Source organism: Bradyrhizobium sp. Ec3.3, from assembly GCF_000472925.1.
Taxonomy (GTDB): domain Bacteria; phylum Pseudomonadota; class Alphaproteobacteria; order Rhizobiales; family Xanthobacteraceae; genus Bradyrhizobium.
The window spans coordinates 55,847-159,659 of record NZ_AXAS01000021.1; the positions used below are offsets into that span (position 1 = coordinate 55,847).

Below are 103,813 nucleotides of genomic sequence, written 5' to 3' on the forward strand. Positions count from 1 at the left end.
AAGCAGACCGGCATCGGCTTTGCCCTGTCGACGCCGATCCTCTACTACAATGCCGATCTGGTGAAGGCAGCCGGCGGCGATCCCGACAAGCTGCCGACGAGCTGGGACGAGGTCATCAAGCTCGCCGCGGCGATGCATGACCCCGCCAAGAATATCACGGGCATCTTCTACGACTGGACGATTACCGGCAATTGGGGCTGGCAGGCGCTGGTGCGGTCGCATGGCGGCGCCTTCCTTGACGACAGCGAGGCCAAGGTGCGCTTCACCGAGGCTGCGGGGCGCGAAGGCGTCCGCGTGCTGCGCAGCCTGGTCGACGTCGGCAAGATGCCCGACATCAAGCCCGAGGTCATGTTTCAGGATATGTTCGCCGGCCGCATGGGCATCTCCATGCAATCGACGGCGCAACTCGGGCGCTACAATCGCGAGATTGGCGGGCGCTTTCGCCTGGCCTGCGGCCGTTATCCCCTATCTGCTCCGAATGCCCGGCTGCCGGCCGGTGGTAACGTCGCAATGATGTTCACCAAGGATTCCGCCAAGCAGAAGGCGGCATGGGAATTCATCAAGTTTGCGACCGGCCCGGTCGGCGCGACCATGATGGTGAACGCGACCGGTTACATGCCGGCGACCTCGATTCCTGCACAGCGGGAGGATCTGCTCGCGAAATTCTACCGCGACAATCCGAACCACATGATCTCGATCCGCCAGCAGGACGCGATCACCGGATGGTATGCGTTCCCGGGCCAGAACGCGCTGAGGATCACCGATACGATCAATGATCATCTGCAGACCGTCGTGGCGAAGAGAGGCGACGCTGACCCAACGCTCGACGAGATGGGAAAAGCTGTACAGGCCTTGCTGCCTCGGAAGCAGGGCTGACGGTCGCCAGCGAGAATTTGATCATGACCCGCACACGCCTTGCGATCGTTTCCGATATTCACCACGGCCGAGACGCTCTCACCAAGAAGGGCTCGGCCGCGCTCCCGTTGCTCGAGCGCTTCATCAGCGATGTCGACAAGGGTGATTTCACCGCCGTGATCGACCTTGGCGATCGCATTTCCGATGAAAGTTCAGCACGCGACCGCGAGCTTCAGGCCGATGTAGCCCGGTTGTTCGGGGCTGTGCGCATCCCGCGTCACCACGTCAGCGGCAATCACGATCACGCGATGCTCAGTGCGGCTGAGAACGAGGCGATCCTGGGAGCCTCGACGTCATCTCGCTCTGCGCTTGTCGGCGACGTGCGGATCGTCTTCTGGCAGCCCGATGTGAGCCTGACGCTTGAACGCGGCTTTCATCTTGCTGCAGGCGATCTGCGCGAGCTTTCGGATCTTCTCGAAGCCGACGACCGGCCGACATTGCTCGTGAGCCACGTGCCGCTCTCCGGGCATGCCCAGATCGGCAACTACTATTTTGAAAACAATCCGGGGCATTCCACCTACGCCGAGATCGCTGACATCCGGCGGGTCATTGCCGCTGCTCCGTGCCCGATCGTCGCGCTCGCAGGTCATGTCCACTGGAATACGGTGAGCACCGTGGACGGCACGCCGCACATCACGCTGCAATCGTTGACCGAGAGCTTTACGACCGCGGGCGAGCCGGCCGGGACGACCGCCGTCCTGGAGATCGAGGGCGACGTTCTAACGTGGAGCGTGGGTGGTCGCGATCCCTTCGCGGTGACGCTGCCGTGGCGCCATGCCAAATCGAAATGGACGGCGCCGCTTCCCGATTTTGCAACGATAGTGGATCAAGTCCGTCGATAACCTCGTTGACACAAACGCCGGTGGAACCGTTTTATTCCGATCAGCGAACACGCGCGTCGTCACTTCACATTTGCTCGCTGCGCCATTGATCCCGCTTGACAGTTCTATGTCGCGGGAGGAGCATGCCGTTGGTCGCCCAGCGCGACACGCAAAGTCCATGTCATGAGCAAGGGGAGGTCTATGACACCACCTCCGCAGATCCAGCCGCGTTAAGTGCGATGGAGCTCGTTCGGACTATCGCATAGCGGTAACATCCGCGAACGGCACGCCGGGTCAAGGTGAAGTGGGCCGCATCAGTGAGGCATGGCCCCTTACCGGCCCGGCGCTGTAATTTTGAGCATTCCGGTTTCTGTCGGCGACGATGGCGCAGCCATTGCCCGGCGAAGCGTTAGATGTTCTCCTGCGTTCTGGGCAAATCACCAAGTCATCGATCGTAGTCCGGCTCTCCGTCGCGGAGCCTGGGCACGATTGTGTGGTGAGCGCTCGACATTGCCTCGAAGACGGCGGCCCGGTCGCATACGCGTTGACGTTGTGTGTCATGCGTCGCAGCAAATGCCAAGAGAAAGTCGCCGCAACGGCAAACTTCCGACACAGCACCGGGGCGAATAGCGGTGATCCGACATGAACGTACACAAGGCGGTGCCGGTTCTGACACCGCCTTAGCCATTTCTGGGAACTCATCGTGTCGCAACGGCTGTCTTCGGCGCTTCTCGCTGCCTGCGTCTTCCTCGCGATCTCAACTCTTTCCGGTGCTCGCGCCGAACCGGCGCCGCCGCCTGCGACCGGCAATGCTGCAACGCTCTCCCCGGAGCAGGCCCGGCGCGCACTGGACACGCTGCAGGACGATCAGAAACGTGCCCGGATGATCGATACGCTGCGCGCAATCGCCAGTGTGTCGGATCAGCCGCAGGGTGCAACACCCGCGCCCGAGCAGAAGTCGCCCGCTTCGCTGTCAGCCGACGGGCTCGGCGCACAGCTTCTGCTGACGGTCTCGGAGGAGATCGGCGAGATCTCGCGTCAGGTCGCCGACATGGCGCGGACACTCACGCATTTTCCGGCGTTCTACTACTGGATCGTGCGGACGGCGAATGACCCTGCCGCCTACAATCTGCTGATCGAGATCGCGTGGAAGCTGGCGCTGGTGTTCGGCTGCGCCTTCTGCGCCGAGTGGCTGATTTTCCGCCTGATCAGGCGTCCGGTCGCATTCCTGGAGGCGCGCGTGCCGCAGGCTCCGCACGTGCCCACGCAGGCGCTCCCCATCATCGAGCCGCCGTTGTCCGTGGCTGCCGAGCCTGAGCTGCATCGCCGCCGCGCCAGTCTGGCCCGCGCCTGGCAACTCCTGCTCCGTCTGCCTTTCGTGCTCGGCCGCCTCGTGATCGAATTGCTCCCGGTGTTCGTCTTTGTCGGCATTGCCACGACGTTGCTGGGAACCGAGATCGGCGAGCCGGCAACCGTCCGCCTCGTCATCCTCGCCGTCGTCAATGCCTATGCGTTCTCGCGAGGACTGATCTGTCTGGTCCGGGCACTGGCGGGGCCCTTCGGCCTCTTTCCGGTTCGCGCCGAGACCGCCGCCTATATCGAGATCTGGGCGCGGCGCATCGTCGGCGTCGGTGTTTCCGGCATCGCCTTTGCCAATGTGGCGCTGCTGCTCGGCCTGCATCGGGCCGGCTATGCCGCCTTGCTGCGCATGGTCATGCTGATCATGCATCTCTTCATCGTGGTCATCATCCTGCAATGCCGCCGCCAGGTCGCCGAGGCCATTCGCGCGCCGGCCGGCCGGCAGGGCCTTGCGGCAAGGGTGCGTAATCGCGTTGCCAGCATCTGGCACTATCCTGCGATTGCACTCGATCTGGCGCTGTGGGCGGTCTGGGCGCTCAACATCCAAAACGGCTATTCGCTGCTGCTCCAGTATTTCGTCGGCACCATCGCGGTTGCGCTGATCACGCGCGTCGCCATCATGGTGACGCTGAGCCTGATCGACCGCGGCTTCCGCATCAATCCGGAGATCCTCCAGCGCTTTCCCGGCCTCGAGATCCGCGCCAACCGCTATCTGCCTCTGCTGCGCAAGATCGTCTCGGGTATCATCGCCTTTATCGGCTTTGTGGCCGTGCTGGAGGTCTGGGGCGTTGATGCCATCGTCTGGTTCTATGGTGGCCAGATCGGCAGCAGGCTCGTGTCCGCCGTCGCGACCATCGGCATTGCCGCCGCAATCGCGGCTGCGATATGGGAGGCCAGCAATGCGCTGATGGATCGACAGATCAATGCCCTGTCGCGCGAGGGCCACTACGCCCGCGCGGCGCGTCTGCGCACGTTTCAACCGATGCTGCGGACGGTGTTGCTCTGCCTGATTGCGACCGTCGTCGGTCTCACCGCGCTGAGCGAGATCGGCGTCAATGTCGCGCCGCTTCTGGCGGGGGCCGGCATCGTCGGTATCGCAATCGGCTTCGGCTCGCAAAAGCTGGTGCAGGATCTCATCACCGGCCTGTTTCTCCTCCTCGAGAATACGGTGCAGGTCGGCGACACCGTCAGCGTATCCGGGCTGACGGGGGTGGTCGAAAATGTCTCGATCCGCACCATTCGCCTCCGCGCCGGCGACGGCTCGGTGCACATCGTGCCGTTCAGCGCGGTGACCACCATTACCAATTCAAGCCGTGGCGCGGGCAATGCATCGGTCAGTGTCAATGTCGCCTACAAGGCGGATACCGATCGCGCCGGGCAAATCCTCAAGGACATCGTCGATGAAATGCGTCGGGAGCCGGAATTCCGCGCCGCGATCCGCGGCGATCTGGAGCTCTGGGGCATCGACAAGGTGGACGGCTCCATGGTGTCGATCGTCGGCCAGATCCGTTGCACCGACAGCGGCCGCTGGCCGGTTCAACGCGAGTTCAACCGCCGCATGAAGCTGCGCTTCCAGGAAAACGGAATCGAGATTGCTTCCTCCGCGCAGACCATTCTGATGCAGATCGCCGCGCCGGCCGACGCGGCCTCGAACCTGACCTTGCGGCGGGCGACCGGCTGATCTTCTTCCTTGCCTCCTGAACGGCGACGTCGTTCACTTCTCGCCACAAACAAGCCCGCCGGTCAACTGCGGGCGCAAGCGGGAGGCTGGGAAATGATGGGTGGATTGTCGGCCCGATTGCGCGGCTTTGTCACTGTGATTTGCGCACTGATCGGACTCGTTGCGTTCGCCGCACCGGGGACGAGCCAGTCATTCCCGTCGCGGCCGATCACGCTGGTGGTGCCGTTTGCGGCGGGCGGACCGACCGACACGCTGGCGCGGATTCTTGCCGAGCGGATGGCGGCCGATCTTCGCGCAACGATCGTGGTGGAGAATGTGGTCGGCGCGTCCGGCAGCATCGCAGGCGCGCGCGTCGCGCGGGCAACCCCCGACGGTACCACGATCACCATCGGTCATTGGGGCACGCACGTGCTGAACGGCGCGATCTACAAGCTCAGTTACGACGTGCTTGCCGATTTCGAACCGATCGCGCTGGTTGCCAGCGGGCCTCAGCTCATCGTCGGCAGGAAGACCCTGGAGGCCGGTAATCTCAAGGAGCTGATCGCCTGGCTGAAGGACAATCCGAACAAGGCGTCAGCCGGGACGGCCGGCGCTGGCTCCGGCGCGCACGTCGCCGGCGTGTTCTTCAAGACGAGGACCGGTACGGAATTCCAGTTCGTGCCCTATCGGGGCGCGGGTCCGGCCATGATCGACCTCGTAGCCGGGCAAATCGACCTGATGTTCGATCAGGCGTCGAATTCGTTGCCGCAGATCAAGAACGGAACGATCAAGGCGTTTGCAGTGACCTCGCCGACGCGACTTGCCGCCGCGCCTGATATTCCGACGGTCGACGAAGCGGGCCTCCCTGGCCTCTACATTTCCTACTGGCACGGGATTATGGGCGCCGAAGAACACGCCCAGGGACGTCCTCGAGCGGCTCAACGCGGCAATCGTGGCCGCGCTCGCCGATCCAAAGGTCCGTCAGCGCTTTGCGGAGCTCGGTCAGGAAATCCCGCCACGCGAGCAGCAGGCTCCGGCCGCACTCGCAGCGTTCCAGAGCGCCGAGATCGACAAGTGGTGGCGTATCGTGAAGATCGCCGACATAAAGGCGGAATAGGGCGCGGCATTAACTTTTTGGCTGGCCTGATGCAGCCTGCGTCATTCTTCATCACACGTGCATCGCTGCGGTGCGAGATCACAATCGGGTCTTGACCTGCAATGTCCTTGATCTCAATCAAGGGGTGGCGGACAATGTTTGTTCTGACAAAAGAAACTCTCGGGGGAATTCGTGAATAGACCTGACCGGGTCACCGCCCACTCAACGCCTTCCAGTTCGACGCCTTCCAGCTCGACGCGTGGCATGACGCTGCTCCGCGATCCCTTGCTCAACAAGGGCACCGCTTTCACCGAACAGGAACGTGCCGCACTCGGCCTGCGTGGCCTTTTGCCGCCTTGCGTGCTGACGATGCAGGACCAGGCGGAGCGCGTGCTGATCAACTTGCGCAATCTGCCGAGTGACCTTGAGAAGTATGTTGCGTTGAACGCGTTGCATGATCGCAACGAGGCGCTGTTCTTTCGCGTCGTCTGCGACAATATCGACGAGATCCAGCCGCTGATCTACACGCCGACGGTCGGGCTCGCCTGCCAGAAATACGGCCTGATCTTCCAGCGTCCGCGCGGCATGTTCATCTCTTCGCGCGATCGCGGCCAGATCGCCGAGATTTTGAAGAACTGGCCTTATCCCGCCAAGTTGATCGTGGTGACCGATGGCGAACGGATTCTCGGCCTCGGCGATCTCGGTGCCAACGGCATGGGCATCCCGGTCGGCAAGCTCTCGCTCTATTCGGCCTGTGCCGGCGTGCATCCGGAGCAGTGCCTGCCGATCGTGCTCGACGTCGGCACCAACAATGAGGAGCTGCTGCGCGATCCCTATTATCTCGGTTTGCGCGAACGGCGCCTGACGGGCGAAGCCTATGACAGTTTCGTCGACGAGTTCATGCAGGCTGCGCGCAAGACGTTTCCGGGCGTGCTGATCCAGTTCGAGGATTTTGCCAACCACGCCGCGTTCAAGCTGTTGCACAAATACCGGGATGAGGCCTGCGTCTTCAACGACGACATCCAGGGCACGGCGGCGGTGGCGCTTGCCGGCCTGTTCTCGGCGCTGCGCGTCGGCGGCGGCAAGCTCAGGGACCAGCGCATCCTGTTCCTCGGCGCGGGCGAGGCCGCGACCGGCATCGCCGATCTCGTGGTCTCGGCGATGATGGCGGAGGGCGCCTCCGAAGCCGAAGCGCTGATGCGCAACTGGCTGGTGGATTCCCGCGGCCTTGTCGTCAAGGGGCGGGCCGGCCTGTCCGGTCACAAGCTGCGCTACGCCCACGACCATGGGCAGATCGCCGACTTCCTCGCCGCGATCGAAACGCTGAAGCCGACCGCGATCATCGGCGTCGCGGCGGTCGGGGGCGCGTTCACGCCGGACGTGCTCAAGGCGATCGCGAAGCTCAACGCGCATCCGATCGTGTTCGCGCTCTCCAATCCCACCTCGAAGGCGGAGTGCTCGGCCGAGGACGCCTATCGCTACACCGAGGGCCGCGCGCTGTTCGCCTGCGGCAGTCCCTATGACCCGGTGACGCTCAACGGCAGAACGTTCGTCCCGCGCCAGGGCAACAACTCCTACATCTTCCCGGGCGTCGGCCTCGGCGTGATCGCCAGCCGGTCGCGCCTCGTGACCGACGAGATGTTCATGGCCGCCGCGCATTCGCTCGCTGATTGCGTCGGCAAGGACGATCTCGATCAGGGCAGCCTCTACCCGGCGCTGCCACGCATCCGCGAGGTCTCCGCCAAGATCGCCGCGGCGGTTGCGCAGGTCGCCTATCAACGCGGCCTTGCGGACGGGCCCGCGCCCAATGACGTGATGGGCCTCGTCCGGTCGCAGATGTACGAGCCGCATTACTGACGGCTTCGCCCGCCCGCGCGGGCGGATCGGTCAGCACCCCGGCACTATCTGAGGTGGAAACGCCGTTGCGCGGCGCGGCCGTATATGCGACGATCCGTAGCGTTACAAGAAACTTCCAGCCGCAAGGTCAGATACCATGGACGATCGTTTGCCCGAACTGGGCGACCTCGAGCGCGAGGTCATGCAATTGGTTTGGGCTCATGGGCCGGTGACGGCCGAGGTCGTGCGTGAACGGTTGCCGCGCCGTCTCAAGGAGTCGACCGTCCGCACTGTCCTGCGCCGGCTGGAAGAAAAGGGCTACGCGCGGCACACTGTGGACGGACGCACCTATGTCTACCAGGCGGTCGAGCCCCGCGCACGCGTCGCCGCCAAGGCGGTCCAGCGCATCGTCGACTGGTTCTGCAACGGTTCGATCGAGGAGGTGCTGGTCGGCATGGTCGATAATGCGATGCTCGATCAGCAGCAGTTGCGCACGCTGGCTGACCAGGTGGCCAAAGCGAAAAAGGTGAGGGGAGTGAAGAAAGAATGATCGCAACTCTGGCAGAGGCGGCGCTGCGCTCCTTTGTACTGGGAGGCGTCGTCTGGTTTGGTCTTTATCTCTTTCGCGTGCGCAATCCGCACGTGCGCATGACTGCGTGGGTCGTCGTGCTGCTTGCCTCGCTCGCGATGCCGTTCGTGATGCATTGGCCGACGCTCACCATCACGCGCCTGCCGTTGCCGGTGGCAGCGCCGGACGATGTCTGGCCGGCTGAGGTACTGATCGGGGAGTCCTTGTCGCCCGTGCTGCCCGCCGACCACGGCGCAGCCCTGGCTTCGCCAGTGAAAATCCCCGCGCCGATCAACTGGTGGGGCATCGCCACGATCGTCTATGCCGGCATCGCTGGCGTCCTGCTGCTGCGGCTCCTCGTCGGCCTCTGGCTGACCTTTCGTCTGGCGCGGGCTGCGAAGCCGATGGGCGGCCCCCGGGTTGTCAATGCCGAGGTGCGCGTCAGCCGCGACGTCGGCGGTCCCGTCACTTTCGGATCGATCATTCTCGTGCCGCCGCAGTTTCTTGAATGGGATGCGCAAAAGCGGCTCGCCGTGCTCGCCCATGAGGGCGCGCATGTCGCCAATCGCGACTTCTACGTCCTGCTGCTCGCCTCACTTAACCGCGCCGTGTTCTGGTTCAGCCCATTCTCGTGGTGGCAGCTCGCGCATCTGGCGGAGCTTGCCGAGATCATCAGCGACGTTCAGGCGATCGAGGCGATCGACGACAGGCTGTCCTACGCGGAGATCCTGCTCGACGTCGCAACTTCCGTGAAGCCGCGTCCGATGGAGCTGGCGATGGCCCGGGCATCGACGGTGCGCGCCCGCGTCGAGCGCATCATTGCAGCGGCGGCGATGCCCGCTGCGGTCGGCTGGCGCAAGCGCGTCTGGATCGCGGCCATGATCGTGCCGGCCGTGATCGTCTCGACCGGCATGATCGCCTATCGCACGCCGGAGGCGAGCCCGGCCGTGGAGGAGGCCGGCGAGACGGGCAGCGGGCAGCACTATCGCGCGTTCGTCAATTTCTACGCGCTTGGCCCGACGTCGGTGTTAGCCATCTTCCGCGACGGCGATGAATTGTTCGGGCAGTGGGCCGGGCAGCGCAAGCTGCGACTGACGGTGCAGGATGGCATGGCGTCCTATGTCGCCTCGTTCGGCAACATCGCGTTTCCGGTCGATGCGGAGCGCCGGTCCTCGGAGCTGATGATGCGGGTGAACGGTCGCGACGTCCGAGCCACCCGCCTCGCCGAGATGCCGGCTCCGGCCGTCGATCCTGCCTCGCTCGACCAGTATGTCGGCTGGTACAAGGTCGCCTTCAACCGCGTGCTGACCGTCAAGCGCGATGGCAATCGGCTGCTGGCGCACGAAACCGGCCGGCCCGCCTTTGCCCTGATGGCCGAAGGCGCCGACGCGTTCTCGATCAGGGGCGACGATCTCGTGGTCTTCCTGCGCGACGATCAGGCCCAGGTGGCGCGGGTCCTCCTGCACAGCGCGGCGTCGGGCCCGCGCCTGGCGGGACGCATCGATGCGGCCGTCGCAGGCAGCATCGAGGCCGACTTCCTGCGGCGGATCGCGGAAGTTCCGGAGCGGTTCAGGGACCAGGTCCCGGCGCCGGGCAGCAAGGAGATGATCCTCCGCGGCATCGAAGATTTGCGTCGCGGTACGCCCAACTACGACGCCATGAGCGCGCCGCTGGCCGCCAAGATCCATCGGCAGGCCGGTGAATTACACGCGACGTTCCTGGCGCTGGGCGCGGTGGAATCGATCTTCTTCCGCGGCGTCGGCCCCGGCGGATACGACATCTATGGCGCGAAGTTCGAGAACGGCACGGCTGAGTTTCGCCTGCTGATCGACCCGGACGGCAAGACTGGCGACGTGACCTTCCGTCCCGACGGCAACGACGAACTCGGCGGCATCGTCGCCTGTTCGGAACAAGCCGCCGTTCGCGGCCAGGCCAGCAGCTCGCCGATCAGGATCATGTTCTACAACGACACCGGCGACGACATTCAGGTCTTCAACCTGGATACGGACGGCAATCGGCGAATGCAGACAACCATCGGCAGCAGCATGACGTCGTCCTTCCTCACCACAGTCAAAAGTCCCTGGGTGATTGCCGACCGGTCGGGACAATGTCGCGAGGTCCTGCTGCCGGGACGGCAGACGCGCTTCTACAACGTCGACGCGCCGCATCCCGGTGCGCGGCTGGGGCGCGCGACCCGGCGGAGCATGCCGATCGCCAACGGCGAGGAGATGCTGCGGCAGTACATCGAGGGAGTCGGCAAGGGCCGTCCGGACTATGACCACATGACCACGGAGGTTGCCGAGCTGACGCGTCAGCAGCTTCCGTTCGACCAGGCGATCCTGACGCGGCTCGGTGCGCTGCGCGCGATGTCGTTCCGCGGCGTCACCGCGCTCGACAGCGACATCTACATCGCCCAGTTCGCCAACGGCTCGGCGGAATGGCGGATCGGGGTCAAGAACGGCACCATCACGAAAATCGCGCTGGGGCCAAATTTCTAGGAACGCACGCAAGCGAGCTGCGCGGCTGCAAAAGGCGCAACGAGAACATCAAATGAGACGGCGCCAATTTGTTTCACTTCTCGGTGGAGCTGCGCTGGTGCCGATCACCACGTTGCCGGTGTATCCGGACCCGCCCGACGACTCCGGTATTCCGGCCGCGCGAGACGACGGCTGGCCCGTCGCGGCCGTCAATGAGGACAAGCTTGTCGACAGCGCTGCACTGCGCAGGATGGCCGATCGCCTCGCGGCCCCCGGCACGGCCAATGTGCACGGCATTCTGGTCGCACGCAGTGGCCGGCTGGTGTTCGAGCGGTACTTCAAGGGCACCGACGAAATCAACAACCGCCAGGTGGAAAACGTCACCTTCGATGCCGATACACTGCACAACGTGAAATCGGTTTCAAAGAGTGTCGCGTCACTCGCCGTCGGGATCGCAATCGATCGCGGGATCATCGGCGGCGTCAATGAACCCATCTTCAGTTTCTTTCCCGAGTTGGCCGATTTGCGTTCCCCCGAGAAGGAAGGCATCCGGCTGTCGCACCTGCTCACCATGTCTTTGGGTCTGAAGTGGGTGGAAGCGATTCCGAGCAACGAGGACGACAACGACGAGGTGCGCATGCATACGGCGCCAGATCCTTGTCGCTACGTCCTCAGTCTTCCGGTGACGGCTCTGCCAGGACGGGAATTCTTCTACAACACCGGCGCGCTTACGCTCCTGTCGGCCATCATGCGCAAGTCCACTGGACGCCCCCTCGACGAGTTTGCGCGTGAGGCTTTGTTCGAGCCGATGGGCATCACCCGCCTCGCGTGGGCCCGGGTCAAGGGGGATAGCGATGCCGGAGGGGGATTGCGCTTGCGGCCACGCGATATGGCAAAAATCGGCCAGCTCGTCCTCGCGGGCGGCCGGTGGAACGGTCGCCAGATAGTGTCGAAGGCATGGATCGACGCCTCGATGACACCGCAGCTGAAAGCCACGGGCCCCTTTTTCTACGGCTATCTCTGGTGGCTGGGTCGCACCCAGATCAATGGGCGCGAGGTCCACTGGGTTGGTGCGCTCGGTCGAGGCGGGCAGTCGATCCGCATCGTCCCGGAGCTCGATCTCGTCGTCGTGGTGACCGCGGGTTACTACCAGGACTACAGCCCGCAAGCGTTTCAATTGCAGTACGGCGTTTTCAGGGATGTCTTGCGGGCGATTTCGCCTACGGGCTGAACGCCTTGATTTGCGGCACGAGGCTGATGAGCACCCGTCGCGGACCGCTCAATCGGAGCTTGCAGCCGACAAGCGCAAGTGCTACGATTTGTAGCATTACAACGTGTCATGGTCGACCGAACCGGCTTGGTGCGATGGTTCGGTTGGCTGACATATCGGGCACCCGCCATGAGCAATTCTACAAAGGCTGAAGCCGTGCTGGCGCTCCATCGCTTCGGCATGGGGCCGCGACCGGGGTCGATTGCCGCGATCGAGGCCGACCCGCGCGCAGCGCTGATCGCCGAGCTCGACCGGCCCCTGCGACTGGCAGACGCAGCGAGCCTTCCCTCCAGCGCCAAGGCCTACCGCACGGTAGCGGACGCCAATGCCAAGCGTGCGGCGCGAGCCAAGCAGGAAGCCAAGAAGCAGCAGATGGCCGCGGCTCCCGTCATGGCCGATGGCCAGGACGCAAGCCAAGGAAACAACCAGACGCGAAAGCCAGGACAGACTCAAGGGCAGGGTCAGGGCGCGGAAACCGCCGAGATGGCGGCCAAGAAGGCCGCCGACGCCGTTCCCGATCCGGGGCGGCCGATCTATCTCGAGGAGGCGAAGGTGCGCACGGAGGCGGCGCTGGCTGCGGAGATCGGCTTTGCCGAGCGGCTGGTGTGGTTCTGGTCGAACCACTTCTGCATCTCCGCAAACAAGATCCAGAGCATGTCGGGTGCCTATGAGCGCGAGGCCATTCGTCCGCACGTGCTCGGCCGTTTCAACGATCTGTTGCAGGCGGCCGAAAGCCACCCCGCGATGCTGTTCTATCTCGACAATCTCGGCTCGATGGGCGCGAACTCGATCGCTGGCATCAACCGCAGCCGCGGCCTGAACGAGAATTTTGCGCGCGAGATCATGGAGCTGCACACGCTCGGTGTGCGCAGCGGCTATACGCAGGATGATGTCATCAGCTTCGCCAACGTGCTGACGGGCTGGACCCTGATTCCGCCCGGCAACGATCCCGAGCGAGGCGGTGAATTCAGCTTCAACCCGCGGCTCCACGAGCCCGGCGGGCAGACCGTGCTCGGCAAGCTCTACGACCAGGAGGGAGTGGAGCAGGGGCGCGCCGTGCTGCGCGACCTCGCGGCTCATCCCGCGACCGCGACACATGTCGCGACCAAGCTCGCGCGCCACTTCATTGCGGAGACGCCGCCGCCGTCACTGGTCGAGCAAATGGCGAAGACGTTTCGTGAGACCGACGGCGACCTCAAGGAGGTTGCGAAAACGATGGTGTCCGCGCCCGAGGCGTGGAGCGAGCCGCCGTCCAAGCTCAAGCGTCCCGGCGAATGGGTCGTCGGCATGGTGCGCGCGACTGGCATCACGCAGGCCGATCCGACGCGCTTCACGGGAGGGCAAGAGCTGCTCGGCGAGGCGCTGTGGCGGCCGCCGGCGCCGAAGGGCTATCCCGATGACGAAGCGAGCTGGATCGACGGCGTGGGCCGGCGGCTCGACATTGCCAACAATTTCGCCGAGCGCGTCGCGGGCCAGGCCGATCCGCAGGACATCATCGAGACCGTTTTCGCATCAACGGTCTCGCCAGAGGTGAAACAGGCGGTCAATCGCGCCGAGAGCCGGCAGCAGGCGCTCGCGCTCCTGTTCATGTCGGCGGACTTCCAGAGGAGGTGAGCATGAGCTTCGCCAACCACCTGCCGACACGGCGTGAGCTGCTGATCGGCTCGGGCGCGCTGTTTGCGTGGAGCCAGATGCCGAAGCTCGCTCGCGCAGAAGGGCGCGATCCGCGGCTGCTCGTCATCATCCTGAGGGGCGCCCTTGACGGTCTCGGCGCGGTCGCGCCCGTGGGCGATCCCGACTGGATCTCCTTGCGTGGCGAGCGCGCACTGGTGCTGGACGGCAAGACGCCGGCGCTGCCGCTCGATTCCTTCTTCGCGCTCAATCCGGCGATGCCCAATCTGCATCGGCTGTACAAGAGCCAGCAGGCGCTGATCGTGCACGCCACGGCGACGCCCTATCGCGAGCGCTCGCATTTCGACGGCCAGGACGTGCTCGAGAGCGGGATTGCAAAGCCCGGCGCGATCGGCTCCGGCTGGCTCAACCGGTCGCTGGCCGCGCTGGAATCGGGCGGTCGCGTCGATCCACGCGGCAGCCGTGCGCTCGGCGTCGGTGCGGTGACGCCGCTGGTGGTGCGCGGCTCGGCACCCGTGATGTCATGGGTGCCGCAAAAGCTTCTGTCGGCGAGCGAGGACACGCAGAACCGCCTGCTCGATCTCTATCAGCACACCGATCCGAAGCTCGCCGCCGTGCTCCAGGCGCGCATGAAGCTTGCCTCGCTCGGAGGCCCTGCGGGCATGGGCGATCCGATGTCGGAGGATCCTACGCTGATGCCGCCGGGCATTGCGCGCGTGCGCGCCTACTTCGCCGAGGCCGCCGGTACCGCCGCGCGCTATCTTGCCAGGCCGGACGGCCCGCGCGTTGGCGCCATGGGCTTCGTCGGTTGGGATACGCACATCGCCGAAGGCGCGGCTTCGGGGCAGCTGTTCAACCTGCTTGGCGCGCTCGACGGTGCGCTCGCCTCGATCGAGACCAACATGGGCGAGGCCTGGCACGACACCGTCGTTGCCGTCGTCACCGAGTTCGGTCGCACCGCGCGGATCAACGGCACGGAGGGAACGGACCATGGCACCGGCACGGTCGCATTCCTCACCGGCGGTGCATTGAAGGGCGGCCGCGTGATCGCGGACTGGCCGGGATTGAAGCCGGCACAGCTGTTCGAGGATCGCGACCTGAAGCCGACGACGGATCTGCGCGCCGTGCTGAAGGGGCTGCTGCGCGATCATCTGCGTGTCGAGGACACCGTGCTTGCCAGCACCGTGTTCCCCGACAGCGCCGATGTCGCGCCGATGAGTGGACTTGTCGGTAGCGGATGAAGCGAGACGCGCGAGATGCGCGGAATCACGATTGGGATCGTCATGTGCTTTCTGACCCAACGGGAGATCGAGTTTCGACCGGCCTGCAACGGCGATGGCGGAAGCTTTATTGGCGTGAGCTCGCGCGGCTTCTCACGGAGAGCGCGGCGCGCGAGGCGCACGCCGTTTTGTGGCGAGAGTCCCACGGCTGACGCGCCCTGACCGGACGCGCTGTGTCTCGCTTCGAGACGCATGAGGAACTGTGGTGGAATCGCAACAGCTTGCGCGAAACCGCAGCGGCCGCAGGGCGGCTCCTTTTCCGACAAGGTTCTGCCTCCATTGAGCGCCGGACTAGGGGCAGGTCGGAGGCGCGCAATCATGTCTCGATTCGAATGTGCCGAAACGGTTGATCCGCAGACCCACGCAAGCCGCGGTTCCCTGTGCGGAGCGGTTACTCGACTTGTCCTTAGCCTGATTGCTGCCGTATCGCTCGCGGCCTGCGCGCAGTCGCCGGTCGCGCGGCAGAAAGCGGAATTCGCAACTGCAAGCCGGCAGGCCATGACCGAGCATCGTCACGAGGCCCGCAGGCTCGCGGGCGTCTACGCCCGGCCGCGCCATCATGCGCCGACCCACGCGGCTGAGAAGCCAACGGCCGCGCATGGCGTTGCGAGCTTCTACTCGGAGGACCAGGAGACCGCGAGCGGGGAAAAGTTCGACAAGCACGAACTCACCGCCGCTCATCCTACGCTGCCGTTCGGCACGCGCCTGCGCGTGACCAACGTCTCCACCGGCCGCTCGGTGACGGTCCGCGTCAACGACCGCGGACCTTATGTCCGCGGGCGCGTCGTCGACGTCTCCTATTCGGCCGCCGAGGCGCTCGGCATGGTCAACAAGGGCGTCGCCAACGTGAAGCTTGACGTCGTGCAGTAACCGCCGCGTCGCGGGAGTCCAGCTCTGCGACGTCGCATCCGCATACCGCGCTTAACCGGCTGTTAGTCTCGCTGAAGCACCATGGCGGGCACACAATCTCGACGGTTCGGGGAGGACGCGTGAACACGATCCAGCATCTTGAGGACCAGGCTGCGCGCGCCGAGCGGCTGGCGAAACGGATCACGGATACACTTACGGTCGAGAAATTGTTATCCTTCGCGGGCGACCGTCGCCGCGAGATCGAGGCGATGGCCGGCAGGCGCCGGAAGGCCTGATCATACCGAACACCGGAAGCGATCTAGCGTGCCGCAATCCGCGCGCGAAGTGCCGCGTGCAGGCCGGACGGAGTGCGGGAGCTCGCGCAGATGTGGCGCTCGACGAAATCCCGGAGATGGTCGGGCAGGTCGGTGCCGTCGATGTCGCAGCGGGATTGGATTTCAAGGGCGACGTCGGCCGAGATGTCCTTGACCCAGTGCTCAAGTGTGTTGAACGAAATGACCCGCACTGGATCTCTGAAGCAGCCGGCGATGAACTCGCCGATCGTCTGTTCGAGATCGACGCGCTCGATGCGGATTTCCCTGGCGCCACTGATCCGGTCGATCACGACGAACAGTGTTTGATCCGCGCCATAGGGCACATCGAGGGATGACAAAACGGCTTCGAGCATCGTAGGCACTCACGTTTTCGCTTCGCATACCGTCAACGGGAAAAAGCAGAAGAATGTTCCTCGCGATGTCGTTCGTCGTCGCGCGGCGTCAGAGATAGTCCCGCAGCCGAGACAGCTCCGCGATGTGCTCGGGCGAGAGAATCTCCGTCACCAGCGGCGGTTGTGGCGACGTATGGATCTGATAGAGGTGCCTGGTTGCCTGCGGCTTCTCCATGAAGGCCGTGATGCATCGGTCCAGCGTATCTTCGAGCACGAGGTAGGTCTCCCGGTCCTCGCGCCGTTGGTTTCCGAGCGAGGGCCATTTGCGCAAGCGCGCGGTTGCGCCGAAGTTCACTTGGGATTCGGAAGACATCTGCCCCTGCTACGCGCTCACGCAAAAAGAACCCCAGCACACGTGGTCGTGTGCCAGGGCCCACATCTATCGCTGCATCTCAATGCCACGCGCTCCCAACGCCGGCGGCCAAGATTCGTTCCCAGTCGGCGAAACCATTCTCGACCGCATCTGCGGGCCCCTGGGCCGGTCCCGGCCCGCAGGTCACGTCATGAGAGCCTCGATGCCGGCAGTCAGCTCGCGGCGGCCGCGATCTTGTGCGCGGGCGGCGCTTGACCGCGGCTCGCGTCATCGCCGCGCCGTGCCTCCGGCGGAAGGCCGGCGAAGCGGCGCAAGGCGTCCGCCATCTGTACCCGTCCACTGACGCCCGTGATCACAACGTCGACCATGGTGAAGGACGAATGGAAATGGCCGCGCGCCTGCAACTGCTCGACCGGAACGCCCGCGGCTGCGAGCGCGTCCGCATAGGCGACGCCTTCGTCGCGCAAAGGATCGAACTCGCAGGTCACCACGAACGCCGGCGGCAGGCCGGCGACCTTGCCGCGCAGCGGCGAGACGCGCGGATCGGTGCGCTCGGCGGGCGAGCAGTAGATGTCCCAGAACCAGTACATCAGCGAGCGCGTCAGGAAGTAGCCGACCGCATTCTCCTCGTAGGATGGACGGTCGAACGTGCAGTCGGTGACCGGGCACACCAGAAGCTGGCCCGAGATCTGCGGGCCTCCACGATCGCGCGCGAGCTGACAGGTGACCGCGGCGATATTGCCGCCGGCACTCCAGCCCGCGACCAGCATCGGCCCCGGGGTGCCGCCGAGCTCGTCCGCATGCGCCGCGACCCAGCGCGTCGCTGCATAGCCGTCCTCGGCCGCCGCCGGGAAGCGGTGCTCCGGCGCATGCCGGTAGCCGACGCTGACGAAGATCATGTCCGTGCGCCGGCACATGTCGCGGCAGAACGGATCATCGGACTGCTCGTCGCCGAGCACCCAGCCGCCACCGTGGAAATAGACCACGATCGGGTGTGGCCCCGGCGTCGCCGGCCGATAGAGGCGATAGGGCAGCGGGCCGTCAGCGCCCTCCAGTGTGCCATCGATGACCTCGGCGACCGGCCGGCCTGCGGGGCGGGCCTTGTTGAACTCGTTGACGAAGGCGCGCGCACCCAGAGCGCCCATCGATTCGATCGGCGGCAGGTTCAGCTGCGCCAGCATGCCCAGCACGATGCGCACGTCCGGCTGCAGGCGCACGACCTCGCCGTCATTGCACTGCGCGGCGACGTTGGGCCCGGTGAGCTTGAAGCCGAGCATGCCGCGGGCGACGATCTCGTTGCAGATGCTACGGTAGGGGCCGACGCCGCCGGTATAGGGCATCAGGCCCTGCACCTTGCCGGGAACGTTGGCGCCCGTGTACCAGGTGTTGGCAAGCCGATGCAGCGTCAGCATCGAGCAGTCGGCCATGTGCTGACCCCATCCGGCCTGCGCTGTCTCGGTCGCCTCGATGGTGGTGAAGCCGGCGTCGCGAAGTGCGGCCAGGCGCTCGACCACCCAGTCGACGTGCTGCTCGATCGATACCGCCATGTTCGACAGCACCGACGGGCTGCCCGGTCCCGTAATCATGAAAAAGTTGGGAAAGCCCGCGACCGTCAGGCCGAGATAGGTCTGCGGCCCGTCCGCCCAGACCTCGGACAGCGACATGCCGCCGCGGCCGGTGATCGGATGCACGGCCCGGATCGCGCCGGTCATGGCATCGAAGCCGGTCGCGAACACGATGACATCGACCTCGAAGCTGCGCTTGTCGGTGGTGATGCCGTTAGCGGTGATCGTCTTGATCGGCTCCTGCCGCAGATTCACCAGCGTCACGTTGGGCCGGTTAAAGGTCGCATAATAGTTGGTATCGAGGCAGGGCCGCTTGGCGCCGAACGGATGGTCTTGCGGCATCAGGGCCGCGGCGGTTTCGGGATCCTTCACGACGCTGCGGATCTTCTCGCGGATCAGGTCGCAGATCAGCGCGTTGCCGTCGACATCGACGGCCTGATCAGCCCAGAGCTGGGTGAGGATGTAGACGAGATCGCCCTTGCCCCACGCCTCTTCGAAGCGCGCGCGGCGCTCGGCGTCGCTGAGCTGCCAGCTCACGGAGGTCTGTTGCGGATAGGGCACGCCGGCCATCGACCAGCGCGCCTGCTCGCGATATGCGGCGCGGTCGCCTTGCAAGAGGCCGAGCCGGTCCGCCGGTGCGGGGCCGTTATGGGCGGGCAGCGCGAAATTCGGCGTGCGCTGGAACACGGTCAGCTGCGCCGCCTGTTCGGCAATCATCGGGATCGACTGGATGCCTGAAGAGCCCGTGCCGATCACGGCGACGCGCTTGCCCGCGAGATTGACACCGTCATGCGGCCAGCGCCCGGTGAAATAGACCTCGCCCTTGAAATCCTTGACGCCGTCGATCTCTGGTGGCTTTGGCGCGGAGAGACAGCCCGTCGCCATGATGTAGTGGCGGCAGGAGACGGCCGGGCCGTTGCTGGTCGTGAGCTGCCAGCGCCCGGCTGCCTCGTCCCACCGCGCTTCTGTGACCTTGGTCTTGAAGCGGATGTCGCGCCGCAGGTCGTAGCGATCGGCCACGAAGCCGAGATAGCGCAGGATTTCAGGTTGGGTTGCGTATTTTTCCGACCAGGTCCAGGCCGTCTCGAGATCCGGATCGAAAGTGTAGCTGTAGTCGATGGTCTGAATGTCGCAACGTGCGCCGGGATAGCGATTCCAGTACCAGGTGCCTCCGACATCGTCGGCTTCTTCCAGCGCGACGCTCGTCAGGCCCGCCTTGCGCAGCCGGTGCAGAAGATAGAGACCGGCAAAGCCTGCGCCGACCACGGCGACGTCCACGTGTTGGGCTTTCCCGGTGGCTTCCGAAGCACGTGCTGCAACCATTGCCTCAGCCATGCGATTATCCTCCCGAGCATTTTGCTTTGGGATAGGCTATCGCCGCGGCGGTGGTTTGTCATCAGCGCAGATTCAATCCTGGGTAGCGCGAGATGCTGCGGACTGCAGCCCGCGCAGCGTACGCCGCGCCGCAACAACCGTCGTGAGCGCTTGATTTTTCGAGGCAATCACGCTGTTGTTCCGTCGATTGCCGAGTTCCGTGACGTTGCTCTCGGAGGACAAGGCTCTCAAGGCTCTTAAGGACCAAGGCTCTCACGAAACGTCATGAAGAAGCTGAGCGAGCGAACCAAGGCGAACATGGACGTGGTGCTGGAGGAAACCTGCCGTCAACTGCCGCATGGCGGCGACCACGACAGCCGCAGGTTCATTGCCGAGCGCTTGATCAAGGCGGCAGAAGCCGGCCATTCGACGCTCGGAGAGCTCGGCATCGTCGCGCGCCGCGCGCTCGCGGAGCTGACCGGCAAGGATGGCTAAAGCGCAAGCGTGGGGTCGTCCGGATCGCGCGCCGCGAGCAACTGCCGGCTTGCCGAGCCGCATGTTACCGACGTAACTTGGCGTCGAGCTTCTCGCGCATTGAGATTTCGCCGATGCGGTCCTTGCTGGCGCTCGCTACGGCTTCGATGGTCTCTTCAGTGGTCCTGGGACAGGTCGGCTTGGCCGCGGCCCAGCAGGCCGTGCAATTTCCGTTTGCCCTGACGCATGAAGGCCAGATGCTCGGCGCTGTGGAAGGCGAGGTGGCCTCTTTCAAGGGCCTGGCCTACGCGGCCGCGCCACTCGGGCTGCTCCGATGGCGCGCGCCAGAGGCGCTTCCCGAGAGCTCGGAAATGCGGACCGCCTACGATTTCGGTCCGGCCTGCCTGCAGCCGGCGATGCCGCATGCGAGCGAGGATTGCCTGACGCTGAACGTCTTTCGGCCCTTCGGCGTCGATGGACCGCTGCCGGTGATGGTTTTCTTCCATGACGGCGGCTTCGTGACGGGCACGGCGAATGATCCCTTGCTCGATGGCGCGAAGCTTGCGCAGGCTGGCATCATCGTCGTGACGGTGAATTATCGTCTCGGCGTGTTCGGCTGGCTTGCGCATCCCTCGCTCGCCGTGAACGCGCCGGACGGCGCGAGCGCCAATTACGGCATGATGGACCAGATCGCGGCGCTGCGCTGGGTTCATGACAATGCCGCCGCGTTCGGCGGCGATCCGGGCAACGTCACCTTGTTCGGTTCGGGCTCCGGCGCGACTTCGATTGCCCTTCTGATGCTTTGCCCACAGGCACGCGAGTTGTTTCACAAGGCGATCTTGCAGTCGCTGCCCGCGCGCCAAGGCGTGCCGTCGCTGCAAGAGGCTGAGGCCATTGGGCAACGCGTGTTCTCCCTGGTCGCCCGCGACAGGAGTACGTCCGATCCACGTGCGTTGGATACGAGAATGCTGCTTGCGGCCGAAACCCTGCTGTTCGCCAAATCCGCGCGCAGCTTCGGCCCGGTGCTGGACGGACGGCTCGTGACGGAGGACATCGCGAGCGGCTTCGGTGCCGCACATGAAAGCCGCATCCCGGTGATCATCGGCTCGAACGAGGACGAGACGAGTTTTGTCGGCGAGCCCGACCTGAAGGAGGAGCTCCGCCTCGCCGGTGAATCGGCCGATCGATTGAAGGCGCTCTATCCCGGCATCTCCGGCAAGCCTGCGGAGCTTGCCGCCCGGCTCTACACGGACCGGATTTTCACCGAGCCCGCGCGATACCTCGCGCGTCTGCACGCGGCGACTGGTGCGCCGACCTACCGCTATCGATTTTCCTACATGGGCGAAGCCCAGCGTGCGAACGGCGATGGCGGTCACGGGCGGGAATTGCAATTCGTCTTCGGCGCCCAGGGCGTGCCGGGCGCGAGCCCGTTTACGCGCGCCGACCGCGAGCTTGCGGGTCAGTTGCGCAGCTACTGGACCAATTTCGCAAGGACCGGCGATCCCAACGGGCCGGGTCTGCCGCCTTGGGACGCAAGCTCGCAAGGCGAGCGCTTGCTGCTGATCTCCAATGATGGAATAGCAAGCCGCGACGATCCCCTGTCGGGGCCGCTCGATCATCTCGAACGGCGGAGCCCAAGGGGATGAGTGGCAGGCGGGGCCACGCCGTCAGACATTCGCGGCGCCTGAACCGCCTCTTCCTGAACCGACTCTTGACGGATTCTTGGAGCGTCACCACGCATAGCGCACGCTTGCCTTGCCGGCATAGCTGCGCGTGACCTTGGAGAACTCGCCTTCGAACGTGCCGGCGGCCGACCAGCCGCTCAGCCACTTCTTCTCGACCGATCCCGTGACCAGCGCGGAGTCCGCCGCCATCGCTGCGCCGTTCACGACGAAGCTGGCGCCAGGCAGCGACTGGAACGTGGCGCCGACAGTGTGGTCAGGATTGAAGTCGTGCGCCCATGCGACGCGGCCGCGGAGGGTGACGATGCCATTGGCCTGGGCGAAGGATTTGTCGGTGCGCAGGCCGATCTCGGTGCGCGTGTCGGTGACGCTCTTGGCGTTGTAGGCCAGCGCAAACAGGTTGCTACCGACAATCGCCTGCTCGGCATAGGCCGGCAGGTCGAAGGTCGTGAACTGGGCAGCGGCATAAGGTGTCCAGCCAAAGCCTTGTGTGACGAAGCGATAACCACCCTCGAGCCGGCCGGAATAAGCATTGGCATTGAACTCGGCGCGCAGGCGATCGACGCCCGCGATGGTCACCGTGCGATCGGTGATGATGTCCTGCCAGCCATAGGCGAGCGCACCGGTGACGTAGGCGGGCCCGATGATATGGCGGAAGAAGGCGCCGGCCTGGAACAAGTCGGAGCGGCCGGAGCCGCCATTGGCGACACCAAAATTGGTCCCGCCGCCGGCCAGCGCAAAGCCGGCCAGCGTATCTGCCGAGAACCAGTAATCGGCCCCGGCGGCGGTCCCAAATACGCGGCTCGTCGTGTCGTTCGAGCCGATCACCGCATTGCCATCCGTCGATTGGGATCCGCCAAAGCCCGCGGCCCACACGCTCCAGCGCTGTTCGAAGGCGCGTGGCGGCGGCGCCTTGGCGACCATCGCAAAGGCGTCGGTCCGCTTGCGCGCAGCGTAGGCGCTCGTTTGATCCTGCTCGGCCAATCCGGCCGCGCCGCCCGCCGTGCCCGGCCCGCCATTGCCCCGTGTGAAGGGATCAGTGAGCAGGCCCATGAACTGGCCCATGGCGTTGAACGTCGTCTGCTGCGCCGCCGTGCCGAGCTCGCCGGAGGCTTGGGCCAGGCCGGCCGGTGTCAGCGCGCCGTAGACCAATGGAATGCTGCCGTTGGCATTGAAGAAGTTGGTCAGTGTATTACCGACTGCCTGCTGATTGCCGTTCAGCCCACCGGGAATGGCGAAGTTCAAGGCGAGATTGAGATAGGCATTGTTGGCATCGTAGCTGAGGCTCGTGTGGAAGTTCGCCGGCAGATTGGCGTCGACCAGAGAGCCGAACGTGCCGGAGACGCCGCCCGCGGCGGTGAGGATCGTGTAGGTCTTGCTGACATAGCTGCCGCTGGCGAACAGCGCGTTGACCGTGGCGCCGCCGAGCTGCGCCGTGCCCGTGACGGTCGCATAGGACGCGGCCGCGGGATTCACCTGCACCTGATAGAGAGAGCCAGGCGACAAGGTCAAACCGGCAACCGACATGGATGTACCCGCGGTGCCATTGCCCGGCGCGAATGTGCCACCGGCATTGACCTGCATCGCTCCCACCGAGCCAGTGCCGGTCAGAGTGGTGCCGCTGTTGATCGTGGTCAGGCTGGATAATGCGATAGACCCGTCCACCCGCAACGTGCCGCCGCTTACGGTGGTCGCGCCGCTGTAGGCGTTGTTGCCGGAGAGCGTCAGCGTGCCGGTGCCGATCTTGGCCAGCCCGCCGGTCCCGAAAATGCTGCCTGAAAACGTCGTGCTGGTGCCATCATTGCCGGTCGTCAGCGTAGCCGAGCCGAGCGTCACGGAGCCCGCGCCGGCGAGCGAGCCGATGGTCTGATTGAAATTGTTGAGATCGAGCGTGGCCCCACTCGCGACGGTGTAGGCGCTGCTCGGCGAGAAGACGCCCGCGGCGCCGGCCTGCAATGTGCCGGCGTTCACCGCGGTCGGCCCCGAATAGCTCCCGGCACCGGAGAGCGTGAGCGTGCCCAGGCCGGTCTTGGTCAGCCCGCCCGGCCCGCTGATGGTGCCGGACAGCGTGGCGTTGTTGCTGGCGGTGTCAAAAGTGCCACCCTGGCTCATCAGCGTGATGGGCAGCGAACTCGCGATATTGGCGCCGGCGAACTGCATCGTCCCACCGGTGAACACCGGGCCGCTGGCGCCGCTCGCGCCCGAGGCCAGCGTGCAGGCCAGCGCCCCCGACGTGTTCGCCTTGAACGTCAACCCGGGGGCCAACAATGCGTTGCCGTTGGAGCACATGCCGAGCAAATTTGGCAAGGCTCCGGCCGGAAGTGTCCCAATGACCGCGTTGGTCGCGGTGTCGATCACGGAAACCGAATCGCTATAACGGTTAGCCACATAGGCACGGGTGCCGTCGGGACTGAGCGCGATTCCATGGGGAGAAGACCCGACGGCGATGGTGGCAGTGACCGTATTGGTCGCGGTGTCGATCACGGAAACCGAATTGCTGCCTACGTCAGTCACATAGGCACGGGTGCCGTCGGGACTGAACGCGGCATGATAGGGAGAGGACCCGACGTTGATGGTGGCGGTGACCGTATTGGTCGCAGCGTCGATCACGGAAACCGAATTGCTACCCTGGTTAGCTACATAGGCGCGGGCCCCGTCGGGACTGAACGCGACACCAAGCGGAGCAGACCCGACGTTGATGATGGCGGTGACCGTATTGGTCGCGGTGTCGATCACGGAAACCGAATTGCTGATTGTGTTCGTCACATAGGCGCGGGTCCCGTCGGGACTAAACGCGACACCAGCGGGAGCATGCCCGACGGTGATACTGGCAGTGACCGTATTGGTCGCGGTGTCGATGACGGAAACCGAATTGCCGCCTCTTTCGGTCACGTAGACGTGGGTCCCGTCGGGACTGACCGCGACACCATATGGAGGAGAAGATATGCCGCCGATGGTGGCCGCGATCGTATTGGTCGCGGTGTCCAGAACCGAAACGGTGCCGGTAGGATAATTGGTGACATAGGCAACGGATTCATCGCCTCGCACGGCTACAGCTATGGGGCTATTGCCGACGCCGATGGCGGATCCAACGGGATTGCCGGTGGATGAATCCAGTACCGAGACGGTGTTGTCGCCAGAGTTGGGCACATAAAGGAAAGGCCCGGTCTGAGCCTCCGCCGCCCCGCTCGCGATCATCGGCAGCAGGAAGGCTGAGGCCATCAGCGCACGCTTACCGCTCCCGCCACGCAATTTTTTAAGAGTGCCCCAATTACCAGAACGGATGCGGATCGGCCCGGTGCTGAAACGAGCGATGGCAGTCCTGGGCATGCGTAACCTCAAAAAAGCTGTACGCTCCGATCGGGAGACGCACATCGGATGAATGAGGTGCCGGCCAGTTCGATGTCTTGGGCCAGCGTGCCAAGCCACTGGAATAGGGCGCCATGAGAACGCGAAGGCGCGATACGGTCACGGCGCGTCGCGCGGCTGCTGTCGAACAGCGCCGTTGAGTGGATTGCGGTGACAATTGTGAGGATTTTGGCGACATCGAGCACGATCGGCGTTGCCGGCACTCGATCCCGCTGTATGACGGATCTTTTTGGTTGCCAGGGAAAATCGACGTGGATTCGGCGAATGCGCCCAACGTCTTCGTTAAGTCCTACAAGGGGGCGTCTAGCGGACGAGAGTACGAAGCGTGGCGCGAGGAGACATGCCGGCTTCTCTGCAGACTCGACATCTCGCCGAGTGAGGGTGACAGCATCGACTGCCAGCTGCGCGTCAGCCTGCTCGGAGGATTGACGTTGTCTGTTCCGAGCGGGTCGTCAGCTCATTTCGAGCGCACGCGCGAGATCCTGCGCGACGGGTACGATGATCTGGTTCTGGTTATCGCCACCGCCGGGCGAGTGCTGATCACGCAGGAGGAACGCGAAATCGAATTGTCGGAATCGCAGATGTGCCTGATGGACATGAGCTTGCTCAGCAAGATCAGCCAGAGGGACGGAGTTCAGTTCAAGACCGTCGCAATGCCACGTTCCACGCTCTTGACGGCCTATCCGAGGGCCGAGAACGGCATATCACAGGTTCTGGGAGACCGGCCCAAATTGCGGGAAACCATTTCCCGCTATCACGACCTGTCCACGAACCTTGCGCCACATCTTGACGTGGTTGGCCAGCAGCTGATGGCGCAGCACATGGTAGACCTCGTTGGGCTCCTGCTCGGCACCGAGGCCGAACGTGAGAGCGGCGGTCATGCCGCCGCGCGCTTCGATCTGATGCGCGCCGACATGCTCGCAAGTCTCGGCCGCCACGACCTGTCGCTTGGATCGATCGCCCGGAAGCACGGCCTCAGTCAGCGCCACGCGCAGCGCTTCTTCGCACAGGCTGAAACCACCTTTACGGAATTCGTGCTGGAGCATCGGCTCATGCTGGCCCGCAAGCTGTTGCTCGACCCCATCAATCGGTCGCGCAAGATCATCGACGTGGCGTATCTTTCGGGATTTGCCGATCTCTCCTACTTCAACCGGGCATTTCGGCAGCGCTTTGGCATGACGCCGACGGAGATGCGCGGCGACTGAGAACCGAGGCTCTACGCCGCGAGCTCGACGCGGGGCGCCGGCGTCAGCTTCTCTTCCTCCAGGAAGTCCATCGCGCCGTCCTTCTCGACGGCGTAGCACCGCCGGCCTTCCCTCGACATGTAGACGGCGCGGACGACCCCGCGGCGGCCCTTGTCACTGTTGACGACATCCCCCAGCGCAAACTTTGCCATCTTGCTTCCCACAAAAACCAACCGGTCGAGTGCTTCGACCGGCTGCGGATTTTGGAAGGCAAATCGTTAACGGCTTGCTAACCATGTGCGTTTCCCTATGCTCACCGCCGAAAAGCGCGTAGGGCTACGCCTCGCACTTGTTGCAACAGAGATGAGCCGACGGCGATGACGCGATTTCCGACCTTCTTCCTGTCGCATGGCGGTGGACCCTGGCCGTTCATGGACGACAGGCGGGTGCAATATGCCAAGACCGCGGAGGAGTTCAGCCGGCTACCCCAGCGGCTGTCGTCGCGACCGAAGGCGGTGCTCGTCATCACCGGTCATTGGGAAGCGGACGAGTTCACGGTCTCGACCTCGGCGCATCCGCCGATGGTCTACGACTATTACGGTTTCCCCGAGCATACCTATCACCTCAAATATCCGGCGCCGGGCGAACCGGCCCTGGCCACGCGGGTGAATGAGCTTCTGGGTCGTGCCGGCATCGATTGCCGCGAGGACGCCAACCAGGGCTTCGATCACGGCACCTTCGTGCCGCTCGGCCTGATGTATCCGAATGCCGATATGCCGATCGTGCTGTTGTCGCTGAAGTCGACTTACGATGCGGCCGAGCATATCAGGGTAGGAGAGGCGCTGACAGCGCTGCGCGATGAGGGCGTCGTGATCATCGGCAGTGGTCTCACCTATCACAACATGCGCGGCTTCGGGCGCGCGGAATCCAAGCCCGTCTCGTACGAGTTCGAGGCCTATCTGCGCGAGGCTATCGGCCAGCCGGACGCTGCGCGGCGCAATGCCATGCTGATCGACTGGCAGAACGCGCCGAGCGCGCGCCTTGCCCATCCGCGCGAGGACCATCTGCTGCCGCTCATGGTCGCAGCCGGTGCGGCTGCGAGCGACGCGGGACACCGTCTGTTCATCGACGAGGTCGCGAGCGTCGCTATGGCGTCGTACGAGTTCGGTGGGTGAATATCTGTATTCTTCCTCCTTCTCTGACCGGGCGTTGGGTGGTGGGCATGTCGCACCTCCACGAAAGCTAGCGAGCGTACAGCCCAAATTTCGGCTTTTCGGGGTAAAGCAGAAATCTGCTCGATCAGGACAATGCCCGCGATCTATCCCTTTACGGAGTTCGTCGTGGCTGGCGGCCTGATGGGCTACGCCACTGATCTGGTTGAATTGAACAAACGCATGGCGGCCGGATCTAGTCGCTGCCGCGCCATCCTACGCCGCCACCTAACGGCCGTCCCACAGGCTTGACCCTTCGACGTTAAGTCCCAGCCGCTGCAGTCTACGCGCGATGAAGGCCTGGCACGCCAGCTCGGCTTTGATCGCCGCGTGCTCGGGCAAGCGCCCGCAAGCTAATGGAAGTTGCGCGGGGCGCGATCCGGCACGAAAGTAGTACCCCAAATAACCCCTCCATTCGAGTGCATAGAGGCTGGCACTTACTCTAGAAATACTCGCGCTAACTTTAGAAATGGTCGCGGGTCTATGTCATGCCGCGCTACCGCGCCTACATTCTCGACGAACACGGCCACCTCGTTGGCGCGGTCGACCTTGAGTGCGCTGACGATGAGGAGGCAAAAGAGCGCGCCAAACGGTTGGATAGCCATCGCGTAGAGCTCTGGCGACAAGTGCCGTTGCTTGACCTGACGGTCCATTGAGCTATCGAAGGCGGGCGCGAGCACACGGCTCGCAACAGACTGAGCCAAGCTAACGCGTGTATACTGGCGGCCGTTGTTGGCACGCGATCCGCGCTCTGATAGCCGCACAAGAAACGTTGTGGGTCAGGGGCGACCCCCTACTCATCGCTCCCCTCAACCGTGAACTCGACGTTAATCCGCCGATACTTGCGCCTGAACTCGGCAAGGATCGGGCGGGCCAGCTCTAGCGCCTCCGCCAATGTCGCCGCCCTCAGACTGCCAAGTACGTCGAAATCGACATCATTGGTCTTGATTCCCTTGAACACGAACCTGATCGCGTCCGGATGATCTTTCTCATCGGGCATACTGGCTCCCTCATCAGGCGCGCGCCCCTCCTCGTGTATATCTTGCCAAGCTGACGACCGCGTAAATTGAAATGCAGCTCGCCACTGGTTGAGCGAGATGTGTGACACTTTAGACACGGCGGTTCCATTATGAAACCCATGCGCGTCGAGGGCGACCGCGCACTTGATCACGCGCGGCGGCTGCAACTTGATCGATCGCTTGCTTGGATCCTGGCGGCGGCGCGCAAGCCCCGCGTGAAGCAATTCAATCTCAGGTGAGACCGAAAAAAAGGACGCGGTGCACCGCCTGTGTCTCAATTCCCACACTACAGTTAAAAGGCGTCCGTTGGTTGCCTTTCGAACCGACGGGCCAGACCCGACCGTTCAATCCTGTACGCGTTCTATGCGAGATTCCGGGATCACTGGCGAAAATGGAACGCTCCCTGGTTACCGACATGCCGCGCGACAAATATGTCGAGCGCTGCAAGCAACGAGCCTTCGCTTATCTCGACCAAGGCGATCTCAAAAAAGCAGCCACTTTGTTTGTTGCCGATATGAACGTCCGTCCCGATTGCGAATTGCCACACCACTTGGCGATGCTCAGCCTTTCGCTCCTGATGCGTGACGATGCGCTCGGTTGGAGGGCGCTCATCGAAGGATTGAGGTGACGGACGCCTCCGTCGGTTTTGGCATCATTTGAATTCTGTTCGTTTCGCTCTTTCGCGATGCTTTCGTACCACGCCATATCGCCGGGGACCGGTTGCTGACCGAGGCGATGCCGCCGCTTGCGGTGTAAACGACCAGAAAGAGTTTCAGCACGGCTTCCTCTGGACTCCAGAACGTTGCCCCTGTCTTCGAAGGGATGGCGATCCTGAGTGGCTAACTGGAAAATCCTGCCGGAAACGCCACGTCTCGTGCAATCAATTGACCCATCAATCGGTGGGCAAAAGAAAGCGGACAAGCGTGGATAGGAAGCGCCTCCGCTTGAGTACCTCTTAATGGTGGACGCGAGATCTACCGTTTGTTCGCGACGATCGGCATCATGCAGGCACCGAACGCCGCGAGGTAAGACAATGACCACCGATCACCTCTTGCAACCGCCGCCGATCCGTCACAGCAACCGCAAACTCGGCATCATTGGAGCCGCAATTCTTATGTTCGGGTCAATTGCCGCTGCCATCGTTCTTGGGGGAGAAACGCGCATCTCCGGCGGCTTCGAACCGTTCGAGAAATCAGTGAATGAGCGCGTCTCGCAAGCCTTCGAGGACCTTGATGGCCTCGCGCCGATCTCTGAGGACCTGAAGACTGCGCTGGCGTCGCTGAGCCAGAGCGTCCAACGCGAGCAGAAGCCCCCGGTTCGGGCCGAGGGGCAGTGATCCCATCGCTCAACAACTTGCCTTGGAATGTCCGATAGCAGCAGCGCTTATCCGGCAGGGACCACAAGGAGGCAAATGCGAGAGGGTGAACTGCCCGTACTCATCCGTATTTCAGCTTCATGACAAGGATGCCGCCGGCGAGCACCATGGTGATCGCGTTGGCGGCCACCAGCGGCGCGTCGCCGGAGAGCAGGCCGTAGACTAGCCAGAGCGCAAGCCCCAGCATCATCGCGAGGAACATGCCGAGCGAGATGTCCTCGGTGGAACGGGTCTTCCAGACCTTGATGAATTGCGGGGTGTAGGCGAGGGTCGTGCAGGTTGCCGCAGCGAACCCGAGCAGCTTGACGATGAGCGGTTCCATGGTGGCCGCCCTATAGCACTGATTCGTTGATAGAAATGCGTCTGTTGACCCGTCATTACCGGCGGGCTGCTATGATCGTGCGATAGAGTGCCGCATAGTCGCCCGCCCGGTTGCGCCAGGAGACGTCGGTCGTCATGCCGCTCAATTGCAGCCTGCGCCAGGTCAAATGGTCGTGGAAGGCGAGGTTCGCCTTGCGTAGCGCGGCGGCGAGCCCCTGCGCCGTCACTGGTCCGAACTTGAATCCGGTCGCGTCGTGGCCGCTGCTATCGGCCTCGCCGATGTCCACCACCGTGTCCGCAAGCCCGCCGACGCGCGAGACGACCGGCACGGCGCCATAGCGAAGCGCACAAAGCTGGGTGAGACCGCACGGCTCGAACCGCGACGGCACGACAAGCGCGTCGGAGCCCGCCTGGATGAGGTGGGCAAGGATCTCGTCATAGCCGATCACGACGGCGATGCGGCCGGGATGAGCGCGTGCCGCGGCCTGATAGCGGTCCTGGAGGTCGGCATCGCCGCTGCCGAGCAGCGCGAGCTGCATGCCTTCGCCGAGAATCGTCGGAATTGTCTCGAGCAGGAGATCGAGGCCCTTCTGCCACGACAGCCGACTGATCACGCCGAGCAGAAGCGCATCCGTGGACGGCGCGAGATTGAACTGCCTTTGCAGCGCCGCCTTGTTGGCGGTCCGGAATTGCAGCTCCTTCGCGCCGAAGCGATAGGCGATGTGCGGGTCGGTCTCGGGATTCCACACTGCCGTGTCGATGCCGTTGAGGATTCCGCTGAGCACGCCCGAGCGCTCGCGCAAGAGGCCGCCGAGCCCCATGCCGCCCTCGTCGCCTTGGATTTCCTGCGCGTAGGTCGGCGACACCGTGGTGATGCGGTCGGCGAATTGCAGGCCGGCCTTCAGGAAGCTGATCCCGCCAAAATATTCGACGCCGTGCAGGTTGAAGGACTCCGGCGGCAAGCCGAACGAGGCAAGCATCTCGTAGGCGAACTTGCCTTGATAAGCCATGTTGTGAATGGTCATCACGGTCCCGGGACGGGGGCCGCTTGCATAGTGCAGATGGGCTGGTAGCAATCCTGCCTGCCAGTCGTGGGCATGCACGACGTCAGGCACGAACGAAGGGACGAGGCCGAGCCCGATATCGGCGGCGACGCGCGACAGCGCCGCAAAGCGCACGCCATTATCCGGCCAATCGATCCCCTCTGCGGTAACGTAGGGGTTGCCCGGCCGCTCATAGAGATGTGGTGCGTCGAGCACGAAGAGGTCGAGTTCGTCGTGCGTGCCCGCGAGCAGGCGCGCCGGCCCGCCGAAATAATCCGGCCAGCGCCGGATTTCCTCCGCCTTCGGCAGGGCCCGCATGACGGCCGGATAGCCCGGCACCAGCGTCCGCATCTCGACGTCATGGGCTTTCAATGCGGCCGGCAGCGCGCCGGCGACATCGGCAAGACCGCCGGTCTTGATGATCGGATAGATTTCCGATGCGACCGCAAGGACGCGCGTCAACGCCATGCGTTCAGCCTGTCGATCATCGGCTGCGTGATGAGCGAGATGCCCTGTTCGGTGGTGCGGAACCGTTTTGCGTCGAGCTCGGGATCCTCACCAACGACGAGCCCTTCAGGAATCTCGACGCCACGGTCGATCACGACGTTGCGCAGCTGCGCGCCGCGGCCGACACTCACGTAAGGCATGATCACGGCGTTCTCGACATTGGCATAGGAGTTGATGCGCACGCCCGTGAACAGCAGCGACCGCCGCAGCGAGGCGCCGGAGATGATGCATCCGCCTGATACGAGCGAGCTCACCGCCTGTCCGCGCCGGCTCTCCTCGTCGTGCACGAACTTGGCGGGAGGCGTGATCTCTGCATAGGACCAGATCGGCCATGAGCGGTCGAACAGGTCGAGCTCCGGCACCACGTCGGTAAGGTCGATGTTGGCGGCCCAGTAGGCGTCGACGGTGCCGACGTCGCGCCAATAGGAGCGCGTGTCGTCGCCGGACCGGACGCACGAGCTCGAGAACTGGTGCGCCACCGCGCGGCCGTTCTTGACGATGTAGGGAATGATGTCCTTGCCGAAATCGTGGCTCGAGTTCGGGTCGGCGGCGTCACGCTTCAGCTCCTCGTACAGGAACTTGGCGTCGAAGACGTAGATGCCCATGCTGGCGAGCGACATGTCGGGCTTGCCGGGCATCGGCGGCGGGTCTTTCGGCTTCTCGAGAAACGACTTGATGATGCCGTTGTCGTCGATATGCATGATGCCGAAGCCGGAAGACTCGGTGCGCGGCATTTCGAGGCATCCGACGGTGACGTCGGCGCGGCTGTCGACGTGCTGCCGCAGCATGAGCTCGTAATCCATCTTGTAGATGTGATCGCCGGCGAGCACCACGATGAAGCGGGCACCGTGCGACTCGATGATGTCGATGTTCTGGTGGACGGCATCGGCCGTCCCGACATACCACATGGTCTCCGAGACGCGCTGGCTCGCGGGCAGGATGTCAAAGCTCTCGTTGCGCTCGGGACGGAAGAAGTTCCAACCCATCTGGAGATGCCGGATCAGGCTGTGGGCCTTGTATTGGGTCGCGACCGCGATGCGGCGGATGCCGGAGTTCACCGCGTTCGACAATGCGAAGTCGATGATGCGGGATTTGCCCCCGAAATAGACCGCGGGCTTGGCGCGCCGGTCGGTCAGCTCGAGAAGACGGCTTCCTCGTCCGCCGGCGAGAACGAAGGCCAGGGCCTGGCGCGCGAGTGGCTCATTTCCAACACGATTCATTCTGTCCTCCCGAGGGCCCCGTTTTTATCGCCCCGAAACTTCCCTCGCGGGAAGCCGGTGGCGCCTGTATCGAAGCGGAATTCTAGCTGCACGGATAACAATTCGGAAAGTGGTCTGTTGGTTGCCATCGGTTGCGGCCCGCCCCGCGGCTCCGCTTTTTTCGATTGCCGAGTCTTCCCGATCGCCCCGAAAGGGTGGTAGGCTGATGGCTATTTCAGATCGCTTTCATATTTTTTGGATTTATTCGATGCCCTGCGCCAACGAAATGTTCGGCCTGCTGCGGCTGCTTTCAGTCGGGCTGGCCTACCTGACCGGCACCCCGGATCACCCCGTAGAGAAACGCGATCTCGCCGATGCCTGGCAGGTCCTCTCGCCCTGCGCCGAGACCGCCTCGTTTGACGGGGCGTGGACCCTGTCGTTGAAGGACAACGGCATCGCCGTCGCCAAGAGCAATCGCCACGCGCAGTTGCTGCAAGGCCACTGGGAGCTCGTTGACGGCGGGACGCACACCTATCGCATCGACGTGCTCGCCTTCGGCAATGATTTTGTCGTGGTCCCGACGGCGGCCGGCTGCCTGCTCGGCTCGGGTACGCTCAGAAACGTCGATCTGCGCCAGAGCTGGTTTACGCATGGCAGCCGCGAGGCAGGCGATCTCCTGGCATCGGTGACCGATCCAGGCGTGAGGACCAAGTAGACGCTTCGGTGCGGCTTGCGGGCCTTCGGCCTGCGGCATTTCAGCGCCCGCGGCGGAGCCGGTGCGATCCGTGCCGGCTTTCTGAGGTTCGAGGCGGCAGGAAGCGACGACCGGCCGGGATGCCTTGTGCGGTGCACGCAAACGGATGCTTTGATTCAGCGCAAAGATGCCAGATCATACGGCGTGCGACCCTTCTTCCAAACGAAACGTCAGACAGGGAGCAAGGCGATGAGTATCTGGAAAGCGGCAATAGCCTGTTCACTCGCCGGTGCCGTCATGGCCGGTCAGCTGCAGCAGGCCGCGGCGGCGCCAATGCCGACCAATGTGGCGACGATGAAGGCCATGGTCTCCGACGACGTCACGCAGGTGTACTGGCGCGGCGGATGGGGCTGGCGCGGCGGCGGCGGATGGGGCTGGGGCTTGGGAGCGCTTGCAGCCGGCGCCATCATCGGTGGCGCCATCGCAAGCAGCGCGCCTTACGGCTACTATGGCGATCCGTACTACGGCGGCCCCTATGGCTACGGCGGTGGCTACGCGCCAGCCTATTACGGCTACGCACCCGGCTACGCCTATTCGCCCTATTATGCCCGCCCGTATCGACCCTATTACGGCGACAGCTATGGCTATTACCGGCCATATCGCGCCTACCGCCCCTACTATGGCGGCTATTGGTAATCGCGCGAGCGTGCGTCGGCGGTTCTGACGGTCGATCCCGCCAAGGCTCGGTGCTCGCGCTGGCTCGCGCGAGCGCCGGTGACGGGCGGGCTATCCGTGGCTGGTCACGGCAGAAGCGCGATGATCGCAAAGCCGGCGTCGATGACGATGGGCTCCGACGACGAAAAATAGACGGCAGCAAGCACGCAGACGATCGCATAGACGAACACGAACCAGCCTTCGCAATCGCGGGTTGAAAAAATAGCTCTGCGGCGTGGAAGTGGCATGGTCAACTCCCTGCCAAAATTTGGGCATCGACTGCCCTGATCGAAAAAGACAGCGTGATGAAATGCTTCCTGGTGATGTCCACGACATCGCCAGTCGCGACGCTAGCGCCGAGAACCGGCTGGAGTCCTTAAGCCGTCCTTACATTTGACTGAGCTTTCTCTTAAGCTCGCAAGGCACCCGGAGGTTGCGGCCGTGCGGACAGACGAGCTTGCCTTTGGCCAGTTCCGGCTCGATCGCGCCAATGCGCTGCTGTGGCGCGGACCGGAGCGCGTCGTGCTGGCGCCGAAGCCGTTCGAGGTGCTCTGCTGCCTGATCAAGCACCCCGGCGAGCTCGTTACCAAGGAAGAGCTGCTCGACGCGGTCTGGTCGGATCTGCATGTCAGCGAGTCCAGTCTCGCGGTCGCTATCAATGTGCTGCGTGCGGCGCTCGGTGATGACAGGCAGTCGCCCAGCTATATCGAGACGGTCACGCGGCGCGGCTATCGCTTCATCGCTCCCGTCACCACCGCATTATCGCCGGTCATCGAACGGCTGGAGGAGACGTTCGAGGACGTCGTCGACCGCAGGCGGCAATGGCGTGTCGGACGCACAACGGCGCTCGAGACGCTTGACACCGCGCTGCAGAAGGCCCGCGCCGGACAGCGTCAGGTCGTCTTCATCACCGGCGAAGCCGGAATAGGCAAGACGACGCTCGTCCAGATGGCTCTCGATCGTATGACGCGTGAGGGCCTCTGCGTGCTGCATTGTGGCTGCAACGAATTGTTCGGTACCCACGAGGCCTTCCTGCCATTGATCGAAGCCCTGAACGAGCAGTGCCGCGGCGCGGGAGGCGCCGCTCTGCTCACTGCCATTCGCGAGCACGCGCCGACGTGGCTCGCCCAGATGCCAAGCTTCCTTGGGGAAGGTGATCGCGCGGCCTTCCAGCACGAGCTTTTCGGCGCGACGCGGGAACGCATGCTGCGTGAGTTCGCTGATCTCCTGGAGAGCCTCGCCTCAAAACGGCCATGGGTCATCATCCTTGAGGACCTGCACTGGAGCGACTTTGCCACCGTGGATGTTCTGTCGCGGCTGGCACGACGGGACCGCAAGGCGGCGATCCTGGTTCTCGCCACCTATCGGCCGATGGAAGTCGCGGTCGGCGGACATCCGGTCAAGGCGATCCACCAGGATCTCCATATCCACGGACATGCAACCGAGCTTGCGCTCGACCGTCTGACAGGGAGCGACGTCGAACGCTACCTTGCCCTGCGCTTCAACTCGGCCGAACTCGCCGACGAACTGGTCGAGCGAATCTTCGCGCGGACCGAAGGACAGCCCTTGTTCGTGACGTCACTCCTCGATCATCTCGTTGCCCAGGGCGTGCTCGTCGAGGATAGCGGCGGGTGGCGGCTGGAGCGCGAGGAGGTTGCCTCGCATGACAGCATGCCGCGCGATTTGCAGGGCATGATCGCGCGGCAGATCGATCACCTCACGGCCGAGGAGCGCAGCCTGCTCGAGGTGGCAAGCGCGGCGGGGGCCGAGTTCTCGGCGCTGCACATTGCCGGCGCGCTCGATCGGAACGTGCTGGACGTGGAGCAGATGTGCGAGGAGCTGGCGCGTGCCGGCCGCATCATCGTTGCAGCCGGCTCGACCGAATGGCCGAGTGGAGAGGTGTCGGGCCGCTACGCGTTCCAGCACGCGTTGTACCAGGAGATGCTGTACCAACGGCTGGCGCCGGCGCGCCGCGTGAATACTCACGTGCGGCTCGGTGTCAGTCTCGAGCGCGGTTATGGATCGCAGGCGGCGGAGGTTGCCTCAGTGCTCGCGCGTCACTTCGAGCTGGGACGCGATTTCGCAAAGGCAACGCGCTATCTCACCGTGGCGGCCGAAGGCTCGGCGCGGCGATTCAGCACGCGCGAGGCTGCAAACTACCTCACACGTGCCCTGGATCTCGTGCCGCATCTGCCGATGGACGTGCAGGTGCCGACGCGCCTGAAGCTGCTCCTGCAGCGCGCCTGGGCCTGGCGAGCCGGCGGCGACTTCCTGAACTCGCTGCAGGATCTCGGCGCGATCGTGGCCCATGCAGCGGAGAACGGCCTCGTTCGGGAGGAGGTGAACGCGCTGGTCGATCTCAGCAGGTTCTGCCTCTATATCGATCGGCGACGATGTCTGCCCCTCGCCGAGCAGGCACTGGCGAAGAGCCGGACGATCGATGACGCGGCATTCGCTGCCCTGGTCAGGGGCAACGTCGCCAATCTGAAGCTGATGCTGCGCGGCTGGAGCCGCGAGGATGCCGAGTTCTCGGCGCAGGCGTCGGCACTGATCTCGGAAGCGCAGGACCTCAGCATGCGGCTGCGGCGCTGCTCCATGGAAATGGTGCTCGAGTTCCTGAGGTCGAACTATTCGGCCTGCATTGATGCGACGAGCAGGGGTAAGCAGCTCGCCCGCATGCTCGGCGACGTCTACCTCTTCGTGCTCTACCAGTCGGTCGAAGCGTTCGCGTCCCTCTATATGGGCGAATGGGGGGCGCTGCAGCAGAGCGTTCGCTCTGCGCTCGCCATCGCGGACCGGAACGCGAATCCGCAGGCACGCGCTTTGTGCCAGCTCACGATCGGGTGGCTCCACGCCGCGGCGCAGGACCATGAGATCGCGGCGAAACACGCGGAGGAAGTCACCAACCCGATGCTCGAGGTAAACCCGTTCACCTTCTTTCTCGGCAGGAATTTGCTGGTGCGGGCCCATCTCGGGATGCGCAACTTCACTCTGGCACGCCAGCATCTCGATGCCATCGAGCGGCGGATGGAGGTGGACGGTGTGCCGATCGAATCGCTGGTCATGCCGCAGTATTTGCTGAACTGCTGCGAGTACTGGATCGGGGCCGGCGACCTCGACCGGGCAAAGGCGGCAGCCAGCCGGTTTCACGAGGTGACGAGCGCGGCGCCCGATCGGCCGTTCCTCGCGCTGTGCCAGGAGGTGATGGCGAGAATTGCGCTGCTGAGCGGCGATGCGGAGATCGCCAGGCGGCACCTGTCCGAGGCCGCCTCGACCGTTCACCATGCCGGGCTACCCTACGCGGCATGGCGGGTCTATGCCGCGCTCGCGGAGTTTTACGCCAGCCGTGGAGAGGCACGGAAGGCGGCGAACTGGAGGCGGCACTTGAACAGGGTCGTGAATTCGCTTGCGTGTTCGCTCGCGCCTGACGATCCGCTGCGCTCGCTGTCATTCTTCGACCGCAGCGAGGTCGCCGGTGCAGCGGACACTTGCGTCCGCCGGCTCGACGTCAATCGGGAAACTCGCTGATATCTTGCGGTTCTCCGGGGGACGGGATCGGTCCGTTCTGCTTGTGCCGGCGCTCGCGAGATGCGCGATAGGCATCCCTGCGCAGCCGCATGATCGAGCCGAGCGGCTGATGATCGGCCAGGCAACGCCAGGGATCGAACGACAGGACGTCGTTGGCGTAGTCGCGGCGGGTGGAGGTATTGGCGGCCTGCGAGGGAAGGGTGATCTTGCCCAGCGGCTGCGGTACCGCGACACCCTCTGGCCAGTCGATCGAGGAATCTTCGACCGGCGTGCGTTTCAGGTCGGTGCAGAGCTGGGCGCGCAGTTCATACTCCGCAAAATTCTTTTGAAAGAACTCTGTGACCGAGTCCCGCACGATTTCGTCGCCGTCATGGCTGGGCTGACCCGTGAGCTTGCGCACGGCATCCGAGATCGGCACCGCCCGGATCCTTGCGATATAGTCGCCGAAGCGGAGCGTGCCCTCGGTGTGAAAGGTTTCGCCGAGGATGTTGTTGCCGGGGTCGCCAAGCGCCTTCGCAAGCATTGGAATCGAGGCGCCGGTTGCGTTCGAAACCGTGATGGCGATGCGGGAGACGAAGCCCACGATCCTGAATCCGATGTCGGGGGTGTTCAGGTTGAGCTCGACGTTGCGCTGGGCTGCCAAATAAGCCTTGGCATCGGCCATGTAGCTCGGGTGATTGACGAGAAGGAAATCCTGGTTGGTTGAAGTGTCATCCGCCAGCGCCTTGTCGCCGGACACGCCCAAAACCTTGATTGCCATGCCGCGGGGCGCGCGAACACGATCGCTCTTGAGCCCGAAAGCGGTGGAGAGCCGGACGATGATCGGATAGCGGGCGGGCTTTGCGAACAGGCCCTGGCGCAAATGCGCCGGCAGATTGTCGTAGACGGTCAGCTCGCCGCGCAGGAAGCCGACGCCTTTGGCGTGTTGCTGGCGGATACCATGGTGAAATCGCTTGAAAGTGGCGTCGCTGGTCCGCTCGATCGAGGCGACGATGTCCCGAACGGCATCGGCCTCTTCGGGACCCGGTTGTTCGACAGAGGGATCGTAGCGCAGATATTGATCGGCTGACATGGTGCTGATCTCCAGCCCGCGGGTCGCCTGCCCTTTGCGAATGGTGGCGGCCGCTGGGCGAGTTCCATTGTAGACGCGTGCCCGTCGCGCGAGCAACCGGAACACGAATTCCGGTTGCTCTGACGCCCCCTTCCGTCGCGGCTTTCAGTCGCTTCTATTGCGCGACGCGCCGCAATGCGACGATGTTCTCCTGGCGAACTTCGCTGCGGCGCTCAGGCGTCGTGCAGACCTTGTCGCCGTAATACGCCTCGCGCCAGACATATCCCGACTGGCACGTGTCGCTGCCGGGCAGATGCCGGCTAGCGGCCCTTGCGTTCTCGCTTGCGACGACGCTTCTGGACTCCGGCGTGACGCAGACGAGGTCGCTCGGAACGGCGACCCGCCACACATAGCCGGAGGCGCATTCCATCGCCGCCATGGCCGGGCTGGCCGAGGAGACGCAGGCCGTCAGGAAGGCATAGAGGGCAGCGATCCGATAGCGACTCCGGACAGTGTTGTTGTCCGATCGCGAGGGAGAAGGTGCGCGTGCTGAAATGGTCATGATCAAATCCTCCTGAAATAAGGCGCCACGCGATCTCCCGATTGATGCGGAGGAGGCATGGACATCACCGGAGGCGATGCTACGGCGGAGGCAACAGCGGAGTCCTTAAACGCGCCTTATCTTCTTCTCATCTTTCTCTTAAGCGTGGCCGCCCTCACAGCGAGAACCAGACTATCGCCGCCATGCAGGCGAGGTGCACCAGCACGATCGCCGCGAGGTGAAGCGGTCCGGCCTTGAGGGACGGACCGCTCATCGCCGGGCTCCCTCAGTTCGATCCCGCCGCGGCCGCCGTGAAGCTGCGGTCGACGGCCTGGCTGACGTCGAGCTTCTTCGGCAGGATGCCGTAGCGGGTGGCGCGGTCGGAGGCTTCCTGCACCTCCTTCACCACGTTCTCGTCAATCACGATCGGGCTGGTGCGCTGCGCGGTGTAGGCGCTGAGCAGTACGTCCTCCGGCAGTCTGGTCAGTTCGGCAGTGCTCTTCGCATAGTCGCCGAGATGATCGAGCGACCATAGCCGCGCCTTGCTGAGGCGCTGCAAGAAATCCTGCAAAGCGGCGCGCTTGCTGGCGATGGCGCTGTCGGAGGCGACGATGAAGGTGATGGTCGGCGTCAATCCTTCGCCGTCGGCGATCACGCGCGCCTTGTCCTTCAGTGTCGCGAACGAGACATACGGCTCCCACACCGCCCAGGCATCGATCGAGCCGGCGACGAGCGCGATCTTGGCGTCGACCGGGCCGAGCGGCGCGAACGTTGCGTCGTCGAGCTTGATCTGCGCCTTCTCAAGCGTCGCATCGATCAGGAACTGGCCCCAGCCGCCGCGGGTGCCGGCGAGGCGCTTGCCTTTGAGGTCGGCGGCCGACCTGATCGGTGAATCCTGCCGCACGAGGATGGCTTGCGTCTTCGCGTCCGATTTGGTGCCGCCGATCGCCGTGATCGGCGCGCCCGCGGCATAGACCGACAAGAAAGAGAGATCGCCGGTGTAGCCGACGTCGAGCGCGCCGGCGTTGAGCGCTTCGAGAATGGGCGCCGCCGCGGGGAATTCCGACCATTCGATTTTATAGGGCAGGTCCTTGGCCAGGCCGGAGATGTCGAGCAGCGAACGGTTGCCGCCTTTCTGGTCGCCGACGCGCAGCACGATCGTGTCGGCCGCGAGCGATGCGGCAGCCGTCGATAGGGTAATGGCGGCGGCGATCAGTGATGCTGCAAGCCTGCGCGTGAGGGAGTGATCGTGGGAGTTGGAGTTGATGCTCATGTGATGCTTCTTGTTCTTTCTGGCTCACGTGGCGTGAGCGACGATGCAGTGGGGTGATCAAGTCTATGATCGGAGAGGCCGCAGTCAATGAAACGGCCAACCGAATTGCGCGCGCTTGCCAGAAGGACGTTTCATTGAACGAACGTCCGCGAGAAGGCGATGTGTGCGATGCCCGATCTGCGCGAAGATTGTGCAGGCGATGGAGTTGTCACGTGCTCCGCGAGCACGACGAGATCGTAACGAACTCGAAAAATCCTTTCGTCGTCGATGCGCGCGCTGGTGGAGAGAATGTCTGCGCTGCTCGCAACATTCGAAATTCCATTTCATTGACGATGCGGCCGACGCGCCGCATCATTTGCGCACCGCAATGAAGAGGCGAGGGATCTCGCCTCGAGAATATCCTTCTCTTAACGCAGCTCCGCACGGAACATGCGCAACGCGACGCGTTGCGTGGGCGGCGGAGCTTTGGGGCAATGAGGTGCAGATGAGCAATAACGAGGGCAAGCGCGGCAGTTCGGGTTTCGATCGGCGCCATCTGCTCCAGGCGGGCCTGGCGGCAGCGTTCGCCGCGCCGCTCGGCGCACTCGGTGCGCAGGCCTTTGCACCGCGCGCGATCGCGCCGGCGATCGATTTCTCGCAGTTTCCGCTGTGCCAGACAGCTTCTGATGCGCCCGCGCTCACGGGCGCGCCGCGCAAGCTGAAACTGTCGTGGAACGCGGGCGCCGTCTGCCTCGCGCCGGTCCCCCTGGGCATCGAGCACGGCTTCTTCCAGAAGCAGAATCTCGATGTCGAGCTCGTCAACTATTCCGGCTCGACCGATCAGCTCCTGGAGGCGATCGCGACGGGCAAGAGCGACGCGGGTCTTGGCATGGCGCTGCGTTGGTTGAAGCCGCTGGAGCAGGGTTTTGACGTCAAGATCGCGGCCGGTACCCATGGCGGCTGCATGCGCGTGCTGTCGCGCGCGGATTCCGGCGTTAACAAGCTTGCGGATCTCAAGGGCAAGATCGTCGCCGTGGGCGATCTCGGCGGCCCCGACAAGAATTTCTTCTCGATCCAGCTCGCAAAGCTCGGCATCGATCCGCTCAAGGACGTCGACTGGCGCGCTTATCCCGGCAACCTGCTGGATGTCGCGGTCCAGAAGGGTGAGGTGCAGGCTTTCCTGTCGTCCGATCCGCTCGCCTATCTCTGGCTGAAGGACAGTCAGTACAAGGAGGTTGCCTCCAATCTCGACGGTGAATATCGCGACAAGAGCTGCTGCATCCTTGGCCTGCGCGGCAGCCTGGTGCGCGACGAGCCGCAGGTCGCGCGTGCCATCACGCAGGCGCTGCTGGATGCTGCGATGTTCTCGTCGCAGAACCCGGAAAGGGCGGCAAAGTCGTTCCAGCCCTACGCGCCGAAGGCGGCGACGCTTGCCGACCTCGAAGGCATGGTGCGCTACCATACCCATCATCATCATCCGGTCGGCGAGGTGCTGAAGCGCGAGCTCAAGGCCTATGCGGACGATTTGAAGAGTGTCTCGGTGTTCAAGCCGAGCACGGATACCGCCAAATTCGCGGAGCGCATCTATGTCGACGTATTCGCTGTCTGACGGCCTGCCGTCGGCCGCGCCGCGCGAGCTTGCGCTTGCCGGCTGGCTGAAGGAGTCCGGGTCGGGTGTTGCGGCGAGCCTCGCCTGGATCGCGTTCGGCTCGTCCTGCCTGCTCTGGGACGACGTCGGCGATTGGTCGCGGACCCACTCGCTCGGGATCGCCGCCTTCATCATCGCGGCCTTCGCGCTATTCGGGACGGTCGGTGCCGATTATCTCGGTTCGGCCGGACGCGCATTGCGCAACCGCGCGCCCTGGCTGCTGGCGCTCGGCCTGATCCTGACGTTGTGGGAGGTCGCGACTGCAAAATTCGCCTGGCTGCCGCTGCCGTTTTTCCCGCCGCCGCAGGCGATCGTAGAGGTCTATACCGACGATCTGCCAAAGCTGCTCGACAGCGTCTTTGCCTCGATCCGGCTCCTGCTCGGCGGCTATCTCATTGGGGCGGCCATCGGCTTCCTCACCGGCGTTTCAATCGGCTGGTCGCGCGCGGTCGGATATTGGGTGCATCCGGTGCTGCGCTTCATTGGTCCAGTGCCCGCGACGGCCTGGTTGCCGATTGCCTTCTTCACCTTCCCGTCGAGCTGGAGCGCCTCGACCTTCCTGATTGCGCTTGCGACCGGTTTTCCCGTCACCGTGCTGACATGGTCGGGCGTCGCGAGCGTCGGCAGCGCCTATTACGACGTCGCGCGCACGTTAGGTGCAAAGCCGTCCTTCCTGGTGCTGAAGGTCGCGATCCCTGCAGCACTGCCGCACGTCTTTGTCGGCCTGTTCATGGGGCTCGGCGCGTCCTTTGCCGTACTTGTCATCGCCGAGATGATCGGCGTCAAGGCAGGGCTCGGCTGGTACCTGCAATGGGCGCAGGGCTGGGCGGCCTACGCCAACATGTATGCGGCGCTGATCGTGATGTCGCTTCTCTGCTCCAGTGCAATCACGCTGTTGTTTGCGATCCGCGATCGCCTCCTGGTCTGGCAGAAGGGGACCGTCAAATGGTAGCGACTGCCGAGGTCATCGCTTATCCCGCCGCCGGTGCCGCGCTCGACATCGAGCAGGTCAGCCACGCCTTCGACATCGAGGGCACCGAGCTTCCGGTGCTCAGCGACGTCAGCATCGCCGTCGAACCCGGTGAGTTCGTCGCGCTGCTCGGTCCGTCCGGCTGCGGCAAGTCCACGCTGCTGCGGCTGGTCGCGGGCCTGGAGAAGCCGCAAGCGGGCGCCCTGCGCGAGGACGAGAGCCGTATCACGCACCCGCATCCCTCGCGCGTGGTGGTGTTCCAGGATCCAACGCTGTTTCCCTGGCGGACGGTCTGGGACAACGTTGCGCTCGGCCTTGAGGCCCAGGGCATCCTGAAAAGCCAGCGTCCGCGCGTCGACGCCGCGCTCGATCTCGTCGGGCTGTCGGCGTTCCGCAACGCCTATCCGCACCAGCTCTCCGGCGGCATGGCGCAGCGCGTTGCGCTGGCGCGTGCGCTCGTCAACGATCCAAAAATCCTGATCCTCGACGAGCCGCTCGGCAAGCTCGATTCGCTCACGCGCATCACGATGCAAGCCGAGCTTGTCTCGCTGTGGCAACGCAAAGGCTTTACGACGCTGCTGGTGACCCACGACGCCGAGGAGGCGCTGGTGCTGGCCAATCGCGTCATCGTGTTCAGCGAGCGCCCGGCGCGCGTCAAGGCCGACATACGCGTCGACCGACCCTATCCGCGCCACCGCGGCGATCCCTATCTCGCGGATCTGCGCCGCCAAATCCTCGGCTTGTTGGGGCTCGACGCCACATGGTGACATCACAGGGCAACTCGGCGGCGAGAAGCCGCACCGCACAAAGCGAGCCGGACTACATCGAGCGTGCGCAGGGCCTCGCCGCGGTCTTCGCCGAGCGTGCCGCCGAGCACGATCGCGCGGCCAGCTTTCCCTTCGAGAACTTCAAGGAGCTGTCGGAAGCAGGCCTGTTGTCCCTGACAGTGCCCGCCGCGCTTGGTGGCGCTGGTGCGGGCGTGCGCTACGCGACGCGGATCATCGGCATCATCGCCAAGGCTGATCCGTCCACCGCGCTCGTGCTCTCGATGCACTACATCAATCATCTGGTGATGGCACGAAGCCCGACCTGGTCCGCCCGCTTGTCGCGCAAGCTTGCGCGCGAGGCGGTCGAGAGCCTGGCGCTGGTCAATGCGCTGCGTGTCGAGCCGGAACTCGGCTCGCCCGCGCGTGGTGGCCTGCCTGCAACGGTCGCGCGGCGGACTGAGACCGGCTGGCGCCTATCAGGTCACAAGATCTATTCGACCGGTGTGCCGATCCTGAAATGGTACCTGGTCTGGGCGAGGACCGACGAGGCGGAACCACGCGTTGGGCAGTTCCTGGTGCCGGCAGGCCTGCCGGGCACACGCATTGTCGAGACCTGGGATCATCATGGTCTCCGCGCGAGCGGTAGCCACGACGTCATATTCGACGACGTCGTATTCCCACTCGACTACGAGGTCGATGTCCGCAAACCAGCGGAGTGGCGCGGGCTCGATGCCACGCAGGCGACAACCCATACCGTCTTCATCGCCGCGATCTATGACGCTATCGCGCGCGCCGCGCGCGACTGGCTGATCGATTTCCTGAAGACGCGTGTGCCCTCCAGCCTCGGTGCGCCGCTTGCGACGCTTCCCCGCGCCCAGGAGGTTCTCGGCGCCATCGAGGCACGGCTTGCCGTCAATGCCCGGCTGATCGGTTCGTTCGCCGGCGACTTCGATGACGGTGTCGCGCTGTCGGCTGCCGAATCCAACGCGATCAAGCTCACCGTGACCAACAACTCGGTCGCCGTGGTCGAGGACGCGCTGTCGCTCACCGGCAATCATGGGCTTAGCCGCAGCAATCCGCTGGAGCGGCACTACCGCGACGTGCTGTGCGGTCGCGTGCACACACCGCAGGACGATTCGACGCGCATTGGCCTTGGCCGCACTGCGCTGGGACTTTGAAAATCATAGAGGAGACGATCAATGTCGATCGAGTTCATCGGCTTCATCAGCAACAACAATTCGTCCGAGACCATCGTCCGTGAGGGGCCGGTCCTGAACCCCACCCATATCGAGGCGGTCGCCAAGGCGCATGAAAACGCCGGTTTCGATCGCGCGCTGCTCGCGTTCCATTCGACGAGCCCGGACGCTCTTCAGGTAGCTCAGCACGTGCTGAATGTCACGGACCGCCTCAACGTGCTGATCGCGCAGCGTCCCGGGTTCACCGCACCGACGCTGCTGGCACGGCAGTTCGCGGCGCTCGATCAGTTCTCGCGCGGCCGCGTCGCGCTGCACGTCATCACCGGCGGCAATGCGACCGAGCTTCGGCAGGACGGCAACACGCTCGACGACAAGGACGAGCGTTACGCCCGCACGTCCGAATTCCTCGACATCGTCAGGCTGGAATGGACCAGCGACAAGCCATTCACCTACAAGGGCAAGTACTACCAGGTCGAGAACGGCTTTTCGCAGGTGAAGCCCTTCCACCCCGAGGGCATTCGCATCTATTTCGGCGGCGCATCGGATGCAGCGATCGACGTCGCCGGCAAGCACGCCGACACCTTCGCCCTCTGGGGCGAGTCCTACGCTCAGGTGCGCGACGTCACCTCGCGCGTGCATAACGCAGCGGTCAGGCAGGGGCGGTCGACGCCGCGCTTCAGCCTCTCGGTCCGGCCGATCATCGCGCCGACCGAGAAGCAGGCCTGGGAAAAGGCCGAAGCGATTTTGGCGCGCGCCGCAGCGCTTCAGGACAAGACCGGCTACCGCAAGCCGGCCGACGGCCATGCCACCGCCGGCGCGCGCCGCCTGCTCGCGCTCGCAGACCAGGGCAGCCGCATCGACAAGCGCCTGTGGACCGAGATCGCAAAGCTGACGGGCGCCAACAGCAACACGACCGCGCTGGTCGGCACGCCCGAGCAGGTCGCCGAAGCCTTCGGCGACTACTACGACCTCGGCATCTCGCACTTCCTGATCCGCGGCTTCGATCCGCTGATCGACGCCATCGAATATGGCCGCGAGCTGATCCCGCTGACGCGCGAGCTGATTGCCAAGCGCCAGGTCGCTCGCGGTGAGGCCGCCGAATGATCAGGCTGATGCTCGCCGGCGCGCTGCTGTTCGGTTCGTTTGACCTCGCAGGGGCGCAGACAACCCTGCGCGTCGGTGATCAGAAGGGCAATGCACGCGCCGTGATGGAGGCGGCCGGGCAGCTCAACGACGTACCCTACAAGATCGAGTGGAAGGAATTTCCGGCAGCCGCGCCGCTGCTCGAGGCGCTCAGCGCCGGCGCGATCGAAACCGGCCTCGTGGGCGACGCGCCCTTCACCTTCGCCGCCGCCTCCGGCGTGCCGGTGAAGGCGATCGCCGCGATCCGCCAGACCGGCGAAAGTCTCGCGATCCTCGTGCCGGAGAACTCGCCGATCAAGAGCTTTGACGATCTGCGCGGCAAGAAGATCGCAACCGGCCGCGGCTCCATCGGCCATCAGCTCATTCTGGCGGCTTTGGAGAAGAACGGCTGGAGCGCGACCGACGTGCAGATCACCTTCCTCGCGCCCTCCGACGCCAAGATCGCCTATACGCAAGGCTCGGTCGACGCGTGGTCGACCTGGGAGCCCTATATCAGCCAGGAGCAGGTGCTGTTCAAGTCGCGCCGCATCATCACCTCCGAAGGCCTGACGCCGGGTCTCAGCTTCCAGGTGGCGCGGCCCGAGGCGATCCGCGACAAGCGCGCCGAGTTGACCGATTTCGTCCGGCGCCTCACCGCCGCGCGCGTCTGGTCGATCAACAATGTGAACAGCTATGCCGAGACCTGGGGCAAGCTGATGAACATCCCGGCCGCGGTGCCGCTCAACTGGCTCTCACGCGCAAAAATGCGCATCGCGCCGATCGACGACAGCGTGATCACGGACGAGCAGGCTACGATCGATCTCTATTTCCGCTGGGGTCTCATCAAGCAGAAGCTCGACGCCGTGGACATCGTCGATCGCTCCTTCTCGGGCGGGATCGCAAAAGCGGGATTGTAGGCTGTTGCTCGTGTCCCGGACGCGGTGCAGCGCGCAGCGCTGCGCCGCAGAGCCGGGACCTACGCCGCATAGAGCGCTCTCGGCAACATGGGCCCCGGCTTAGCAGCGCACCACTGCGTGATGCGCTGCATCCGGGGCACGAGACCTCACAAATACTCAAGCATTCGTGAGATGAGAACGAGGTTTCCCTCTCGGCCGCCATTGTCGAAATATTCCTCCTGCGTTCTCCATTCCCGGTAACAGCCGCATTGCTATTTGCACCGTGCCTCTTGCCGCACGCTACCTCCCGTCAAAAATCAACCAGACGACCACATCGGGAGACCGGCCATGGGCCTGCAACAAACAAAAATCGAATCGCTTCCCTTCGTCACAGCCGAGCTCAACTATCTCGCATCCACGTCGGGCAAACCGCGCACCTACGCGTTTGATCCGCCGCCGGGCGAGCCAAAGACCACCTCATTGCCCGAGCCGCACCAGGTCCCGATGTTCGACGGGCGTCTGATCGCGGAAAACTTCTCGCTCGACCGCGAAGGCTTTGCGCTGGTGCGCCATCCGACGCGCGTGAGGGATTTTTACAACGACGAGGAGGTGAGGGCGGTCTACTACCCCGCCGTCGAAGCTTTTCTCCGCGCAACGTTGAAGGCCGAGCGCGTCGTCATCTTCGATCACACCGTGCGCAGGCGCGTCGATGGCGCGGCCGACATCCGCGGCGCAGGTCCGCGCCAGCCCGCAACGCGCGTGCATGTCGACCAGACCGTTGCCTCGGGCGCCAACCGCGTCCGCGAGCATTTGCCTGATGAGGCCGAGGAGCTTCTCAAGGGTCGTGTGCAAGTCATCAATCTCTGGCGACCGATCCGCGGTCCCTTGCGCGATTCTCCGCTCGCAATGGCCGACGGTACGACGGTTGCGCCCGGCGATCTCGTCGCCTCCGACCTGATCTATCCCAACCGCCGCGGCGAGACCTATTCGGTGAAGTACAATCCGAACCATCGCTGGTTCTATTTCCCGGAGATGACACCGGACGAAGCGCTGCTGCTGAAGTGCTATGATTCCGCAACCGACGGCCGCACCCGCTTCGGGCCGCATACCGCCTTTGTCGATCCGACCACGCCGGCCGATGCACCCCCACGCGAAAGCATCGAACTGCGGACACTGGTGTTTCACAAACCGTAACAATGTGTGATGGCAGTGCCGGGCCAGGCCCGGCACTAGCTTCAGGAACTTTGTCGACGAGCTCGCGTTGTTGGCGCCGGAGGCGGGGTCACCTTAGGTGGGGGACGCCATGCGCGCGCTCATCGCCGTGCTTTTCTTGTTTGCCTTTTTCTCGCCAGCCGACGCAGAGAGCGGACTAGCCTCATATTACGGATACGGAAAAGCCGCCAGGAGCGGCGAGATGACGTGTGCCCATCGGACGCGGCCGTTCGGCACCGTGCTCACGGTGTCCTATGGCGGGCGCTCTATCCAATGCCGCGTCAACGATCGCGGTCCGTTCATCCGTGGCCGCATCGTTGATCTATCCGTCCCTGCCGCTCGCGCGCTCGGCATGATGAGCGCGGGCGTGGTGCGGGTTTCCGTGCAATAGGCATGCGTCTGCCCGCAAGCTCGCTATAATGCCGCCCAACCAATGTCGAGGGGGGCGCAATGGCGAAGATCAGGGTGGGGCTCGTGGGGTGCGGCTTCGTTTCGGAGTTGCACATGTGTGCGTTTCGGCGCGTCTATGGCGTCGATGTCGAGGTTGCGGCGGTGGCCGCGCGCGGCGACCATGTGGTGGAGTTCGCCCGCCGCCATCAGATCGCGCGCAGCTATCGCAGCTTTTCCGACCTGATCGCCGACGCCGATATTGACGTCGTCGACATCTGCACGCCGCCCAATCTGCATGCGACGATGATCATTGCGGCCATGCAGGCGGGCAAGCACGTGATCTGCGAGAAGCCGTTCGCCGGCTATTTCGGCCGCGAGGGCGATGAGCAGCCGATCGGCAGGCACGTGCCGAAGGCGTTGATGTACGAGCGTGTGCTGGAGGAGATGGCAACTACACGCGATGCGATACAGCGGACCGGCAAGCTCTTCATGTATGCCGAGGATTGGGTCTATGCGCCGGCTGTGACCAAGACCGCCGAAATCATCAGGGCGACGAAGGACAAGATCCTGTTCATGAAAGGCGAGGAGAGCCATTCCGGCTCGCATGCCGCGCACGCCGCGCAATGGGCGATGACCGGCGGCGGCTCGCTGATCCGCATGGGCTGCCACCCGCTGTCGGCCGTGCTGTACCTGAAGCAGGTCGAGGCGAAAGCGCGTGGTGAGACGATTCGTGTCGCGAGCGTCACCTGCGATGTCGGCAACGTCACCGCCGGTCTCAAGCCGGAGGAGCGCACCTACATCAAGGCCAACCCGGTCGATGTCGAGGATTGGGGCACGCTCACCATCACCTTCTCCGACGGTACCAAGGCCACGGTGTTTTCCGGCGACATGATCATGGGCGGCGTGCGCAACCTGATCGAGACCTACACCAGCGGCGGCTCGCTGTTCGCCAACATCACGCCGAACACGCATTTGATGAGCTACCAGACCAGCGAGGAGAAGCTCGCCTCGGTCTACATCACTGAAAAGGTCGACCGCAAAACCGGCTGGCAATATGTCTGCCTCGAAGAGGAATGGACGCGCGGCTATTTGCAGGAGATCCAGGATTTCATGGAGTGCGTGGCGACCGGACGACAACCGCTCTCCGATCTCGCGCTGGCCTATGAGACGATCAAGGTGAACTACGCCGGTTACTGGGCAGCGGACGAGGGCAGGCGGGTGGTGTTATAGAGCTTTCTTCTGGGTGAAGCAGCCGCGCATGCTGCTATCCCTTCTCCCCTTGTGGGAGAAGGTGGCGCGAAGCGCCGGATGAGGGGGTCTATCCGCGAGTCCAACTGAGAGAGGTGTTCGCGGAGAGAACCCCTCACCCGTCTCGCCGCTGAAGCGGCGAGCCACCCTCTCCCGCAAGGGGAGAGGGGAAGAGTCAGCGCCAGCTTAACGTTCGTAAACGCGTCCTACGCCCCGTACGTCGATCCCTTCGGCAGCGGAAACACCGGATCCTGGGTCCGGATGTTCGTCGGCCACACCACCGAGATGTGCTCGCCGGCATTTTGCATCACGACCGGCGTCGAGCGCTCGTTCTGGCCGGAGAGCGGCGTGCCCGGCGGGAAGAACTTTACGCCGTAGCCCTGGATGGTGCCGCCCGCGGGGATGTCGACGTCGAGCGCGGCCTTGCGGATCGCATCGGGGTCGAAGCTGCCGTATTTCTCCTTCGCCACCGGCAGCACGTTGTTGAGCAGCACCCAGGTCTGGTTGAAGCCCATCGAGCAGTGCGGCGGCACGTCGGTCGCGCCGGTCTTCGCCTGGTAGCGCGAAACCATGGTCTTGATGAGATCGCCCATGCCGGGGGCGAGCTTCGACGGATCGAGCAGCTGTGCCGGCACCGGATCGATGTTGCAGAAATTGTCGATGTCGGCGCCAAACGTCGTGCGCAGCTTGTCGAGCTGGCTGTAGCCGGCGCCGGCGCCGAACAGCATCTTGAAGCGCAGCCCGCTCTCGCGCGCCTGGCGCAGAAACAGCGTGATGTCGGGGTTGTATCCGGCATGCGAGATGACGTCGGCCTTGGCGCGCTTGATCTTGGTGACGAGTACCGAGAGATCGGGCGCGGAGGCCGAATACCCCTCTTTCAGCGCCACCTGAACTCCAGCCTCCTTGGCATAGGTTTCGTCGGCGGCGGCCACGCCCACCCCATAGGGGCCGTCCTCGTGAATCAGCGCGACCTTGACGTCCTTCGGATCCATGCCGAGCTTGGCTTTCGCATGCTCGGCGAGGAAGCCCGCGAAGGCCTGGCCGTACTGGTCGGAGTGGATCTGCGCGCGGAAAACGTACTGCAGGTTCTTGTCCTTGAACACGGCGGTCGAGACCGCGGTCGTGATCCAGAGGATCTTCTTCTGTTGCTCGACCTTGGCGGAGAGCGGAACGGCGTGCGAGCTCGCATAGACGCCGTTGATGATGTCCACCTTCTCCTGGTTGATCAGCCGCTCGGCTTCGTTGATTGCGACGTCGGGCTTGCTCTGCGAGTCCGCGGCAACAGGCACGATCTTGGTCTTGCCGCCGATGCCGCCCTTCTCGTTGACGAGGTCGATCGCGATCTGTGCGCCGATCGAGGAAGCGACCGAGCCGCCCGCCGCAAACGGGCCGGTCAGATCGTAGATCACACCGATGCGCAAAGTTTCAGCTTGTGCCTGGGCGCGTGTCCAATCGAGGCTGAGTGCGGCGGCGGCAGCCGCCGAGGTCTTCAGCAGTGTCCTGCGTGAAGTCGGCATCCTATCCTCCCTTCGAACCTTCGGTTGAGACCGGCTCTATGCCTGTTTTTGCCAAGTATTTGGAGGGGATGGTGGAAAGTCAACATGCGCCGCACTAGGCAATTCGGACATGCCCGCGGCCATGATCGAGATCAAGGCGCCTGTTCGCCAGCCCGACTAACAAGACATCATGGATGTCGTCCCCTTCGTCGCTGCCGCAGCCTCGCTGCTGGCAATTCCCGGCCCGACCAATACGCTGCTAGCCACCTCCGGTGCGTCGGTCGGCTGGTCGCGCTCGCTTCATCTGTTGGCAGCCGAACTCGCGGGTTACCTGCTGGCGATCCTTATCCTGCGCGCGCTGCTGGCCCCGCTGATGATCGCGGTGCCGATGGTCGGCACCGCATTGCGCGTCGTGGTCGCGCTCTACCTTGTCCATCTTGCCGTGCTGCTGTGGCGTCACGGCGCCAGCGACTTCGGCAGCCATGCGCCGGTGACGTTTCAGCGCGTGCTGATCACGACCCTGCTCAATCCGAAGGCGATCATCTTTGCATCCGCCCTGCTGCCGTTCGAGGTCGGCGCTTGCGATCTCATGCCACGACTCGCCTTGCTCGCGGCCCAGATCGCCACGATCGGCTCGGCCTGGATTGCGCTCGGCGTCTCGCTCGGCTGCGGGTTTGACGGGATCGGGCGTCCCGCTCTCGTCTACAAGCTCAGCGCGATTGCACAGGTCATTCTCGCCGGCATGATCGGCACGCACTCCCTCGGGATCGCTTAAGGCCGTTACGCAGCCCCGCCTGACCTGATCGAGGCAGGCGGACATGGCCGATCAGCATGCCGGCGGCGCCGCGCGCATTTTCCCCTGAGTATCATTCTTTTGCTCCATCGTCGGTGCGTGCGCGCACGCGCTGTGGGAAGTCGCATTGCCTCCCGTTTTTGTGATGGATTTCTGCTGGCTTGTTCGGCGCCAGCCGAGGGCGACGATGGGCCTTCGGCTTGTGCGCATCGCGGATTGCATGCCATCCTAACGAGGCAAATTGCATGGGAAGCCCAATTCCCGGCATGGCCATCGAGCCAGTTTTAAGGGTTGGAACGCAAAACGCTCAAGGAGAAGGGACATGGAATGGACGCATCGTCTTGCAGGGCTGGCTTGCGCCGGTCTCCTGCTATCCCCGGTCAGTGCTTTGGCAGGCCCCAAGGTGGTGTCCGGTCCGGGCGCCGATCCCGGATGTTTCAAGCCTTGGTCCAGCCAGACCAAGTTCTTCCAGTGGGATAAGAAGCCGGGGCCTTACAAGATTGCCCTCGTCAACGGCTTCGTCGGCAACACCTGGCGCATCCAGATGGTGAAGACGGCGAAGGCCTTCGCCGAGCAGCCCGGCATCAAGGAGAACATCAAGGAGTTCAAGGTGGTCTCCACCGGTACCGATGTTGCAGCGCAACTCGGCGCGATGGAGGACTTCATCAATCAAGGCTTCGACGGCATCGTCACCATCGCGGTGGCGCCCGACGGTTTTGATCGCATCATCCGTCTCGCCGACAAGAACAACGTGGTGGTCGTTCCCTTCGACAACATCCTCGACACCGACAAGGTGATGATGGTCAACGAGGACCAGAAGGAGATGGGCCGCATGTCGGCGAAATGGATCATGGATGAAAGCGGCAAGAAGTCCGGCGACATCCTGGAGGTCCGCGGCCTGCCCGGCAATTCGGTCGATCGCGACCGCCATATCGGCTTCCGCGAGGTGATGGAAGCGCCCGGCAACAGCTTCAAGATCACCGAAGTGGTTGGCAATTGGGATACCGGCACCTCGCAGAAGGTGACCGCAGACGCGCTTGCGGTCCACGGTCATTTCGACGGGGTGTTCACGCAAGGCGGCTCCGACGGCACCGTGCAGGCGATGATGTCGGCCAAGCATCCCTTCGTGCCGATGTCGGGCGAGGGCGAGAACGAGTACCGCAAGCAGATCGCCGATCACGCCAAGGACGGCCTCAAGGGTATGTCCTACGGTCAGTCGCCGGCGCTGGTCGCCATCGCCATGAAGGCGGCGATCTCGGCGCTCCAGGGCAATCCCATGCCGCAGCTGATCTCGATCCCGATTCCGGTCGCGACCTACAAGGATCTCAAGCCCGGCACCAACTACTGGCCGGACCTCAACGCGAACTTCTTCGCGCCAAACCAGTTCACGCCCTGCGGCGTGAATTTCACCGCGCCGGAGATCATGTCGCAAAGCGAAAAGAATACCCAGTGACGGAGCTGGAGATGTATTGCTTGCGGCCCGGCCTTGGCCGGGCCGCCGTTGCGTGAGAACGTGCCATGTCGGATGCGGTCCTGACGCAGGAAGCCTTTCTCGAGCTGTCCGGCATTTCCAAACGCTACGCCGGCGTGCGGGCGCTCGAGGGCGTCGACTTCGCCTGTGAACGCGGCAAGATCCACGCCGTGCTGGGCGAGAACGGCGCCGGCAAATCGACGCTGATCAAGATCATCGCCGGCGTGGTGCAGCCCGACAGCGGCCGCATGCGGCTCGCCGGGCGTGACGTGAGCTTCGCGACGCCCTCGGCCGCCAATGCCGCCCGTGTGGTCTGCATCTTCCAGGAGCTGTCGCTGATGCCCGACCTCTCGGTCGCGGACAACATCTCGATCGCCTCGCCACCGCGCCGGTTCGGCCTGATCGATGCGCGGGCGCAACGCCGCCGCGCCGAGGAGCTGCTGGCCGAGATCGGGTGCGAAGACGTCAATCCGCTGATGCGCGTTCGCGACCTGCCGCTGTCGCGCCGCCAGATCGTCGAGATCGCCAAGGCGCTCGGCAAGAAGCCGCAGCTCTTGATCCTGGACGAAGCGACCTCGGCTCTCACCAGCGCCGACGTGGAGAAGGTCTACGCCATGCTGGCGCGGCTCAAGTCCGAGGGCGTCGCCATTCTCTATATCTCGCACCGCATGCACGAGGTCGAGGCGCTCGCCGACCGCGCCTCCGTGTTCCGCAACGGACGCCATATCGAAACCTTCGACAGGGGTAGGCGCTCGACCGCAGAGATCGTTCAGCTCATGATCGGTCGCGACATCGCGGCTCAATACCCTGCCAAGCCGGCCCGCACCTCGGTGAAGCCGATGCTGGCGCTCGACAATTTGTCTTGGGAAGGTCGTCTCGACCGCATCTCGCTTCGCGTCGGCGCCGGCGAGATCGTTGGTCTCGGCGGCCTCGACGGCCAGGGCCAGAAGTCCCTCCTGCTCGCGCTTTTTGGAGTGCTGCGCGGCATCTCCGGGCGCGTCACGGTCGAAGATCGCGAGGTCCGGCCGGGCTCCCCGGCCGCTGCGAAGTCGGCCGGCATTGCGCTGGTACCCGAGGACCGCAAGACGGAAGGCCTGATGCTGCCGATGTCGATCGCCGACAATCTGGTGGTCGCCTCGCTCGACGCGATCTCGACCGGACCTCTGGTCGACCGTGCCAAGGAGAGCGAAGCCGTTCAGCGCGCCATTGCGCGGCTGCAGATCAAGATCGGCGCGCCCGGCGATGCGGTCTCGACGCTTTCGGGCGGCAACCAGCAGAAGGTGGTGCTCGCCAAATGGCTGATGACCGAGCCGCGAATCATCCTGCTCAACGATCCCACGCGCGGCATCGACGTCGGCACCAAGCAGGAGCTCTACCGGCTGATGCGCGAGCTCGCCGACCAGGGCGCCGCCATCCTGTTCTACTCGACCGACTATGACGAATTGATCGGCTGTTGCGACAGGGTGGCGATCATGTATGACGGCCGTATCGTGCGCGAGCTCGAAGGCAGCGAGCTCACCGAGACCAATATCATCGCGAGCGCGCTGAACATCGATGCTGCAGCGCCGGCCGGCACTGGGGCCGTCCATGCTTGACGATGTGGCCATTCGCGTCCGCCAGAACGTCGGCATCGTCACCGCTGTCCTGTTGTTCTGCGTCCTCTACGTCCTCTACAACCTCGCGCATCCCAAGGGCTTCTCCTCGGCCGTTCTGGTGCAGAACGGCGACGAGATCTTTGCGCTGGCCATGCTGGCCATGGCCCAGACCGTTCCAGTGCTGGCGTCGGGGCTCGATCTCTCGGTCGGCGCCGTCATGACCATGGTGGGATGCTTTGCGAGCTATCTGCTCACGGGCACGGCGGGCGGCACGCCGCTGCATCTCGATCTCTTCGGCCTGCATCTTTTCCTGGGCACCTTTCCCGGCGACATCAGCGGCATCCTGCTCGGGATCGTCGTGTGCCTTGCCATCGGCGCACTGGCCGGCTTCGTCAACGGCTGTGTCGTCGTCTATGGACGCATCCAGCCGATCATCGCCACGCTCGCGACCGGCGCGGTCTATATCGGCATCGCGCTGTTCCTGCGGCCGACGCCGGGTGGCAAGATCGACGAGGATCTCAACTGGGCGCTGACCAATTCGCTCGGCGATTTCGCTGCGACCGTGCACATCTTCGACGATGGTGCGGCAGGCTGGTTCGCGCCGGTAGCCTGGATTCCGGTGCCCTTCGTGCTGCTGGTCCTGATCGCGCTCCTCGTCTGGGTGCCGTTCCGCCGCTCCGTTCTCGGCCGCGCCGTTTATGCGGTCGGCTCGGCCGAAGGCGCGGCCTATATGTCGGGACTGCCCGTTGACCGCGCCAAGATCGCGGCCTTCACGCTCGCGGGCTTTTTCGCCGGTTGCGGCGGACTTTTTCTCGCCATCCAGACCTCCTCGGGCAATGCCGACATTCCGCAGGCCGGCGCCTATACGCTCAACTCCATCGCCTCCGTCGTGATCGGCGGAACGTCGCTGCTCGGCGGCACCGGCAGCGCGATCGGCTCGATCTTCGGGGCCATGATCCTGCGCGTGATCTCCTTCTTCTTCCGCATCTTCGACATCGCGCCCCTGCTGCAACCGCTGTTCGAGGGCCTGATCCTGCTGGCAGCGGTCAGCATCGGCGCGCTCGGCGTCTTGCGCGTCAGGAACACGCTGGAGCTCTTCCGATGACATCGGCCTCTCTCAGCCTCTCGCGCGACGATCGCCCGATCCTGATTGCGGCGCTGTTCATCCTCGTCATCCTGGTCGCGGGCACCGTTTATACATTCGCCCGTTTCGGCAGCGCGCCACTGCTGTCGCCGACCTATCTGTTGCAGCAGCTCCAGATCGGCGCCTTCCTCGGTATCGTCGCGGCCGGCATGATGGTCGTGATCCTGATCGCCCAGATTGACCTTTCGGTGCCGTGGACGCTCGCCGCCGCCGCGATGATGGCGACGTCGATCGGCGGACCGCTCGCGATTCCCGTCGGGCTCGGCATCGGGCTTCTGGTCGGGCTCGTCAACGGCATCGGTGTCGCGTACTTGCGCGTGCCCTCGATGATCTTCACCCTCGGCGTCAACGCGGTGATGCGCGGCCTGATGGTTGCCCATACCGGCGGCTACGCGCCGCAGACGGCCGCCACCGATTTGATGCGGACGCTCGCCGCCGACCGTACGCTGGGCATTCCCAACGCCTTGTTCGTCTGGGCCGCGGTGTCCGTGCTGGTCGCCGTCATGCTCCAGCGCACCGCGCTCGGCCGTTACATCTATGCCATCGGCAACAAGGAAGCGGCCGCGTATCTCGCCGGCGTCGACACGCGCCGCGTCACCGTGATCTGCTTCGTCATCTGTGGTGTCGCGGCCGCGCTCGCGGGCGTGCTGCTCGCCGGCTATTCCACAAAGGCCTATCAGGGCATGGGAGACGCCTATCTATTGCCGTCGATCGCGGCGGTGGTGATCGGTGGCACCAACATTTTGGGCGGCCGCGGCCGCTATCTCGGCACGCTGATAGGCGTCGTGCTGATCGTGCTGCTCAACAGCGTGCTCTCGATCATGGACATGCCCGAGGCCGGCCGCCAGGTGATCTACGGCCTCGTCATCATCTTCATGCTGCTGGTCTATGGTCGCGGCGAACGCGTCACGAGCTGACGAATCTCAGTCCGTTCCCTAGAGCTTGATAGGTTAGGTGGTCAGATTGTGCCTGTCAGGGGTCTGACCATCCCACCGCCCGATGATAGCATCATGCCCCTGATTTGCCCGACGTGTCAAATGATTTCGTAAAATCGTAAATCATCGCGCCATTCGCCACCGGCTACTTTGCATGGGGTTGTTTTCGATACTTTTGTTGTGCGGTTGGGGGAGCCTCGCGGCGCTCCCTACACCGCCGCGCGCGTGTTGAGATAGATCGAGTACAGCGAGGTTTGGCCGCAGATATAGAGCCGGTTGCGGCGGGGGCCGCCGAAACAGACGTTGGCGACGATTTCTCCGACCGGAACCGTGCCGATATGCGTGCCATCAGGCGCGTAGCAGAAGACACTGCGGCCTGCCGACGTCCAGATATTGCCATGGATGTCGCAGCGGAAGCCGTCATAGAGCCCCTCGGGACAGGTGGCGAACAGTGTGGCGTCTCCGTTCGTCTGCTGTCCCTCCACCTTGTATGACCAGATCGTTGCTGGCAGTCCGGGGACATGCGTCGCGCCGGTGTCGGCGACGTAGAGCCGCGTCTCGTCGGGCGAGAAGGCCAGCCCGTTGGGCTGCACCCGGTCGGACACGACGCGCGTGATCTTTCCGGAGCTGCCGTCGATCCGGTAGACGTTGGAGGCGCCGATCTCCGACGGGCTCTGCTGTCCCTCGTAATCGCTGTCGATGCCGTAGGTCGGATCGGAGAACCAGATCGAGTCGTCGGATCTGACCACGACGTCGTTGGGCGAGTTCAGCCGGCTGCCGTGGAACTGGTCGGCCAGCACGGTGATCGAGCCGTCGTGCTCGGTGCGGGTGACGCGCCGCATGAAATGCTCGCAACTGACCAGCCGTCCCTGGCGGTCGACCGTATTGCCGTTGGAATTGAAGCTGGGCGAACGGAACACCGACACCGATGCATCGGTCTCGTCAAACCGCATCATGCGGTTGTTCGGAATGTCGGACCAGACGAGGTAGCGGCCGGCCGGGAAATAGGCCGGGCCTTCGGCCCAGCGGCAGCCGGTGAAAAGCTTCTCGAGATTGACATGACCGATGACCAGCCGCTCGAAGCGCGGGTCGTGAGTGACATAGGGGAGCATGGGTCCTCCGCGATGAGCCGCAGGTTCTGAAAATTGCCCGCGTGCCGCTTTCCGTCACTCTGATCGACCCTGCCAAATTTGCAAGTGGTGCTTCATCGGCGGCGCGCTGATGCAAGGAAGTGAATGCCCGGGGCACGCCCGGGCATCCGCATTTGTAGAGCTCGTTGTGAGGCTTACTGCGACAGCTTCACGAAATTGGGAAACTTGAGTTTCCCTTCCGCGATCGCCTTCGGCCAGACCGTGATCTGCTTGCCGTCCTGCCACTGGAAGACCAGACCGGTCACCGCACCGGGGCCCGACTTGATGCCGTGGGTGAACTCGTCACTCTTGCCGTAGAACTGGATGCGGCCGATCGTACCCTCGAAGTCGGTCTTCTCCAGCTCGGCGACCATCTTGTCCGGATCGGTCGAGCCCGCGCGCTTGATTGCATCCGTGATGATGTAGACCTCGTCATAGGCGGTATAGCCGGTATAGGCCGGTGGCGTGCCGAACTTGGCCTTGAAGGCCGCCGCGAACGGTTTCGTCTTCGGCGTCACCGCGACGTCGGGCGTTGCGACCGCCAGCGACGGCACTCCGTCGGCGGCGCCGTTGGTGTCGTTCCAGAAGGTCGGGCTCAGGGCCTGCGCGCTGATGCCGAACATCGGGATCGGCACCTGCTGGTTCTTCCACTGCACTGTCGGCTGCACGCCGACATGCGAGATGCCGGTGACGATCACGTCCGGCTTCTTGCTCTCCATGTTGTTGAAGATCGGCGTGAAGTCGGTGGTGTCAGGTGAGAAGCGCACATGCTCGACGACCTTGAGGCCCGCCTTGGGCAGGCAGGCCTCGTAGCCGACGTCGAGCGGCTTGGTCCAGGCCGCGTCCTCGCTCATGATCGCGACCGTCTTGAACTTGAGCTGGTCGACGAGCAGGTCCTTTGCGGCATCGCAGACAAGCTGCGCCTGCGCGGCCGAGGTCAGGTAGCCGTGGAACGTGTATTTGTTCTTGTCATAGTCGTTATGGATCGCCTTGGTGATCTCGTTCGACGCAGCGCCCGGCGTGATCAGCGGCATCTTCAGCCGCGCCGCCCAGGGCTCCAGCGCCAGCACGACCTCGCTGATATAGCTCGCGATCACCGCGGAAACCTTGTCCTCGCTCACCGCGCGCTGGAAGGCGCGCACGGAGTCGGCCGAAGAACTCTTGTTGTCGTAGGTGACGATCTCGACCTTGCGGCCGAGCACGCCGCCCTTGGCGTTGATCTCGTCGGCGGCGATCTGCGCGCCGCCCGGCGTCGCCGCCCCCGCGATCGACTGCACCTCGGCGATGACGCCGATCTTGATGGGATCGCTCGATTGCGCATAGGCGGGCGCTGCGAGGCATAGCGCCAGCGCGGAGGCGAGAAGGAGGGTACTGCTCGGGCACGTCGTTGGTCGCATGGTCGTCTTCCTCTGCTTGTTATCGTTATTGCAATCGTCAGAGATACCCAGCGCCGGCCTCGCTTGCGAAGCGGCCGGGATCGCCCTCCCAGACGATCCGCGCATGCTCGAGCACGTAGACGCGGTCGGCGTGGGGAAGGGCGAAGGTCACGTTCTGCTCGCCGAGCAGCACGGTGATCGACGTGGTCTGTCGCAGCTTCTCCAGCGCCTTGGACAATTGCTCGAGGATGACGGGCGCGAGCCCCAGCGTCGGCTCGTCCAGGATCAGGATCTGCGGCTGCATCATCAGCGCGCGGCCGATCGCCAGCATCTGCTGCTCGCCGCCGGACAGCGTCTGCGCCAACTGTCCCTGGCGTTCCTTCAGGATCGGGAACAGCTCGAACAGCCAGGTGAGCTGCGCCGCGCGTGCCTCGTCGGTCAAATGCTGGCCGCCGAGATCGAGGTTTTCCCGCACCGACATTTCGCCGAACAGCTCGCGCGATTCCGGGCACTGCACGAGACCGCTGCGTGCGATCTTCGCCGGGCTCGTGCCGCGCAGTTTCTCGCCGCCGCGTAGGATCTCACCGCCATAGAGCAGGAAGCCGGAGATCGTGTTGAACAGCGTGGTCTTGCCGGCGCCGTTGAGGCCGACGATCGAGACGAACTCGCCCTCATGGACGTGGATCGATACGTTGTCCAGCGCCTGCGCCTTGCCGTAATGGACGCTGACGTTCTCGACCTGGAGCAGCGGGACCTTGTCCTTGAAGCTGGTCTCGGGCCGCGCATGGGTCTCGATCGCGCCGCCCAGATAGACCCGCCGCACGGTCTCGTTTCGCATCACCTCGTCGGCCTTGCCGGTGACGATCTCCTCGCCCAGATACATCGCGAGCACGCGGTCGACGAGCGCGGCGACGCTCTTGACGTTGTGGTCGACCAGCATCACTGCGCGGCCCTCGTCGCGAAAGCTGCGGATCAGGTCGGAGAAGACGTCGACCTCGGTGCGCGTCAGGCCGGCGAAGGGCTCGTCGACCAGCACCACCTTCGGGTCGCGCGCGATCGCCTTGGCAAGCTCGAGCCGGCGCAGATCGGCAAAGGGCAGCGTCGGCGGACGTCGGCTGATCACGGCGCCGAGTCCGACGCGATCGGCGATCCATTTTGCGCGTTCGACCAGCGCCTTGTCCGGAAACAGCATGAACAGGCTGTCCGGCAACAGCGCCACCATGATGTTCTCAAGCACGGTCTGCCGGTTCAGCGGCCGCGAATGCTGGAACACCATGCCAAAGCCCTTGCGCGCGATCTTGTGCGCGGGCAGCCCGGCGACGTTCTCTCCCTCGAAGATCACTTCGCCGGCGCTCGGGCGCTCGATGCCCATCACACTCTTCATCGCAGTGGATTTGCCCGAGCCGTTCGGCCCGATCAGGCCAAAAATCTCGCCGCCACGCAGGTCGAAGCTGAGATTTTTCACGGCCGTCAGCCCGCCGAACCGCTTGGTCAGGCCCCGAACGGCGAGAACGGAGGTGGTGGTGACAGTCTGATCCATCATGAACGCGCCTCGCGTGACAGGGCCGCTCCGAGGAAACCGCCGGGGAAGAAAAGCACCACAAGCAGCGCAACCGCCGAAACGATGAAGGTCGCAAGCTCGCCGGTCGGCCGCAGGAACTCGCCGGCCACGATCAGGAAGATCGCGCCCAGCGCCGCGCCGAGCACGGTGCGCCGGCCGCCGAGCACGGCCGAGACGATGACGTTGACGCCGACCGCGACGTCGACCACGGTTCCGACCGAGGCGGTGCCGAAATAAAACACCAGCAGCGCGCCTGACAGTCCCGAGAAAAACGCGCTGACAACGAAAGCGGCGAGCTTGTGCTTGACGATGTTGAAGCCGAGCGCGCCGGCCTGCACCGGATCCTGACCACTCGCTTGCAGCACGAGCCCGATCGGCGATTGCGACAGGCCGTAGAGGATGGCCGCCGAGATCGTCATGAAGCCGAGTGCGATCCAGTAGTTGGCGCCGGCGTCGATGGTGATGACGTCGGGGATGGTCAGCCCGATCTCGCCGCCGGTGAGATCGGCGAACACGACGATGAAGTTCTGGAGCATGAGCACGGCAACCAGCGTCGTCAGGCCGAAATACGGTCCCCGGACCCTGAGCGCCGGCAGCGCCAGCACGAGGCCGGCGATGACGGAGGCGAGCGCGCCGAGCACGATGCAGAGATAGACCGACCAGCCGAACTGGTTGTTGAGGATGCCGGCGGTGTAGGCGCCGACCCCGATCAGGAAGGTCGGCCCGAAGTTGACCTCGCCAGCGAAGCCGAACAGCAGGTCCCAGGCCATGGCGAAGACGCCAAAATAGAAGGCGACCGTGAGCAGGCCGAGGACATAGCCGGAGACGTAGAGCGGCAGCGTCGCGGCGATCGCGACGAGCGCGAGCGAGACGAAGAACAGGCGTGAGGTGAAGAATCCGGACATCTCAGCGCCTCCCCAGAAGGCCCTGGGGCCGGATGTACATGACGACCACCAGAAGCAGCAGCGCCGGAATAGTGCGATAGGCCGGCGAGACCAGGTAGGCCGTGATGGTTTCGAGATAGCCGACCACGAAGGCTGCGATCAGCGAGCCGGAGACGCTGCCGAGACCGCCGAGCACGACGATCGAGAACGCACTCGCGGTCAGCGGTCCCACGCTGTAGGAGCTGACTCCCAAGAACATCCCGAGCAGCACGCCCGCGATGCCGGCGAGCACGCCGTAGATCGCCCAGACCACGATGTAGATGTTGGTGAGCTCGAGGCCGAGCAGGGTGACGCCGCGCGGGTTCATCGAGGCCGCCAGCACAGCCTTGCCGGTGCGGGTGCGGTTCACCAGCAGCCACAAGAGCGCGATGACGAGGCAGCATACCACCGCGGTGAAGATCTCGTTGCGCGGCGTGCGTACGCCGAGAATGTCGACGACACCCTCGACGATCGGCAGCACGGTCTTGGCGTTGTTGGTGAAGAAATAGGCGATCAGCTCCTGGATCATGATCCCCCACAGCAGCGTGCCGGTGAGGACGAAGATTTCCTTCTCCTCATTGGGTATGCGGCGGGAATCCTGGATCGGCTTCACCACCGCGAAGTAGGTGGCAAAGGCGGTGATGAGCGCGACCCCGACACCGATCAGCGCGCCCGAATAGGTATCGACATGCAGGATGCTGGCGGCGGCCCAGGCCGCTACCGCTGCGGCCACCATGATGGCCCCGTGGGAGAGGTTGAGCACGCCGGAAACGCCGAAGATCAGCGTGAATCCGGTGGCACCGAGAGCGTAGAGGGCGCTGATGGCAAAGCCATCGATCAATATCTGGAATGCTCGCATCTATGACTTGCAATCTGGGCTGTGAGAGGCGGTCTCGCTGCCTCCTTGGATAGAAGGTGCTGCCTACGCCGCATGTGAAAGCTCCCGGGTGTTGGCCCGGGAGCTGTTCCGATCAGTTCGTGGTGAGCTTGATGAAGCTCGGGAACTTGACGTCGGTCTTGGCCACGTCCTTGGGCCAGACCGCGATCTGCTTGCCGTCCTGCCATTGCAGCATCAGGCCGGTGATCAGGCCCTTGCCGTATTTGATCGAATGGGTGAACGGATCGTCCTTGCCGTAGAACTGGACACGGCCGATGGTGCCTTCCCAATCGGTTTTCTCCAGCGCGTCGACCAGCTTGTCGGCGTCGGTCGAGCCCGCCCGCTTCACGGCGTCGGCGATGTAGTAGACCTCGTCATAAGCGGTGTATCCGGCGTAGGACGGATAGTTGCCGTACTTGTTCCGGAAACCTTCCGCGAACGGCACCGACTTCGGCGTCACCGCGACGCCGGGGCCGGAGACGCCCTGGTAGAGCACGCCTTCGGCCGCCTGGTTGCTGTCCTTGCCGAACGTCTCGTTGGTCGCCTGCGAGGAGATGCCGAACATCGGAATCGGTACCTGCTGGTTCTTCCACTGCACCGTCGGCTGCACGCCGACATGCGAGATGCCGGTGATGATCACGTCGGGCTTGGCGCCCTCGATCTTGTTGAAGATCGGCGTGAAGTCGGTGGTATCGGGCGAGAAGCGGATGTGGTCGAGCACCTTCAGCCCGATCTTGGGCAGGCATTCCTCGTAGCCGACGTCGAGCGGCTTGGTCCAGGCGGCGTCCTCGCTCATGATGACCGCCGACTTCATGTGCATCTTGTCGACCAGGAGGTCCTTGGCGGCGTCGCAGACCGAGAGCGCCAGCGCGGCCGAGGTCAGGTAGCCGTGGAAGGTGTACTTGTTCTTCGCGTAGTCGGCATGAACGCTCTTGCTGATCTCGTTGGAGGCGGCACCCGGTGTGACGAACGGCGTCTTCAGGCGCGAAGCCCAGGGCTCCAGCGCCAGCACGACTTCGCTGATATAGCTTGCGATGACGGCGTTGACCTTATCTTCGTTGACCGCGCGCTGGAATGCACGCACTGAATCAGCCGAGGAGGAGTGATTGTCGTAAGAGATGATCTCGATCTTGCGACCGTCGACGCCGCCCTTCGCGTTGATCTCGTCGGCGGCGAGCTGCGCGGCCTGCGGGATCGATGCGCCGGCGATCGCTTGCGCCTCTGCAATCACGCCGATCTTGATAGGATCTGCTGCAAATGCCGCGCCTGATCCGCTTATCAGTGCGCCGAGCGCTGCCGCACCGAGGAATATCCGCAATGCACCAGGGAGTATGTTCTTCATTCTGTTTCTCTCCTCTTAAACAAGCCTCTTTTGAGCTATTGGGCGCGACTATAACGGCGACGACAATCTCGGCAAGTGAAACTACATTCAGGATTGTGAGAGCCGGACTAAAGTCTAGCGCTGCGCAAATAGAGTGCAGGACGATCGTTGCAGTCATGCAGAATCCGCTGGCGGGCATGCGTTCGCGTCCGTCGCGAGCCGCAGGTGCGCCGCGACGCGAGCATGAGCGATCGACGCGAAGGCGGTCGCCTGGCTGACATTGTCGGGTTAACGTCGCGCCGCGCAGGAAGGTCCTATTGATGGCTCAACTCGTTCAATGCCGCCTCGTCAACGAGCCGTTCGCCGATCCCGGATTGCTGGTCGATTTCAGGTTCGGGCGGCGCGCCATGTTGTTCGACCTCGGCGATCTGTTCCCGCTGGCCAATCGGGAGTTGCTGCGCATCAGCAACGTCTTTGTCAGTCACCGTCACATGGATCACTTTGCCGGCTTCGATCAGTTGCTGCGGGTCAGGCATCATCAGCCGGGCCGTTTGCGCGTGATAGGACCGCCCGGTCTCATCTCGGGCATTGCGGGCAGGCTGACGTCGTATAGCTGGAATCTGCTCAACGAGGAATCGCCGGACTTCGAGATCGCCGCCGCTGAATTCTGTGATGGCCGGCTCGGTGAGTGGATCTGCTTCTCGGCGAGGCGGCAGTTTCAAAGCTCGCCGATCGAAGAGCCATCCGTTGCGCCGGGGCTAGTGTTTGCGGACGGCGATCTGAGGATCGAGGCCGCGACCCTCGATCACGGAATTCCCTGTCTTGGCTTTGCGTTGCAGGAAACCCAGCGCGTCAATGTCTGGACAGCCGGGCTCGCCGAGCTCGGCCTTCAGGTGGGGCCGTGGCTCAATGCGGCGAAAAGCGCGGTGCGTATGGGCGCGCAGCCGGGCACGTTGATTGAGATCGATAGCGGCCGGGCGATCCGGCTCGGCGAGCTGACCCGGCACGCGCTCAAGGTCGCGCCCGGGCAGCGCGTCGCCTACGTGACCGACGCCGCCTTCACCCCTGCCAACGCCGAAAAGATCGTTGCTCTCGCACGCGGCGCCGATCACCTGTTCATTGAAGCAGCCTTCGCCGCAGACGACGCGCAACTTGCATCCGAGCGCCGTCACCTGACCGCGGCGCAGGCCGGATATCTGGCGCGCGAAGCGGGCGTGAAGCGGATGACAACGTTTCATTATTCTCCGCGCTATCTGGAGACGCCGGACCGGCTGCGAGATGAGGCGGAGGCCGCGTTCGCAGGGCGGACAGCGTCGCTGGCATGAGCGGCGCCCGCGCCGCCAGCGTGATCAACGCGCTCGTAGCAGCGAGGGATCGAGCGGCGGAAGCCGGGCAGGATCGAACGGCGTCAGATCGACGCTGCGTGCTGCGCCTTCAGTGATCAATTCGGCAAACGCTTCACCGGTCGCTGGCGCATTGAGGATGCCCCACACATTATGCCCGGTCGCAACGTAAAGGCCCTCGCAGTTCGGCACCCGGCCGATCAGCGGCAAGCCGTCTCGCGTGAGCGGGCGGAAGCAGGCTTGCCGCGCGATGATCCTGTCGGCGCGAAACAGCGGCGACAGCCGTTCAGCGATCGCTTGCAGACGCTCGATCGCGTCCTGATCCGGCGTTACGGTCGCGGGGTCCACCGGTAGCGGCGCGACGTCCGAGAACGCTGTGATCAGCGTGCTGCCGTCCGCGCGCGGAAAAACCTCGATCGATATTGCGCCGCTGCTTTGCTCATACTCCAGGAATAGCGCATCGGCCGGAACGTCCCTGCCGGTGTCGTACACGATGCTCGGACTTCGCTGCCCGTACACGGCAGGCAGTCGCATCCATTGGGTCGCCAGCAGCGACCATGGTCCGATGGCGATGACAACGCCATCCGCCTCGATGACGCCGCCATCGGTCTCGACGCCCTTCGCGGTCGTTCCATCCGCATCGCGCGCGATGCCGGTAACGCGTCCGCGCCGCAGCTCGGCGCCCTGAGCGAGCGCTGCGTTCATCATCGCCGAGGTGAACTTGCGCGGATGGACGATGGCCGTCGTATCCGTCGTGCCGAGCCGGTGCGCGATGACGACGCCACTGGACAGCCAGTCGAGTGCCGACGGCGTGCCACGCAGCGCGTCGTCCCCGGCGACGAAACCGCCATAGGCGGTCATGCGGCGGTAGGCCCAATTGCCTGCGACCTCGTGCGGCAGTTGCGTGTGAAGCACAAAGCTGCGCCGCGCCAGCGCATCAAGCGGCGTCCCGGCGCACCAGTCGAGCGCCAGGAATCCCCCAGCCTTGCCGGATGCCGCGGCGGCAACTTCGGTCCGTTCGACGACGACGACATCGACGCCACGCCGGCTGAGAAAATAAGCGGTGCAGGCGCCGATCACGCCGCCGCCGCAGATGACAACGCGCATCGTGTCTTCCCTGGCAACCCCTTGACGCATCAAGGCGACTATCAAAACAATTCGGCGCCGGCGGGGCCCGCCGGCGCCTGATCAAGATCCGGCTCGCTCGCGCCGCCTCAGCCTGGCCCTGCGCCCTGCGTCGCGGTGTACACGGCGTAGAGCGACTGGCTCGCGGCCATGAACAGACGGTTGCGCTTCGGGCCGCCGAAGCAGACGTTGCCGCACACCTCCGGCAGGCGGATGCGGCCGAGCAGCTTGCCCTCCGGCGACCACACCGTCACGCCGCTATAGCCGACGGCGCGCCCCGCATTGCTGGATGACCAGACATTGCCGTTGACGTCGCAGCGCACGCCATCAGGCCCGCACTGCACGCCGTCGATCACGCAATCGGTGAAGCGCTTCTGGTTGGACAGCTTGTTGTCGCTGCCGACGTCGAACACGAAGATCTCGCCCTTTCCGCCCGCACCGGTATCGCCCGGACCCTTGCCGGTCGAGACGACATACAGCTTCTTGAAGTCGGGCGAGAAGCAGAGACCGTTGGGATCGGGCACCTGGTCCTCGCTGACCACGAGGTCGATGCGGCCACTGGGGTCGATGCGATAGCAATTGGTCGGCAGTTCGCGCTTGCCCGGCGTGAATCCGGCCGGCTGGCCAATCCGCGGATTGAGCTTGCCGCCGGCATTGCTCGGACCGCCGGGACCATCCGGCTCGCCCTCATAGAGCTGGCCGCCATAGGGCGGGTCGGTGAACCAGTAGCTGCCGTCGGAATGCGCGACGACGTCGTTCGGTGAGTTCAGCTTCTTGCCCTGATAGGAGTCTGCGAGCACCGTGGCGGTGCCGTCATGCTCGTAGCGCGTGACGCGGCGTGTGAGATGCTCGCAGGAGAGCTGGCGGCCCTGGAAGTCGAAGGAGTTGCCGTTGGAGTTGTTGGACGGCATACGGAATACGCTGACGCGGCCGTCGTCCTCGGTCCAGCGCATCTGCCTGTTGTTGGGAATATCACTCCACAGCAGATAGCGGCCCTGCGCGCTCCACGCCGGGCCCTCGGCCCACAACAGTCCGGTATGAAGCCGCTTGATCGCGGTGTTCGGTTGCGCGAGGTCGTTGAAGGACGGATCGACAGCGATGATGTCGGGGTCCCAGAAATAGGTGGTCGGCGCACCGTTTGGGCCGAAATCGCGCGGCGGCGTCGTGATCGTCGTCGGCGGCGCTGCCGGCGCGTTCTGCGCCAGCGCTGCGCCCGCGCCCGTCATGGTGGCGCCAGCTGCGATCGCAAGGCCCTGGACAAGTGATCGTCGTGAAAGCGTGGTGTCTGGATCGCGCTGCTCGGAATCGCATCGTTGGCGTGTCATCGCTTCCTCCCGGTGGGGTTCGCCGGCCGGTTGATCCCGGCCGAGCAGGGTCAGGTTAGTCCGACCAGCGTCGAGTTGCGAGTGCGGCCATTCTTCTTCGCACGGTTGAAGAGCGTGAGATTCAGAATGACATCGGCAGGTTCATAGGAGACCGGGTAAGCCATATTGACGTGTCGGTTCCGGGAAGTACCCATCTCAAGAAAAAATCAAGCACTTCTAAAGCCAAAAACACATGAAGGTACAGTCTGTTGAGATGGTTCTGTCGACTAATGACAGAGATCGCTCCTTCGGCAGCTCAAGAACTGGGATCAAGATCCCTGTTGGTCCGCCAGCCACAGCCCGGCGAGCCCCGAAAGTCCAAGAGCAAATTTCAAGACCACTGGATGGCCTGTTCCGTGCAGTTTGGTCGTGACGGTGGTGTCATGAAACGACGGGATTTCATTCGGCTCGTCGCCGGCGCAATGGCGTTTCCTGTGATTGCGCGCGCGCAAGAGGCACGGAAGATCTATCGCATCTTCTGGATCTCCACGGGCTCCGAGCCGGATCCGTTCCTGGACGGCTTTCGCGATGGGCTGCGCTCGCTGGGATATGTCGAGGGCAAGAACGTGGTTCTCGAGAAGCACTATGGCAATCCATCGGCGCTGCGCCAGGTCATTTCGCAACTGAGACGCGGCGACGTAGACCTTGCCGTTTCCAGTGGCCCGGCAACGCGCGCCATGGCTACGGTAAAGGACATCCCCGTCCTGTTTGCACTCAGCGGCGACCCGGTGGCTTTGGGGGTGGTCAAGAGCCTGGCGCAACCTGGCACCAATTTCACCGGCAGCACGTTCCTCTCGCTTGAGTTGGCGGGAAAGCGCGTTGAGCTGCTCAAGGACATTTGTCCCAGAATTCGCAGGCTCGCCGTTCTCTCGAACACGGACCATCCGGGGGAACCATCGGAGTGGCGCGCGACCCAGCAGACATGCGCCGGGCTGGACATCGTGCCGACCTATGTTCCCTTCTCCGGGGCGGGTGAACTAGACAATGCGCTCGAGGTGGCTGGTGACTCGGACGCCGACGCGATGCTCGTGTTTCCCGATGTCGTGACGATGGTCGATCGTGCGAAACTCGCGGAGTTCGCGCTGGCGCATCGGCTCCCTTCGATGTTCGGCTGGTCCGAGTACTGCGAGGCCGGCGGACTTTTGAGTTACGGCGCCAACCAGCGCGCGACCTATCGGTGGCTTGCGAACTACGCCGACCGGATCCTGCGCGGCGAAGATCCTGCCGTTCTTCCCGTCATCCGGCCTGAAAAATTCGAACTGGTGATCAATCTGAAGACGGCTCGGCTCCTGGGCGTAGAGCTGGATACATCTTCAATCCTGTTTCGCGCCAACAAGGTGATTTCCTGAGATCGATATGCCAGAATTCGTTGCGCAATCGTCATTGACTGCCCGTGGCGACGCGAAGCGGCCGCGTCGCTCCCTGTTTTTCAAGTACTTTGCGACCCTGTTCGTAGCAGCTGTCGTGCCTCTCATCCTTGGTGCGGTGATCGAAGCATCGTTCGGCTATCGCGACCAGCGCCGCCATATCAGCGAGGTTCTCCAGTCCGAGGCTCGCGGTGCGGCGGGCAGGATAGAGGCCTTCACCGATGAAATAAGCGATCAGCTGGGCTGGGTCGTGCAGTTTCCGTGGGCACAGGGAGACGACGACCGGCACAGGGTCGATGCGTTGCGTCTCCTGCAGCAGGTGCCCGCAATCGTCTCAGTTTCGCTGCTCGACGAGACGGGGACCGAACGCGTTTTCGTGTCCAGGCTACGTCTTAACAGGACCGGCCGCGGCATCGACCTGTCCGCAGATCCCGCTGTGATCGGCGCGCGTGCCAACAAGGTCTGGTATGGTCCCGTTCAATATCAGCACGAGTCCGAGCCATATATGAGGATCGCGGTCACCGGAAACCTTCCGGCCGCCGGGATTGCCATTGCCGAGGTCAACCTGAAGCTGATTTGGGATGTCATAGCAGCAATAAGGATCGGTCAGACCGGCTATGCCATGATCGTCGACGATTCCGGGCAGCTGATCGCCCATCCAGACATCAGCCTGGTCCTGCGCGGCCGTACCGGTTCCATCGATTTTGGCCGGATCAAATATCTTGTCGGCACCACGAGTCGTGGTGCCGTCATCACGGGGGACAAAGGCAATCCTGTCGTCGCGCTCTCGGTGCATGCAGCCGATATCGGCTGGACGGTGATCGCGATGCAGCCGATCGTGGAGGCGTTCGCACCGATCCGCGCGGCATTGTGGCGCTCGTCACTTCTGATTGCGCTCGGCGTGCTGATCGCGATCGCGCTGGCTTACTGGCGAGCGCACCGGATGTCCGGTCCGATCAAGCAATTGGAGGAGGGGGTCGAGCGGATCGGTACCGGACATTTCGATCACCGCATTGGGATTTCCAGCCGCGACGAGTTGGAGCAATTGGCGATCCGCTTCAACGAGATGGCGTCGGAGCTGGCGATCTCGCAGCAGAAAACCGTCCGCATCGACCGGCTAAAGCAATTCCTTGCACCCCAGGTCGCCGAACTCGTCGAACATTCCGCCGAACTGCTCGAAGCGCAGCGGCGTGAAGTCGTCGTGGTTTTCGGTGATTTGCGCGGCTTCACGGCATTCTCCGCGCGCGCCGAACCGGACGCCATCATGGCGGTCCTGCGCGAATACTATGCGGCGGTGGGAGCCGTTACGACCCGCTATGAGGCCACGCTGATCCGCTTTGCCGGAGACGGCGTGATGCTGCTCGTCAACGCGCCGGTTGCCTGCGACAAGCCCGCGAACCACGCCGTTCAGCTCGCGATCGATCTACAGGTCGCAGTGCAGTCGATTGCCGGGAAATGGTGCGCCGCAGGTCACGCGATCGGCTTCGGCGTCGGTATCGCAATGGGAACGGCGACGGTCGGAACCGTTGGCTATGAGGGGCGGCTTGACTACACCGCCCTCGGCAATGTCGTCAACCTGGCGTCCCGGCTGTGTGGCCTGGCAAAGGATGCGCAAATCCTGACCGACAGGGTGGTCGCAGAAAAAGTGAAGGACGCTGTCCCCCTTGTCTCGATCGGGAAGCACGTCATCAAGGGTTACGATCAGCCCTTGGAGATGTTTGCTGTCGCACAGGGCAACTTGCCCCTGACACGCCCGGATTCCGGGCTGCGCCGGCTGGAAATCGAAACTTTGTGAGCTGGGAGTCTGCGGCATGGCGCGCGCTCGTGCGCGTTGACACGCGGCGACAAAGACATACGCTGCGCGCGGATGAAAATGAGACCGCGTGCGAGAGCCGCGCGGAAAAAAGAGAGCAACATTCATCATGGTTTCACAATCACAACTGCCGCGCCGCAAACTAGGCCGGACCGGACTTGAGGTCTCTGTCCTCGGCTTCGGGACCGCCCCGCTCGGCGACCTTTTCCTCAGGCTTGACGACCAGACCGCGATTGCCGCCGCGGAGCGGGCGTTCGAACTCGGCGTCAATCTGCTCGACACCTCGCCGCTCTATGGCTACGGCCTGTCGGAGCACCGCTGCGGCACCGCACTGCGGCGCGTGGCCCGCGAGGACGTCGTCCTCTGCACCAAGGTCGGACGCTGGATGGACGCGTTTCATCGACCAGAGAACCGGTCGGGCTTCGTCGGCGGCCAGCCCCACAGCGCCGTGGTCGACTATTCCTATGACGGCACGATGCGCTCGGTGGAGCAGTCGCTGCTGCGGCTCGGCACCGACCGGATCGACCTATTGCTGATCCACGACGTCGACGTCTGGACGCATGGCGCAGCAGCGATCGAGGACCGGTTTCGTGAGGCGATGTCCGGCGCCTATGTGGCGCTCGACAAGCTCCGCTCGGAGGGCGTGGTCGCAGGCATCGGGGTCGGCGTGAACGAAGCCGGCATGTGCGTGCGCTTTGCCAAGGCCGGCACGTTCGACGTGATGCTGCTGGCTGGCCGCTATTCGCTGCTCGAGCAACCGGCGCTGAAGGAATTCTTGCCGCTGGCGCTTGAGCAGGGCATCGCCGTGCTGCTCGGCGGTGTCTTTAATTCGGGCATTCTCGCTACCGGTGCCGTCAAGGGCGCCAAGTACAACTATCAGGACGCGCCACCGGAGATCATGGCGAAGGTCGCCGAGATCCAGCGCGTCTGCGAGGCCCATCGCGTCGCGCTGCCGACGGCCGCCGTGCACTTCGCGCTCGGCCATCCTGCCGTGGCGAGCGTGGTGCTGGGGGCGCATAGTCCAGAGGAGGTCGAGCGCAACGTGGCAGCGCTCACCACCAAGGTGCCGAGCGCGCTCTGGGCCGATCTGAAGGCCGCGCGCCTGCTCGATGCGGATGCGCCCGTGCCCGCGTAAGCGCGTCGATCGGCGCTATTTTCCGGCGCCCGTCGTCAGGCCGCTGACGATGTAGCGCTCGAGGAAGATGCCGACCACGACGAGCGGCGCGATCGCCGCTGTCGACAGCGCCGCCATCGACCACCAGTTGATGCCCTGTGAGCCGGTCTGGCTCGCCACCATCACCGGCAGCGTCTTCGCGTCGGTGCTGGTGAGGAGGGCGGCAAAGAAATATTCGTTCCAGCATAACACCAGCGAGAGGATGAACGCGGCGACCATGCCGGGCACCGCGAGTGGAAGGATGATGCGCAGGAACGCGCCCCAGGTCGACAGGCCGTCCACGAAGGCTGCCTCATCGAGCTCGATCGGAATCGCGTTGAACTGGTCGCGCATGATCCAGATGACGATCGGCAGCACCGTCAGCGTGTAGAGCAGGATCAGGCCAAACGTGGTGTCGAGCAGCGCCAGGGCCTTGTAGAGCACGAGGAAGGGCAGGGCGAGCACGACCGGCGGCAGGATGAGTTGCGACATGAAGAAGAACAGGATGTCGTCATTACGCATCCAGGCGAATTTGTAGCGGAAGCGGCTGAGACCATAGGCCGCGAGCGAGCCGAGGATCAGTGCCAGGATCGACGCGCCGACCGAGGTGATGATGCTGTTGACGAAGCGGTTCATGAATTCGGAACGCGCGGTCGAGGTCCCGAACAGCGTATCTGGCGAGAGGCCGAGCGAGCGCCAGCCTTTCCAGTCCGGCTGGAAATCGACCCAGGGGATCAGGTGCGCCTGAGTCACATCGACCGCCGATTTGAACGACGTCGTGACGGTCCAGTAGATCGGAAACAGGCAGATGAAGGTCCAGAGCAGCAATGCGGCGTAAATCAGCGCGCGGCCCAGCATTCGCCTGGCGCGCGGCGCGGCGGGACGCTTTCGGATGGGATTCGGTGCCACGGTCGAAATAGCCAAGCGCTCAAACTCCTTTTCCGACCTAGACGACCTTCTGCGTCCAGCGCTTCGAGGCGCGCAACATCAGCGTCAGCAGCACGATGATCAGCAGCAGGTAGACCATGGCGAGCGCCGTGCCGTATCCGACGTTCGAGCGGTCGCGGTAGACGCGGTAGATGAAGCTCGACACCGTGTCGGTGGCGCCGCCCGGGCCGCCGGCCGTCACGTTGATCACGATGTCGGCGAGCTTCAGCTTGAAGATGATACGGATGATCAGGACCGTGATGCTGACCGGCAGCATGATCGGAAAGGTCACGTGCCAGAATGATTGCCAGCCATTCGCGCCGTCGACCTTGGCCGCTTCCTGCACCTCCTTCGGCATCGCTTGCAGGCCTGCGAGCAGGATGATCATGATGAAGGGGATCGAAACCCAGGCGTCCATCGCCTGGATGCTGAAGCGCGCCATCCACGGCGAGGCGAAGAATGCCGGATTGTCCCAGCCGAGATAGCGCGCCAGCGTCGCCGCCGGGCCGAAGCGATATTCCAGCAGCGACTTGCCGATCATCCAGCTCACGGCGACGGGGCTGAGCATCATCGGCAGCAGGAAGACCACCCGGAAGAGTTTTCGCGCCCGGATCTCGGCGCTAAGCAGCAGCGCCAGTCCGAACGCGATCGCGTATTCGCCGAGCACCGCGACGGTGTAGAAAACCATGTTGCCGAGCGCGTTCCAGTAATAGGTGTCGTTCAGCATTCCCTTCAGATTATCGAAGCCGGAAAAGCGCGGGCCCTCGATCGAGCTGAGATTCCAGTCGAGCGAGGCGATGTAGAGGCCGAAGATCGTTGGGAAGATCACGACTGCGACGGTGAAGAACACCGCCGGCAGCAAAAACAGCGCACGATGGCCACGCTCGCCGCGGGTCAAAATCTGTCCGGCGCCAAATGCCACGGCCCAGACGAGATAAGCGATGAGGATCGGCCGCCAATCGGAAAATCCGGCGGTCATTGTGCCGGTCGTGTGCAAGACCTGAATGAGGGCGACAAGCAGGAAGCCGAGCGAGGCCAGCAGAACAAGCGCGCGGCCGGCGGCCTTCCTGCTGCCGGGGGCGCGCTTCGTCGCCGGCTGGTGGTGCGCATCGTCGCTAACGGGTGCGGAATTCTGCATCGAGATGAGTCGCATTCAGTGCCGGTTCTGTCGCCGGGCAAGTTTTCGGCTGGCGCCGGGGGCGCCAGCCGAGGGTAGATGATCTCGCGTAAGCGCGCTACACGCCGAGCGAGGCCTTATAGAGCCCGATCTGCCGTTCGCGGCCGATCTGGTCGGTCAGCTTCTCCCAGGCGGCGGCGATGTTGTTCGCCCCGGTTTGCGCGTCGACCTTGCCGGCGAAAATCTTCGTCAGCTCGTCCTCCGCGATGCTGTAGTACTGGAAGATGCCGGGGATGCGCGGCTCGACAGCCCGGTTGGGGTGGTTATAGGAGGCGAGCTGCGAGTTCAGGTAGGAGGTGATGTACTTCTTGTCATAACCCGCTGCGACCCACTCATCATACTGGAAGTGGCTGGTGCGGTGAGCCTGGAAGCCCGACGGGTACAGCACCATCCAGAATGAGAGGTCCTTGCCGCCGAGATGCGCGGCCGCGCTCCAGGCGGCCTTGTGCTTCTTCTCGTCGCCATTGACGCGGGCCATCACATAGATGCCCCAGCCGAGATAGGCGCAGTTCGGCGCATGGCTCGGACCGCTCGGCAACTTGTCCCATTGCCCGGTCTTGGAATTATAGACGTCGTCCGAGCCCGGCAGGATGTCGAAGCCGACGACGTCGCCGATGACCGAGGTGTCGCTCGCCTTTGCCACCTGGCCGATGTCGCCCCACCACGGGATCATCGAGCCGATGCCAGCCAGGAACTGCTGGAAGCCCGTGGTGTTGGGATCGGCGTTGAGTTGATCGGCCGGCTCGGACGGTAGCGCGTCGATCACGTCCTGGATGGCGCGCACCCAGGCCGGGTTGTTGATGCGCGGCTTCATCGTGTCGATGTCGAACAGCCAGGCCTTATCGTCGGGATGTTTTGCGTAGGCCGAGGCGCGGCTGCCAAGGAAATAGAAGCCGAACCCGCCCCAGGGCTTAGGCGCATCGAGATAGCCGTAGACGTTCTGGTTCTTGAACTTCTTTCCCTTGAGGAATTTCGTCACCGCCTGGACCTGCTGCCAGGTCTTTGGCACGCCCCATTCGCCGGTGTTGCCGGCATCTTTCCAAGCCTTGGCGAGCGCCGGATCCGAGAACACGTCGGTGCGGTAGTTGAAGTTGTGGCAATCGCCGTCGATCGTGACGCGATAGGTCTTGCCGTTCCAGGTGCCGACCGGCGGCTTCAAATAGTCGACATAGTCGTCGATATCGATCTGCTTCTTGACCCAGTCCGGCATCTCCGACGCCAGGCCCTTGCCGCAGACGTCGCCTTCGAACGGCGCGCCCATCTCCAGGATGTCGAAATCGACCGTGCCGGTCGCGATCGCCTGCTGGAGCCGCGGGTTGTAGTCGGCCTGGGCGAGATCGATCCAGGAGATTTTTGCGCCGGTATAGGCCTCCCACGGCTTGAGGAAGCCGCGGAACAGGAGGTTGTGCAGGTTCTGATTATTCAGTCCCATGAAGGAGAGCTCGACACCCTTGAACTCGCCTTCCTTGATGCTCGCCTTGGTCGGGCCGAGGCAGAGCTCGCCGACCTTCTGCCAGTCGGCGTCGGTCGGCGAGCCCTTGCCCACGCCTGGAATTTGCCCAATCTGCGCGCGAAGATTGTTTTGTGCGAGCGCAATCTCCGAGAACGTGCCAAGTGCTCCGCTCGTGCCCAACGCCGCGGCGCTTGCCGCACCCTTCAGCACCGTACGCCGGTTCGGACGGAGTGCGGAAAGCCAATCATAATCTTGCTGTTTCATCGCGATACCCTCCCGTTGTTGACTTTCTTGATGTGAAGTCTGAGTAGCCGGAGCACAACGAGACGCTCGTGCACTTCGGTGTCGTCGTGATGGGTGACAAAGGCCGCTTTCGAGTATGCAACGGCGCCCATCAATGTCAACGAAAGCACGCGGAGTTGAAGCCGCCTGCCGCCGATCAGATAAGGCGAAGAGAATTTTCGCGATGCCGCGCTGCAAGATGGATGTTCGCGCGCGACATCATCTCTATGTCATATTCATGCCCAACGTGCCGCGCAGCCGTCGCCGCGGTCGGACGGCTTGAGCTGTTCACCTCACGCGGCATCGGGCGGAATGACGCCTTTCTTGAAGATGAAGCAGCCATAGAAGCGCCGCTCCCCGGTCTGGACCACGCAATAGGATTTCTTCGCAAGCTCATAGAAGGCGAAGCGCTCGACCGAGCCCATTGGGAAGGATCGCTCCTCCGCCGCGTCGATTTCGGCCTGAACCTCGCGCTGCACGGCCGGGATCTCGTTGGGCTGGCCGACGACCTCCATGCGCGACGCCGGTTTGTCGACAAAGCTGTCGAGTGGCAGCACCGACAGGATCGCGCGCGCGGCGCGGGCAGCGGTGACATTGTCGATGCGAATGAGCTTGCCCAGCACGGTCTGGCGCGCCACGGCATCGGCCGGAAAATTGGTATCGCAGAGCACGAGGTCGTCGCCGTGCCCCATGGACCTCAGCGCGTAAAGAACATCGGCATTCAGAAGCGGGTCGATCGATTTCAGCATGCAACGCCTCCCGGGACGCGGATCAGTTTCTTAGGCTGACGACTATCCAACGTCACGGCGCCGCCGTCCATATCGACGTCAAAGTCCGCAGTCCGGTTCAATTCGGCTTGAACCGGCCTCGGTTGGTTCGCTTAAGGCCCGCCGGTCAGAGCAGCCCGTTTTTCTTCAGGATCTCCGGAGCATTCTCCTTGGTGATCAGCATGGTCGGCAACGTGATGACCGGTTGCAGCTTCTCGCCCTTGAGCAGCTTGACCGCCTGCCGCAGACCCTCGGCACCGGGCGTCGCATAGAGGAAAGTCGCAGTGAGCTGACCCTTGGAGACCCAGGTGACGCCCTCGTCCGGCAGCCCGTCGATGCCGATGATGAACTTGATGTCCTTGTCGCGGCCGGCGTCCTTGGCGGCGAGATAGGCGCCATAGGCCATCGGATCGTTGTGGCCATAGACCAGGTCGATCTTCTCGTTGTTGCGCAGAGCGGTGGTCATGATGTTGTAGGCCTTGTCCTGCTTCCAGTCGCCCGACTGGTTGTTGAGCAGGTACTTGATGCCCGGCTCCTTGTCGGTGTGGGCATGGAAGCCGTCGTGCCGGTCATGCGCCGGCTGGGTGCCCATGCCGCCCCAGATTTCGACGACGTTGCCGGCCGCCTTGCCGGGACCGCCGAGCAGCTTGACCGCATGCTCGCCGGCCGCCTTGCCGATCGCGACATTATCGCCGCCGATGAACTGGGTGATGCGCTTGGTGTCGACGTTGCGGTCGAGCACGATCACCGGAATCTTGGCGTCGATCGCCTTCTCGACGACGCCAGTCAGCCCCGCCGACTCCTTGGGCGAGATCAGGAGCACGTTGACCTGCTGCACGATGAGGTTTTCGCAGTCGGCGACCTGCTTCTCGGTCTTGTCCTGGCCGTCGGTGATGACGAGGTCGACGTCCGGCTGGTTCTTCGCTTCGGCCTGGATGTCCTTGTTGAACTGCACGCGCCACGGCTCGAGCGTGGTGCACTGGCTGAAGCCGACCTTCCACTTGCCTGCGGCCTTGGCCGGGCTCCAGCCGGCCGGCAGGTACACGGTCATGGCCGCGCCGGCCACGGTGGTCGACAGTTTCAAGAAATCACGACGCTTCATCGAGGTCCTCCCTTTGTTTTGATTGCGCCTTGGCGGCGTTTGGCAGCCGGTAGGCTTCGGCTGTTTTCGGATCGGCGTTGGCTTCCCGCGACCGGTTGAACCGCCATCGCGAGATGAGCTGACCGAGATTCTGCTCCTGCACCAGCACGGTGCAGACGATGATCAGGCCCTTCATCAGGAGCTGGACGTTGGAGTCGATGTTCTGAAGCTGAAGAATGTCCGACAGCAGCCCGAAGATCAGGACGCCGACGAAGGTGCCGGCGAGGCCGCCGCGCCCGCCCATCAGGCTGGTGCCACCGATCACCACCGCCGCGATCGCATCGAGCTCGAGGCCGGCGCCGGCATCGGGCTTGCCTTGCCGATATTGTGCGACGAACAGCACGCCGGCGATCCCCGCCAAAAGTCCGGACAGAAGATAAGCCGTGAGCTGGACCTGGGCGACCTTGATGCCCGAGAGCTTGGCAGCCTCGACGTTGCCGCCGATCGCATAAGCATAGCGGCCGAACGTCGTGAAACGCAGGATCGCGCCGAACAGGACGATCGCCGCCAGGAAGAAGACGCTCGGCACCGGCAGCACGCCCCAGAGCATGGAGCGCAGCAGCTCGAAGGCCTCGGTGGCATTGGTGCCGGTATAGACCGGCACAACGGCGTTGTCCGACCCGGCCGTCAACCGCGCGATGCCCAGTGCGCTGACCATCATCGCGAGCGTCACGATGAAGGGCTGCATCCGGCCGGTGACGATCAGGAGCCCGTTGATGGCCCCGAGCAGAAGCGCGAGGCAGGGCGCTACCAGAAGCACGCCGAGCACGCCGAACTTGACCGGCACCTGGCTCGCCGTCCACCACCCAATTGCAATGGCGACGATGAAGCCGAGCAGCGCGGGAATGCCGACGCTGCGCCAGCGCGACAGCGCGATGTCACGGCGCCGCCCGGCGCCGACATCGCGGCCGCGCGCAAGCCCTGCGAAGATGAAGCGTGCGGCCAGCGCCGCGGCCACACCACAGACCAGCACCGCCGCCGGCACGCCCAGCGCCGAGGCAGCCGTCCAGCCGGGCTTGGTGAGCAGCATCGCGCAGATCACGGTCGAGAAGCCCATGACAGAGCCGACCGACAGGTCGATGCCGCCAAGCAGGATGACCATGGTCATGCCGGTCGCGACCAGCCCCGTGATCGAGACCTGACGGAGCACGTCGGTCAGGTTGCCGTAGGACAGGAAGATGTTGTTGCCGGACGAAGTGTGCGGTGAGGTGAGGGCGCCGATCAGGCAGATCAGCAGCAATCCCCAATAGAGTTTGGTTTGCGAGAGGAGTCTAAGTGCCTTCATCATGCTTCTTCCTGCGACCACGTCGCCATGCCGGGTGCGGCAAGACGCATCACCGCCTCCTGCGTTGCGCTCTCGCGCGTCAAGAGGCCGGTCTGCCGTCCCTCGCACATCACGAGAATCCGATCGGACAGCAGCAGGAGCTCCGGCATTTCCGACGTCACCACGATGATGCCGAGACCCTTTGCGGCGAGATCGAAGATCAGGCGATAGATCTCCTGCTTGGCGCCGATGTCGATGCCGCGGGTCGGCTCGTCGAGCAGGAGAATGCGCGGCTCGGTGGCAAGCCACTTGCCGATCACGACCTTCTGCTGGTTGCCGCCCGACAGCGCTGCGGCCGCTTGTCCGATGCCGGTGCAGCGGACCGAGAGCCGACCGACCATCTCGCGGGCCAATGCACGCTCGCGCGCGAAAGCGCGCAGGCCGAATTGCGAGAGCGCCCCGATGGACGGCAGCGCGATGTTGTCGCAGATCGAGGCGGCGAGATGCAGGCCGCGCTCCTTGCGGTCTTCGCTGACGAGCGCGAGGCCAAGGCGATAGGCATCGGCCGGCGCGTTGATGTCGGCTATCTCACCGTCGATCGCAATGGTGCCGCCGCGCCAGCCACGGGCGACGCCGAAGATCGATTCCAGGATCTCGGTCCGCCCGGAGCCGAGCAGGCCGCCGATACCCAAAATCTCTCCGCGCCTGAGCTCGAAGCTGACGCCGTGCAGCATCCGGCGCCATCCGTGCGGACTGAGCGTGTCGAGCGTCAGGTCTTTAACGGACAGGATGACCGTGCCATCCGCCGCTGCCGCACCGCGGTCGCTTGCGGCCATGTCGCGGCCGACCATCGCCGCGATGATCGCGCCGCGTGACAATTCGCCGATCGGCGCCGTAACCACCCGTCTGCCGTCGCGCAGCACGGTGACGCGGTCGGCGAGTTCGAGCACCTCCTCGATGCGGTGCGAGGTGTAGACGATCGCGACGCCTTCGGCTGCGAGCTGTCGCACGATCTTGAACAGCGTTTCGCATTCCGACGACGACAGCGCCGAGGTGGGCTCGTCCATGATGAGGATACGGGCATCGAGCGACAGCGCCTTGGCAATTTCCACCAGCTGCTGCTCGCCGACGCGCAAGTCGGCAACGCGACTCTCCGCGTCGAGCCTCACGCCCAGCCGCGCCAGCAGGCGCCCGGCCGCCTTGACCATGCGGCGACGATCGATCAGCAGGCCCGCGATCAGCGGCTCGCGACCAAGAAAGATGTTGTCGGCCACGCTCAGCTCGGGAACGAGATTGAGCTCCTGGTGGATGATCGCGACGCCGGCTTCCTCGGCGGCGCGCACGCCGGCGAACAACACCGCCTGGCCTTCGACCTGAATGACACCGTCATAGCTCGTGTGCACGCCGGCGAGGATCTTCATCAAGGTGCTCTTGCCGGCGCCGTTCTCGCCCATCAGTGCGTGCACTTCGCCGGGGCATAGATCGAAGTCGACGTTGTGGAGAGCCTTTACGCCGGCGAAGGATTTTGAGACCTGTTCGGCGGAGAGAGCGACGTGACCGCTCTGCGCACTTGCACGGGCGCCAAGCTCGATCACGCGGGAGGACGCGCGTGATTCATCCTGCGCTCCGAGAGCACCGACGCGTGCTTCCATTGCTGCTCCTCCCAGCCCCGGCTCTTCAGTCTCTGACGGACATCGAGCCGCAGGGTGATGCTTGTTATTTTGCTGATATGCTAGTTATATCAGATGCGCCTCGTCAAGCCTTCGTCCGCGCAATTGGACTTCGCCAACCGAAAAAGTGAAAATCAGCCGGGGGATTCACAGGATGCATTCAATCGGCGGGTTCAGGGGCGGAACCGTTGCAGCGCGAGGGCGCAGGGCAGGCGGGTCGAAAGTCGACCAGGCCTATCTCGCACTGAAACGAGCCATCGTGTCGGGACAGCTCGCGCCGGAAACGCCGATCGACAAGACCGAGTGGTGCGCCACCTTCGAGGTGTCGCGGCTCTCGATCACCACCGCAATCAACCGGCTCGCCTTTGAAGGTCTCGTCGTGGTCGAGCCGCAGCGCGGCTCCTATGTCGCGCGGATTCACCTCGAGGATGTGCGGCAATGGATGCTGATGCGACGCGCGTTGGAGGTGGAAGTCGTCGGGGTCTGTGCCGCCGACATGTCGGGCGAGGCGATCGCGGTGCTTGGTCAGAATCTCGCCTATCAAAAAGCCGCCATCGCCAGTGGAGATCTTGAAGGCTTCCATGAGCTCGATACCAGGTTTCACCGCCAGATGACGGAAACCCTCAACCTTGCGCGCGTCGGCGAGGTGCTTGATCCGATCCGCACTCATCTCGAGCGGGTGCGGCGGACCCTGTTGCCCGAACCTGGGCGGCCCGAGGGCACGTTCCGCGAGCACGAAGCCATCTATCACGCGATTGCCACCCGTAAGCCGGACCAGGCCAGGCGCGTAATGGCAGATCATCTTGACCGCGTCTCGCGCGAGTTGCAGTCCTTTGTCGCCAAGCACCCCGGCTTCTTCGACGAGTAGAGGCCTTCATCGGCCGTCATCGCTTCAGGCGAAAGCATCATGTATCTCGGCATCGATCTCGGCACCTCCGCGGTCAAGACCGTCCTCGTCGACGACACCCAGCACGTGATCGCGAGCGCGAGCAGGTCGCTTGCGACTGCCTCGCCACGTCCCGGTTTTTCCGAGCAGGATCCGCGGCAATGGATCGAGGCGGCGTTTACAACCCTGGACGAGCTGAAAGCGGATCATCCGCGCGAGCTGGCCGGGGTCGAGGGCATCGGACTGTCCGGCCAGATGCACGGCGCGACGCTGCTGGACGCTGAGCTCAAGCCGCTCCACCCCTGCATTCTCTGGAATGATGGCCGCTCTGCGGCCGAGTGCCGCCTGCTCGAAGAGCGCTGGCCGGCCTTGCGCACCACGACCGGCAACAAGGCGATGCCCGGCTTCACTGCGCCGAAGCTTTTGTGGATCGCGGCGCACGAGCCCGAGATCTTTGCCGCGACCAAACTCGTGCTGCTACCGAAGGCATATTTGCGGCTGATCCTGACGGGCGAGGCGATCGAGGATGTCTCAGACGCCTCGGGATCGCTATGGCTCGACGTCGCGCGGCGCGACTGGTCGGATGAGGGCCTTGCCGCGACCGGCCTGACGCGCGCGCACATGCCGCGGCTGGTCGAAGGCTGTGCGCCGTCGGCGCGGCTGACGCGCGAACTCGGCGAGCGCTGGGGCATGGTGAAACGGCCGATGATTGCGGGTGGCGCCGGCGACAACCCGGCCGGTGCCGTCGGCATCGGAGCGATCCGCCCGGGAACCGCGTTCATCTCGCTGGGGACATCAGGCGCGCTGTTGACGCCCACGGACAGGATTGCCGCGAACCCGGATCGCGTCGTGCACACCTTCGCACATGCGATCCCGGCAATGTGGATTCAAGCCGGCGCGATCCTGTCGGCCGCGTCCTGCCTCGCCTGGTTCGCGCGGCTGCTTGGCGCCCCGGAAGCCGAATTGCTGGCGCCGCTCGGTGCGCGCCCGCAAGCGCCTTCGCCTGTCAGCTTCCTGCCTTATCTTGCCGGTGAGCGGACGCCGCATGACGACCCGAATGTGCGCGGCATGCTCGATGGTCTGAGCCACGGCACCGATCGCAAGGCGATCGTGCAGGCCGTGCTCGAAGGCGTCGCGTTTGCGCTGGCCGATTGCCGCGACGCACTCGCGGCCGCCGGCCTTGCCGTCGCGGAGGCCGATGCGATCGGCGGCGGGTCGCGGTCCACCTTCTGGCTCGCGGTGCTGGCGAACGTGCTGAACATGCCGATCCACCGCTTTGCAGCAGGCGAGACCGGCGCCGCGTTCGGTGCGGCGAGATTGGGGCGCCTTGCTGTCACCGGCGAGGCGGTCGCGGCCGTCTGTACGCCGCCGCAGCGCGTCGAGACTTTTGAACCCGAGCGGGCGCTCGCCGATGCCTACGCCGAACGCCTGCCCGCATGGCGCGAACTGTACCGGCCGCGCCATTAGCGTCGTGCGTTCCGCATGTGCAGCTCTTCGATATTGTCGGTTCGGTATTGCCCTGCGCCGCCGCCTTTTGTTTAATGGTCGAACCGCGCTGACAACGAAAGAGACGCGGGTGGGAAACGCATTGTGCGCCGGGAGGCACGATGAACGATCCGATCCTCGAGATGCGCGGGGTCTCCAAATCCTTCTTCGGCATCAAGGCGCTGCGCGCCGTTGACCTCACCGTCTATGCCGGCGAGGTCCACGCGCTGATGGGCGAGAACGGCGCCGGCAAGTCGACCCTGATGAAAATTTTATCGGGTGCCTACCGGCCCGATCCCGGCGGCGAAATCCGCATCGAGGGCAAGCCGGTACGGATCGAAGGTCCGCTCGGCGGCCGCGCCGCCGGCATCTCGATCATCTATCAGGAACTGTCTTTAGCCCCCAACTTGAGCGTCGCGGAGAATATTTATCTCGGCCGCGAGGTCTCGCGTTCGGGATTCCTCGCGCGCGGCGACATGCGCGTCGGTGTCGGCCCGATCCTGGAGCGGCTGGGTGCCGACTTCACTCCGTCGACGCTGGTGGCACATCTTTCCATGGGCCAGCGCCAGCTGGTCGAGATCGCCCGTGCGCTGCACGCACGTTCCAAAATCCTGATCATGGATGAGCCGACCACCGCGCTGTCGGCCGGCGAGAGCGAGCGGCTGTTCGCATTGGTCCGGCAACTGCGCGCCGAAGGGCTTGCCATCATCTATATCTCGCATCGTATGGACGAGGTTTACGCGCTCGGCGATCGCGTCACGGTGCTGCGTGATGGACGCCTAGTCGGCTCGCTCGACAAGTCCGACATCCGCGCCGACAGCATCGTCCGCATGATGGTCGGGCGCGACGTCTCGTCGTTCTACAAGAAGGACCACGATCCCGAGGCTGGAAAGGGGCATCCGGTGCTCACCGCAACCGATATGTCCGACGGGCAGCGCGTAAAGGGCTGCTCGCTGACCGTGCATGCGGGCGAGGTCGTGGGACTGGCCGGCCTGATCGGCGCAGGCCGCACCGAACTTGCACATCTGATCATCGGCGCTGCGCCGAAGATTTCCGGCCGTGTCGAGCTCGAAGGCTGCCCAATCGACATCCGCACGCCCGGCGAGGCGCTCGAGGTCGGCATCGCCTATCTCACCGAGGACCGCAAGGCGCTCGGCCTGTTCCTGGACATGTCGTGCCAGGATAACATCAACCTTGCCGTGCTTGGGCGCGATGCGAAGCTCGGCTGGTTCCTCGATCGCGACAAGGCGCGTGAGCGCGCCGACAGGGCTTTCGCAGGGTTAAGCATCCGTGCCGCCAACGCCGGCGTCCCCGCAGGCGGACTGTCCGGCGGTAACCAGCAGAAGGTGCTGCTCTCGCGGCTGCTTGCAATCGGACCGAAAGTCCTGATCCTTGACGAGCCGACGCGCGGCGTCGACGTCGGGGCCAAGTCCGAAATCTATTCGATCATCGACAATCTCGCCAAGGCTGGCACGGCGATCCTCATCATCTCGTCCGATCTGCCCGAGATTATCGGCATCTGCGACCGCGTCATCGTGATGCGCCTGGGGCACGTCGAGGGCGAGATCAGGCGAACCGCGACACAGCCGCTGACCGAGGAGGATATCATGGCACTTGCCACGGGGATGGAGCACCTCGATGCCTGATCAGGGATCTTCACCAGCAAAGGCGGCCACGGCAAACGGGCTTGCCGCTGCCCAGGAGACGAAACGCCAGCGGGTCAGGCTCCTGATCCAGGCGGCCGGCATGCTGCCGGTGCTGCTGCTCCTGTGCGCCGGCTTTCATTACCTGTCGGACGGCCGTTTCTTTACCGGCCAGAATCTCGGCATCGTTCTGCAGCAGGCTGCCGTCAACACCGTGCTCGCGGCGGGCATGACCTTCGTCATCCTCACCGGCGGCATCGACCTGTCGGTCGGCTCGATCCTGGCGGCGTCCGCGATGGCCGGATTGACGCTGTCAAAGCTGCCCGAGCTCGGGGCGCTGTGGCTGCCGGCTGCCGTCCTCACCGGCCTCGGTTTCGGTGTCGTCAATGGCGCGCTGATCGCGCTGCTGCGGCTGCCGCCCTTCATCGTCACGCTCGGCTCGCTCACCGCCGTGCGCGGCCTGGCGCGCCTGCTCGGCGCCGACACCACCGTGTTCAACCCTTCCATTCCCTATGCCTTCATCGGCAACGGCTCACTCACCCTCATTCCTGGCGTGATCTCGATTCCCTGGCTGTCGGTGATTGCGCTGCTCGTGATCCTCGTTTCCTGGCTGGTGCTGCGCCGGACCGTGCTCGGCGTGCACATCTACGCGGTCGGCGGCAATGAAAGCGCAGCGCGGCTCGCCGGCATCAAGGTCTGGGCGGTGCTGATCTTCGTCTATGGCGTGTCAGGACTGTTTGCAGGCCTCGGCGGCGCGATGCAGGCGGCGCGACTCTACGCGGCAAACGGATTGCAGCTCGGACAAAGCTACGAGCTCGATGCGATCACCGCAGTGATCCTCGGCGGCACGTCCTTCGTCGGCGGTATCGGCTCGATCTGGGGAACACTGGTCGGCGCGCTGATCATTGCTGTGCTGTCGAACGGCCTGATCCTGGTCGGCGTATCCGACATCTGGCAATACGTCATCAAGGGGCTGGTGATCATCGGCGCGGTCGCGCTCGATCGTTACCGCCTGCAAGGCTCGGCGCGCACCTGACGATCGGTGCGCGAAGGTACAGCCACTCGCGCTGTGGCACTCCGTTGCGGCAACTGGTCAGCCGCGCGGGACATCAAGTCAGACCAGGGAGGAAGCCAATGTTGAAGACGATCTCGCTTACCAGCGCCGCCGTGGCGCTTGCCCTGAGCTCCGCGCCGCTGCAGGCGAAGGAGCTCAAATCCATCGGCGTCTCGCTCGGTTCACTCGGCAACCCGTTCTTCGTCGCGCTGTCGAAGGGCGCCGAGTTCGAGGCCAAGAAAACCAATCCCAACGTGAAGGTCACGACCGTCGGCTTCGAATACGATCTCGGCAAGCAGGTGACCCAGATCGACAACTTCATCGCCGCCGGCGTCGACCTGATCCTCCTGAATCCCGGCGATCCCAAGGCTATCGGCCCTGCGATCAAGAAGGCGCAGGCCGCGGGCATCATCGTCGTCGCGGTCGACACCGCCGCCGAGGGCGCCGATGCCACGGTGACCACGAACAACGTCCAGGCCGGCGAGATCTCCTGCCAGTACATCGTCGACAAGCTCGGCGGCAAAGGCGAGGTGATCATCGAGAACGGCCCGCAGGTCTCCGCGGTGATCGATCGCGTGAACGGCTGCAAGAGCGTGTTCGGCAAGAACCCCGGTATCAAGGTCCTGTCCAGCGACCAGGACGGCAAGGGCTCGCGCGAAGGTGGCCTCACGGTGGCGCAGGGCTACCTGACCCGCTTCCCGAAGATCGATGCCATCTTCGCCATCAACGATCCGCAGGCGATCGGCACTGATCTGGCCGCGCGCCAGCAGAGCCGCTCCGGCATCGTCATCACCGCCGTCGACGGCGCCCCCGACATCGAGGCCGCGCTGAAAGACCCGCAGTCGCCGCAGATTCAGGCCTCGGCCTCGCAGGATCCGTTCTTCATGGCGCGCCGCGCCGTGCAGGTCGGCGTCGGCATCCTGGGCGGGCAGAAGCCCGCCTCGACCGTCGAGTTGCTGCCGTCGAAGCTCGTGACGCGCGACAACGTCGCCGACTACAAGGGCTGGACGTCGGATCGCACACAGTAGCGGTGGCGGCCGCCATCTGAGCATGATCCGGAAGATCATGCTCAACAACAACCAATGTCTCCAGCGCCGCCTCTTGCAGGCGGCGCTGGAACGCTGCATGACGGTCGGCGTTTGTGATCGACGGCCTTGCGCCGCTCGGTGAACTTTTCTGGATGCGCCGCCCATGACTCAAACTGAGACTCAAACTGATCGTTCGCCTCACTTCGCATCCCGCCTCGTCGGGAGATACGCGCTCGTGACCGGAGCGTCGCAAGGCATCGGGCGCGCGATCGCCGTCCGTTTCGCGCAGGAAGGGGCAACCGTCGCCATCAACTATCTGGAGCACCGTGCGGATGCGGAGAACACGCTTGCGCAGGCGCAGGCGGCCTCGCGCGAGCGCGGCCATGGCGAGCGGGATCATGTTGTCGTTCAGGCCAATGTCGCCGTCGAGGCGGACATCGCGCGGATGTTCGACACGCTGCTGTCGCGCTGGCCGCGGCTCGATTGCCTCGTCAACAATGCCGGCTTCCAGAAGCAATCGCCGAGCGAAGCACTCGATATCGAGGCCTATCGGCGCATCATCGACGTCAATCTCAACGGCGCGGTGCTCTGCGCGCAGAAGGCGCTGGCGCATTTCCTCGCGCGCGGCGGCGGTGGCACCATCGTCAATTGCTCGAGCGTACACCAGATTGTACCGAAGCCGGGCTATCTCGCTTATTCGATCAGCAAGGGCGGCATGGCGAACCTGACGCGCACGCTGGCGCTCGAATTCGCCGGCCGCGGCATTCGCGTCAACGCGGTAGGGCCGGGCGCGATCGACACGCCGATCAACGCGGCCTGGACCGGCGACGCAAAAAAGCGCGCCGCGGTAGAGGATCACATTCCGCTCGGGCGTGTCGGAACGGTCGAAGAGATCGCCGCGGTGTTCGCCTTTCTCGCCTCCGACGAGTCGAGCTATATCACCGGCCAGACCATCTACGCCTGCGGCGGCATCACGCTGTTCGGCGAATTCCGCGACAACTGGGCGAGCTAGAGCTTCCGACGTCTGCTACACTCCGCCTCAATGCGAAACGCGCGCACGCACGTGACAAGCGGCAAACGGGAGGGGGAACATGTCAGCGACCATGGGCTCCGATGAGCAAGGAAGGGGCTATTTTCCACCCTGGAAGCTGAAGACCTCGGGCGTCATCCTGCCCGAGGAGCGGCTGCCGTGGGGCCAGACCATCATTGCCAGCCTCCAGCATGGCGTCGCGATGTCGGGGGCAACCATCATCGCGCCGCTGCTGATGGGGTTCGATCCCAATCTCGCGCTGTTCTTTTCCGGCGTCGGCACGCTGATCTTCTTTACGGTCGTTGCCGGACGCGTGCCGAGCTATCTCGGCTCCAGCTTCGCCTTCATCGCCGTCGTCATTGCGGCGACCGGCTATTCCGGGCAGGGGCCGAATCCCAATATCGAGGTCGCGCTCGGCGGCATCGTCGGCGCCGGCGTGCTCTACGGCATCATCGCGCTGATCGTGATGTGGGCCGGCGTCGGCTGGGTCGAGCGGTTGATGCCGCCGGTCGTCACCGGTGCCGTCGTTGCCGCGATCGGCCTCAATCTCGCGCCGGTGGCCGTGAAGGCCGTGAGCGCGAGCGCATTCGACACCTGGGTCGGACTGTTGACCGTTCTGATCATCGGCCTGACCGCGGTGGCGGCTCCGGGATTGTGGCGCCGGCTGCCGATCATCGTCGGCGCCATCGGCGGCTATCTCCTTTATCTCCTGCTCGCCAATGGCTTCGGTCTGGGCAAGCCGATCGATTTCACCCAGCTTTCGGCCGCGCCATGGATCGGGCTGCCAAAATTCACCACGCCGACCTTCCATGGCGACGCGATCTTCCTGATCGCGCCGGTCGCGATCATTCTTGTTGCCGAGAATCTCGGCCACATCAAAGCCATCGGCGTGATGACTGGGCGAAGTCTGGACGGCTATCTCGGCCGCGCGTTCCTCGGCGACAGCCTTGCAACGATCGTCTCGGCCTGCGGCGGCGGCACCGGCGTCACCACCTATGCGGAGAACATCGGCGTCATGGCGGCGACGAAGGTCTATTCGACGCTGCTGTTCGCGGTGACATCCGTGGTGTCGATCCTGCTCGGCTTCTCGCCCAAATTCGGTGCGCTGATCCTGTCGATCCCGGGTCCCGTGATCGGCGGCCTGTCGATCGTGCTGTTCGGCCTGATCGCGGCGATGGCCGGGCGAATTTGGGTCGAGAACAAGGTCGACTTCTCCAGCCCGCGCAACCTGATCACGGTCGCGGTTGCGCTCACAGCCGGCGCCGGCGATCTCACACTGAAGTTCGGCGCTTTCACGATCGGCGGCATCGGCACCGCGACGTTCGGCGCGATCATCCTCTATCAGATTTTGGCCACGAAGGACGCGGGTAACTGATCAGCGGAAGCCGAGATGCGCCGATTCCATCAGGCCGTCGGCAGCTCGAGCGCGATCACGCCGTCGCCGCCGTCTGCGGCCCTGACGCTATCGCGCGCCACCGATTCGATGGCGGGCCACCGCTCGCGGAACAGCGCCGATGCGTCGTGGAAGTTCGGGGCGTCGACCCTGACACAGCAGGCCCGCCGTTTGCCGCCATCCGCTATCTGAAATGAGAAGGTGAAGCCGACCCGCTCCGCATCGCCGTCGATCGCCCGCAGTTTTTGCATCAGTGTCCCCTGATGTTGCATTCACCGGCGCACCTTGCGTTTTCGATTTGGAAATTCCTGCGGCGCGATTGTGGCGCCGATCAAATAGGTTTGCAGTGTTGCAAACATCTGACACTTGTCGTGAGGTGGCGCTTCCAGGCCTTGTTCCCAATGACTACGATTGAGGCAGCCGGCCGAACGCATGAGCTCGAAGACGGACATGGGAGCGAGACTCCATATCATCGCAAGCGTGACGCTTGCCGTTGCAGCCGCCTTGAGTGGGGCAGTGAATGTCGGCTCATCGGCACGCGCCCAGCCGGCGGCGCTTACCGCGAAGCAATCCACGGCGCTCGAGGCCTACAATCGGGCCTTGAGTGACTTCAAGGCGATCCTCAGCCAACGACGCCGCCAGATCGACGCGCACGAGCCGCTTCCGAACCTGCCGGGGCAAGCCCTCTACCTTGCGCGCGTCGATGTCATGAGCACCTACAAGGATCTCACGGATGCGCTTCCGTCGCGGCTCGGACGACCCAACAAGTACGAGGTTCCGCCGGCCTATTTCGACGCCGACATCGAACCGCTGATCGACGAGTACCGCGCGCTCTTCGACGTCATGGAGGCGCCGCCTCCGAACGCGCAGGCCTCAGTGACTCCGTTCAAGGACGTCGTCGATCTCGGCACCGCGATCGCACGCGCAAAGGGGTTGGATGCGAAGGGCGCGGATGCGGCTGGCCGCATCAGCCTGGGGCTGTTCTTTGCGGAAACCAACGGCAAGCAGAATGTCGGAAACGGGCGTTCCAACACCTATATCGGCAGCTTTCAGACCGGCCCGTCCGAAGACCGCAATGGCCGCAAGCGATGGCAAGCGATCAAGCCGTCCATCGCCGCCCTCGATCCGAAGCTGATCGCGCGTGACGACAGAGAGGAGGCCCGCATCGGCAGCCTCGACCATCGGCTCAACCACTGGACCGCAGTGCGTGACGGCCTCATGAACGCGCACGCCGATCTGTTCGCGCAGATCCCCGATATCGCCAGGACGCTGCCGGACCCGATCGACCAGATGAAATTCTTCGAACTGATCCAGATCATCCCGACCGCGACGCGAGCCGCGCTGAAGTCGGGTAATTTACTTCAGAGCAGGGTCTCCGACCCGACCGTGATGAAATATCTGCGCAACAACAGCATCTTTGCCTACGGACGCACCGACCGGGCAAGAACGTCGGCGAGTTTCCGCGAAATCCTCGACGCAATGTGGCTGTTCAATCAGAAATTCACGCGGGCGCAGGCTGAGTTTGAACGCGTGCGGACGCGGTGAGGGCATTCACCTCATCGCATCCGCCAGCTTGCTCCATTCGCCTGCACCGATGCGAACGATCAGCTTCGATCCGCCGGCGCCATCGGGCTTGAACACCGAAGCCTCGCCCTCGCGCACGTCGAACCAGTCCTTGCCGAAGGCGTCCATGAGGTTCGGCTTATGCGAGATGATGACGAGATTGCCGCCCGCGGGCGGCGGCGTGGCCGCGAGCTTGCGCAGCGCCTGGGCGCGGCGGTTGTTCTCATCGGGCGACACCACGAGACCGCCCTCGGTGACGTCTGCGGATGCCGTGACAGTGCCGAAGCCAAGCAGCGTGCCGGTGTCGACCGCGCGCTGGAACGTGCTGGTGATGACCGTGCTGACGGGAATGCCGAGCCTGTGCATCGCAGCTCCGACCGCCGTGGCCTGCCCACGCCCTTCCTCGGTGAGCTGCCGCTGGGCCGCGACGTTTTTCATGTTGAGCGGATCGGTGTCGGCCTGGTTCGCATAGGTCGGACCGTGGCGGAATACGATGACGTAGCCGCCCTGACGGACCCCCTCCAGCCATTCGGGCTGCGCTGCCGTCACCGGATTGGCGGCGAGACCAAGCCACAAGATGAGCCACGCAAGGGCAATACGGATGCCAAGCATGATGCCGCCTCCCATCGGCCGGTCGCACGCCTGGCGCGGCTCGGCCATGCCGCACCCGACATAGCGCAAATGCGCGACGCAGGCTTTGCCGTCTTCATGAGGTTTTCGTGACGGGCGCTTTGCGTCTCATGGAGGAGGCGCCGGGGAAGGCCGGGTTGTACCCGCTGATGCGAGCCTTAAATCAGGTCAGTTACCCTGACCATCTTTTGGCGTTGCAGTTTCAGCCATTTCTCGTCTAGAAACGCCTCACCGAGCCTCCCGGCAACGAACCGTCAACGGTTTTGGCCGAGGATTTTGTGGCTCAAAGGGTCTGGCAATGCTGATTCGCGGCCAAAACGACGGGATTTCGGGGGAGGCGGCTCTGGCCGTCTGCACCGCCGCGTCCCGGCCCGCGATCCTGCCCACCCTCCTTCTTGGCGAGCTCCTTCTTATCTGCCCCTGAGGGCCGGCTGGGCGACTGCGCCTGGGCACTCAGGGGTTGTACGAGATCACCGGACACCTCAAGCGCTCGAGCCAACCGAAGGGCGCACCAGCTTAAAGGAAATTTCAAAATGGCCCCCGTGAACAAGTCCGAGAAGGACCGCGTCATCATTTTCGACACCACCCTGCGCGACGGCGAGCAGTGCCCAGGCGCGACCATGACGTTCGAGGAGAAGCTCGAGGTTGCCGAACTGCTCGACGATATGGGCGTCGACGTGATCGAAGCCGGCTTCCCCATCACCTCCGAAGGCGACTTCCAGGCGGTCAGCGAGATCGCCCGCCGCTCCAAGAATTCGGTGATCGCCGGCCTGTCGCGCGCGCATCCGGCTGACATCGACCGTTGCGCCGAGGCGGTCAAGTTCGCCAAGCGCGGCCGCGTCCACACCGTGATCGCGACCTCGCCGCTGCACATGCGGGTGAAGTTGAACAAGACCCCGGAGCAGGTGATCGAGACCTCGGTTGCCATGGTCGCGCGTGCCCGCAATCTGATCGACGACGTCGAATGGTCGGCTGAGGACGGCACCCGCAGCGAGATGGACTTTCTCTGCCGCATCGTCGAGGCCGTCATCAAGGCTGGCGCAACCACGGTGAACATCCCCGACACCGTCGGCTACACTACGCCCGACGAGTACACTCACTTCATGAAGACGCTCATCGAGCGCGTGCCGAACTCGGACAAGGCGGTGTTCTCTGTGCATTGCCATAACGACCTCGGCATGGCCGTTGCGAATTCGCTGGCCGGCATCGTCGGCGGCGCGCGCCAGGTCGAGTGCACGATCAATGGCATCGGAGAGCGGGCGGGCAATGCCGCGCTCGAAGAGATCGTGATGGCGATCAACGTGCGCAACGACAAATTCCCGTACTGGAACAAGATCGACACCACGCAGCTCACCCGCGCTTCAAAGGTGGTGTCTGCGGCGACCTCGTTCCCGGTGCAGTACAACAAGGCGATCGTCGGCCGGAACGCCTTCGCGCATGAGAGCGGCATCCACCAGGACGGCGTGCTGAAGGACGCCTCGACCTACGAGATCATGCGGCCGGAGATGGTCGGCCTGAAGCAGTCCTCGCTGGTGCTGGGCAAGCATTCCGGCCGCCACGCCTTCGTGCACAAGCTGGAGGAGATGGGCTACAAGCTCGGCCCGAACCAGCTGGAGGATGCATTCGCGCGGATGAAGGCGCTGGCCGACCGCAAGAAGGACATCTACGACGAGGACATCGAGGCGCTGGTCGACGAGGAAATGGCGGCCTCGCACGACCGCATCAAGCTGACCTCGTTGACCGTGATCGCCGGCACGCATGGTCCGCAGCGTGCGACCATGAAGCTCGATGTCGACGGCCAGACCAGGATTGAGGAAGCCGAGGGCAACGGTCCGGTCGATGCCGTCTTCAACTGCATCAAGGCGCTGGTGCCGCACGAGGCCAAGCTCGAGCTGTACCAGGTCCACGCGGTCACCGAAGGCACCGACGCGCAGGCCGAGGTGTCGGTCCGTCTGTCCCATGACGGCCGTTCGATGACGGCGCGCGCGGCTGATCCGGACACGCTGGTTGCCTCGGCCAAGGCCTATCTCGGCGCGCTCAACAAGATCGTCATGAAGCGCCAGCGCGATACGGTGACGACGGCGGCGGCGAGCTGACAAGCGAAGCTTGTTATTCCGGGTTCGATGCTCCGGGCCGCGCTCGCGCGGTCCCGTCGCATCGCCCCGGAATGGCCGTGATAAGAGATAGCAGCCCTGCTAACGACCAATAGCAGCGCGGCGCGCCGGCCTGTATTGATGCAGCCGGCTCGAGGAAGGCCGCCCGCGCGCCGGGCGGCCCAAACAATAACAAGGGAGAGATCATGCGCACCTTCGCGATCGCGGCATCCGTCGCGGCTTTGGTTCTGGGGCTTGCCGGTCCGGCAGCAGCCGACCCAATTGTCATCAAGTTCAGCCACGTGGTTGCGACCGATACGCCGAAGGGCAAGGCGGCCGAGAAGTTCAAGGAGCTTGCCGAGAAGTACAGCGGCGGCAAAGTCAAGGTCGAGGTCTATCCGAACTCGACGCTCTACAAGGACAAGGAAGAGCTCGAGGCGCTCCAGCTCGGCAGCGTGCAGATGCTGGCGCCGTCGAACTCCAAGTTCGGTCCGCTCGGCATCCGCGAGTTCGAGGTGTTCGATCTGCCTTACATCCTTCCCGACCTGAAGACGCTGCGGAAGGTGACGGAGGGACCGCTAGGGGCAAAGCTGCTCAAGCTGCTGGACTCCAAGGGCATCACCGGCCTTGCCTATTGGGACAATGGCTTCAAGCAGATGAGCGCCAACAAGAAGCTCATCACGCCGGCCGACTATCAGGGCGTGAAATTCCGTATCCAGTCCTCGCGCGTGCTCCAGGCGCAGTTCAAGGCGCTGGGGTCGCTGCCGCAGGTGATGGCGTTCTCCGAGGTCTATCAGGCGCTCCAGACCGGCGTCGTCGACGGGCAGGAGAACACCTGGTCCAACATCTACACCCAGAAAATGCACGAGGTGCAGAAGTACATCACCCAGACCAATCACGGCTACATCGGCTACGTCGTGATCGTGAACAAGAAGTTCTGGGACGATCTGCCGGCCGACATCCGAGACCAGCTTGCGAAGGCCATGAAGGAAGCGACCGACTTCAACAACGCGCAGTCGCAGAAGGAGAACGACGACGCGCTCGCCGAGATCAAGAAGAGTGGCAAGAGCGAGATCATCTCGCTGACGTCCGAGCAGGACGAGGCAATGCGCAAGGCGATGGAGCCGGTCTACAAGGATGCCGCGAGCCGCGTCGGCCAGCCGTTGATCGACGAATTCCAGAAGGAAGCGAAGAGCGCGACGAACTGAGATTGCTGGCGATCGCAGAAGGGCTTCCGTGTGGACTGCGGAAGCCCTTCATTCGTTTTAGCGGTCATTGTTGCGAATGATTTCAAACTGCGACAACGGAGACGACGGAAGAGGTGTTTGGATGTGTCTCCGGATTACATCTTGGTAAGACTGGCGTCTCTATCGAAGTTGTAAGTTGAACACGGTGCAAATGGCGCCCATCTTCGGGGAACCTTGGAAGAGGAGGTTCGTATGAGAAAGTTCGCCATCGCCGCTATCGCCGCGCTCAGCATAGCCGGCTCCGGCGCCGTCTACGCGCAATATCACCGCTTCTCCGATCACATGCGCCACATGCGCATGAATCCGGAAGACCGCGCCGCCTTGGTCGACGCGCGGATCGCGGCCGTGCATGCCGGGTTGAAGCTGAATGCCGACCAGGAGAAGCTGTGGCCGCCGGTCGAGGCCGCTGTGCGCGATTTTGCCAAGCTGCGGATCGATCGCGCCAATGCGCGGATGAATGCTGGCCCCGGCGATGCCGACAAGCCGGATGATCCGGTCGCCCGCCTGCGCCAGCGCGCTGACGACATGGGCGCCACGTCCGCGGCGCTGAAGAAGATCGCCGATGCCGCCGATCCCCTCTACAAGACCCTGGATGAGGGCCAGAAGCGGCGCCTGGCCGTCCTGACCCGTCACCAGGGCCCGTTCGGCGGTGAGGAGGGCTGGCGCCACCGCTTCATGGAGCACCGCATGGACCGCATGATGGACCGCGGCATGGACCACTTCCATGGCGGCGACCGGGATGGCGGGCCGGACCGGGACGGCGGGCGCCTGTAAGGCCCGCAATTCTCCGGGCATAGCGAGCGAAGCCGCTGGAATCCGGCGGCTTTTCTCTTTTTGGGACCCGGCCATGAAGACTTGGAAAACCTCGTCCACATCGCTTGCCTTCCCCGGATCGCTTTGCTAAACGACCGGCCTCGCAAGGCGTTAGCCGCCTTTCGGGCGCATAGCTCAGTTGGTAGAGCAGCTGACTCTTAATCAGCGGGTCCCAGGTTCGAGCCCTGGTGCGCCCACCAAGCTTTTCAATAGCTTAGGGGTTTCTCGCGGTCGTCATTCCGACAGACGGCCGACTGCTATTCCGACAAACCGGCTGCTTTTGTTCTTTCCTCTCGCCGCTTCTTCGTGCCCGAAATTAGCTGTTTCCTTGTGCGTTTCGCATAGGTCGGCAGCTGCCGGGATGACCGGTGGCGGCCTGCGGCTCTGAGCTCAGCGTCCGTTAGATCGCTGTCGGCGCCCTCGGTGAAGCCGCCGTGGCGGAACGAGGTGAATGACAGTTCTTCCCGCAGGCCGGCTGCGCGAACGATCTTTTTCACGACCTCCCGGAGGTAGCGAAGATCCTGCCTGGCTGTGATCCATGGCAGCGGGGTAGGCGACCTCCGGGTGCTTATGGTCACGCCGAAAGACGAGCCCGGTGACGATGGTCTGCCTGATGTCGTCGAGTTCTGCCATCAGCTCGGGAAACAAGGTCTCGCCAGTCTCGTCGAAAAGCGGCCACCAGGCTTCCTCGCCATTCTTGGGATGGACGATGCGCACACTGTTCGGGCGTTCTTTCGGTCGATAGTGGCTGATCTCGAAAGCTCCGAACACGTGTTCTTCTCGCTGGAGCCATTCCCATGCGACAAGTGCCGCTGTCGCGATTGATCGATAGCCAAGTTCGTTCGCCTTGGCGCGAAATGCCACCAGCTCGTCCCAGGTCGCAGTCGGCGTCTCGCGCACCGGCTGTCCCGGTGCGCGCGCTTTCAGACCCATTTTTGAGAATGGATTGACGGTGGGCACTCTCTTTTCTTCTGCACGTTGACCGACGAACCAGGCACGGCGGCACGCCGTCATCGCGGCATTGGCAAAGCGGCGCCGTTCGCGTCGTACCACGTTTCCGTCGGCGTCCTTCTCTTCAACAATCAGCAGCTTGGCATAAACGGCGTCGACGAAGCCTTACGTAAAGTCGACGATCTGCTTCGACCCAGCGCGCGTGCCGTCCTTTAACAAGTGACCGGCGAATAGTGCCAAGCCCTGCTCATAGAGACGCTGCATCTTGTGGTCGATTTCCTTCCACTTCTGATGGGCCTTGAACACGTTGACAAGCCAATCAAAGAACCCTGGAATGATTCCAATCGGAACCATGTCGGTCATTCCGCGAGAGCGCCAACTGTCGAAGGCCGGCAGCAGAACGTACTCGGCGCGCTCAACCGCAGTGCTGTAATCTTCGCCAAGGGCCTCCGCCTTGACGTGACACCCTTGCGCACGCGCCCACGTCGGAGGCTCGAAGAAGTAGGCCCAACGGCCACTCTTCAACGGCTTTCGCCTGCAATACCGGGGCAATCTTAGAGCGGTCTTGGGAGGCTTCATACCAGCGCTGCCAGATCGGTTAACGGCCGATTCTGCCGGATAGCGAAGGCTCGCGCAACATACTCGTCTACGACCACCTTAGACCAAATTGGCTCTCGCGACCGGCCTCGGACTCGACAGTTCGTCGGCGATGGTGCACGCCCTTTGGAAATGGCGAGTATGAGTTCGTGCACGCTCCGGAAATCGAGATAGGCAGCGAGGGAAGACCTCGGACGACATCGCCCTGATCCTCGGCTTGTCCTGCGAGACGGTACGTTCGCACATGAAGCGTGCGATCCTGCACCTCAACGCATCGAACAGGCCGCACGCGATAGCGAAGGCGATCCAGCTTCGGCTCATCGACATGCCGTTCGCCTAGAACGACTTGTTCAACCTACGGCGCACTCCACGCGCAAGAGTGCAGTCGCCGCTCGCGCGCGCTGCTGGCAATGTCTTGCCATGGAGCAAGGCGAAGGCTGGACGCGAACCCGGCCGGTGACGCTGCTCGGCACAATGAGGCGGGACGCTTCTGGTGCGATGGCCAACTGCCTGTGAAATGAAAATCCGCTAAGTGCTTGATTTGCTGGTGGGCCCGGCAGGACTCGAACCTGCAACCAGACCGTTATGAGCGGTGGGAAAAGGGATGCGCCCGTTGATCCTTCTGCATTTTTTGTGATGTTTGGCGACGTTCGTCGCTCCTTGCGAGGTCGTTTCTGGTGCGAAACTGGTGGGTTAGCCAGCCTTCAATCCATCGCCTCAATGGCCTGGCTCGTGTCTTATTCGAGTTCTAGCACCGCACACCTCTACTGAAGGTTGGTTGGACTTCCACTCGTTCCGCCATATGCAGCTGAAATAATTGATATATTTTCGAAATTGCGAACATGACCCCCGGCATGACCCCCGTTCCGGCGCGCGTTTGAGCTGCCGTTAAGGGAATAGCCAACTGAAAACTCGCCTTAGGCGCCGCCCGACGGCCACCAAGCATGCAGGTGCAGCCCGGCTGACAGATAACTGGGCCTAGCGCCCAAAACCCTCTGCTTAGCCCCCTGCATTGCCTCGCTCCGGCACATCGCATGAACCAATAAATGAAATTCGGGCTGAGGAAATACGAGATGACTCACCCGCGCGATAGAATCGGCAGACATGAACCAACGGAGCTTCATCGCGCATTGCGGTATCGCCGCGCGCGACATGTTGATGTCCTACTTCGAGGTCCTCATCGTGCTGTCCACCGTGCTTCGCATCGAGCGCACGCGGCGGAGCGAAAATAATATGCTCGACCTGAGTCTTACCGGCTTTGACCTGACCGGACATGCGACACTGTCCTTTGGGCGCTACAATAAGTCGGCGTGCGTGGTAGACTTTCTGTCCTGTTGGTGAGGACGGACAGCGTTAAGTCCGAAGGGGGCCGCGATGCAGCAAATTGCTGACTGGCTCGAAAGGCTCGGCATGGCCAAGTACGCGGAGAGGTTTGCCGAGAACGACATTGATATGGCCGTTCTCCCCGACTTGACCGATCAACATCTCAAAGACCTTGGCGTTTCGCTCGGCCACCGGTTGAAAATGCGGCGTGCGATCCGCGATCTCAGGAACGTCTCGGCTGCTGTAACGGCACGTTCTGCACTCGTGGATATCGAGCCTACTCGGCGAGAGGACGCCGAGCGTCGCCAACTGACGGTGATGTTCACCGACCTCGTTGGCTCGACCGCGCTCTCGACCACGCTCGACCCAGAGGATCTGCGTTCGGTAATCGGCGCCTATCATAAGTGCGTCGCGGAGACGGTCGCCCGGTTCGACGGCTTCGTGGCCAGGTACATGGGCGATGGGGTGCTCATCTATTTCGGCTATCCCCACGCCCACGAGGATGATGCCGAGCGTGCCGTCCGGGCGGGACTGGCGATCATCGAGGCGATCGGCAAGCTGGGTATCCAGGAGCCGCTCCGGGTGCGTATCGGGGTCGCGACTGGCTTGGTCGTGGTCGGCGATCTCGTTGGTGTCGGCGAGGCCCAGGAACGCGGGGTGGTGGGCGAGACGCCGAACCTGGCGGCTCGTCTGCAGGGGATCGCCGAGCCGAACTCGGTTGTCATCGCCGAAGGCACTCGAAGGCTCCTCGGCAACCTCTTCGAGCTGCGGGACCTGGGGCCAGGGGAGCTCAAGGGGTTCGCCGGGCCAGTGAAAGCTTTCGGCGTGCTGCAGGCAAGTTCTATCGAGAGCCGCTTTGAGGCGATGCACCCCGGCGGGCTGACTGCACTGGTGGGACGAGAAGAAGAACTTGGACTGCTGTTGAGGTGCTGGTCGCAAGCAAAAAGGGGCAAAGGTCAGGTGGTGCTGCTATCCGGCGAGGCCGGGATAGGCAAATCCAGGCTCTCAACCGCGCTAATGGAGGGGATCGCAGCCGAACCTCACACGCGGTTACGTTACTTCTGCTCGCCGCAACACACCGACAGCGCATTTTATCCAATCATTGGGCAGTTGGAACTTGCCGCCGGATTTGCAGTCGGGGACACACCGCAAACAAAGCTCGAAAAGCTCGGTGCCCTGCTGGCACGGACAAGGACGTCCCCGCAAGACGCGGCGCTTTTGGCTGAGATGCTGTCGCTTCCCAACGACGGACGCTACCCCGCTCTGGAGCTTGCTCCCGGACAGCGGCGTCAGAAAATGCTGGAAGCACTCGGCATTCAATTGGAAACCCTGGCGCGCTCCGGCCCCGTGCTGATGATCGTCGAGGATGCGCACTGGGGCGATCCTACGAGCCTGGAAGGCTTCGGTCGCACGCTAGACCTGATCGCAACGGTTCCCGTTCTCATGGTTGTGACATTCCGCCCGGAATTCGATCCGCCCTGGATCGGGCGGCCGCACGTGACCGCCATGACGATCAATCGGCTGACGAAACGCCAGGTCGGCGCCATGATCGACGGCGTAGTCGGCAACAAGCTGCTGCCGGCGGGCATCAGGCAGGACATCATCGAACGTACCGATGGCATCCCCCTGTTCGTGGAGGAGATGACGAAGGCAGTGCTGGAGGCGGAGGGCCAGAGCGCGGTCGAACGCACGATTGCCGTCGTTCCGTCCCCGGCCTTGGCGGTCCCCGCAAGTTTGCACGCCTCGTTGATGGCGCGGCTCGACCGGCTCGGCCCTGCCAAGGAAGTGGCACAGATTGGCGCGGCGATCGGCCGGGAGTTTTCGCATGCTCTCCTGGCGGCGGTGGTGCGCATGCCAGAGGCGGAACTGGGATCAGCGCTAGACCGTCTCATACAGACTGGTTTGCTTTTCAGGTTGGGCTTGCCGCCGAATGCGACTTACCTATTCAAGCATGCCTTGGTGCGGGACGCGTCCTATGGCACGTTGCTGCGCGAACCCCGCCGCGCGCTTCATGCACGCATTGCCGAAGCAGTTGAAAGCCAATTCGCCGAGACAGCCGAGAGCCAGCCGGAGTTGCTGGCACATCACTGCACTGAGGCCGGGCTAATCGAGAAGGCAGCGGCCTTGTGGGGCAAGGCGGGACAGCGGTCGCTAGCGCGTTCAGCGTTAGTAGAGGCGACGGTTCAGCTAATCCGCGCTCTTTCACAGATTGCGACGCTGCCGGGCACACCAGCGCTGCGTGGCGACCAGATCAAACTGCAGGTCGCGCTTGTGAATGCTTTGATGCACACCAAGGGCCACGCAGCCCCTGAGACTATCGCATCTCTCGATCGAGCCCGCGCCTTCATCGAGCAAGCGGAGTCACTCGGAGAGTCCCCTGAAGACCCGTTGCTCCTGTTTTCGGTCCTCTATGGGTTCTGGGTCGCGAACTATATCGGGTTCAACAGCGACGCTCTCCTCGACTTTGCGACAGAGTGTTTGGCGCTTGCCGAGAAGCGGGGAACAATGGTTCCACTCATGCTTGGGCATCGTCTAATGGGTACGTCTTTGATGTGTACGGGGGCCCTTGCGGAAAGTCGAGCACATTACGATCAGGCGATCGCGATCTACGAACCCGCTGAGCATCGTGCGCTGGCGACTCGATTTGGCCAGGACATGAGGGTCGCAGCCCTATCCTATCGCTCCTGGGCTCTGTGGCTTCTTGGCTTCCCCGAGGCTGCACGCAGAGACGCTGAACAGGCGCTCAAGGAAGCGCGCGAGATCGGTCAAGCGGCCACGTTGATGTATGCCCTGTTCCATACATCCTTTACCCATATCTGCTGCGGAAACTATGCGGCAGCAAGCGCCGAAGCTAATGAACTTGTCCCCCTGGCAGACGAAAGAGGTTCCTTGTTTTGGGGGGCACTCGGAATGCTGGCCCAAGGTTGCGTCTTGGCCCTCACTGGGAAGGTCTCAGACGCCGTCCATGTGATCACCTCGGGTATCATCGCACGTCGCTCAACGGCGGCAACAGCGCTAGAGCCATTCTGCTTATCGTACCTGGCAGGCGCTCATGCTGAACTCGACAACTTCGATGATGCATTGCACTGCATTCGCGAAGCGATGACCAAGGCAGAAACAACCAAGGAAAGTTGGTTTGAGGCCGAAATCAAGCGCATGGCAGGCGAAATCGCGCTATTGTTGCCCGACCCAGACGCAACGAAAGCGGAAGAATATTTCGAACATGCGCTGGCGGTCGCTCGTCAGCAGCAGGCAAAGTCCTGGGAACTGCGTGCGGCTGTGAGCATGGCGCGGTTGTGGTACGATCAGGGCAAACGACAGCAGGCCCACGATCTTCTCGCCCCGGTCTATGGTTGGTTCACCGAGGGTTTCGACACCCGCGACCTGAAGGAGGCGAAGGCCCTGCTGGAGGAGCTCGGGCAGCGAGAGCGCTTGTAGCGGCAAAGGAGCAAGTAGAGGTCGGCTCTTGGCCCTCGCGTCTTTCGGGTGCGCGCAACAATTAGGTCGCTTTCGGGGAAAAGCAGACATCGAGCGGCAGGCGCGCTGCTGCTGGGGCATGACCAATTCTCCAAAGAGACTGCGCAAGCCCGGCTGTACGATTTCGTCCATGGGCCACGAGGAATTCGCTTCGGCCCATTTCGACTAAGCTTGAAGCAAGGCCCCCACGCGGACTGTGTGCCCGAAAAGAACTGAAACTCGCTCTCTCGTCGTCGCTGCAGTCGGAACAGGCGCAGCCTTCGGCGGATTCCCCTTGAAGACGAAGCGGCGCCGGGCTTCGTGATATGAGGGATTGGCTCCGAAGAAATTGACCTTCATGCGCTCCAACTCTTCTGCACGATAGTTCGCCAGCGGCTTGATGCTTTCGTCTTCCATACGCCCCTCATGCTTTTTTCGGAGGAGAGCGCGAAATTCCGGGTTTGCGGCGAGGAGCCTGGCGCGGTCTCTTATCTCGGCTTCAAAGCTTCGCGCGTCTTCGCCGAATACCTCGTCGAGGAAACCGATATCGCGCGCTGCCCGCGCTCCGATTGGTTGACAAGCTTGTGTCAGCTTCAGAGCCCGCGCTTGCCCCACTCTCTTTGGCAGCAAGTATGTCCAATATTCCGATCCATAAAGCTCGCCCATACCTCTGTAATGCGGGTTGAGGACGACTCCGAAGGCCGAATAGATGCGATCCGCCGCTAGCGCCAGCATAGCGCCACCAGCACCAGCATTGCCGCGCAATCCGGCGATGACGAGATGGGACATGGTATTGAGAATCTCGAGGACCAGATCGTCGATCGCGTTTATGTTGCGCCAGGATTCCTTGGCCGGGTC

Annotated in this window: 88 protein-coding genes, 1 tRNA gene and 2 pseudogenes (1 of these 91 only partly in view); 55 read left to right on the forward strand and 36 right to left on the reverse strand. The window is 63.8% G+C overall.

All coding sequences use genetic code 11. The features are described 5' to 3' along the window. The 12 genes and pseudogenes from YUU_RS0122615 to YUU_RS60310 all read left to right on the forward strand — a co-directional run. Positions 1–876: the 3' portion of an extracellular solute-binding protein gene (locus YUU_RS0122615; protein ID WP_027524462.1), read on the forward strand. Its footprint begins 417 nt before the window's first position; only the last 876 of its 1,293 coding nucleotides appear in the window; the start codon falls outside the window, past its left edge; it ends in the stop codon at positions 874–876. 23 nt (positions 877–899) lie between these two features. After that, on the forward strand, positions 900–1,757 hold the full coding sequence (locus tag YUU_RS0122620; RefSeq protein WP_027524463.1) for a metallophosphoesterase: 858 nt from the start codon (positions 900–902) through the stop codon (positions 1,755–1,757). A 682-nt stretch (positions 1,758–2,439) separates the two neighbouring features. Continuing rightward, on the forward strand, positions 2,440–4,776 hold the full coding sequence (locus tag YUU_RS0122625) for a mechanosensitive ion channel domain-containing protein (protein ID WP_027524464.1): 2,337 nt from the start codon (positions 2,440–2,442) through the stop codon (positions 4,774–4,776). Positions 4,777–4,872: 96 nt separating this feature from the next. Continuing rightward, positions 4,873–5,872: pseudogene (locus YUU_RS51400) on the forward strand (tripartite tricarboxylate transporter substrate-binding protein). Between the two features lie 171 nt (positions 5,873–6,043). Further along, positions 6,044–7,708, forward strand: a complete 1,665-nt coding sequence (locus YUU_RS0122635) for an NAD-dependent malic enzyme (RefSeq protein WP_084801507.1) — start codon at positions 6,044–6,046, stop codon at positions 7,706–7,708. Between the two features lie 136 nt (positions 7,709–7,844). After that, on the forward strand, positions 7,845–8,237 hold the full coding sequence (locus YUU_RS0122640; RefSeq protein WP_027524466.1) for a BlaI/MecI/CopY family transcriptional regulator: 393 nt from the start codon (positions 7,845–7,847) through the stop codon (positions 8,235–8,237). After that, complete coding sequence (locus YUU_RS0122645) at positions 8,234–10,753, forward strand: M56 family metallopeptidase (protein WP_027524467.1); 2,520 nt, start codon at positions 8,234–8,236, stop codon at positions 10,751–10,753. Before YUU_RS0122640 ends, YUU_RS0122645 begins: the two co-directional genes overlap by 4 nt. A gap of 52 nt (positions 10,754–10,805) precedes the next feature. Continuing rightward, complete coding sequence (locus YUU_RS0122650) at positions 10,806–11,963, forward strand: serine hydrolase (protein WP_027524468.1); 1,158 nt, start codon at positions 10,806–10,808, stop codon at positions 11,961–11,963. Between the two features lie 168 nt (positions 11,964–12,131). Continuing rightward, positions 12,132–13,616, forward strand: a complete 1,485-nt coding sequence (locus YUU_RS0122655) for a DUF1800 family protein (RefSeq protein WP_027524469.1) — start codon at positions 12,132–12,134, stop codon at positions 13,614–13,616. Positions 13,617–13,618: 2 nt separating this feature from the next. Then, positions 13,619–14,875 (forward strand): DUF1501 domain-containing protein, encoded by a 1,257-nt coding sequence (locus YUU_RS0122660; RefSeq protein ID WP_027524470.1) that lies wholly within the window; start codon positions 13,619–13,621, stop codon positions 14,873–14,875. 357 nt (positions 14,876–15,232) lie between these two features. Next, positions 15,233–15,784, forward strand: a complete 552-nt coding sequence (locus tag YUU_RS0122665) for a septal ring lytic transglycosylase RlpA family protein (RefSeq protein WP_027524471.1) — start codon at positions 15,233–15,235, stop codon at positions 15,782–15,784. 119 nt (positions 15,785–15,903) lie between these two features. After that, on the forward strand, positions 15,904–16,059 hold the full coding sequence (locus YUU_RS60310) for a hypothetical protein (protein ID WP_198031801.1): 156 nt from the start codon (positions 15,904–15,906) through the stop codon (positions 16,057–16,059). Positions 16,060–16,082: 23 nt separating this feature from the next. On the opposite strand, the gene YUU_RS51405 is transcribed toward YUU_RS60310, so the two are convergent. The 3 genes from YUU_RS51405 to YUU_RS0122685 all read right to left on the reverse strand — a co-directional run bounded on the left by YUU_RS51405 (position 16,083) and on the right by YUU_RS0122685 (position 19,703). After that, a complete protein-coding gene (locus YUU_RS51405; protein ID WP_245288072.1) occupies positions 16,083–16,451 on the reverse strand; it encodes a hypothetical protein in 369 nt (122 codons plus the stop codon). Positions 16,452–16,539: 88 nt separating this feature from the next. Next, on the reverse strand, positions 16,540–16,803 hold the full coding sequence (locus tag YUU_RS0122680; RefSeq protein ID WP_027524472.1) for a hypothetical protein: 264 nt from the start codon (positions 16,801–16,803) through the stop codon (positions 16,540–16,542). Positions 16,804–17,015: 212 nt separating this feature from the next. After that, positions 17,016–19,703, reverse strand: coding sequence for an alpha/beta hydrolase fold domain-containing protein (locus tag YUU_RS0122685; protein ID WP_027524473.1), 2,688 nt, complete (start codon positions 19,701–19,703; stop codon positions 17,016–17,018). A 264-nt stretch (positions 19,704–19,967) separates the two neighbouring features. Between YUU_RS0122685 and YUU_RS51410 the strand changes: the two genes are divergently transcribed. Both YUU_RS51410 and YUU_RS0122695 read left to right on the forward strand, forming a co-directional pair. Continuing rightward, positions 19,968–20,177, forward strand: coding sequence for a hypothetical protein (locus YUU_RS51410; protein ID WP_035663059.1), 210 nt, complete (start codon positions 19,968–19,970; stop codon positions 20,175–20,177). 113 nt (positions 20,178–20,290) lie between these two features. Continuing rightward, positions 20,291–21,802: a carboxylesterase/lipase family protein gene (locus tag YUU_RS0122695; protein WP_027524474.1), complete on the forward strand. Its 1,512-nt coding sequence runs from the start codon at positions 20,291–20,293 to the stop codon at positions 21,800–21,802. 84 nt (positions 21,803–21,886) lie between these two features. Here the strand turns inward: YUU_RS0122695 and YUU_RS55175 are convergent, their stop codons facing one another. After that, positions 21,887–25,060, reverse strand: a complete 3,174-nt coding sequence (locus YUU_RS55175) for an autotransporter domain-containing protein (RefSeq protein ID WP_051389842.1) — start codon at positions 25,058–25,060, stop codon at positions 21,887–21,889. A gap of 116 nt (positions 25,061–25,176) precedes the next feature. Beyond that, complete coding sequence (locus YUU_RS60315) at positions 25,177–25,392, reverse strand: hypothetical protein (RefSeq protein ID WP_198031802.1); 216 nt, start codon at positions 25,390–25,392, stop codon at positions 25,177–25,179. Positions 25,393–25,458: 66 nt separating this feature from the next. Between YUU_RS60315 and YUU_RS0122710 the strand changes: the two genes are divergently transcribed. Then, a complete protein-coding gene (locus YUU_RS0122710) occupies positions 25,459–26,412 on the forward strand; it encodes an AraC family transcriptional regulator (protein WP_027524477.1) in 954 nt (317 codons plus the stop codon). An 11-nt stretch (positions 26,413–26,423) separates the two neighbouring features. Here YUU_RS0122710 and YUU_RS0122715 read toward each other — a convergent pair whose 3' ends face one another. Further along, positions 26,424–26,603 (reverse strand): hypothetical protein, encoded by a 180-nt coding sequence (locus YUU_RS0122715; RefSeq protein ID WP_027524478.1) that lies wholly within the window; start codon positions 26,601–26,603, stop codon positions 26,424–26,426. A 165-nt stretch (positions 26,604–26,768) separates the two neighbouring features. On the opposite strand from YUU_RS0122715, the gene YUU_RS0122720 reads away from it, so the two are divergent. Beyond that, on the forward strand, positions 26,769–27,566 hold the full coding sequence (locus YUU_RS0122720; protein WP_027524479.1) for a class III extradiol ring-cleavage dioxygenase: 798 nt from the start codon (positions 26,769–26,771) through the stop codon (positions 27,564–27,566). A gap of 524 nt (positions 27,567–28,090) precedes the next feature. Then, positions 28,091–28,258, forward strand: a complete 168-nt coding sequence (locus YUU_RS60320; protein WP_198031803.1) for a hypothetical protein — start codon at positions 28,091–28,093, stop codon at positions 28,256–28,258. Between the two features lie 137 nt (positions 28,259–28,395). Here YUU_RS60320 and YUU_RS0122735 read toward each other — a convergent pair whose 3' ends face one another. Next, positions 28,396–28,845, reverse strand: a complete 450-nt coding sequence (locus tag YUU_RS0122735; protein WP_027524481.1) for a hypothetical protein — start codon at positions 28,843–28,845, stop codon at positions 28,396–28,398. 167 nt (positions 28,846–29,012) lie between these two features. On the opposite strand from YUU_RS0122735, the gene YUU_RS0122740 reads away from it, so the two are divergent. Both YUU_RS0122740 and YUU_RS0122745 read left to right on the forward strand, forming a co-directional pair. Further along, positions 29,013–29,249, forward strand: a complete 237-nt coding sequence (locus YUU_RS0122740) for a hypothetical protein (RefSeq protein ID WP_035663063.1) — start codon at positions 29,013–29,015, stop codon at positions 29,247–29,249. Positions 29,250–29,672: 423 nt separating this feature from the next. Next, positions 29,673–29,957 (forward strand): hypothetical protein, encoded by a 285-nt coding sequence (locus YUU_RS0122745; RefSeq protein ID WP_198031804.1) that lies wholly within the window; start codon positions 29,673–29,675, stop codon positions 29,955–29,957. Between the two features lie 100 nt (positions 29,958–30,057). Here YUU_RS0122745 and YUU_RS0122750 read toward each other — a convergent pair whose 3' ends face one another. Genes YUU_RS0122750 through glgC form a run of 3 tightly spaced genes read right to left on the reverse strand, consistent with a single transcriptional unit; the run spans position 30,058 to position 33,087 of the window. Then, positions 30,058–30,318, reverse strand: a complete 261-nt coding sequence (locus YUU_RS0122750; protein ID WP_027524484.1) for a SemiSWEET transporter — start codon at positions 30,316–30,318, stop codon at positions 30,058–30,060. Between the two features lie 55 nt (positions 30,319–30,373). Further along, a complete protein-coding gene (glgA, locus tag YUU_RS0122755) occupies positions 30,374–31,828 on the reverse strand; it encodes a glycogen synthase GlgA (RefSeq protein ID WP_027524485.1) in 1,455 nt (484 codons plus the stop codon). Continuing rightward, on the reverse strand, positions 31,819–33,087 hold the full coding sequence (gene glgC, locus YUU_RS0122760) for a glucose-1-phosphate adenylyltransferase (protein ID WP_027524486.1): 1,269 nt from the start codon (positions 33,085–33,087) through the stop codon (positions 31,819–31,821). Before glgC ends, glgA begins: the two co-directional genes overlap by 10 nt. Positions 33,088–33,334: 247 nt before the next feature. Between glgC and YUU_RS0122765 the strand changes: the two genes are divergently transcribed. Together YUU_RS0122765 and YUU_RS0122770 are read left to right on the forward strand one after the other, a co-directional pair. Continuing rightward, positions 33,335–33,781, forward strand: a complete 447-nt coding sequence (locus YUU_RS0122765) for a hypothetical protein (protein WP_027524487.1) — start codon at positions 33,335–33,337, stop codon at positions 33,779–33,781. 228 nt (positions 33,782–34,009) lie between these two features. Beyond that, a complete protein-coding gene (locus YUU_RS0122770; RefSeq protein WP_027524488.1) occupies positions 34,010–34,456 on the forward strand; it encodes a hypothetical protein in 447 nt (148 codons plus the stop codon). Positions 34,457–34,560: 104 nt separating this feature from the next. Here the strand turns inward: YUU_RS0122770 and YUU_RS58825 are convergent, their stop codons facing one another. Next, the gene (locus YUU_RS58825; protein WP_156944451.1) at positions 34,561–34,722 is read right to left on the reverse strand and encodes a hypothetical protein; all 162 of its coding nucleotides are present in this window, start codon (positions 34,720–34,722) and stop codon (positions 34,561–34,563) included. A gap of 193 nt (positions 34,723–34,915) precedes the next feature. Here YUU_RS58825 and YUU_RS51420 point away from each other — a divergent pair, with 193 nt between their 5' ends. After that, positions 34,916–38,002, forward strand: coding sequence for an AAA family ATPase (locus tag YUU_RS51420; protein ID WP_084801509.1), 3,087 nt, complete (start codon positions 34,916–34,918; stop codon positions 38,000–38,002). Here YUU_RS51420 and YUU_RS0122785 read toward each other — a convergent pair. The 3 genes from YUU_RS0122785 to YUU_RS0122800 all read right to left on the reverse strand — a co-directional run bounded on the left by YUU_RS0122785 (position 37,983) and on the right by YUU_RS0122800 (position 40,867). Continuing rightward, positions 37,983–39,074, reverse strand: coding sequence for a catalase family protein (locus YUU_RS0122785; RefSeq protein WP_027524489.1), 1,092 nt, complete (start codon positions 39,072–39,074; stop codon positions 37,983–37,985). The genes YUU_RS51420 and YUU_RS0122785 overlap by 20 nt on opposite strands. 154 nt (positions 39,075–39,228) lie before the next feature. Beyond that, positions 39,229–39,615: a hypothetical protein gene (locus tag YUU_RS55185; RefSeq protein ID WP_051389843.1), complete on the reverse strand. Its 387-nt coding sequence runs from the start codon at positions 39,613–39,615 to the stop codon at positions 39,229–39,231. 265 nt (positions 39,616–39,880) lie between these two features. Further along, positions 39,881–40,867 carry an ABC transporter substrate-binding protein gene (locus YUU_RS0122800; protein WP_027524490.1) on the reverse strand — a complete coding sequence of 329 codons (987 nt, stop codon included), beginning with the start codon at positions 40,865–40,867 and terminating at the stop codon, positions 39,881–39,883. Between the two features lie 484 nt (positions 40,868–41,351). On the opposite strand from YUU_RS0122800, the gene YUU_RS0122810 reads away from it, so the two are divergent. The 9 genes from YUU_RS0122810 (at position 41,352) to YUU_RS0122850 (ending at position 50,277) form a co-directional block, all read left to right on the forward strand. Further along, positions 41,352–42,455 (forward strand): ABC transporter substrate-binding protein, encoded by a 1,104-nt coding sequence (locus YUU_RS0122810; RefSeq protein ID WP_027524491.1) that lies wholly within the window; start codon positions 41,352–41,354, stop codon positions 42,453–42,455. Continuing rightward, positions 42,433–43,446, forward strand: coding sequence for an ABC transporter permease (locus tag YUU_RS0122815; RefSeq protein ID WP_027524492.1), 1,014 nt, complete (start codon positions 42,433–42,435; stop codon positions 43,444–43,446). Before YUU_RS0122810 ends, YUU_RS0122815 begins: the two co-directional genes overlap by 23 nt. Further along, on the forward strand, positions 43,440–44,231 hold the full coding sequence (locus tag YUU_RS0122820; protein WP_027524493.1) for an ABC transporter ATP-binding protein: 792 nt from the start codon (positions 43,440–43,442) through the stop codon (positions 44,229–44,231). Before YUU_RS0122815 ends, YUU_RS0122820 begins: the two co-directional genes overlap by 7 nt. Continuing rightward, complete coding sequence (locus tag YUU_RS0122825; protein ID WP_027524494.1) at positions 44,225–45,409, forward strand: acyl-CoA dehydrogenase family protein; 1,185 nt, start codon at positions 44,225–44,227, stop codon at positions 45,407–45,409. The genes YUU_RS0122820 and YUU_RS0122825 overlap by 7 nt, the downstream gene beginning before the upstream one ends. 21 nt (positions 45,410–45,430) lie before the next feature. Further along, the gene (locus tag YUU_RS0122830; protein ID WP_027524495.1) at positions 45,431–46,531 is read left to right on the forward strand and encodes an LLM class flavin-dependent oxidoreductase; all 1,101 of its coding nucleotides are present in this window, start codon (positions 45,431–45,433) and stop codon (positions 46,529–46,531) included. Then, positions 46,528–47,466, forward strand: coding sequence for an ABC transporter substrate-binding protein (locus YUU_RS0122835; RefSeq protein WP_027524496.1), 939 nt, complete (start codon positions 46,528–46,530; stop codon positions 47,464–47,466). The genes YUU_RS0122830 and YUU_RS0122835 overlap by 4 nt, the downstream gene beginning before the upstream one ends. 327 nt (positions 47,467–47,793) lie before the next feature. After that, complete coding sequence (locus tag YUU_RS0122840; protein WP_027524497.1) at positions 47,794–48,639, forward strand: CmcJ/NvfI family oxidoreductase; 846 nt, start codon at positions 47,794–47,796, stop codon at positions 48,637–48,639. Between the two features lie 109 nt (positions 48,640–48,748). Continuing rightward, positions 48,749–49,048: a septal ring lytic transglycosylase RlpA family protein gene (locus YUU_RS0122845; protein ID WP_027524498.1), complete on the forward strand. Its 300-nt coding sequence runs from the start codon at positions 48,749–48,751 to the stop codon at positions 49,046–49,048. A gap of 59 nt (positions 49,049–49,107) precedes the next feature. Further along, on the forward strand, positions 49,108–50,277 hold the full coding sequence (locus YUU_RS0122850) for a Gfo/Idh/MocA family protein (protein WP_027524499.1): 1,170 nt from the start codon (positions 49,108–49,110) through the stop codon (positions 50,275–50,277). Between the two features lie 224 nt (positions 50,278–50,501). On the opposite strand, the gene YUU_RS0122855 is transcribed toward YUU_RS0122850, so the two are convergent. After that, the gene (locus YUU_RS0122855; protein ID WP_027524500.1) at positions 50,502–51,812 is read right to left on the reverse strand and encodes an ABC transporter substrate-binding protein; all 1,311 of its coding nucleotides are present in this window, start codon (positions 51,810–51,812) and stop codon (positions 50,502–50,504) included. A 169-nt stretch (positions 51,813–51,981) separates the two neighbouring features. Between YUU_RS0122855 and YUU_RS0122860 the strand changes: the two genes are divergently transcribed. The 5 genes from YUU_RS0122860 to YUU_RS0122880 all read left to right on the forward strand — a co-directional run bounded on the left by YUU_RS0122860 (position 51,982) and on the right by YUU_RS0122880 (position 57,711). After that, a complete protein-coding gene (locus tag YUU_RS0122860) occupies positions 51,982–52,566 on the forward strand; it encodes a LysE family translocator (protein WP_027524501.1) in 585 nt (194 codons plus the stop codon). 340 nt (positions 52,567–52,906) lie between these two features. Further along, positions 52,907–54,037 carry a sugar ABC transporter substrate-binding protein gene (locus YUU_RS0122865; protein WP_027524502.1) on the forward strand — a complete coding sequence of 377 codons (1,131 nt, stop codon included), beginning with the start codon at positions 52,907–52,909 and terminating at the stop codon, positions 54,035–54,037. Positions 54,038–54,102: 65 nt separating this feature from the next. Beyond that, on the forward strand, positions 54,103–55,650 hold the full coding sequence (locus YUU_RS0122870; protein WP_027524503.1) for a sugar ABC transporter ATP-binding protein: 1,548 nt from the start codon (positions 54,103–54,105) through the stop codon (positions 55,648–55,650). Then, on the forward strand, positions 55,643–56,755 hold the full coding sequence (locus tag YUU_RS0122875; RefSeq protein WP_027524504.1) for an ABC transporter permease: 1,113 nt from the start codon (positions 55,643–55,645) through the stop codon (positions 56,753–56,755). The genes YUU_RS0122870 and YUU_RS0122875 overlap by 8 nt, the downstream gene beginning before the upstream one ends. Next, entirely contained in the window at positions 56,752–57,711 is a 960-nt protein-coding gene (locus tag YUU_RS0122880) for an ABC transporter permease (RefSeq protein ID WP_027524505.1), read from the forward strand. The genes YUU_RS0122875 and YUU_RS0122880 overlap by 4 nt, the downstream gene beginning before the upstream one ends. 227 nt (positions 57,712–57,938) lie before the next feature. On the opposite strand, the gene YUU_RS0122885 is transcribed toward YUU_RS0122880, so the two are convergent. The 6 genes from YUU_RS0122885 to YUU_RS0122910 form a co-directional block, all read right to left on the reverse strand. After that, complete coding sequence (locus YUU_RS0122885; protein ID WP_027524506.1) at positions 57,939–58,841, reverse strand: SMP-30/gluconolactonase/LRE family protein; 903 nt, start codon at positions 58,839–58,841, stop codon at positions 57,939–57,941. A 173-nt stretch (positions 58,842–59,014) separates the two neighbouring features. After that, positions 59,015–60,256, reverse strand: coding sequence for an ABC transporter substrate-binding protein (locus YUU_RS0122890; protein ID WP_027524507.1), 1,242 nt, complete (start codon positions 60,254–60,256; stop codon positions 59,015–59,017). A gap of 37 nt (positions 60,257–60,293) precedes the next feature. After that, positions 60,294–61,775, reverse strand: a complete 1,482-nt coding sequence (locus tag YUU_RS0122895) for an ATP-binding cassette domain-containing protein (protein ID WP_027524508.1) — start codon at positions 61,773–61,775, stop codon at positions 60,294–60,296. Beyond that, the gene (locus YUU_RS0122900; RefSeq protein ID WP_027524509.1) at positions 61,775–62,701 is read right to left on the reverse strand and encodes a branched-chain amino acid ABC transporter permease; all 927 of its coding nucleotides are present in this window, start codon (positions 62,699–62,701) and stop codon (positions 61,775–61,777) included. The genes YUU_RS0122895 and YUU_RS0122900 overlap by 1 nt, the downstream gene beginning before the upstream one ends. Position 62,702: 1 nt before the next feature. Further along, the gene (locus tag YUU_RS0122905) at positions 62,703–63,578 is read right to left on the reverse strand and encodes a branched-chain amino acid ABC transporter permease (RefSeq protein ID WP_027524510.1); all 876 of its coding nucleotides are present in this window, start codon (positions 63,576–63,578) and stop codon (positions 62,703–62,705) included. Positions 63,579–63,690: 112 nt separating this feature from the next. After that, the gene (locus YUU_RS0122910; protein ID WP_027524511.1) at positions 63,691–64,938 is read right to left on the reverse strand and encodes an ABC transporter substrate-binding protein; all 1,248 of its coding nucleotides are present in this window, start codon (positions 64,936–64,938) and stop codon (positions 63,691–63,693) included. Positions 64,939–65,237: 299 nt separating this feature from the next. Here YUU_RS0122910 and YUU_RS0122915 point away from each other — a divergent pair, with 299 nt between their 5' ends. Next, positions 65,238–66,242 (forward strand): MBL fold metallo-hydrolase, encoded by a 1,005-nt coding sequence (locus tag YUU_RS0122915; RefSeq protein WP_027524512.1) that lies wholly within the window; start codon positions 65,238–65,240, stop codon positions 66,240–66,242. Positions 66,243–66,266: 24 nt separating this feature from the next. Here YUU_RS0122915 and YUU_RS0122920 read toward each other — a convergent pair whose 3' ends face one another. Then, positions 66,267–67,367, reverse strand: coding sequence for an FAD-binding oxidoreductase (locus YUU_RS0122920; protein WP_027524513.1), 1,101 nt, complete (start codon positions 67,365–67,367; stop codon positions 66,267–66,269). 107 nt (positions 67,368–67,474) lie between these two features. After that, positions 67,475–68,710: an SMP-30/gluconolactonase/LRE family protein gene (locus tag YUU_RS0122925; protein WP_027524514.1), complete on the reverse strand. Its 1,236-nt coding sequence runs from the start codon at positions 68,708–68,710 to the stop codon at positions 67,475–67,477. A gap of 383 nt (positions 68,711–69,093) precedes the next feature. Here YUU_RS0122925 and YUU_RS0122935 point away from each other — a divergent pair, with 383 nt between their 5' ends. From YUU_RS0122935 to YUU_RS0122945, 3 genes are all read left to right on the forward strand, one after another. Continuing rightward, entirely contained in the window at positions 69,094–70,098 is a 1,005-nt protein-coding gene (locus tag YUU_RS0122935) for an ABC transporter substrate-binding protein (RefSeq protein WP_245288073.1), read from the forward strand. Positions 70,099–70,105: 7 nt separating this feature from the next. Next, positions 70,106–71,911, forward strand: a complete 1,806-nt coding sequence (locus YUU_RS0122940) for an adenylate/guanylate cyclase domain-containing protein (protein ID WP_027524516.1) — start codon at positions 70,106–70,108, stop codon at positions 71,909–71,911. 127 nt (positions 71,912–72,038) lie between these two features. Next, positions 72,039–73,064: an aldo/keto reductase gene (locus YUU_RS0122945; protein ID WP_027524517.1), complete on the forward strand. Its 1,026-nt coding sequence runs from the start codon at positions 72,039–72,041 to the stop codon at positions 73,062–73,064. 15 nt (positions 73,065–73,079) lie between these two features. Here YUU_RS0122945 and YUU_RS0122950 read toward each other — a convergent pair whose 3' ends face one another. The 7 genes from YUU_RS0122950 to YUU_RS0122985 all read right to left on the reverse strand — a co-directional run bounded on the left by YUU_RS0122950 (position 73,080) and on the right by YUU_RS0122985 (position 81,745). Beyond that, complete coding sequence (locus YUU_RS0122950) at positions 73,080–73,940, reverse strand: carbohydrate ABC transporter permease (RefSeq protein WP_156944456.1); 861 nt, start codon at positions 73,938–73,940, stop codon at positions 73,080–73,082. 88 nt (positions 73,941–74,028) lie between these two features. Next, complete coding sequence (locus tag YUU_RS0122955) at positions 74,029–75,147, reverse strand: carbohydrate ABC transporter permease (protein WP_156944453.1); 1,119 nt, start codon at positions 75,145–75,147, stop codon at positions 74,029–74,031. Positions 75,148–75,244: 97 nt separating this feature from the next. Beyond that, entirely contained in the window at positions 75,245–76,903 is a 1,659-nt protein-coding gene (locus tag YUU_RS0122960) for an extracellular solute-binding protein (protein ID WP_027524520.1), read from the reverse strand. Positions 76,904–77,214: 311 nt separating this feature from the next. Then, positions 77,215–77,670, reverse strand: coding sequence for an RbsD/FucU family protein (locus YUU_RS0122970; RefSeq protein WP_027524521.1), 456 nt, complete (start codon positions 77,668–77,670; stop codon positions 77,215–77,217). A gap of 145 nt (positions 77,671–77,815) precedes the next feature. Beyond that, positions 77,816–78,790, reverse strand: a complete 975-nt coding sequence (locus YUU_RS0122975; protein ID WP_027524522.1) for a substrate-binding domain-containing protein — start codon at positions 78,788–78,790, stop codon at positions 77,816–77,818. Continuing rightward, positions 78,777–80,114, reverse strand: a complete 1,338-nt coding sequence (locus tag YUU_RS0122980; protein WP_027524523.1) for an ABC transporter permease — start codon at positions 80,112–80,114, stop codon at positions 78,777–78,779. The genes YUU_RS0122975 and YUU_RS0122980 overlap by 14 nt, the downstream gene beginning before the upstream one ends. Continuing rightward, the gene (locus YUU_RS0122985; protein WP_027524524.1) at positions 80,114–81,745 is read right to left on the reverse strand and encodes a sugar ABC transporter ATP-binding protein; all 1,632 of its coding nucleotides are present in this window, start codon (positions 81,743–81,745) and stop codon (positions 80,114–80,116) included. The genes YUU_RS0122980 and YUU_RS0122985 overlap by 1 nt, the downstream gene beginning before the upstream one ends. Positions 81,746–81,917: 172 nt before the next feature. Between YUU_RS0122985 and YUU_RS51430 the strand changes: the two genes are divergently transcribed. The 7 genes from YUU_RS51430 to YUU_RS0123020 all read left to right on the forward strand — a co-directional run bounded on the left by YUU_RS51430 (position 81,918) and on the right by YUU_RS0123020 (position 90,264). Continuing rightward, positions 81,918–82,631: a GntR family transcriptional regulator gene (locus YUU_RS51430; protein ID WP_051389844.1), complete on the forward strand. Its 714-nt coding sequence runs from the start codon at positions 81,918–81,920 to the stop codon at positions 82,629–82,631. Positions 82,632–82,670: 39 nt separating this feature from the next. Further along, positions 82,671–84,116 (forward strand): xylulokinase, encoded by a 1,446-nt coding sequence (xylB, locus tag YUU_RS0122995; protein ID WP_027524525.1) that lies wholly within the window; start codon positions 82,671–82,673, stop codon positions 84,114–84,116. Positions 84,117–84,256: 140 nt separating this feature from the next. Further along, positions 84,257–85,780 carry a sugar ABC transporter ATP-binding protein gene (locus YUU_RS0123000; RefSeq protein ID WP_027524526.1) on the forward strand — a complete coding sequence of 508 codons (1,524 nt, stop codon included), beginning with the start codon at positions 84,257–84,259 and terminating at the stop codon, positions 85,778–85,780. Next, entirely contained in the window at positions 85,773–86,813 is a 1,041-nt protein-coding gene (locus YUU_RS0123005) for a ribose ABC transporter permease (RefSeq protein WP_027524527.1), read from the forward strand. The genes YUU_RS0123000 and YUU_RS0123005 overlap by 8 nt, the downstream gene beginning before the upstream one ends. A gap of 98 nt (positions 86,814–86,911) precedes the next feature. Further along, the gene (locus YUU_RS0123010) at positions 86,912–87,859 is read left to right on the forward strand and encodes an ABC transporter substrate-binding protein (protein ID WP_027524528.1); all 948 of its coding nucleotides are present in this window, start codon (positions 86,912–86,914) and stop codon (positions 87,857–87,859) included. Positions 87,860–88,022: 163 nt separating this feature from the next. Then, positions 88,023–88,871 carry an SDR family oxidoreductase gene (locus YUU_RS0123015; RefSeq protein ID WP_027524529.1) on the forward strand — a complete coding sequence of 283 codons (849 nt, stop codon included), beginning with the start codon at positions 88,023–88,025 and terminating at the stop codon, positions 88,869–88,871. Positions 88,872–88,950: 79 nt separating this feature from the next. Further along, positions 88,951–90,264 carry a solute carrier family 23 protein gene (locus YUU_RS0123020; protein ID WP_051389845.1) on the forward strand — a complete coding sequence of 438 codons (1,314 nt, stop codon included), beginning with the start codon at positions 88,951–88,953 and terminating at the stop codon, positions 90,262–90,264. Positions 90,265–90,293: 29 nt separating this feature from the next. On the opposite strand, the gene YUU_RS51435 is transcribed toward YUU_RS0123020, so the two are convergent. Next, entirely contained in the window at positions 90,294–90,533 is a 240-nt protein-coding gene (locus tag YUU_RS51435; RefSeq protein ID WP_156944454.1) for a hypothetical protein, read from the reverse strand. A 21-nt stretch (positions 90,534–90,554) separates the two neighbouring features. Next, positions 90,555–90,734 (reverse strand): hypothetical protein, encoded by a 180-nt coding sequence (locus tag YUU_RS0123030; RefSeq protein WP_027524531.1) that lies wholly within the window; start codon positions 90,732–90,734, stop codon positions 90,555–90,557. Here YUU_RS0123030 and YUU_RS0123035 point away from each other — a divergent pair. Next, entirely contained in the window at positions 90,733–91,827 is a 1,095-nt protein-coding gene (locus YUU_RS0123035; protein ID WP_027524532.1) for a hypothetical protein, read from the forward strand. The two genes, YUU_RS0123030 and YUU_RS0123035, sit on opposite strands and share 2 nt — an antisense overlap. A gap of 6 nt (positions 91,828–91,833) precedes the next feature. Here the strand turns inward: YUU_RS0123035 and YUU_RS0123040 are convergent, their stop codons facing one another. Next, entirely contained in the window at positions 91,834–92,457 is a 624-nt protein-coding gene (locus YUU_RS0123040; RefSeq protein ID WP_027524533.1) for a histidine phosphatase family protein, read from the reverse strand. Positions 92,458–93,008: 551 nt separating this feature from the next. Here YUU_RS0123040 and YUU_RS0123055 point away from each other — a divergent pair. The 4 genes from YUU_RS0123055 to YUU_RS0123070 all read left to right on the forward strand — a co-directional run bounded on the left by YUU_RS0123055 (position 93,009) and on the right by YUU_RS0123070 (position 96,828). Further along, entirely contained in the window at positions 93,009–94,571 is a 1,563-nt protein-coding gene (locus YUU_RS0123055) for a 2-isopropylmalate synthase (RefSeq protein WP_027524534.1), read from the forward strand. A 203-nt stretch (positions 94,572–94,774) separates the two neighbouring features. Continuing rightward, positions 94,775–95,776 carry a TRAP transporter substrate-binding protein gene (locus YUU_RS0123060; protein WP_027524535.1) on the forward strand — a complete coding sequence of 334 codons (1,002 nt, stop codon included), beginning with the start codon at positions 94,775–94,777 and terminating at the stop codon, positions 95,774–95,776. 231 nt (positions 95,777–96,007) lie between these two features. Continuing rightward, positions 96,008–96,589 (forward strand): Spy/CpxP family protein refolding chaperone, encoded by a 582-nt coding sequence (locus tag YUU_RS0123065; RefSeq protein WP_027524536.1) that lies wholly within the window; start codon positions 96,008–96,010, stop codon positions 96,587–96,589. A 163-nt stretch (positions 96,590–96,752) separates the two neighbouring features. Next, positions 96,753–96,828: transfer RNA gene (locus YUU_RS0123070), tRNA-Lys, on the forward strand. 190 nt (positions 96,829–97,018) lie between these two features. On the opposite strand, the gene YUU_RS55190 is transcribed toward YUU_RS0123070, so the two are convergent. Both YUU_RS55190 and YUU_RS55195 read right to left on the reverse strand, forming a co-directional pair. Then, positions 97,019–97,681 (reverse strand): hypothetical protein, encoded by a 663-nt coding sequence (locus YUU_RS55190; protein WP_051389846.1) that lies wholly within the window; start codon positions 97,679–97,681, stop codon positions 97,019–97,021. A 63-nt stretch (positions 97,682–97,744) separates the two neighbouring features. Further along, positions 97,745–98,104: a hypothetical protein gene (locus tag YUU_RS55195; protein ID WP_051389847.1), complete on the reverse strand. Its 360-nt coding sequence runs from the start codon at positions 98,102–98,104 to the stop codon at positions 97,745–97,747. Positions 98,105–98,366: 262 nt separating this feature from the next. Here YUU_RS55195 and YUU_RS62740 point away from each other — a divergent pair. The 3 genes and pseudogenes from YUU_RS62740 to YUU_RS0123090 form a co-directional block, all read left to right on the forward strand. Then, positions 98,367–98,516 (forward strand): annotated as a pseudogene (locus tag YUU_RS62740) (LuxR C-terminal-related transcriptional regulator); the annotation flags it as partial. Between the two features lie 764 nt (positions 98,517–99,280). Then, complete coding sequence (locus YUU_RS0123085; protein WP_027524537.1) at positions 99,281–99,517, forward strand: hypothetical protein; 237 nt, start codon at positions 99,281–99,283, stop codon at positions 99,515–99,517. Positions 99,518–99,550: 33 nt separating this feature from the next. Next, positions 99,551–102,937, forward strand: a complete 3,387-nt coding sequence (locus YUU_RS0123090) for an adenylate/guanylate cyclase domain-containing protein (RefSeq protein ID WP_027524538.1) — start codon at positions 99,551–99,553, stop codon at positions 102,935–102,937. Between the two features lie 204 nt (positions 102,938–103,141). Here the strand turns inward: YUU_RS0123090 and YUU_RS0123095 are convergent. Beyond that, the coding region (locus tag YUU_RS0123095) for an enoyl-CoA hydratase-related protein (protein WP_027524539.1) at positions 103,142–103,813 on the reverse strand (672 nt) is incomplete at its 5' end.

What these genes read in the sequence shown, in the direction of transcription:
- YUU_RS0122950 (WP_156944456.1), bottom strand. Translation starts at nt 73,940, where the DNA reads ATGCTGGGCCGCGCGCTGATTTACGCCGCATTGCTGCTCTGGACCTTC.
- YUU_RS0122620 (WP_027524463.1), top strand. Translation starts at nt 900, where the DNA reads ATGACCCGCACACGCCTTGCGATCGTTTCCGATATTCACCACGGCCGA.
- YUU_RS0122825 (WP_027524494.1), top strand. Translation starts at nt 44,225, where the DNA reads ATGGTGACATCACAGGGCAACTCGGCGGCGAGAAGCCGCACCGCACAA.
- YUU_RS0122695 (WP_027524474.1), top strand. Translation starts at nt 20,291, where the DNA reads ATGCGGTCCTTGCTGGCGCTCGCTACGGCTTCGATGGTCTCTTCAGTG.
- YUU_RS0123065 (WP_027524536.1), top strand. Translation starts at nt 96,008, where the DNA reads ATGAGAAAGTTCGCCATCGCCGCTATCGCCGCGCTCAGCATAGCCGGC.
- xylB (WP_027524525.1), top strand. Translation starts at nt 82,671, where the DNA reads ATGTATCTCGGCATCGATCTCGGCACCTCCGCGGTCAAGACCGTCCTC.
- YUU_RS0122955 (WP_156944453.1), bottom strand. Translation starts at nt 75,147, where the DNA reads ATGCAGAATTCCGCACCCGTTAGCGACGATGCGCACCACCAGCCGGCG.
- YUU_RS0123040 (WP_027524533.1), bottom strand. Translation starts at nt 92,457, where the DNA reads ATGCTTGGCATCCGTATTGCCCTTGCGTGGCTCATCTTGTGGCTTGGT.
- YUU_RS0122650 (WP_027524468.1), top strand. Translation starts at nt 10,806, where the DNA reads ATGAGACGGCGCCAATTTGTTTCACTTCTCGGTGGAGCTGCGCTGGTG.
- YUU_RS0122875 (WP_027524504.1), top strand. Translation starts at nt 55,643, where the DNA reads ATGCTTGACGATGTGGCCATTCGCGTCCGCCAGAACGTCGGCATCGTC.
- YUU_RS0122655 (WP_027524469.1), top strand. Translation starts at nt 12,132, where the DNA reads ATGAGCAATTCTACAAAGGCTGAAGCCGTGCTGGCGCTCCATCGCTTC.
- YUU_RS0122895 (WP_027524508.1), bottom strand. Translation starts at nt 61,775, where the DNA reads ATGGATCAGACTGTCACCACCACCTCCGTTCTCGCCGTTCGGGGCCTG.
- YUU_RS0122660 (WP_027524470.1), top strand. Translation starts at nt 13,619, where the DNA reads ATGAGCTTCGCCAACCACCTGCCGACACGGCGTGAGCTGCTGATCGGC.
- YUU_RS0122645 (WP_027524467.1), top strand. Translation starts at nt 8,234, where the DNA reads ATGATCGCAACTCTGGCAGAGGCGGCGCTGCGCTCCTTTGTACTGGGA.
- YUU_RS0122935 (WP_245288073.1), top strand. Translation starts at nt 69,094, where the DNA reads ATGGCCTGTTCCGTGCAGTTTGGTCGTGACGGTGGTGTCATGAAACGA.
- YUU_RS0122810 (WP_027524491.1), top strand. Translation starts at nt 41,352, where the DNA reads ATGAGCAATAACGAGGGCAAGCGCGGCAGTTCGGGTTTCGATCGGCGC.
- YUU_RS0122985 (WP_027524524.1), bottom strand. Translation starts at nt 81,745, where the DNA reads ATGGAAGCACGCGTCGGTGCTCTCGGAGCGCAGGATGAATCACGCGCG.
- YUU_RS0122765 (WP_027524487.1), top strand. Translation starts at nt 33,335, where the DNA reads ATGCCCTGCGCCAACGAAATGTTCGGCCTGCTGCGGCTGCTTTCAGTC.
- YUU_RS0122845 (WP_027524498.1), top strand. Translation starts at nt 48,749, where the DNA reads ATGCGCGCGCTCATCGCCGTGCTTTTCTTGTTTGCCTTTTTCTCGCCA.
- YUU_RS0122925 (WP_027524514.1), bottom strand. Translation starts at nt 68,710, where the DNA reads ATGACACGCCAACGATGCGATTCCGAGCAGCGCGATCCAGACACCACG.
- glgC (WP_027524486.1), bottom strand. Translation starts at nt 33,087, where the DNA reads ATGAATCGTGTTGGAAATGAGCCACTCGCGCGCCAGGCCCTGGCCTTC.
- YUU_RS0122920 (WP_027524513.1), bottom strand. Translation starts at nt 67,367, where the DNA reads ATGCGCGTTGTCATCTGCGGCGGCGGCGTGATCGGCGCCTGCACCGCT.
- YUU_RS0122850 (WP_027524499.1), top strand. Translation starts at nt 49,108, where the DNA reads ATGGCGAAGATCAGGGTGGGGCTCGTGGGGTGCGGCTTCGTTTCGGAG.
- YUU_RS0122785 (WP_027524489.1), bottom strand. Translation starts at nt 39,074, where the DNA reads ATGTCAGCCGATCAATATCTGCGCTACGATCCCTCTGTCGAACAACCG.
- YUU_RS0122840 (WP_027524497.1), top strand. Translation starts at nt 47,794, where the DNA reads ATGGGCCTGCAACAAACAAAAATCGAATCGCTTCCCTTCGTCACAGCC.
- YUU_RS0123010 (WP_027524528.1), top strand. Translation starts at nt 86,912, where the DNA reads ATGTTGAAGACGATCTCGCTTACCAGCGCCGCCGTGGCGCTTGCCCTG.
- YUU_RS0122665 (WP_027524471.1), top strand. Translation starts at nt 15,233, where the DNA reads ATGTCTCGATTCGAATGTGCCGAAACGGTTGATCCGCAGACCCACGCA.
- YUU_RS51430 (WP_051389844.1), top strand. Translation starts at nt 81,918, where the DNA reads ATGCATTCAATCGGCGGGTTCAGGGGCGGAACCGTTGCAGCGCGAGGG.
- YUU_RS0122970 (WP_027524521.1), bottom strand. Translation starts at nt 77,670, where the DNA reads ATGCTGAAATCGATCGACCCGCTTCTGAATGCCGATGTTCTTTACGCG.
- YUU_RS0122740 (WP_035663063.1), top strand. Translation starts at nt 29,013, where the DNA reads ATGGAACGCTCCCTGGTTACCGACATGCCGCGCGACAAATATGTCGAG.
- YUU_RS0122685 (WP_027524473.1), bottom strand. Translation starts at nt 19,703, where the DNA reads ATGGCTGAGGCAATGGTTGCAGCACGTGCTTCGGAAGCCACCGGGAAA.
- YUU_RS0122820 (WP_027524493.1), top strand. Translation starts at nt 43,440, where the DNA reads ATGGTAGCGACTGCCGAGGTCATCGCTTATCCCGCCGCCGGTGCCGCG.
- YUU_RS60320 (WP_198031803.1), top strand. Translation starts at nt 28,091, where the DNA reads ATGCCGCGCTACCGCGCCTACATTCTCGACGAACACGGCCACCTCGTT.
- YUU_RS0122680 (WP_027524472.1), bottom strand. Translation starts at nt 16,803, where the DNA reads ATGTCTTCCGAATCCCAAGTGAACTTCGGCGCAACCGCGCGCTTGCGC.
- YUU_RS0122885 (WP_027524506.1), bottom strand. Translation starts at nt 58,841, where the DNA reads ATGCTCCCCTATGTCACTCACGACCCGCGCTTCGAGCGGCTGGTCATC.
- YUU_RS0123030 (WP_027524531.1), bottom strand. Translation starts at nt 90,734, where the DNA reads ATGTCCGTCTTCGAGCTCATGCGTTCGGCCGGCTGCCTCAATCGTAGT.
- YUU_RS0123085 (WP_027524537.1), top strand. Translation starts at nt 99,281, where the DNA reads ATGAACCAACGGAGCTTCATCGCGCATTGCGGTATCGCCGCGCGCGAC.
- YUU_RS55185 (WP_051389843.1), bottom strand. Translation starts at nt 39,615, where the DNA reads ATGACCATTTCAGCACGCGCACCTTCTCCCTCGCGATCGGACAACAAC.
- YUU_RS0122720 (WP_027524479.1), top strand. Translation starts at nt 26,769, where the DNA reads ATGACGCGATTTCCGACCTTCTTCCTGTCGCATGGCGGTGGACCCTGG.
- YUU_RS51405 (WP_245288072.1), bottom strand. Translation starts at nt 16,451, where the DNA reads ATGCTCGAAGCCGTTTTGTCATCCCTCGATGTGCCCTATGGCGCGGAT.
- YUU_RS0122945 (WP_027524517.1), top strand. Translation starts at nt 72,039, where the DNA reads ATGGTTTCACAATCACAACTGCCGCGCCGCAAACTAGGCCGGACCGGA.
- YUU_RS0122975 (WP_027524522.1), bottom strand. Translation starts at nt 78,790, where the DNA reads ATGAAGCGTCGTGATTTCTTGAAACTGTCGACCACCGTGGCCGGCGCG.
- YUU_RS51435 (WP_156944454.1), bottom strand. Translation starts at nt 90,533, where the DNA reads ATGCAAAAACTGCGGGCGATCGACGGCGATGCGGAGCGGGTCGGCTTC.
- YUU_RS0122900 (WP_027524509.1), bottom strand. Translation starts at nt 62,701, where the DNA reads ATGTCCGGATTCTTCACCTCACGCCTGTTCTTCGTCTCGCTCGCGCTC.
- YUU_RS0122860 (WP_027524501.1), top strand. Translation starts at nt 51,982, where the DNA reads ATGGATGTCGTCCCCTTCGTCGCTGCCGCAGCCTCGCTGCTGGCAATT.
- YUU_RS0122835 (WP_027524496.1), top strand. Translation starts at nt 46,528, where the DNA reads ATGATCAGGCTGATGCTCGCCGGCGCGCTGCTGTTCGGTTCGTTTGAC.
- YUU_RS0122960 (WP_027524520.1), bottom strand. Translation starts at nt 76,903, where the DNA reads ATGAAACAGCAAGATTATGATTGGCTTTCCGCACTCCGTCCGAACCGG.
- YUU_RS0122800 (WP_027524490.1), bottom strand. Translation starts at nt 40,867, where the DNA reads ATGAGCATCAACTCCAACTCCCACGATCACTCCCTCACGCGCAGGCTT.
- YUU_RS0123000 (WP_027524526.1), top strand. Translation starts at nt 84,257, where the DNA reads ATGAACGATCCGATCCTCGAGATGCGCGGGGTCTCCAAATCCTTCTTC.
- YUU_RS0122770 (WP_027524488.1), top strand. Translation starts at nt 34,010, where the DNA reads ATGAGTATCTGGAAAGCGGCAATAGCCTGTTCACTCGCCGGTGCCGTC.
- YUU_RS0122915 (WP_027524512.1), top strand. Translation starts at nt 65,238, where the DNA reads ATGGCTCAACTCGTTCAATGCCGCCTCGTCAACGAGCCGTTCGCCGAT.
- YUU_RS0123090 (WP_027524538.1), top strand. Translation starts at nt 99,551, where the DNA reads ATGCAGCAAATTGCTGACTGGCTCGAAAGGCTCGGCATGGCCAAGTAC.
- YUU_RS51410 (WP_035663059.1), top strand. Translation starts at nt 19,968, where the DNA reads ATGAAGAAGCTGAGCGAGCGAACCAAGGCGAACATGGACGTGGTGCTG.
- YUU_RS0122910 (WP_027524511.1), bottom strand. Translation starts at nt 64,938, where the DNA reads ATGAAGAACATACTCCCTGGTGCATTGCGGATATTCCTCGGTGCGGCA.
- YUU_RS0123015 (WP_027524529.1), top strand. Translation starts at nt 88,023, where the DNA reads ATGACTCAAACTGAGACTCAAACTGATCGTTCGCCTCACTTCGCATCC.
- YUU_RS0122870 (WP_027524503.1), top strand. Translation starts at nt 54,103, where the DNA reads ATGTCGGATGCGGTCCTGACGCAGGAAGCCTTTCTCGAGCTGTCCGGC.
- YUU_RS0122830 (WP_027524495.1), top strand. Translation starts at nt 45,431, where the DNA reads ATGTCGATCGAGTTCATCGGCTTCATCAGCAACAACAATTCGTCCGAG.
- YUU_RS0123035 (WP_027524532.1), top strand. Translation starts at nt 90,733, where the DNA reads ATGGGAGCGAGACTCCATATCATCGCAAGCGTGACGCTTGCCGTTGCA.
- YUU_RS0122855 (WP_027524500.1), bottom strand. Translation starts at nt 51,812, where the DNA reads ATGCCGACTTCACGCAGGACACTGCTGAAGACCTCGGCGGCTGCCGCC.
- YUU_RS55175 (WP_051389842.1), bottom strand. Translation starts at nt 25,060, where the DNA reads ATGGCCTCAGCCTTCCTGCTGCCGATGATCGCGAGCGGGGCGGCGGAG.
- YUU_RS0122880 (WP_027524505.1), top strand. Translation starts at nt 56,752, where the DNA reads ATGACATCGGCCTCTCTCAGCCTCTCGCGCGACGATCGCCCGATCCTG.
- YUU_RS0122890 (WP_027524507.1), bottom strand. Translation starts at nt 60,256, where the DNA reads ATGCGACCAACGACGTGCCCGAGCAGTACCCTCCTTCTCGCCTCCGCG.
- YUU_RS0122750 (WP_027524484.1), bottom strand. Translation starts at nt 30,318, where the DNA reads ATGGAACCGCTCATCGTCAAGCTGCTCGGGTTCGCTGCGGCAACCTGC.
- YUU_RS0122865 (WP_027524502.1), top strand. Translation starts at nt 52,907, where the DNA reads ATGGAATGGACGCATCGTCTTGCAGGGCTGGCTTGCGCCGGTCTCCTG.
- YUU_RS0122640 (WP_027524466.1), top strand. Translation starts at nt 7,845, where the DNA reads ATGGACGATCGTTTGCCCGAACTGGGCGACCTCGAGCGCGAGGTCATG.
- YUU_RS0122715 (WP_027524478.1), bottom strand. Translation starts at nt 26,603, where the DNA reads ATGGCAAAGTTTGCGCTGGGGGATGTCGTCAACAGTGACAAGGGCCGC.
- YUU_RS0123060 (WP_027524535.1), top strand. Translation starts at nt 94,775, where the DNA reads ATGCGCACCTTCGCGATCGCGGCATCCGTCGCGGCTTTGGTTCTGGGG.
- YUU_RS0122815 (WP_027524492.1), top strand. Translation starts at nt 42,433, where the DNA reads ATGTCGACGTATTCGCTGTCTGACGGCCTGCCGTCGGCCGCGCCGCGC.
- YUU_RS0122905 (WP_027524510.1), bottom strand. Translation starts at nt 63,578, where the DNA reads ATGCGAGCATTCCAGATATTGATCGATGGCTTTGCCATCAGCGCCCTC.
- YUU_RS0122940 (WP_027524516.1), top strand. Translation starts at nt 70,106, where the DNA reads ATGCCAGAATTCGTTGCGCAATCGTCATTGACTGCCCGTGGCGACGCG.
- glgA (WP_027524485.1), bottom strand. Translation starts at nt 31,828, where the DNA reads ATGGCGTTGACGCGCGTCCTTGCGGTCGCATCGGAAATCTATCCGATC.
- YUU_RS0123055 (WP_027524534.1), top strand. Translation starts at nt 93,009, where the DNA reads ATGGCCCCCGTGAACAAGTCCGAGAAGGACCGCGTCATCATTTTCGAC.
- YUU_RS0123005 (WP_027524527.1), top strand. Translation starts at nt 85,773, where the DNA reads ATGCCTGATCAGGGATCTTCACCAGCAAAGGCGGCCACGGCAAACGGG.
- YUU_RS0123020 (WP_051389845.1), top strand. Translation starts at nt 88,951, where the DNA reads ATGTCAGCGACCATGGGCTCCGATGAGCAAGGAAGGGGCTATTTTCCA.
- YUU_RS0122980 (WP_027524523.1), bottom strand. Translation starts at nt 80,114, where the DNA reads ATGAAGGCACTTAGACTCCTCTCGCAAACCAAACTCTATTGGGGATTG.
- YUU_RS58825 (WP_156944451.1), bottom strand. Translation starts at nt 34,722, where the DNA reads ATGCCACTTCCACGCCGCAGAGCTATTTTTTCAACCCGCGATTGCGAA.